This is a genomic window from Aeromonas sp. QDB31 (genome assembly GCF_027707605.1).
In the GTDB taxonomy this organism is placed as follows: Bacteria; Pseudomonadota; Gammaproteobacteria; order Enterobacterales; family Aeromonadaceae; genus Aeromonas; species Aeromonas media.
Genome location: NZ_JAPCIX010000003.1, coordinates 113,595 through 225,767, shown reverse-complemented (window position 1 = coordinate 225,767; position 112,173 = coordinate 113,595). Strand labels below are relative to the sequence as shown.

The window sequence follows — 112,173 nt, the reverse complement described above, 5'->3', positions numbered from 1 at the left end:
ACGAAAGCTGGTTTATTAATTTGCGAAGCGAAATAAAACAAATAGACTGCCAATCAAGCCTTGATGGCTTATGCGTCGAACGTGATAAGCACTTAATTTCTAGAAAAACATCAACTAAGGAGAGGAACCGTGAACATTCTCGGTTATTTGCAAAAGATCGGCCGTGCCCTGATGGTGCCGGTAGCGGTATTGCCTGCCGCAGCGATCCTGATGGGGATTGGCTACTGGATTGACCCTAACGGTTGGGGTGGCGAAAGCGCGCTGGCGGCTTTCTTGATCAAGGCGGGTGCCGCCATCATCGACAAGATGGCCATCCTGTTTGCCGTGGGTGTCGCCTATGGCATGTCCAAGGATAAAGACGGTTCTGCCGCGCTGGCCGGTCTGGTCGGCTATCTGGTAGTGACCACCCTACTGAGCCCGGGTGCGGTCTCGCAGATCCAGCAGATCCCGCTGGACCAGGTCCCTGCTGCCTTCGGTAAAATCGAGAACCAGTTCATCGGTATCTTGACCGGTGTCATCGCAGCTGAGCTGTACAACCGCTTCAGTGGCGTCGAGCTGCACAAGGCGCTGGCCTTCTTCTCCGGCCGTCGTCTGGTGCCGATCGTGACCTCCGTTGTCATGATAGTGGTCTCCTTCATCCTGATGGCCGTCTGGCCGATTATCTATGGTGGCCTGGTCTCCTTCGGTGAATCCATCGTCAGCATGGGCTCCACCGGTGCCGGCATCTACGCCTTCTTCAACCGTCTGCTGATCCCGGTCGGTCTGCACCACGCCCTGAACTCGGTGTTCTGGTTCGATGTGGCCGGCATCAACGACATCCCGAACTTCCTGGGTGGCCAATCCTCCATCGACGCCGGCAAGGCTGTCGTGGGCGTGACCGGCATGTACCAGGCTGGCTTCTTCCCCATCATGATGTTCGGTCTGCCGGGTGCGGCACTGGCCATCTACCACAGCGCGAAGAAAGAGCACAAAGAGAAAGTTGCCTCCATCATGATCGCAGCCGCCTTTGCCGCCTTCTTCACCGGGGTGACCGAGCCGCTCGAGTTCTCCTTCATGTTCGTGGCGCCGGTGCTCTATGTCATCCACGCCCTGCTGACCGGTCTGTCCGTGTTCATCGCCGCCAGCATGCACTGGATTTCTGGCTTCGGCTTCAGCGCCGGTTTCGTCGATATGTTCATCCAATCGCGCAACCCGCTGGCGACCCAGTGGTACATGCTGCTGGTACAAGGCCTGGTGTTCTTCGGTCTCTACTACGCCATCTTCCGTGCCGTTATCGTCAAGTTCAACCTGAAAACCCCGGGTCGTGAAGATGACGAAGCCGTGCCGGTACAGGCCCAGACCACCGACCGCACCGAGCTGGCTCGCCAGTATCTGGAAGTGCTGGGTGGCCAGGACAACCTGGTGACCATAGATGCCTGCATCACCCGTCTGCGTCTGACCCTGAAAGATCGCAGCATAGTCGATGAGCGCAAGCTCAAAGCCCTGGGCGCGGCCGGTGTGGTCAAGCTCGGTGAGCAGAACCTGCAGGTGATTCTGGGCCCCTTGGCCGAAATCATCGCCGGTGAGATGAAAGCCCTGCGTTAATCGAGCGACTCGCTCACCTCAAGTCTAAGTCCATTGTTGACATAACTAAGGGCCCCGTTCCCGGGGCCCCATATAAAAAAAGCCAAGAAAATCCAACCTTTACTTCAAATGAGAGCAGCAGTTATGAACTTGAAACATTCTCTGTTAGCCATTGCCATGTCTACCGTTTTCGTCAGCCAGGTCCAGGCAGCCGATGCCGCCAAGCAAGCCGTGGTCGATTCCCTCGCCAGCAATCTGGTCGTCAAGTACGAAGTCGTCACCAATGACGGCGCTGGCGCCGGCCTCGACTGCCAGGCCCTGGGTTCCGAGTGGGCGAGCTGTGGTGTTGCCAAGCTGCACCTGACCAATACCGGTGCCGACGTCACCTCCAAGGACTGGAGCATCTATGTCTCCTCCATCCGCCGCATCCAGCGGGTGGACAACGACCAGTTCACCATCACCCACCTGACCGGCGACCTCTATCGTTTGACGCCAACCGAGAAGTTCCAGGGCTTTGCCAAGGACGCCACGGTCGAAGTGCCCCTGGTGGTGGAGTACTGGGTATTGTTCGAATCTGACATCATGCCGAACTGGTATGTCGCCAGTGAAGGGGCCGAGCCGAAAGTGCTGGCCAGCATGAGCAACATCGACGATGCCACCACCTACGAGAAGCCGATGCCGGCCGACGGCTGGAAGCGCACCAAGGATGACAACAACATCCTGATGAACAGCGAGACCCGTTTTGCCGCCAACCAGACCAGCACCCTGCTGCCTGCCGGCAAGATTGACGACCAGATACTGCCGACCCCGATGAAACAGGTGGTCAAGGCCGGTCCCCAGGTCGACTTCTCCACCATCAAGCTCAATGCCCTGGACCTGCCAAGCGATCGCGCCGAGGCCATCAAGGCTCAACTGACCAAGCTGGGTGTTACCCTCTCCGACACCGGCTACCCGGTCACCATCAAGCTCGGCAGCAAGCTCAAGCAGGCCGAAGGCTATGACATGACCATAGGCGCCAAAGGCACTGTGGTGCAGGGTCATGACATCGACGGGGCCTTCTGGGGCGCCCAGTCCCTGATCTCCCTCTTGGGGGTCAACGACAAGCTGGTGAGCCAGATGAGCGTCGAGGATGCGCCGCGCTTTGAATACCGCGGCATGCAGACCGACGTGGCCCGCCACTTCAGAAGCTCTGAGACCATGAAGAAGCTGGTTGACCAGATGTCTGCCATGAAGCTCAACGTGCTGCACCTTGGCCTGACCAACGATGAAGGCTGGCGCATCGAGATCCCAGGCCTGCCGGAGCTGACCGACGTCGGCAGCCAGCGTTGTCACGATCTCTCCGAGACCCAGTGCCTGATGCCGCAGCTCGGCTCAGGCCCCACCAGCGACAACATGGGCTCCGGCTTCTACAGCAAGTCCGACTACATCGACCTGGTGCGCTACGCCAAGGCTCGCGGCGTGACCGTGATCCCCGAGATCAACATGCCGGCTCACGCCCGTGCCGCCGTGGTCTCCATGGAGGCGCGCTACAAACGTCTGCTGGCGGAAGGGAAGGAAGCGGAAGCGAACCAGTTCCGTCTGACTGACCCGGATGACACCTCCAACGTCACCTCGGTGCAGTTCTACGACAAGATGTCCTTCATCAACCCCTGCCAGCCGGGTGCCGCCACCTTCGTGGCCAAGGTGATGGATGAAGTGGCTCAGATGCACCAGGCAGCCGGCCAGCCCCTGACCGCTTGGCACTACGGTGGTGACGAGGCGAAGAACATCATGCAGGGCGGTGGCTATCAGGATCCGGCCGTTACCCAGAAAGCCGATCTGGTGGCCTGGAAGGGCAACGTCGACTCCAGCAAGCAGGACAAGCCGTTCGGCAAGTCCCCCCTGTGCCAGAAGATGATCGACGATGGCAAGATCAAGGATGTGGCCGAGCTGCCTGTCCACTTCGCCAAGGAAGTGAGCGAGATGGTCAAGGGCCACGGCTTCTCCACCCTGCAGGCGTGGGAAGATGGTCTGAAGTACGCTACGGACGCCAGCGTGTTCGCCACCGAGAAGACCCGGGTCAACTTCTGGGAAACCCTCTACTGGGGTGGCTTCAACGAGGCGATGAAGTGGGCGCACAAGGGCTATGATGTTGTGCTCTCGAACCCGGACTACCTCTACTTCGACTTCCCGAACGAGGTACACCCGGCCGAGCGTGGCTACTACTGGGCAACCCGCTTCAACGACACCCGCAAGGTGTTCGCCTTCGCCCCGGAAAACCTGCCGCAGAACGCCGAGACCTCGGTTGACCGCGACGGCAACGCCTTCGTGGCCAAGGGTGACCAGGATCCGGTCAAGTTCAAGGGGATCTCCGGTCAGCAGTGGAGCGAGACAGTGCGCACCGATGCCCAGTACGAGTACATGGTCTACCCGCGCATCTTCTCCGTGGCCGAGCGCGCCTGGCACAAGGGTGGCTTCGAGCTGGATTACGTGAAGGGTCGTGAGTTCTCCGGTACCACCAAGCACGTCAACAAGGCCACCCTGAACAAGGAGTGGAACCAGTTCGCCAACCTGCTGGGTCAGCGCGTGCTGCCCAAACTCGACCAGGCCGGTGTTGAATACCGCCTCTCGGTGCCTGGCGCCAAGGTGGTGAACGGCAAGCTGGAAGCGAACGTGGATCTGCCGGGTCTGCCCATCCAGTACAGCCTGGACGGCACCAACTGGACCGCCTATGACGCCGCCGCCAAGCCGAGCGTGACAGGCAAGGTCTGGCTGCGTACCACCAGCTTCGATGGCAAGCGCACCAGCCGCGTCACCGAGCTGAACTGATAGTCCTCAATCCATAACGCAAGGTGGGTCGCAAGACCCGCCTTTCCCAAGACCGATAGGTCATCGGCTTTGGGAAAGGTTGACTGTGCGTGTGAACCTTTGTTGTGTGTGTATTGTCTGTTTTTCATCACTTGTGACCCCGCCTCGTGCGGGGCTTTTTTTAGCCAGGGTTCAGAGGGGCTCCCGCTGTTTCCCGTTTTTAGCACGCCAATGGCCCGGATTAGCCAAATTCAGGTTGAGGCAGGGCGCGTAATGAGGGATCATATCCGGCTTGACGGCGGGGTGATGAGGGTGCCAACCGGCACAACTTCCGCCAGTGACGCATTTTTGAGGTGAGCCATGAGCGAGGCGAGCAGCCCAACCAACTTTATCCGTCAGATCATCGATGAAGATCTGGCCAGCGGTAAGCACAAGAGCGTGCATACCCGTTTTCCGCCGGAGCCGAACGGTTATCTCCATATCGGCCACGCCAAGTCCATCTGCCTGAACTTCGGCATCGCCCGTGACTATCAGGGCCAGTGCAATCTGCGCTTCGATGACACCAACCCTGCGAAGGAAGACATCGAGTTCGTGGAGTCCATCAAGCAGGACGTACAGTGGCTCGGCTTCCAGTGGAGCGGCGAGATCTGCTACTCCTCCGACTATTTCGACAAGCTGCACGGCTATGCCATCGAGCTCATCGAGAAGGGTCTGGCCTATGTGGACGAGCTTTCCCCCGAGCAGATGCGCGAATACCGCGGCACCCTGACCGCCCCTGGCAAGAACAGCCCGTTCCGCGATCGCAGCGTGGAAGAGAACCTGGCGCTGTTTGCCAAGATGAAGAGCGGCGAGATGGCCGAAGGCAGCGCCTGCCTGCGCGCCAAGATCGACATGGCATCCCCCTTCATGGTGATGCGCGATCCCGTCATCTATCGCATCAAGTTTGCCCACCACCACCAGACCGGTGACAAGTGGTGCATCTACCCGATGTATGACTTCACCCACTGCATCTCGGACGCCCTGGAGGGGATCACCCACTCCCTGTGCACCCTGGAGTTCCAGGACAACCGTCGCCTCTATGACTGGGTGCTGGACAACATCAGCATCGACTGTCACCCGCGTCAGTACGAGTTCTCTCGTCTGAACCTCGAGTACACCGTCATGTCCAAGCGCAAGCTGAACCTGCTGGTGACCGAGGGGCACGTCAGCGGTTGGGACGATCCGCGCATGCTGACCGTCTCCGGGCTGCGTCGCCGTGGTTACACCCCGGCCTCCATCCGCGAGTTCTGCCAGCGCATCGGCGTGACCAAGCAGGACAACATCGTCGAGATGAGCATGCTGGAAGCCTGCATCCGTGACGATCTCAACGAGAACGCCCCCCGTGCCATGGCGGTGCTTCATCCGGTGAAAGTGGTCATCGAGAACCTGGCCGCCGATGAGGTGCTGACCGCACCGGCGCACCCGAGCAATGCCGAGATGGGTACCCGCGAGCTGAACTTCACCCGCGAGATCTTCATCGACGAGGCGGACTTCAAGGAAGAAGCGAACAAGCAGTTCAAGCGGCTGGTGCTGGGCAAGGAAGTACGCCTGCGCAACGCCTACGTCATCAAGGCCGAGCGGGTCGAGAAGGATGCGGACGGCAAGGTCACCTGTATCTACTGCTCCTACGATCCCGAAACCCTGGGCAAGGATCCGGCTGATGGCCGCAAGGTGAAGGGCGTGATCCACTGGGTCAGCGCTACTCACTCCCTGCCGGCCGAGATCCGTCTCTACGACCGTCTGTTCAAGATGCCGAACCCCGGTGCCGAGGACGACTTCGAGGCGGCGCTCAACCCGGATTCCCTGGTGATCATCGCCGGTGCCCGGGTCGAGGCGTCCCTCAAGGACGCCAAGCCTGAGTTTGCCTACCAGTTCGAGCGTGAAGGGTATTTTTGCGCCGACAACAAGCTCTCAAGCCCGGAGCACCTGGTGTTCAACCGCACCGTGGCTCTGCGCGATGTCTGGGGCAAGGCCGAGGCCTGATGGCTGCCGTCTGACAGGCAGAGGGCAGGGGAGACCCTGCCACTCTGGTCCGGATTGCGGACAAAAAAAAGCCAGCGTGATGCTGGCTTTTTCATGGCTGCTCGCAGCCGACGGCGTTATTCGTCGTGTTTGCAGTCACCGTTCACGCAGTGACCATAGAGATAGAGGCTGTGGTTGGTCAGGCGGATATTGTGGTGTTTGGCGATGTCGCGCTGACGCTGCTCGATCACCTCGTCAGAGAACTCGATCACCTTGCCACAGTCGAGGCAGACCAGGTGGTCGTGATGCTCCTGGGTCGCCAGCTCGAACACCGACTTGCCCCCTTCGAAGTGGTGACGGGTGACGATACCGGCATCATCAAACTGGTTGAGAACGCGATAGACGGTAGCGAGACCAATCTCCTCACCCTGATCGATCAGCCGTTTGTACAGATCTTCCGCACTGGTGTGCTGGCAGTCCGGCTGTTGCAGGATTTCCAGGATCTTGACGCGGGGCAAGGTGATCTTGAGCCCGGCCTTTTTTAACGCTTGGTTGTTGTCTGCCATATTCTATTTATTCGCATTCTCGAAGGTGTGGTTATTTTGATTGACTGCCGCTGGAATGGCAACCACGAACTCGCTTGGCCTGTCATTATAGGTCGTAGCCAAGTCAAAAATAAACCCAGTAATTCAAGGGGTTTAGCACATTTCCCCCCTCTGGAAGATTAATCTGGCCAGCCCGGTTCAGGCTTGCTCGGCGAGGGAATGTTGATACTATGTCACTTCTCTATAGTCTGGTCGGATGAGATCCATGGATTGGCTTTTTGACAACGCGGCCTGGGTGCGCCATGCCCTCAACGCCTGGCCTCCGTTCTGGGGTGCTGGCATCAAGATAGAAACATTGAGCCCTGATTTTCGCTTCTGTCGGGTCACCTTGAAGTCCCGCTGGTGGAACAAGAATGCCAACCGGACCCAGTTCGGCGGCAGCATGTTCGCCATGACGGATCCCATCTATCCGCTGATGCTGATGGGCCATTTCAAGAACCGTTATTACGTCTGGGACAAGGCGGGCAGCATCAATTTCATCAAGCCTGGCAAGGGGATGCTGGTGGCGGAGTTCAACCTGACCGACGCCAAGCTGGCATCGATCGTGGCGGCGACCGAGGGGGGCAACAAGCATTTCCCCGAGTTCGAGGTGCAGGTGCAGGACAAGCGGGGCGAGCTGGTGGCCCAGGTCAGGCGCACCCTGTATGTGAAACCCAAGCCGGAGCACAGGACGCCGGGTCAGGCTGCATCGACCATGAAGGAGTAAAAACAACAAGGGCCCCAGAGGGGCCCTTGTTGTCAGAGGAGGGAGATTACTCCAGCTCGCTCAGACACATCTCTTCGTGCAACTGCTTGCACCAGCCCTTGACGCGCTCGGCAGTCAGCTCCGGCTGGCGATCTTCATCGATGCCCAGACCGACGAAGTGCTTGTCATCTACCAGTGCCTTGGAGGCCTCGAACTCGTAGCTCGCGGTTGGCCAGTGGCCGATGATGATGGCACCTTTGGCTTCGACGATGTCACGCAGGGTGCCCATGGCGTCGAGGAAATATTCGGAATAGTCTTCCTGATCGCCGCAGCCGAAGATGGCAACAAGCTTGTTGTTGAAGTCGATCTCTTCGAGCTCGGGGAAGAAGTCATCCCAATCGGCCTGGGCTTCGCCGTAGTACCAAGTCGGGATACCGAACATCAGCAGATCGAAGCTGTCGATGTCGGCCTTGCTGCTCTTGGCAATGTCACGGACTTCAATCAGTTGTTTGCCCAGTTCTTTCTGGATCATCTTGGCGACAGCTTCGGTATTACCGGTATCGCTGCCGAAAAACAGACCTACACTAGCCATAGTGTTTAGTTACCCGTATCTGGTTAATGCTTAACGGTTCAGATTGCGATGCCTGCTGCATGCGCAGACTCAATCTGTTGCTTCAGGATAGATTGGATCAGCTCGGCTCGGCTGACGTTCTGTTGTAGCGCAAGTTGGTTCAGGCGCTCCAGCAATTCGGCCTCCACCTTTAACTCGACCCGTTTCAGGCCGTTCTCCCGATCGCGCTTGAGCTGGTTGCGCTTGTTGATCTTGAGTTGGGTCTCACGGGGGAGTGGATTGGTCTTTGGCCTGCCGGGGCGCTTCTCAGTTGCGAACAGATCCAGTGTTGTTCGATCAGTTTGCTGTTTGGCCATACATCACAGATGAAAAGTAGTTAGCCGATCCCTGAGCCTTCCCAGCCCATTTCGATCAGCCCCTTGGCGACAAAACCCGCGCAACCCAGAAACAGAACCAGCCAGACGATGAGACGACCGAAACGGGGCACGTTGCCGCGTTTGAGAACGTCGTGAATGGCCAGACCAATCAGCAGGAAGATGGCCACGAAGAACAGCTTCAGGCCCAGACTCTCGATCAGATCGATGTGTTCACTCAGCATGGATTGCGCGCACTCCTTATGAAGGGCGCACTATATCACAAAGGATTTGAAACTGTTAACCGCCTGTCGACAGGAAATCCACAACCAGTTTGTTGAACAACGCCGGCTTTTCGGCGTGCAGCCAGTGACCAGTTCCGGCGATGATGCGGGCCTTTGCTGCCGGGAATTGTGCCATCACAGTCTCGGTGTATTGGGGCTGCATATAGTCGGAATCCCCCCCCTTGATGAACAGGGTCTGCCCCTCGAAGCGGGTCTGGTCGTCGGGCCAGCCCATGATGTTGGCGTAGTTGTGCTCAAGGGCCGGCACATTGAAACGCCAGCCCCAGCCCGCCTCGGTTTTGGCGAAGGACTTGAGCAGGAACTGGCGCACCCCGGGGATTTCGATATGTTCAGCCAGGATGGCTTCCGCCTCGCTGCGGCTTTGAGGAAGGCGCTCGAGCGTGGCGTTGAGTCCGGCGAACACATTCTGGTGGCGGGCATGGGGATAGGCCACCGGGGCGATGTCGGCCACCACCAGCCGGTCGACCCGAGCAGGGGCCTGCTTGGCGACCTGCATGGCTACCTTGCCCCCCATGGAGTGACCTACGAGGGCCACCTGCTCAAGCCCGAGCTGATCCAGCAGGGCGATCACATCCGCCCCCTGCTGTGGATAGCTCATCTCGCCGCTGTGAAAGGAGGCACCGTGGTTGCGCAGATCGACGCTGATGACCCTGTACTGCTCGCTGAGGGGACGGGCCAGCAGGCCCAGGTTGTCCAGGCTGCCGAACAGGCCGTGGATCAGCACGACGACCGGGCCTTGTCCTTGATCCTTGAAATTCAATAATGAGTTTTGTTGCAAAATGACACCTTATCGGTCGTGGGCTGTTTCGCCATATTTTTAACACACTGAAAGAAAAGGATTTCATTCCTCAGGGGGGATTATTTTGTGGTTTTTTTTCCAAAAAAACGACCCGGGATCGGCTATCAGTGCGGGGGATCACACACCTGGCCCCGTATTATGCCGTATTCTCAAGGAGATTCATGCACATCTGCCAGCCCCTCCCTTGGGCTGCCGGGTTTGCCTATGTATAATCGCCGCATCCGAATTTCGACGAGTCCAGCGCATCCCTATGAAAACCATCGAGCTTGATGACGATCTCTACTTCTTTATCGCGAGCCAGACCCGGCACATCGGCGAGAGTGCCTCCGATATCCTGCGCCGTCTGCTGGAACAACCCGTCAAGGCGGGGACGACAGTGCCGGTTGCACCTGTGGCCCAGCCTCAACCCCTGGCCGATGCCATGGGACTGGAAGCCCTGCTCGATTCCGACGAGCTGCAAAAAGAAGAGAAGTCCATCAACCGCTTCATGCTGGTGCTCAGCACTCTGTACCGGGACAACCCGGATAGCTTCACTCAGGCGACCGAGATAAAGGGGCGCAAGCGCGTCTATTTTTCCCGGGATCCCGAGGCACTGCGTGCCAGCGGCAGCACCACCAAGCCCAAGCAGGTGCCGGATACCCCGTTCTGGGTCATCACCAACACCAACACCAGCCGCAAGCAGAACATGGTGGCCCAGCTGATGGCCAGCATGGGTTATGACGAGGCTCTGACGGCTCGGGTGTGCGGCGCAGTTTAACGCATCACAGACTCAAGGCCTTGCCAGGCAAGGTCTCACCAAGGAAAACGCCATGGCACAGCATTCCCACGCCGGCAAGCCGGCCCGTATAAGCGATCTGACCAACATTCCCCGTCTGGTCAGCGCCTACTACCTCAACAAGCCGGACATGAGCCGCCCCGAGCAGCGGGTGGCCTTCGGCACCTCTGGCCACCGCGGCAGCGCCCTGCACAACGCCTTCACCGAATCCCATATCCTGGCGGTGACTCAGGCGCTGGTGGAGTATCGCCAGCAGGCCGGCATCACGGGCCCGCTGTTTGTGGGCATGGACACCCACGCCCTCTCTGAGTCGGCGTTCTCCAGCGCGGTGGAAGTGCTGGCGGCCAATGGCGTCGAGACTCGCATCCAGGCTGGTCTGGGCTTCACGCCGACCCCGGTCATCTCCCACGCCATCCTGCGCCACAACGCCGGCAAGCCAGCGGCCCTGGCGGACGGTGTGGTGATCACCCCGTCCCACAACCCGCCGGAAGACGGTGGCTTCAAGTACAACCCCCCTCACGGCGGTCCTGCCGAAGGGGAGATCACCAAGTGGGTGGAAGACCGCGCCAACGCCATTCTGGAAGCCGGTCTGGCCGGCGTGAAGCGGATGCCGTTCGCCGAGGCCCTGGCGAGTGAGTTCGTGGTCGAGCACGACTATGTCACCCCCTATGTGGACGATCTCGAGAACGTGCTGGACCTGGCCGCCATCAAGCAGGCTGGCATCAAGATCGGGGTGGATCCGCTCGGCGGCTCTGGCGTGGCCTACTGGGATGTGATCGCCAAGCGCTACGATCTCGACATCGAGGTGGTGAACTACAAGGTCGATCCGACCTTCTCCTTCATGACCCTGGACAAGGACGGCAAGATCCGGATGGACTGCTCCAGCCCCTTCGCCATGGCGGGCCTGATTGCCCTGAAAGACAAGTTCGACATCGCCCTTGGCAACGACCCTGACTACGACCGTCACGGCATCGTCACCAAGGCGGGTCTGATGAACCCGAACCACTATCTGGCGGTGGCCATCCAGTATCTGTTCACCCACAGAACCGGCTGGCCCAAGACGGCTGCGGTCGGCAAGACGCTGGTCTCCTCTTCCATGATCGATCGGGTCGCCGGCGAGATCGGCCGCACCCTGAAAGAGGTGCCGGTCGGCTTCAAGTGGTTCGTGGATGGCCTCTACAGCGGCGAGTTCGGCTTCGGCGGCGAGGAGAGCGCGGGCGCCTCCTTCCTGCGCAAGGACGGCAGCGTCTGGACCACCGACAAGGATGGCTTCATCCTGGCCTTGCTGGCCGCCGAGATCCTGGCCGTCACCGGCAAGGATCCCCAGGCCCACTACGATGCCCTGGAAGCGAAGTTCGGTCGCTCCAGCTACCGCCGCATCGACGCTCCCGCCAACAGCGCCCAGAAGGCGGTGCTCTCCAAGCTGGATCCGGCGCTGGTGGAAGCCTCGACCCTGGCCGGCGAGCCCATCCTTGCCAAGCTGACCAAGGCTCCCGGCAACGATGCTGCCATCGGCGGCCTGAAAGTGGTGACCGAGAACGGCTGGTTCGCGGCGCGCCCCTCGGGCACCGAGTCCATCTACAAGATCTACATGGAAAGCTTCAAGGGCGAGGCGCACCTGGACCTGATTCAGCAGGAGGCTCAGCAGATCGTCTCCGCGGCCCTGGCCAAGGCCGGCGTCTGAGCCTGAAGCCAGTCACTGAAGCGCATAAAAAGGAGCCATATCGGCTCCTTTTTGCTGTGTGCCTGGCGGGGATCTGGTGCCCGATCAGCCATTTCCCGGCTGGTCTGGGCAAGCCTTGGCAACCTGCCCACCCTTGAAGAGGGGCCGGGTCGGCAGCTTCATCAGGAACAGGGATAGCAGGATCACCGCGATGCCGAGCCACTGGCGGCCGTCCAGGGTCTCTCCCACCAGCAGCACGCCGAAGGAGACAGCCACCATGGGGTTGGTGAGGGCCAGCATGCCCATCACCTCGGGACCGTGGCGCTTGAGCCCCCACAGCCAGGCCCAGTAGGCCAGCGCCGTGTTGAGCAGGACCAGCCAGATGAGCCCGGGGGCACTCGCCGGCTGTGGCAGCGGCATGGGGCCCGCCAGCCACCAGGCGAGCGGGATCAGCATCAGGCCCCCGAGCAGCAGTTGCCAGGCGGTCAGCGCCAGCAGATCGCTCACCGGCCAGCGTTGCATCCAGCGGCTGGACTGGCCGATGAGCAGGGTGGCCAGCAGGGCGCACGCCACCCCGACGGGATCCAGGTTGGCGGAGGGATTGAGCAGCAGGAGCACACCCGCGAGCCCCATCAGGCCCAGCAGCAGCCACTTCAGGCTGGGTCGCTTGCCATCCTGCCACCAGGCGAGCCCCATCAGGATCAGCGGCAGGGTGGCGCCCAGAGTGCCCGCCACCGCCCCCGGCAGGCGATAGGCCGCCACTAACAGCAGGGCAAAGAAGGCGGTGATGTTGCAAAACGCCAGCAGAAACTGCCGGTTCCAGGTGAGGGGTGGCCGGCGGGGATGGAGCAGCAACAGCAGTATACCGGCCGGCAGCGCCCGCCACACGGCCACCCAGTAGGGGGAGTAGTCGGTCAGGTAGAGGCTGACGACGGCATAGGTACTGCCCCAGAGCAGGGGGGCGAGCAGGGCAATCAGCAGTGGCATGGTTGTCTCGCAATAAAGTATCTTTAAGTAAAGATAAATTAGCCGCGAGTTAGTTTATTATCAAGTATCTTTTCGAAAAGATAATGGAGCCGGAATGGATAGTGATCATGTAGACCTGTTGCTGGCCCAGTGGGCGCGGCAGCGACCGGATCTCGACTGCTCCCCCATGGGGGTGCTGGGGCGGGTGGCGCGCATGGCGGCCATCGCCGGGCGCGAGGTGAGTGAAGAGCTCAAGGGGTGCGGCCTGCTGGGCTCGGACTTCGACATACTGGCAACCCTGCGCCGGGCCGGTGAGCCGCTGACCCCGACCGCCCTCTACCAGTCCGCCATGTTGAGCTCGGGGGCCATGACGGCCAGGCTCGACAAGCTGGAGCAGCGTGGCCTGATAAGACGTGAAGCCTCCCCCGATGACAGGCGAAGCCTCTTGGTCTGCCTGACGGAGCCGGGGCGGGAGCTGGTCGATCAGGCGGTGGAGCGCCACGTGGCGAACGAACGACGCCTGCTGGCCCCGCTGACGAACGAGGAGCAGGGGCAACTGGCTGCTCTGCTCAAGCGCTGGCTGCTGGAAAACGAATAGCAAAACGGGCCCGATGGGCCCGTTTTCGTAGGGTGGGGCTGGCTCAGTAGCCGCCTCTGGCATCCCTGACCGCCAGACCCAGCTGCCACACCGCCATGGCGTAGTGGGTGCTGTGGTTGTAGCGGGTGATGGCGTAGAAGTTCGGCAGGCCATACCAGTACTGATAACCGGTGCCCACGTCCAGGCGCAGCAGGCTCGCCTCCTTGTGGTTGCCGAGCGACGATGTGGGGGCCAGCCCTGCCCCGCGCAGGGTGGTGACCGGGTAGCGGGTCTGGAAGCCGTGCTCATAGCCGGGCAGCTGGCCCTGACCGCGTACCGCCACCGGTTGCCCCTTCTCCCAGCCATGGGCCTTGAAGTAGTTGGCCACGCTGCCGATGGCATCCACCGGATCCCACAGATTGGTGTGGCCATTGCCGTTGAAGTCCACCGCATAGCTGCGGAAGCTCGACGGCATGAACTGGCCATAGCCCATGGCACCGGCGTAGGAGCCCTTGGGTTCGGTGGGATCCATGCCCTCATCCCGGGTCATCACCAGGAAGGCCTCCAGCTCGCCGGTGAAGAAGGTCGCCCGGCGCGGATAGTCGAACGCCAGGGTCGCCAGGGCATCCAGGATGCGGGTCTTGCCCATCACCCGGCCCCAGCGGGTCTCCACCCCTATGATGCCGACGATGATCTCGGGGGGCACTCCGTAGATCTGCTGCGCCCGATTGAGCTCGCTCTCGTACTCACGCCAGAAGCTGACGCCGTTTTGCACATTGTCCGGGGTGATGAACTTGGCGCGGTAGCGATTCCAGGCACCGGTCGGCCCTGTGGGGGGCGTGGTGGTGGGCGCCTGGGCGTCCATCAGCCGGATGATCCAGTCGTAGCGTTCGGCCTGGGCCAGCACCCTATGCAGCTCGGCGCCGTTGAAGCCGTGCTTGTCGACCATGCGTTGCACGAACTGATCCACGTTGCTGCGGTTGGCGAAGTCTCCCTTGCTGACCCCCTGCTGATAGAAAGGTTTGCTCGGCGGCGTCTGATTGATGAAGGCGCTCTGGGGCTGCGGCTTGACCACGGGCTTGGGGGCCGGTGTGCTGCTGCAGCCATACAGCAGAGGGAACAGGGAGAGGGTGAGGAGAAGGCGACGCATATGGTTCTCGTGAGCCTGAAAAAGAGTGTCGTCATGGTAAAACATTGGCGTCCATGCGCAAGTGCTCAGTGCAGGGCCTGGGGCCCATATTCATCCGCCGCTGAATTCACCGACAGGCCCCTCTCCTCTCAACGCAGGGTGTGGTAGCCGCTCCAGAGCCGGGTCAGGGTGGTGATGGCGCAGAGCAGGGCAAAGCCGTAGGCGAGCGGGGCGAAGGCGGCGGGCCAGAGGCACATCAGCACGAACAGGGCGATGGTCTCGCTCCCCTCGGTCAGGCCGCCCAGATAGTAGAGGGACTTGTGGTGGTAGACCGGATTCTCGATGCCGCGCTTGCCCGCCATGATGGCAAAGGCGAGAAAGCTCGAGCCCGTGCCCATGAAGGCGAACAGCAGGGTGGCGGCGGGCAGGGCGTTGGCGGGGGCTGCAAGGGCAAAGCCCAGCACCACGGCGGCATAGAAGATGAAGTCGAGGCTGATGTCGAGGAAGCCGCCGCAGTCGGTGATCCCGGTCTGGCGCGCCACGGCCCCATCCAGGCCGTCCAGCAGCCGGTTGAACAGGATGGCGGCGAGGGCCCAGCCGTGCCAGCCCAGTGCCAGCAGCGGCAGCGCCAGCATGCCGACGGCAAAGCCGATGAGGCTTATCTGGTTGGCACTGATCCCGGCCCGGCACAGGGGGGCGGCCAGCAGCTGGAGAGGGCGGCGAATGAGGGGGATCAGGTGGCGGTCAAACAAGGTCGGAGTCCTCTTTGGTCAAGCAGGGAGTGGTGAGTGTCAGGATAGCCCCCGGGGCATCCTCCTCGTCGTGGGTGACCAGCAGGGCGGGTATGCCGAGTGTCTTGAGCCGCTCGAACACCAGGGTTCTGAAGGCCGCGCGTAGCGGCTTGTCCAGCCGGGAGAAGGGCTCGTCCAGCAGCAGGGCCTCTGGCTCTGCCAGCAGGGCCCGCAGCAGGCTGACGCGCGCCTTCTGACCGCCGGAGAGCTGGCCCGGCAGCTTGTCCGCCTGCCCTGCCAGCCCCACCTCTGCCAGCGCCTCGAGGGCGCAGGCCCGTCTCGCCCCCATCCCCCTGAGATGCGCCGGCATGCCGAACATCAGGTTCTCTGCCACCGTCAGATGGGCAAACAGCAGATCGTCCTGAAACAGCATGCCGATGCGCCGCGCCTGGGGCGCCAGGGGGGTGAGCAGCCGCTCGCCGAGCCCTATCTCCCCCGCCAGCCGGATAGGCCCAGGGGGCAGCACCCCCGCCAGAGCCGCCAGCAGGGAGCTCTTGCCGCAGCCGCTCGGGCCCATCAGGGTCAGCACCTCGCCGGGGGCCACCGTCAGGGGGGGCAGTGTCAGCATGGGGTGATCATCCAGGTAGAGGGTGAGCTCGGTGGTATGCAGCATGATCAATGCCTCAGTGCGGGGTTGATACGGCGGGGCAGCCAGAGCACCAGGCCGTAGATGAAGAGTGGCAACAGCAGTTGCAGCAGGCCATAGAGGCCAGCCAGTCGCCGGTTGAGGCCGCTGCCTATGGCCACCGCCTCGGTGGTGATGGTGACCACGCGGCCCGCGCCAAACAGCAGGGTGGGCAGGTATTGGGCCAGGCTCACCGCCGCCCCGACCCCGAAGGAGAACAGCAGCGGCCGCGCCAGCAGCGGCCCCTTCACCTGCCACCAGGCGCGCCAGGGGCTGGCTCCGAGGGAGAGTGCCGCCCGGGTGAGGCGATCGTCGAACTGGCGATAGGGGCCGTGCAGGCAGAGATAGACGTAAGGGAAGACAAACAGCAGCTGGCTCCAGAGCACCCAGCCCGGTCCTATGCCGTCGACGCCGCCAAGCCAGTCGATCTGCAGGCGCAACCCGAACAGCAGGCTGGCCTGGGGCAGCAGCAGCGGCAGGCAGATGAGCCAGAGCGGCCACTGGCTGTGGTGGGGGCGGCGGCCCTGCTGCGCCTCCAGGGCGAGCACCGCCAGCAGCAGCGAGAGGCCGGCGCAGAGCAGGGCCAGCCATAGGCTCTGCCACAGCAGGGGCCCCAGGGTGGGCAGCAACTCCAGCCAGTGGTGGCCGCTCCATTCGCTGGGCCAGAGCGCGGGGAAGGACCAGCGCCGGGCCAGGGACCAGAGCAGCAGGGAGGCCAGCACCAGCAGGTTGATGGCGAGCAGGACCCAGACCCCTGCCCGGGTGAGGCGCTCGGGCCAGGGCGAGGGGAGGCTGCGCCTGCCGTCCAGCCAACGGGCCTTGCCAAGCGTCCCGTGGCTCCACTCCAGCAGCCGCAGGGCGGCGAGCAGCAAGAGGTTGAGCGCCAGCAGCAGCAGGGCGCCGCTGGCGCTGGCCCCGCGCCACTGGAGGTCCGGGTCCTGATACCAGAGCCAGAGCCGCACCGCCAGGGGAGCTGGCGCATCGGGCCCCAGCAGCAGGGCGAGATCCACTACCCCCAGGCCATAGGCCGCCACCGCATAGAGGGGCAGGCGCAGGGCGGGCCAGAGCGCGGGCAGCAGCAGGCGCCACCAGATCTGCGACCCGCTGAAGCCCATGGTTTGCCCAAGCCACTGCTGGCGGCTGACTCGGGCAGGGTCGAGGGCCGAGAGCGCCATCAGCAGCAGAAAGGGGGTCTCTTTCAAGATGAGCGCCAGGATGAGGCCGAGCCCCCAGGGATCTCTCAGGGTCTGCCAGTCGGGCGGCAAGTCAAAGCCGGTGAGGGCGGGGGAGATCAGGCGCAACAACCAGCCGGAGGGGGCGAGCAGGAAGGCCACGCCGATGGCGAAGGCGACGTGGGGCAGGGCCAGCAAGGGGGAGAGCAGGCGGCGCAGCCAGCGCATCCAGGGGCGCCCCTCCCCCCGGGCGAGCAGCAGGGCGGTGAAGAACAGGGCCCCCAGGGTGGAGGCCCCCGCCACCCAGAGGCTCAGGCCCATCGAGTGCCAGAACCCAGGCTGGGCGAGCAGCAGGCTGACATGGCCTTTGGCCAGGCCTTCAAGCAGCAGGAGCAGCAGACCGCCGGCGACAGGCGCGGCCAGCGACAGGGCGCACAGCAGGAGAAAGAGGAGGCGCCAGGGCCGGATGCTCATGGTCTAGTGGCCGTAGCGTTCGGCCCAGGCCGCTTCCAGCCGGGTCTGCCAGCTGGGATGGGGTTCGGCCACCGCCTTGAAGCGCAGGGCCGGCTGACGGTTCCCCGGCAGGGCATCCTGGCGCAGCACGCTGGGGTCCCCCCAGAACGCGGGATCCGCCTTGCGGGCCTGGGCGGTGGGGCTCAGCAGGAAGTTGGCCACCACCTTGGCACCGGCCCGGGCGCTGGCGTTGAAGGGGATGGCGAGGAAGTGGCTGTTGGTCAGGGCCCCCTTGGCCATGGCAACGGCCTTCACCGCAGGGGGCAGGGTGCCGTTTTGCACCGAACTCTGGGCCTCGCCCGGGTTGAAGCTGATGGCCATGGCCAGCTCGCCGTCATCGAGCAACTGTTTGGTCTCGGCGGCGCTGGTGGGGAACAGCTTGCCCTTGCGCCAGAGCACGGGGTGCAGCTGATCGAGCCAGCCCCAGAGCGGGGCCGTGAGGCGGGCAAAGTCGGCGTTGCTCGCCTCCCGATAGAGGGGCGCAGGATCGGCGGTCAGCTCCAGCAAGATCTGCTTGAGGAAGCTCGAGCCATGAAACTGGGGCGGCTTGGGGTAGGTGAAGCGGCCAGGGTTGGCCCTGGCCCAGGCGAGCAGCTCGGCCGCCGAGGTGGGCGGGGTGGCCACCTCGTCCCCATTGACCATCAGGTTGAGCTGGCCTATGCCCCAGGGGGCCTCTAGCCCGGCGACCGGCAGGGTGAAGTCCTGGTGCACCGGCAGCTTGGTGTCCACCAGTGCCATGTTCGGCAGATCCTGGGTGAAAGGGGCCCCCAGCAGCCCCTGCTCCTTGAGCGCCTTGAAGTTCTCGCCGTTGACCCAGAGCAGGTCGATGGGGCCGTCCGACGTCTTGCCCGCCTGCTTGCTGGCCAGCAGCTGGCTGACGCTCTGGGCTATGTCATCTACCTTCACCTGCACCAGGGTGACCCCGTATTGGCGCTCAATCTCCTGACTCGCCCATACCAGGTAGGCGTTGATCTCCGGGCTGCCGCCCCAGGCGTTGAAGTAGACGTGCTGGCCCTTCGCCTCGGCGAGGGTCTGTTGCCAGGTCGTCTCGGCGGCGTGGAGCTGGGTCGTCAGCAGCAGGGCGGTGGTGAGCAGGGGGCGGAGCAGGGCGCGAACTCGGGTCTTGAACATGGTGAGGGTCTCGTGGGCTCAGGCGCCGCGGCGCCAACTGTGATAACGGGCCAGCAGGGTCAACAGGCGGGTGGGCTGGTGGGCCCGCTTCCACTCACCCGCCACGTATTTGTTCCCCTCCATCAGGGTGGGATAGGCGTGGATGGTGCCCAGGATCTTGCCAAGCCCCAGGTGGTGGCGCATGGCGAGCACAAATTCGGCGATCCGCTCGCCGGCGTGAGCGCCCACTATGGTGGCGCCAAGGATTTTATCCTTGCCCGGCACCGTCAGCACCTCGACAAAGCCGTGGCGCTCCCCGTCGGCGATGGCGCGATCCAGCTCGGCCAGATTGAAGCGGGTCGCCTCGAAGGGAATGCCTTGGGTCTCGGCCTCCTTGCGGTTGAGGCCGACCCGGGCAATCTCGGGGCTGGTGTAGGTGGCCGCCGGGATCACCCTGTAGTCAGCCTTGAAGCGCCTGAACTGGCCAAAGAGGGCGTTGACGGCGGCATACCAGGCCTGATGGGCGGCGAAGTGGGTGAACTGGTAAGGGCCAGCGACGTCTCCCACCGCCAGTATGCTGGGGTAGTTGGTGGCGAGGAAGCCATCGACTGCTATGGTGCCACGGGGGGCCAGCTCCACCCCCAGCTCTTCGAGCCCGAAGCCGCTCACGTTGGCGACCCGGCCCAGGGCAAGCAGCAGCTGATCCCCCTCAACCAGGTGCGTTTCCTCCCCCCGGCGCAGTTGCAGCCGGATAGGCAGCGTGCCCTCGGCCGCGGGCTCGTAGTCGGCGCGCTCAGCCCGCCAGCCGGTGAGTAGCCGCACGCCGTCGCGGGTCATCTGTTCGGCCAGCGCCTCGGCGACCTCCCGCTCTTCCCGGGGCAGCAGCTGATCGGCGAGCTCCACCAGGGTGACGGGAATGCCGAGCAGGGCAAGGCTCTGAGCCAGCTCGCAGCCGATGGGGCCGCCACCGAGCACCAGCAGGTGGCGGGGCGGTTCGCGTAGCTGCCAGAGGCTGTCCGAGGTGAGGTAGGGCACCTGCTCGAGACCCGGCAGCTTGGGCACCAGAGGCCTGGCCCCGGTGGCGATGACGATGTGGCGGCTGCTCAGGCGTCTGCCGTCCACCTCCAGCTCCCAGGGGGAGACGAGGCGGGCCCGGCCCTGGATGCACTCCACCCCCAGCCCCTGATAGCGTTCAACCGAGTCGTGGGGCTCGACCTCCTTGACCACCTCGGCCACCCGTGCCATCACGGCGGCAAAATCGGCCTGTGATTGACTGGGGCTGAAGCCAAGCTCGTCTGCCTTGCGCTGTTCAAAGGCGAAGCGGGCGCTTCGGATCAGCGCCTTGGAGGGAACGCAGCCGGTGTTGAGGCAATCCCCCCCCATTTTGTGCTGCTCGATCAACGCCACCCTGGCCTTGACCGCGGCGGCTATGTAGCTGGTGACCAGACCCCCGGCACCGGCGCCCACCACCAGCAGGTTGTAGTCGAAGCGAGCCGGTTTGCGATAGGGGGCGTGCAACCGGCGCAGGGCGAGCCTGCGTTGCAACCAGCGCATCAGCCAGGGCATCAGGCCGAGCAGGGTCAGGGCCGCCACCAGACCGGGGGAGAGGATCTTGCCCGTGCTGGTGAGGGTGGCGAGTTCGCTGCCCGCCAGCACATAGACGAAGGTACCCGGCAGCATGCCGAGCTGGCTGACCCAGTAGTAGGTACTGACTCTGATGGGGGTGAGCCCCATCAGCAGGTTGACCAGAAAGAAGGGGAAGAGGGGGATGAGGCGCAGGCTCAGCAGATAGAAGGCCCCATCCTTCGCCATGCCGGCCTCAAAGGTGGCCAGTTTGTCCCCGAAGCGTCGGCTCACCCAGTCGCGCAACAGGAAGCGGGCGCTGAGAAAGGCCAGAGTGGCCCCCAGGGTGCTGGCAAAGGAGACCAGCAGCAGCCCCCAGCCGACGCCGAACAGGGCGCTGCCCCCCAGGGTCAGCAGGGCGGCGCCGGGCAGGGAGAGGGCGGTAGTGATGACGTAGAGGAGCGTGAACAGCAGGGCCGCTTGGCCGAAGTGCGCCTGCACCCAGGCTGAGGCTTGCACCTGGTGGGCCTGCAACCGGGAGAGGCTGAGGTAGGCATCGAGATCGAAGGCGAAGAAGGCGCCGACCAGACTTCCCATCACCAGCAACAGCAGCAGGCGGCCCCGGCTCATTGGCCCTCCCTGTCGGAGGGCGCCGGGCGCTCGGGCTGCACCGGCAACTGGCAGAAGCCTTGGGGGGCGATGTCGAGGGCGGCATTGAACTTGGCCGACATGTTCTGGAAGGCGATGAGGCCGGTCAGCTCCACCAGGGCATCATCATCGAACCAGGGCTTGAGCCGCGCGACCTGCTCGTCGCTCACCCCGTCCAGCCCCGTCATGGCCTCGGTGTAGTCGAGCACCGCCCGCTCGCGCTCATCGAACAGGGGGCTTTGGCGCCAGTTGGCCAGCGCCTCCACCTTGTCGCTGGAGCCGGCGCGCTTGATGAGGGTCATGGCGTTGATGTCGACGCAGAAGCGGCACCAGTTGAGCTGGGAGACCCGCACCGTTACCAGGGAGCGCAGCACGGGATCTATGGGGGAGCGCTTGCGGTTGATGACGCCGTAGAGAGTGGCGACGGCGGCAAACAGGCGCGGCGAGCGGCCCCAGCACTTGCCCGGGATCAGCACCTGACCGTAGTTGCGCTGCTGCAGCCAGAAAAAGGGGCGGATAAACCAGGCATATTCCCGATCAGGCTTGACCTCAACGCGCATGTTATTCCTCTTGTTCCATTTTCTGCATCTTGGGTTTGTAGGCGCCCCCCAGCCGCTCGTTGAGCCGGATCAGGAAGTTCTGGATCCGTGCCCGGTTGATCCCCAGATCGCTGCGCCCCTGACGGGAGGCGGATCGCATGTCGACCCGGGTTTCTTTCGGCCCGGCGAAGACCCGTAGCGCCACGTCATCCTCAAAGCCGAACCAGCCGGTGGTGACCACGGCATCGAGGCCGTCCGGGCTAGGACGCACCCGCCAGCCGAGCTCCGTCATCAGCTCGTCTGCTTCGGCGAGCACCTCGGCCGGGGAGGCGTGGGTATAGAGAGGACCGGGGTTGCCGGGAAAAACTTGCAAGGGGGGGGCATTGACGGGGAGATCCTGTGTCGTTCTCAGCTGCTCGGCCCACAGCAGACGGGGCGGATGATGGGGATCCGTGCTGACGTCGTTGGTGAGCGGCGAGCGCAGCGCTTGAACGACAAACAGCAGGGGCAGCAGCAGGGGGGCTATGCCCCAGGCATCGGCCCACAGACAGGGGGAGCTGCGGTAGCGCCAGGGCAGGCGCAGCAGGAGCCAGAGGCTTATCAGGGCGCTCGCGAGGCAGAGGGCGAAACCGAGCCACCAGGGCCAGAGATGCGCCCGGCTGCCGAGGGCGCCCCCCAGGGGCAGCAACCAGGCCAGCAGGGGCCACCACAAATAGCTGTGCATATGCAGGATCCACTGGTTATGATGGAGCAATGCCCAGAAGGATAAACTTAATTGTCTGATAACGTTAGTAAATTATCTTTATCTTGGCGCTTTTTGCCGCCCTGGGCCGCAGGCGCTGCAGGGCGGCGGCCAGGGCCAGGTCGAGCCCTTGTCAGGGCAGGGGGCGCGGGGAGGGCCCTCAGTTGCGGTAGAGCACCTTGATGAGGTGGAAGCCGAACTTGGTGCGCACCGGCCCCAGCACGGTCAGGAGTTCCCCCTTGAAGACGGCATCGTCAAAGGCCTTGACCATGTCCCCCTTGGCGAACTCCCCCAGATCGCCGCTGCGCTTGGCGGAGGCGCAGGTGGAGAAGCGCTTGGCCATCTGGCCGAAGTCGGCCCCTTTGGCGAGTTTTTCCTTGATCTCGAGACACTCTTTTTCGGTCTTGACCAGGATGTGCTGGGCACAGGCTTTTTTCATCGGAACGCTCCTCGGCGAGGGTAAAGGGGGCGCAAGGGTACTCCAATTCGGTGCGCGCGTCAGCCCCGCCGGCGGCACATCAGCCGCGGGGATGGGTCGCCAGACGTGACCTGGGGCGAGACTGCCAGAGGATCTCCAGCCCCAGCAGGGCGTAGAGGCTCCAGATGGCCAGGGGATTGAGCCAGTCGCCGCCGAGCTGCAGGGTGAGCAGGGCGCCACCGACCAGCAGCAGGACTATCCCGGGCAGGCGCCAGTGGGCCGGCAGCGGTGCCAGCATGGCCAGCCCCAGCAGCAGGGCGAGCCCGAAGGGCAGGTTGAGGGCGGTGAAGGCCAGGGCCTGCTGGCCGTTCATGCCGGTCAACAGGGCCAGCAGGGCACTGCAACAGGCCAGGAAGGTGACGAATTCGAGTCGGTCGGCTATGTAGTCAGCAAGTTGTTCGCTACGTAAGTGCATGGGATCTCTCCTGCGATTGATGACATCAGTGTGGGGCAGGGAAGGTGGCAGTGGCAGCGGGATAAATCGATTGGATTGAACGAAGCTTTAGTGCCACCTATTCAAGTTGTTGATTTAAAATTATTTTCCTGTTCAATAGCAGGACATGGCAATGGGGGCGCCAGACGGTGATGTCAAGCCTGCCAGGGGATCCTGGGTCTCAAGGTCCGGGGCCGTCCGACAGGGGCTGTCGCGTGGCGAGCACAGCCGCGCCGCGGGCGGCGACGGGAATGAACTGCCGACATCGGACTTGGGTGCCGCTTTTTTGTACGACCCTTGCCGGGAGAGTGCACACTTTCCCTCATTGGCGGACTGTTTTCCTGTCAGGCCCAGGTAAAAGCCGGCTCCGGAAGAGGACGCCAGCCCCGGGGGAGAGGGGGATTTCGGGACTGCGGTTATGCTAGGATGAGCCGCGCTCGCCTGGGGTGAGCCCCATAATCATTCTAAATCGAACAGTTTTTTACTTATGTTATTCGGGGAAATTGACGTTTGACAGGATGCCATCCTATTTTGCCTGCCGGGTTCACCTCACCCGGGCGAACCCGTCGCCCAGGGCTCGGCACCTTGCTGCTCGCCCTCTCTCTGTGGCTGCTGGTGACCCCCGCCATGGCGGCCAAGCTGACCTATCAGATCAAGGGCATCAAAGGGGAACAGAAGGATAACGTCGAGGCCTATCTCAATGCTCTGCCTGTCTACCAGGAGCGCCAGTACCGTCCCGCCCGCGCCAAGATCACCGAGAGCGTGCAAAAAGCCCTGCAGGTCTATGGCTACTACCAGCCGAAGATCACCCTCACTCGCGACAAGAAATCCCCCGCCAGGGTAGTGATCGAGATAGCGCGGGGGGAGCCCGTGCTCATCTCGCGCCTCGACATTCTGCTGGAAGGGGAGGCGGGCAGCGACGAGGTCTACAGCGAGCTGCTGGACAAGTTGCCCCTGAAGGAGGGGGATCCCCTCAACCATGGCAAGTATGAGTCCATCAAGGCGGATCTCGGCAGCCTGGGGCTGGCGCGGGGCTATTTTGACGCCAAGATCAGCAAGAGTCAGGTGAAGGTCTTCCCGGATCAGGGCAAGGCCGAGATCTATATCCTGTTCCGCTCAGGTCCTCGCTATCACTTCGGCGAGATCCACTACGATGCGACGCCGGAGGCCCTGCGCCTGATCCGGCCGCTCATCAACATCAAGAGTGGCGATCCCTATCTGGCGATCCGGCTGGCCGAGATGTCCCAGGACGTCTCCTCCACCAAGCTGTTCAAGCAGGTGGACATCAAGCCCATGATCAGCCAGGCCGAGGGCAACTTGGTGCCGGTGCAGGTGACCCTCTCGAACCGGGTCGACCACGAGATCGAAACCGGTATCGGCTATGCCACGGACGTGGGGCCGCGCCTGAGTGCCACCTGGGAGAAGCCCTGGGTCAACCGCTATGGTCACAGCCTCTCCAGCACCGCCAAGATCTCGGCCCCGGAGGCGGAGCTCAGTTTCGACTACCAGATCCCGGTCGGCAACCCGCTGCGAGACTACTACTCCCTGCAGGCCGGCTATCAGTACACCGACAACAACGATACCCGATCCGATCTGGCCACCTTCGGCGTGCACCGCTGGAAGCGGCGGCCGGAGAGCTGGGACAGGGACGTCTTCATCCGGCTGGAGAACGAGCGCTACGTGCAGGGCAACGACGAGGGGAACAGTCTGCTGCTGATCCCCGGGGTCTCCTGGTCGCGGCTGCGGGTGCGCGGTGGCCTGGTGCCGGACTGGGGGGATCGTCAGCAACTGACGACGGAATTCTCCAGCCCTTACTGGGGATCGGACATCAACTTCATGCGGGTGTGGGGACGCAGCAAGTGGTTGCGCACCCTGGGAGAGGATCACCGCTTCCTGATGCGGGTCGAGCAGGGGGCCATCATAGGGGATGACTTCTCCCTGGTGCCGCCCTCCCTGCGTTTCTTCACTGGTGGCGATCAGACCATACGTGGCTACGGCTATGAGACCGTCTCGCCGAAGGACGAGGATGGCAAGCTCACCGGCGGGCGTTACACCAGTGTGGGCAGCCTGGAGTACAACTACCGCTTCAGCGACAAGTGGCTCGGGGCCCTGTTCGTGGATGGCGGCACGGCCACCGTCGACTACAGCGAGGCCTGGAAGATAGGCACCGGGGTGGGGGTGCGCTGGGTGACGCCCATCGGTCAGGTCAGGCTGGATCTGGCGGTGGCCATCTCCGAGGAGGACAAGCCGTTGCGGCTGCATTTCGCGCTGGGGCCCGAATTATGATCCGGTTTGAACCCACTCATCCTCGTTTTTATTTCTCCTGGCCGCTGCGGCTGCCTCTTTCGCGGGGGTCTGCGCTGTGATCTGGGTAAAGCGTATTTTCTTGTGGCTCATGGGGCTCGTCTTCCTGCTGCTCATCGGTGTCAGCCTGCTGGGCTTCACCCATCAGGGCAACAAGTGGCTGTGGCAGCAGGCCAAAGGGGCGCTGCCTTCCCTCAAGGGGGAGCTGGTGGCGGGGCAACTCGGCTATGGCTGGACCCTGGAAGGGGTCGGCTGGCAGGACGAGCTGGTGGACGTCACGGTGGAGCGGGCCGTGCTGGACTGGGATCTCGGCAAGCTGCTGCAGGGCAAGCTCTGGATCAAGTCCCTGACGGTCACCCGCCCGGTGGTGAAGGTCGCCGAGTCTGAGCCTGTGCCGGAAGAACCCACCGAGCCCTTCGTCTGGCGCCCGTTGCCACTGCGCATCCAGGTGGACAGCCTCAAGGTGACGGATTTGGACCTGGCCGTACCCGGTGTTGGGGTGACCCTCAAGGATCTGGAGATAGGCGCCACCCTGGATCGCAAGGGGCTCATCGTGCGCGGCCCCGTGCTCGATGATCTCGACATAGTGCTGGCAGAGGCCCCCAAGGAGGCTGCCGCCAGCAAAACGCCTGCCGACAAAGGGAAGAAACCCGCCAAGCCGGTGCAGAACAAGGCTGCCGCTGACAAGCAGGACAAACCGAACAAGCAGGAGAAGGACCCCTCCCTGACGGCGGGCAAGCCGTCCGAGGAGAGCCAGGCTGACAAGAGCGGCAAGGAGAAGGCCGCGAGCAAGCCCGAGCCCATCCTGCTGCCCGAGATCCGCCTGCCATTCCCCATCCAGCTGGAAGGGCTCGCGGCGACCCGGGTTCGCTATCAGCAAGGGGAGCTGGTAGAGGGACTCGACACCCTGCAACTGTCGGCTCGTGCTCAGGATGATCGTATCGACGTGCGCGAGCTCTCCTTGCGCCACGCCATGGCGGATCTGGTGCTCAAGGGCCATGTCACCCTGACCTCGGATTATCCCCTCGCCCTGACCCTGGATGCCAAGGCCCGCAAGGGATTGCTGGAGAACCAGCTCAAGGGGGAGCAGGCGAACTTGATCCTGGAGGGCTCCGTGGGCAAGCTGGGGTTGGCGCTCAAGGCCAAGGGACCGGTCACCGCCAATCTCAAGGGGACGCTGGCGACGCTGGATCCCGACTTGCCCTTCGATCTGGCACTGGACTGGAAGAGCCTTGCATGGCCCCTTCACAAGCCCGTCAAGGATGAGCCCAGCTACCGGCTGGACAAGGGCACCCTGAGCGCCAAGGGCACGCTCTCGGGCTATCAGTTTGCGCTCAAGACCGCCGGCAAGGGGACGGACGTGCCCCCCTTCAAGGTGGCGCTCTCGGGCAAGGGGGATCTCGGCCAGCTGAGCCGGGTCGAACTGCTGCTCAATGCCCTGAAGGGGGAGCTCAAGCTCGATGGCAAGCTCGGATGGCGCAAGGGCGTCCAGTGGCAGGGCACCACCGAGTTCAAGGGGATCAACCCGGCCGAGCTGGTGCCCGAGATCAAGGGGACGCTGGCGGGCAAGATAGCCAGCCGCTTCGAGCTGGACGAGGCGGGCCACTGGCAGCTGGCGCTGCCGGAGCTCAAGGTCGACGGCAAGCTCAACCAGTATCCCCTGGCGCTCAAGGGATCTCTCAGCGGCAACGACAAGATGGAGTGGACCATCCCGGCCCTGGCGCTGCAAAGCGGCCCCAACCAGTTGCAGGCCAAGGGGTCGCTCACCGCCCAGGCCTGGAAGCTGGATGCCCAGGTAGATGCCCCCAAGCTCGGCGGCATCTACCCCGGTCTCGGCGGTGATCTCAAGGGACAGGTGCGTGTCACCGGCAACCAGCAGGCACCGAGGGTGAATGTGGATCTGGCCTCGAGCCGCCTCGCCTATGCGGGAACCGTGTTCAAGAAGACGGCCATCAAGGGCAATGCTCTGGTGGGGGACAAACCGGCCGGCGAGCTGGCCCTGACGGTGGCCAGCCTGGTGCAGGGGACGACCACGCTCTCCCAGATAGCCCTGAACCTGAGTGGCGATCTCGACCGCCACGGACTCACCTTGACCATGAAGGGGGATCCGGTGGCGGCGGATCTGAGCCTGAATGGCAGCCTGCGCGGGGATCGCTGGCGTGGCGCCCTCTCCGAGCTCAAGCTGAAGACCCCCCTCAAGCGCTGGACCCTGTCCGTCCCCTGGTCCCTGGATCTGGACTTGGCCAGGCAGCAGCTGACCATGGGGGATCTCTGCCTGGGCTCCCAGAAGGCCAGCCTCTGTGTCAAGGGCAGCCAGATCTCCGCCGCCCAGGGGAGCCTGGAGTTTGCCCTGAGCGAGTTCGACCTCAAGCGGCTGCGTCCCTGGTTGCCGGACAACTTCCGCTGGCTGGCGGTGCTCTCGGCCGACGGGCGCGCCAGCTGGCGCGGCAATCAGCCGACCCTGCACGCCACAGTGCGCACCACGCCGGGAACTTTCGTGGCCGACGAGCTCAAGACCGAGTATCAACGTCTGGAGCTGGGGTTGGACTTCGAGCGCCAGCAGGCCGCCATCCGGGTCGATTTCGCCTCCAGACAGATAGGCAATATCGACACCGACCTGCTGATCCGCGAACCTGCTGGCCGTGGCCAATTGTCGGGTCAGCTCAAGTTTGACGATCTCAAGCTGACGACCTTTGCTCCCCTCATCCCCGAGGTGCGCTCCCTGCAGGGGATCATCTCGGCCGATGCCCGCTTCGATGGCACCCTGGCCGCGCCCCTGCTGTACGGTGAGCTGAACCTGCTGGAGGGGGAGGTGCAGACCCATTCCGACATGGTGACCCTCTCCAGGCTGGTGACCCGCCTCAAGATAGACGGCAACCGGGCCGAACTCGACGGCTCCATGCTGGTGGGCAAGGGGCCGCTCACGCTGGGGGGCTGGCTGAGCTGGGCCAGGCTGCCGGTGACCGGCAGCCTCACCATCAAGGGCAAGGATCTGGAAGCCCAATACCCGGGCATGGGCCGGGTCAGGGTGACGCCGGACATCGCCATCTCCCTGGGAGAAGAGACCAGGGTCAGTGGTCAGGTGGACATCCCCTGGTCGCGTATCCTGGTCAAGACACTGCCGGAGAGTGCGGTCGCGGTCTCAGATGACGTGACCGTCATCTATGACGATCTGCCGCCGGTGCCCAAGACGGCGCCCCTGCCGATGGAGATCAAGCTCGCCATCCGCCTCGGTGACGATGTCCGGCTGGAGGCCATGGGGCTCAAGACCAAGGTGACGGGAGCGCTCGGCATTCGCCAGGATCCCTCCAAGCCGCTGGCGGGCAATGGTCAGCTGGAACTCAAGGATGGGCGCTTCAAGGCCTATGGTCAGAACCTCATCATCAAGGAGGGGCGGATCCTTTTCTCCGGCCCCATCGATCAGCCCTATCTCAACATCGAGGCCTACCGGGATCCCGATACCATAGAGGATAATGTGACCGTCGGGGTTCGGGTGACTGGGCCGGCGGCCAAGCCGAAGATCACCGTTTATTCCGAGCCGCAGATGGCGCAGTCCGAGCAGCTCTCCTACCTGCTGCGCGGCAAGGGGTTGCAGACCAGTGGTGAGGATGGCGGCTTCAACGGCCTGCTGGTGGCAGGGGCGGTGAGCCAGGCGAGTGGCGTGGTCTCCAGTATCGGGGAGTCCCTTGGCATGAGCGATGTGGCACTCGACACCGCAGGGAGCGGTGACGATACCCAGGTGACCCTGTCTGCCTACCTGTTGCCCGGCTTGCAGTTCCAGTACGGCGTCGGAGTGTTCAGCCCCATCGCCGAGTTCAAGCTGCGCTACGAGCTGATGCCCAGGCTCTATCTGCAGGCCATGAGCGGGGTGGCCCAGGCGGTAGACATCTTCTATCGCTTCACCCTGTGAAGGCATGAGCACAACAACGGGAGGCCAAGGCCTCCCGTTTTTCATGGTGCTGTCTGGCAGGGCGGGATTGAGATGGCCCGGAAAAGCAAAAACCCGGCGCGAGGCCGGGTCTTCAGAAAAATGGTGGAGGGAGAAGGATTCGAACCTTCGAAGGCAGAGCCGTCAGATTTACAGTCTGATCCCTTTGGCCGCTCGGGAACCCCTCCACGGGGTATGACCTGATTGTTGCACTTGAATGGTGGAGGGAGAAGGATTCGAACCTTCGAAGGCAGAGCCGTCAGATTTACAGTCTGATCCCTTTGGCCGCTCGGGAACCCCTCCCCAAGTGCGAGGCGCATACTAACAGATCTGTCGCGCTTGTGAACCCCTTGGCAGGGATTTTTAATGCTTAAAGGATTGGGTTCACGGCCGATAAGCAATGAAACCTTCATTTCCAAGATTTATCTCATGCTGCCCAGTGCGATTCGTGATCGATTGCTCGTCGATGAAGCCCAGTTGGGCCAGCGGCTCAACCAGGATCTCCGCCAGGGAGACAGGGCCGACTTCCGGCTGCACCTGGCGCTACTGACCGACGCGGTCGAGGAGCAACCCTGGTTTGGGGGCGCGCCGGCAGCGCCGCAGCAAGAGCAGGTATGGCGTACCCATTTCGGCCTGATGCCCCAGGCCGCCTTGCAGGGAGATCTGCAGGAGTCAGACGCCGGTGCGCTCAACGAGCGTCTGCAGCAGGGGGGTTGCATGGCCGATGTGCGGCTCTGGTTGGCGCTGCGATCCCCTCCGCTGGTCAACCGGACACCGGCGCTGGATCCCGCGGTGTATGACAATCTCTCGGCGCTTGGGCGGGAACGCTGGCAAGGCAAGCTGGCTTCCCAGCCAAGAGACGAGGATCCCTTGCTCATGCTGCCGTTGCTGGATGATCTGACGCGCGGAGTGGATGCGCGTTTGCGTTGGCTGGCTTGATGCCAGAGGCACAGGAACAAGATGCAAAAAGGCGGGATGACCCGCCTTTTTGCATTAATGAAGAGATAACAGTCTGGATCAGGCGTCGGCTTCGTCCACCTCGGGAACATCCTTGCCTACGACCGCCGCGCGGCGAGCGAGGGGTTTTTCAATGTGGCGATTGAGCTGGCGCTCCAGCTTCTGGCCCAGATCCGTGATGGCGGCATACAGATCCTCGTGCTCTGCCTGCGCAAACAACTTGCCGTTGGGAATGCCGGCGGTGGCCTCGACGATATACATCAAACGCTCTTTGGAGATGATCACATGGGGTGTGATAAGAGGCACCTGAAGACGCTCGAGCTTTTCAAAACGGGATTCAATGCGCTCGCGGATGGCTGGGGTAATGTCGATGATTTTACTGGTCATTTCGATTTTCATACTTGGCCCCCTTCGGGTCGTCTTGCTTGTGTCTTCACCCTCAGATTACCCATGTGGTCGGATGAAAATGTGACATAAATCACAAAACATCCCCTTGGTGATCCGGCAATCCCTAAATTGTGAGCTTTTCCCGTTTCATGCCAAAAACCGCTTGAGCTCAACGAAACGGGCAGGCAGTATGCGCGAATAGGATCGTTTCTGTCCCCCCCTTGGCAGCGCCTTGTGTCGACCCGATGTCTGGTTTTCACCGCTCAGTCTCGCATTTTCTCTACCCACATCGTTTATCGCATCGCAAAAGGATTGCCATGCGCCGATGGTGGTATGCGCACAAACGGATATGCTTTTCTGCATGTGTCGGGGTGGATAACGTGGTTGTAGTGTTGGAGTCGTAAATGAAGCAACAAGCCACCCAGATGATGTGGTTTTATGATCGGCAGCATGAGCAGTGGAGCCTGTCTGATCATCTCTCTTGCCAGCCCTGGCAGGAGGAAGGGGCTCATCCCTGGGCCCGCCAACTGGCAAAAGAAGATGAAGCCGGTTTCGCCGATTTTCTCGCAAGACTCCACCATTCGGGTCAACCCGGTCAGTTCATCGGCCACCTCTGCGATGAGGCTGGCACTGTGCATCATGTGCTCTGGTACGGCCAGTATGTGCCGGCCCAGCAGCTCTGCTGCGGCTGGCTGGCACCGCTGGAGATGTCCCACAATGCCGTGAGCTGCGCCGAGCCGTCAGCCGGTATCACTCCGCCACTTCCTCTGCTGCAGGCGCCCTTGCTGGCTCAGCTGGCGCAGGCACTCTCCGCGAGGACTGGCCTCGATTTCTGCCATACCCTGGTCAACGAGCTCGCCCATATTCTGGGGGCCAACGCGGTCTGGCTGACGGAACGAGTGGGCCTTGACCGGCTCAGGGTGCTGGCGAGCCACGGCATCGACTTCAAGGAGTATGCCCTGGCTGACATGCCCTGCCAGCAGCTCTACCGGCAGGGCGTCACCAGTGCGACCCCCGTGAGTGAACCTCTTATCGGCTGCACCTGCCTGCCCCCGGGCCAGCACTACTACGCCCAGCCACTGCTGGATCGCAGTGGCCAGATCCTGGGCCATCTCGCCCTGCTGTTTCCGAACCAGACCCAGACCGCCGATCTGGGATCCGTGCTGACCATCTTCTCGGTGCGCATGGTGGCCGAGCTGGAGCGCCTGCAGAGCGACGCCCTGATGCGGCTTTCTGCCGTGGCGTTCGAAACCCATGAAGGCATCATCATCACGGATCCCGACTTCAAGATCCTGCGGGTCAATTACGCCTTCAGCCAGATCACCGGCTTCGACAGCCAGGGAGTGATAGGCCTGCACCTTGTCAACGACCTCTGGTCCGGTCTCGGGGGGCTAGGCTATGAGCTCAATGCTCTGGATCGCTGGCAGGGGGAGACCCTGCGTCTGCACGCCGACGGCCATGTCTATCCCCAGTGGGAAATCGTCACGCCGGTCCAGGATGACAAGGGGGGCATCAGCCACTATGTCATCTTCTTCGAAGACATCTCCGAGCGTAAGGCGGCGGAGCGCCGCATCCAGGATCTCGCCTATTACGACGAGCTGACCGGTTTGCCCAATCGCCGTCAGCTCCATGAGACCCTGGCCCAGGCGTTTGCGGAGGCGAGCCGCGAGCACCTGATCGGTGCTCTGCTGTTCATCGATCTCGATCACTTCAAGACCATCAACGACTCCCTGGGTCATGCCACTGGCGACTGGTTGCTCAAGGAGGTGGCGAGCCGCCTCAAGCGGTTGGTGCGACAGGGGGATTGTCTGGCCCGACTCGGTGGTGACGAGTTCGTGTTGCTGCTGCCCGGCCTCTCCATCAGCCCGCCCCAGGCCGAGATGCAGGCCGACCTCATCGCGGAGCGGCTCATCGGGGAGATAGCCGCCCCTTACAGTCACGGCGGCCAGGTGCTGCACATCGGAGCCAGCGTCGGTATCACCCTGTTCCCTGGCCGGGAGCAGGAAGCCGGGGACCTGCTCAAGCAGGCCGATACCGCCATGTATCAGGCCAAGTCGGCGGGCCGCAAGACGCGGCGTTTCTTCGATGCCTCCATGCAGTTGCAGGCTGATCGGCGCCTGCTCATTCACAACGAACTGCGCAGTGCCCTCAACAATCAGGAGCTGACCCTCCACTATCAACCCCAGCACATGGTCGAAGGGGGTGACATCATCGGGGTGGAGGCGCTGATCCGCTGGCAGCCGCCGGGGCGGGCCCTGGTCTCTCCTGCGGAGTTCATCCCCATCGCAGAGGAGACGGATCTCATCGTCGACATCGGCAATTGGGTGTTGCATGAGGCCTGTACCCAATATGTCTCCTGGGAGGAGAACGGGATCCACGTGCCCCAGCTGTCGGTCAACGTCAGTGCCAAGCAGTTCCATGCCCACGATTTCGTCGATCGCATTCACGATGTGCTGGCCGCCACCGGCATGGACCCCTCCTGTCTGAACCTGGAGATCACCGAGTCCGTGGTGCTCGGCCATGCGGAGGACACCATCAGCAAGATGGCCGAGCTCAAGACCCTTGGCATCAGCTTCGCCATCGACGATTTCGGTGCGGGCTACTCCTCCCTGAGCTACCTCAAACGGCTGCCCGCCGATGAACTCAAGATCGACCGATCCTTCATCCAGGACATCCCCAAGGATGGTGACAACATGGCCATCGTCGAGGCGGTGATCGCCATGGCCCGCCACATGGGATTCAACGTGACGGCCGAGGGGGTCGAGTCCCGCCAGCAGCTGGAATTCCTGCAGGCGCAGGGCTGCCATTTCTTCCAGGGCTATCTCGCCTCCAAGCCGCTGCCCGTGCCCTATCTGGAGTGCTACATCAGCCGCCTGACCCGCCATGATCGCGCCGCTCCTGCCGACAAAAATAGTGTGGCGTAGCGCCCATATTTAACGGGTAGAATGAAGGTATCTCACCACCGCCAACGGGCGGTGGTCATGCCTCTTCTTAAGGGAGAATGCCTTTCGTGAAAGCCGTGCAGGGAATCATCTTTTCGGCGCTGTGCGTGCCAGGGCTTGTGGCACCCGTCTTTGCGCAAACCATGGAGCAGTCCCTCTATCGTGAGGGCTATGATGCAGTGCGTGCCAACGATCAGGACCGTTTCCAGCAGATCCGCGCCCGTCTCAACCACTATCCGCTGCTGCCCTATCTGGATTACTACCAGTTGGCGTTTCGGCCCGGGGCGGCAGACTACAACGACGTGACCCGCTTCATCCGCCAGCACGGGGATACCCCCCAGTCCAACCGTCTGGAGCGCGCTTACCTCACCTACCTGGCCCAGAGCCAGCAGTGGTCCCAGTTCCTGCGCTTCTACCCGGCCAAGCCGAACTCCACCGATCTGCTCTGCATGCACTATCAGGCCCGCTATTACACCGGCCACAAGAGCGAGGCATTGCAGGAAGCGGGCAAGCTCTGGCTGACCGGTCAGTCCAGGCCCGATGCCTGCGATCCCCTGTTCCAGCTCTGGCAGCAGGCGGGCCTGCGCACCCAGGAGAAGATCTGGCAGCGGATGAACCTGGCTTTCGAGGCGCAGAACCCCAATCTCATCCGCCACCTCGGCGCCCAGCTGGGAGGGAGTCTGAAATCCTATGGGGATCAGATGATTGCCCTGTTTGAGCAACCGGCCAGGGTGATGAACCCGGTTTATTTCACGACGGCGCCGCAGTCGAGGCAGTTGCTCTCCCTCGGGCTGGCCCGCTATGCCAACGAGCAACCAGAGCCCACCCTGCGCCAGCTGGGGGAGATGAAACGCCGCTTCGGCCTGAACCAGGCCGAGGTTGCTCGGGTGGAGCGGGCCGCTGCCCGCCGCCTGCTGCTGGACAGAGCCACCGCCCAGCGCAGCTGGCTGGACGCGACCCTGGTGCGGATGAAGGACGCCGAGCTGGTGGAGCTGCGGGCACGCCTCGCCATCTGGGAGCAGGATTGGCGCGGCCTCGAAGGCTGGGTCAAGCGGATGCCCATGGCACTGCAGAAGGAGGATCGCTGGCGCTACTGGCTGGCGCGCTCCCTGGAGGTGCAGGGGCGGCAAAAACCGGCGCGGGAGCTTTATCTCGAGACCGCCAATCTGCGCGGCTTCTATGGCTTCATGGCGGCGCAGCGCACCGGTGTGCCCTATCGCATCAAGAACCAGAGCGTGGGGCACAAGGTGCCGGACTGGCGCACCGCCAGCAGCCGCTGGCCTTTCCTGGTGCGGGTGCGCGAGCTGCTGGCGATGAACGAGATCGCGGCGGCGCGTTCCGAGTGGATCCACAACATGGATCGCAACCCCGTGGCCCAGCGCCTGGAGTTCGGTCATATCGCCCTCAACCAGGGCTGGCACGAGCTGGCGATCCTCTCCAGCATCCGGGCCGAGGCCTGGGATGCGATCGACTTGCGCTTCCCCTTGCCCCTCAAGCGTACCTTCTCCCAGATGGCGCAGGAGCGCACCATGAACACCAGCCTGCTCTACGCCATCTCCCGTCAGGAGAGCGCCCTCTATCCGCTGGCGCAGTCGCCGGTCGGGGCGCGTGGCCTGATGCAGCTGATGCCGGCCACTGCGAGAGAGACCGCCAGCAAGCTGGGAGTACCCTATCGCAACGAGCAGCAGCTGTTCGACCCGGCCATGAACATTCGCCTCGGCAGCGCCTACCTCAAGCGGCTGCTGGACGTGTATGACGGCAACCGGATCCTGGCGGCGGCGGCCTACAATGCGGGCCCCGGCAGGGTCAAACGCTGGCGGGAACAGAGCACGAACAAACCGATGGATGTCTGGGTGGAGAGCATCCCCTATAGAGAGACACGCAACTACGTCCAGAACGTGCTCTCCTTCGATCTCATCTACCAGCACAAGCTGCAGCAACCCTTGCGTTTCATGTCGGAACGCGAGCTCAATCACGCCTATTGAGTGCGGGGGCAGTCGTGTCAGCGACTGCCTCCCATTCTTGCCTCAGAATGGTTATTATCCCTTAAGCTTTGTTACAAAAGGAAACCTGTCAGGTGATCGGGCGCCGCGTCTTGGTCTGACTGGTTCGATATAATGCCCGATCAACACAGACAGGCTTCCCCAACAAAGGAATTGAGAGTGGCAACGATCAAAGACGTATCTCAGCTGGCGAATGTGTCCATTTCGACGGTGTCGCGAGTCATCAACAACACGGCACAGGTTGCACCCGAGAAGCGCGAGGCCGTGCTCGCGGCCATGAAGGAGCTGAGCTTTCGTCCAAACAGCTTCGCCCAGGCCCTGGTAAGCAAGCGTTCCAACTGCATCGGTGTCCTGGTTGGGGATCTCTGTGGTGGCCCCTTCTTCGCCCAGATGATGCGTGGCATCGAGAGCATGGTCGACAAGGCGAACAAGTTCACCATAGTGGTCTCCGGCAACCACGACGCGGCCCGGGAGCGTCATGCCATCCAGGCGCTGCTGCAACGCCAGTGTGACGCCCTGATCCTGCACAGCAAGGCGCTGCCGGACGAGGAGCTGAGCGAGCTGGCGTCGGGGTCCACCCCCATCGTCTTCATCAATCGCCAGGTGCCGGGCTGCGAGGAGCGCTGCGTCTGGCTGGACAACCAGGCGGGCATCACCACCGCCTGTCAGCACCTGCTGGACGCGGGGCACAGCCGGATCGCCTTCATCACCTCGGATGACGAGGAGTTTGTCGACGGCCAGCAGCGGATGGCCGGCTATCGCGTCGCCCTGCAACGGGCCGGCATCGAGCTGGATCCCGCCCTCATCGGTCGCGCCTTCGCCGACGAGAAGGGGGGCTATGTGGCCATGAGCGAGCTGCTGGAGCGCGGTGTTCCCTTCACGGCCGTGCTGGGCTTCAACGATGCCATGGTGGCGGGGGCCATCTCCTGCCTGCTGGAGCGGGGCTACAAGATACCGCAGCAGGTCTCGGTGGTCGGCTTCGACGACATCCCCTATGCCCGTTACATCTATCCTAAGCTCACCACGGTGCGCTACCCCATCGAGGAGATGGGAGAGCGGGCCGCCGAGCTGGCCTTGCGCCTGCTGGATCACAAGCCGGTGGAGGGCTTGGCGCTCAAGTTTGAAGCGGAACTGGTACGCCGGGAGTCTGTGGCCTGAGCGATGGATTGGCCCCAAGTGGGCCAATTTTCTCACCAAACATTGAAAGCGCTTTCAGAAATCCTTTTCAACTGTGATCCGCTTCAAAGCTTTTTAACCGCGCAGTCACTAGCATAGGCCCCACGAATTAGGAGCGTGCGCTCCCGATTTTCCCGCTGTGGGAGGTAACCGGTTCATCCGGCTATTTCCTTCGTTACTTTCGACGGTCATCATAGGATGGCCGTTTTTTTTTGCCGAGATTTTGCCGATGACGACCGAACATGAGTATCAGACGGGAATAGTGGGTGCAGGCTGGCTGGGGTTGCCGTTGGCCCGGGCATTGCAGGCGCAGGGCCAGTCCGTCGCCGTGACAGTCAGCTCCCTCGAGAAGGCGACCCGGTTGCGTGACGGGGGCATCGCGGCCTGGCCGCTGCTGCTGGCCCCGGACATGGCGGGCCCGCTGCCGTTTCGCTGCCGCGATCTGGTGATCTGCGTGCCCCCCAGCAAGACCGAGGATTACCCGGCGTCGGTGGCACGGCTGTGTCAGCTGGCCAGGGCGGCAGGTGCTGGCAAGGTGCTCTTTATCAGCGCGACCTCGGTGTGGGCGCCAGGGCAGGGGGAGGATGAGACCCCGAGCCCGGCCAACGCCAGGGGAGAGCGGATGCGGGCGGCAGAACTGGCTGTCCAGGAGGGCGGCTTTGCCTGTGCCATGGTGCTGCGTCCGGCCGGCCTCTACGGCCCGGACAGGCACCCCGGGCGCTTCCTCGCGGGCAAGACGCTGGCAGGAGGAGGGCAGGCGGTGAACCTGGTGCATCTGGACGATGTGGTGGCGGCCTGCCAGCTGATGCTGGCGGTGGGGCAGGTGGGGGACACCTACAACCTGAGCGCACCGGTCCACCCGCGCCGGGAGCAGCTCTATCCCTTCGCGAGCCGTCTGCTCGGGCTGGCGCCCCCGCAGTTCATCGAGCCGGCGGGGGATTTTTCCCCCATCGAGGGGCAGCGCATCTGCCAGCGACTGGGTTTTGTCTATCGCTGGCCGGATCCGGCCCACTGGTTTGCCGCGCAGGCGTCCTTGCAAGGGTGAGTCAGGATGGGCTTCAACCTGGTCTTCTTTGCCGATGGCTGGGCCCGCGAGCCTTGTGCGGTGCGGGCCCGCCGGGCAATTGAGGTTTGCCAAGGGCGGGATCGCCCCCTATCATGCCGTCATCCATGATAGAGAGAGCAGTAATGATGGAAGAGACAAAGCGTCATCCCGATGGGGAGCTGTTGCTGAGAACCCTGGCGATGCCAGCCGATACCAACCCCAATGGCGATATCTTCGGGGGCTGGATCATGTCCCAGATGGATATAGGTGGGGGCATCATGGCCAAGGAGCTGGCAAAAGGACGCATCTGTACCGTCTCGGTGGAGGGCATGACCTTCCACAGCCCGGTCAAGGTGGGCGACGTGGTGTGCTGCTACGGTCGCTGCCTGAAGGTGGGACGCAGCTCCATGCGCCTCAAGCTGGAGGTCTGGGTCAAGCCGGTGCTGCGGGAGAACGAGGCTCAGCGTTACTGCGTGACGGAAGGGGTCTTTACCTACGTGGCCATCGACGATCAGGGTAAATCACGCCCCGTTCCGGTCTGAATCTGCTCAGATGAGCCGGGCGTTGATGATGGATATTTCCTGCTCAAGCCCGGTTTTTTGCCGTATCATGCGTTCCAGCATCTCTTCCGAGCCGACGCACTGATCCGTGTCGAACAGACAGAGATCGCACTGGGGATCCCGTCTGATCTGATAGATGGTGGAAAGCTCCACTTGATGACAAGTTCCTTGTTGATCATAAAATGTCACGCGGTACTGGTGCTGTCTCGCCATTGCAGGATCCCTCATGGATGAGTCGGGCCGGACACGAATAATGAGACTAGTCGGCGTCCATGACCTCTGTGAGGCTCATGGTGCGTTGCAGAGGCAGGTGATTGTTAGCCAATGAAAAATAGTTATCGGATTCTGGGGACGTCCCTGCTGACGCTGGGGCTGGTTGGTTGTTTCGAGGTGCCGGATCAGGATCACCTGGTTACGGCGGCGGGCATAGTGCCCGGCGTTGATTGTCAGAAGCCGCCTCTGGTGGCGCTGGCTTCCACCGCCTTGCCCCGCGAGTTCGGCATCACCGTCTGGAATCTCTACAAGGGTCAGCGCAAGAACTGGCGTGAAGGGCTGAATGAATATGCCAAGTCCCAGGATCTGGTGCTGCTGCAGGAGTCGGCGACCCGGCCCGAGATGCTGCACTGGCTGCGTGCGGGTGATTTTCAGTGGCAACAGCTGCAGGCGTTCACCCAGGGCGGTGTCTCCTTCGGTGTCATGACGGTGGCCAAGACACCGCAGGCCTTCGTCTGTGGTGTGCGCTCCCCCGAGCCGCTGCTGCGCATCCCCAAGTCCGGTCTGGTGAGTCTCTACCCCTTGCAGGGGGATCCTGACGGTGTGCTGGTGGTCAACCTGCATGCGGTCAACTTCGAGTTAGGGATGGCCACCTTCCGCGAGCAGCTCAACGATCTGACCGCACTGATCCATCGCCATCAGGGTCCTGTCATCCTGGGGGGGGACTTCAATACCTGGAGCGACAAGCGCGAGTTCTGGCTGAACAAGCTGGTCGGCGAGCTCGGCCTGCAGGAAGCCATCCCTGTGCCTGATTTGCGCCGCACTGCCTTCGGCCGCCCGCTGGATCACCTCTACTACCGCAATCTGGACTTAGTGGAGGTGAGCTCACCGGCCACCGATGCCTCGGACCACAATCCCATCATGGCGCGGTTCGCGGCCCAGGCCATCACCCCTGAGGGGTGATAGATGGTAGATAAAAAAATACCCCGCACTCGCGGGGTATTTTTTTATTCGGTGATAAGCAATCAACTGTTGTTCTTCACGAACAGGGTCAGCTCCTGCCCCGGCTTGAGGTAGTCGGTCTTGCCGAGCTGGTTCCAGCGCATCACGTCGTTGACGGCGACCTGGAAGCGGGCGGCGATGGAGGAGAGAGAATCCCCGCGGCGCACCTGATAGACCATGGACTTGTTGCTGCCCTTGCCCTGCTTGGGCCAGACCACCAGCTTCATGCCTGGTTTCAGGGCCGACTTGGTGCTCAAGCCGTTCCACTTGGCCAGATCGGCGTGGGTCACCCCGTGGGCCTGACTGATGCTCCACAGATTGTCACCGGAGCGCACCTGATACTGGATCTTGCTGCCACTGCGGCTCGCCAGCTGTTGTGGCTTGCTCTGAACGGCCTGGCTCGCGTGTCCCCCGTTGGGAATGATCAGGCTCTGGCCATGGCGCAGATTGGTGCCGCGCAGGTTGTTCGCCAGCTTGAGTTGCTGCACGCTCACCCCGTGGTTCTGGGCGATGCGGGAGAGGGTATCGCCACTGGTGACCTGATAGGAGCGTACGCCACGGGTACGTTCACGCTGGGGCAGATCGGCCAGGGCCAGCTCCAGGGTGTCGGCGTACTCGACGGGTACCAACAGGTTGTAGGGGCCTCGCGGCGAGGTCATGCCACGCTTGAGTGCCGGATTGAGGGCCTTGAGCTGGGAAGCGGAGACACCGGCCAGCTGCGCCGCTACGTTCAGGTCGATCTGGCCACCTGTGTTGATGGTCCGCAGTTGCGGCTTGTTGGCCAGCACCGGCAGGGTGACATTGTACTTGTCCGCATTGCGGATCATGTCAGCCATGGCCAGGATCTTGGGCACATACATCCGGGTTTCACGGGGCAGGTCCAGCGACCAGTAATCGGTCGGCCGACCGGCCTTCTGATTGCGGATGATGGCATTGCGTACCCGACCTTCACCGGCATTGTAAGCGGCCAGCGTCTGCAACCAGTCGCCGTCGAAGAAACGGTTCAGGTACTCCAGATAGTCCAGTGCGGCATTGGTGGAGGCCAATACATCGCGGCGGCCGTCATACCAGTTGTCGTGGCGCAGGCCGAAGTTCTTGCCGGTAGCCGGAACGAACTGCCAAAGACCGACCGCATTGCTGCGGGAGCGGGCATTGGGATCGAACATGCTCTCGATCATGGGGATGGTAATAAGCTCCATTGGCAGCTCACGCCGTTCGATTTCCTCTACCATCAGATACAGGTAGGGCTCAGCCCGGCTGGCAATGGTCGCCATATGCTTATCATTACGAAGTAACCAATCACGCTGCTGGCGGACTCGGGCATTTTCGTGCGAATCCAGCTGCATATCATCGCTGATACGCACCCACAGGTTATCGGTGTCATCCATCTCTTCTAACTGTTCGTCGCCGAACAGCATTCTGGAAGAGTGTTTCTTGTACGTTTTCTTGCTGACTTGGGGGGATTTGATCGGCTCGATTGCCGTTATCGCCCGGTCATCCTGATGGCTCAGGTTTTGACAGCCGCTGAGAAACAGCGCCGCCAATAAGGCCGTTCGTAGCTTCATCTCGCTCAGGTCATCTATGGAAAAACAGCTCGCATCATAAGGGGCAATGGCCCCCTGATCAAGGTTTGTTCAAAAAACGTCCTTCCAGCCCCTCAGCACGGTGAAGGTATCCTCTGGATTTTCCAAGCATTTAAGGGCGTATTTCTCAGCAGAAAATTTCACTGAGTCCTCATTGCAGCGCAGAAAAACATTGAAATGCCGCTCATCACCCAGGCGTGAGGGGAGACTCGGCAGGCCCTGCTGACGCAGCTTGCTGATCACCCCGATCCGGCGCTGGATCGCCAGGTTGTCCGGCTCGACCGCATGGGCGAAACGCAGGTTGGAGAGGGTGTATTCATGGGCGCAATAGAGGAGGGTGTCATCGGGCAGGGCCGCGAGCCGCTGTAGCGATGCGTACATCTGGGCGGGGCTGCCTTCGAACAGGCGGCCACAGCCGGCACTGAAGAGGGTGTCGCCACAAAACAGCATGCCATTGCCGTGATAGGCGATGTGGCCCAGGGTATGGCCGGGGATGTGGAGGACATCCAGACTCAGGCCGTGCCAGTTGATCTGATCCCCGTCATCGAGCCACTGGCCGTGATGATCCGGCATGGGGTCATGTTTGGGGCCATAGAGGCGGGCATGGGGGAAGTGATGAAGCAGATCCGTGACGCCGCCCACATGGTCGCGATGATGGTGGGTTAGCAGGATGGCATCGAGCTCAAGCCCGAGCGTCTCGAGCCGCTCCAGCACGGGGGCCGCCTCGCCCGGATCCACGACGAGGCAGTGATTTTCGTGTCGGATCAACCAGATGTAGTTGTCGCTGAAGGCGGGAACTGTGATGACGGTATACATGGGTCGGCTTCTCTTTGTGTTCTCTTTGTGGAAGGGATCTTATATAACAAGATGGCATTCGCACCCCGGATTGGTCCCATTATGCAGCTGGCACGTACCGAACAACAGATCGCGATCCCGACCAGCTGGTCGGCACTGCCCATGGGGGACTGGGTGGCGGCCGAGCTCCAGGAGCGGCTCGACAACTGGTGCCCTCATCTGTTTGGCTACCATCTGCTGAAAATTGGCGCCCTGAGCGCCGAGCTCTCCTGCGGCAGCTCCACTATTCGCCACCAGCTAGGTGTCGCCCCGGGCGGGCGTCTGCTGGATATCAAGGGGGATCCCCTTGCCTTGCCGATCCGCACCGCCAGTGTGGATGCCTGCCTGCTCGCCCATTGCCTCGACTTTTCACCGGATCCCCACCAGGTGCTGCGCGAGGCGGAGCGGGTGCTGACCGATGACGGCTGGCTCATCGTCAGTGGCTACAATCCCACCAGTCTGGTGGGGTTGGGTCATTATCTGCCCTTCATGCGACAACACCTGCCCTGGTCGGCGCGCATGTTCACCCCGGCCCGGGTGACCGACTGGTTGCAACTGCTGGGGTGCGAGGTGATGTTTGACGAGCGCTTCGGTTTCTCCTTCATGGGGAAGCAGAGCAAGATTGGCTGGTGGCGGGAGAGCCTGGGGCGGGATTACTGCAGACCCTTTGCCTCTGTCTATGTGATAGCCGCCCGCAAGCGGCGTTTCCCCGTCACCCCGGTGCGCCGTCGCTGGCGCCTGCCGGACTCGATGGCGGCGCCTGGTATGGCGCGCCAGGGTTGGTAACGAGGATGCCACGACAGACCGCTGGCTGTTCCCTTCATTTATAGAGATGCTTCGGCATCTCAGGGCTGGTAACCCGTGTCTTCGGCGAGCTGTTTGCCGCTGGCGGCATCCCGGGCCAGTACGTCACAACGTTCGTTCTCCGGGTGGCCGGAGTGGCCCTTGACCCAGAGCCATTCGATCTGGTGGCGCGCCACTTCCGCGTCCAGCGCCTGCCAGAGATCGACGTTCTTGACCGGTTGGCGGTTGGATGTCATCCAGCCTTTCTTCTTCCAGCCGATGATCCACTGGGTGATGCCCTGACGCACATACTGGCTGTCGGTGGTCAGGCGTACCTGGCAGGGTTCGTTCAGGGTGCGCAATCCCATGATGGCAGCCATCAGCTCCATCCGGTTGTTGGTGGTCAGCCGATAGCCCCCTGCCAACTCCTTGCGGTGCTTGCCATAAACCATGACGGCGCCATAACCACCGGGGCCAGGATTGCCGAGGCAGGAACCATCCGTATACAAATCAATCTTTTTTAGCATGGGTCTTGGGGTAAACTAGCGAATAAAACCGAAGTTTGACATGGATTCGATCATGAGCACACCCCAACTGAATCGCCAGATCATTCTGGATACTGAAACCACAGGCATGAACACGGCAGGCGGCCCCGTCTACCTCGGGCACCGCATCGTCGAGATCGGCTGTGTGGAGGTGATCAACCGCAAACTGACCGGCAACCATTTCCATGTCTACATCAAGCCGGATCGACTGGTGGACCCCGAGGCCATCGCGGTGCACGGCATCACGGATGCCTTCCTGGCGGACAAGCCCTCCTTCAGCCAGATAGCCGACGACTTCATCGCCTTCATCCGCGGTGCCGAGATCATCGCCCACAACGCTCCCTTTGACGTGAGCTTCATGGACTATGAGTTCGGCAAGCTCGGACTCGACTTCAAGACGGCGGACATCTGCGGCATCACGGATACCCTGGCGATGGCGCGGGACCTTTTCCCCGGCAAGCGCAACAACCTGGATGTGCTGTGCGATCGCTACGGCATCGACAACTCCCACCGTACCCTGCACGGGGCCTTGCTCGATGCGGAGATCCTGGCGGACGTCTACCTGCTGATGACGGGTGGCCAGACCAAGCTCAATCTGGCCAGCGAGAGCAACGAGAATGACAGCAACCAGGACACCGGGATCCGCCGACTGGAGAGCAACCGGGCCCCCCTCAAGGTGGTGCGCGCCAGCGACGAGGTGGTCGCCGTTCATGAGGCCAGGCTGGATCTGGTGCAGAAGAAAGGGGGAGCCTGCCTGTGGCGGCAATGAGTTCGCTCTGGGGCGGGCTGCTGCTGCTGACCTCCCTTTCCGGCATGGCCAACGAGGTGTTTGCCCCCTCCGACATCCCACTGCTCGACAACCGCTTTCGCATCGATTACGGCGTGAAGGAGATCACTTTCATTATCAAGCGCAAGCCGGGCACGCCGTCGGTGATCCTGGTGCGGCCCGATGGCAGCAAGCTCTATGTGGGCAAGGTCACACCGCCGGAGGTGGGTTGGCTGGCCCTCAAGGATCAAGATCTCATCACGGTGCGCAACCCCATGCCGGGCCCCTGGCAGGCCATCGGCGAGGTGGACCCCGACAACAGGGTGCGTCTGCTCACCGATATTCGGCTCGAGAGCGAGCCGTTGCCGACCCGCCTCTATCAGGGGGAGCGGGTCAAGCTGCAGTCCCGGCTGCTGATCGACGGGGCGGCGCCGGGGGCGGGCTACTACCTCTCCGATCTCGGCATGACGGTGAAGCTGCAACAGTTCAACGATGCGGCCCAGAGCGGGGATCCCATCGTCGAGGAGACCCTCGGACACTATCTGGATGATGGCAAGGGGCTCGACGAGGTACCCGGGGATGGCGTGCTGACCGCAGAGGCGGTGCTGGACGTGCCGGCAGGCAAGTATCGCGCCCTCTACAGCAGTGGCAATCAGGTGTTCTCCCGTGCCCAGTCCCAGCAGGTGCTGCTCTTCCCCTGGCCGCTGAGCTATACCTTGGATGCCCCTTCCGGTGACGTCGGGGCCAAGCTCTCCTTGCTCATCGATGCCGACGAGCTTGAGCCGGCCTCAGTGGTGATCCAGGGTAAGGCCATCGACAGCTCAGGGGTCAGCATGGCCTTCAATGCAGTGGCAACCGAGCCCCGCCTTGGCGTCGATCTCTCCGCCCTCAAGGCGGCAGGCCAGTACAAGGTGGAGGCGACCCTGTTTGGTACCACCCGACTCGGCCGCGAGGTGCAACTGCAACTGCCGGTCAAGTCATTCACCATCATGCCGCCACCGGCGCCGATCCCTTCCGCTGCATCTCCCACCTCGGCTGCGGTAGCGACCCAGGCCAAGTTTGAGGAACGGGAGAGCCCGGTCTGGTTGCCCTGGGCCCTGGGTGGTGGTGGCCTGCTGCTGCTCCTGCTGGGGGCGGGTGGCTTCATCCTGCTGCAAAAGCGTCGCACCCTGCACAAGGTGATGGCGGCGCAGAAGGCGCAGAGCGAGGTCGTCCCCCCGGCTCCCAAACTGGATCTCAATCTGCCGGAGCAGTAGCCAGCGCTCCATGCAAAGAAGCCGCCCGATGGGCGGCTTCTTCATGATGGCGGGGTGGCAGCTCGTTGTACCCCCTGTCTCAGTGGGCGCCGATATAGACGTCCTTGTACTGCTCGCGGATCTCGAGGAACTTCTCGAGGTTGGTCAGCATCAGATCCACCAGCTGGGGATCGAAGTGCTCTCCCTTCTCTGCTCTGATCAGCGCCAGCACCTGGTCCAGCGGCCAGGCCTGCTTGTAGCAGCGATCCGAGCCCAGGGCATCGAACACGTCCGCCAGCGCGACGATCCGTCCTTCCAGCGGTATGTCCTCCCCCTTTAGCCCGCGGGGGTAGCCGGTGCCGTTCCACTTCTCGTGGTGGTTCCCAGCGATGGTGGCGCCTATCTGGAACAGCGCGAGATCGCTGCCGGAGAGCATGTCCTGTCCCAGCTGGGCGTGGGTCTTCATGATCTCCCACTCCTCGGGGGTGAGCTTGCCTGGTTTGTGCAGGATGGCATCCGGGATCCCCACCTTGCCGATGTCGTGCAGGGGAGAGGCGCGCTTGATGAGCTCGCACCTGTCTTCGTTCATGCCCAGCAACTGGCAGAACAGCTCGGTGTAGAGTGCCACCCGCTTGACGTGCAGGCCGGACTCCTTGGAGCGGCTCTCCACCAGCTCGCCGATGCGGTAGATGATCTCGCGCTGATTGTCGCCGATGACCTCGTTGAGCCGGATGTTCTCCAGCGCCACTATGATGTTCTCGGTGAACAGACTCAGCAGGCCGGTATCCATCTGGCTGAGGGGGCGAGTGGTCTCGATGTGGAACAGCAGGTGGTGACGGGGGTTCTGGCAATAGAGCACCATCTGGTTGCCGTCGTAGACGTTGGCACCCTTGTCCATGGTGCAGCGCAGTATGGCTGGCGCCTCACTGAGGCGCAGGGCCGGGCCCTCGCTGAGCAGCGGTTCCAGCACCTGATCCCGTACCTCGTAGGCCAGATGCTTCACGTCGTAGATCTGGGACTCTTCCAGATTGAGCAGGGCGCTGAGCTGGGTCTGCGCCCCTTCGACGAATTGGCGCAGTGCTCGTTGTTCGAAGATCCCCTTGGAGGCTTCGATGACCTTCTCCAGCCCCTGGCGATTGCTCTCCAGGGTGCGAATGTCCCGGTAGGATCGCAGGCTGGCGCGCAGCAGGGTGCGTAGCTTCTGGGAGGTGAGCTCCGTCTTGTCCTTGTAGTCGTTGATGTCGTAGTTGGTGACGACGTCATCTTCCGGCGCCTGACCGGGCTGGCCGGTACGCAGCACGATACGCACCATCTTGTTTTGCAGCTCATCGCGCACGAACTTGACCACTTCCAGACCCGCGTGATCGGCTTCCATGACGACATCGAGCAGCAGCAGGGCAACATCCGGAGTGGTGGCGAGCAGCGCCTTGGCTTCGGTGGCGGAATAGGCGTGCAGAAAATCGATGGGCTTGCCGTCGAACTCGAACTTGTTCAGGGTGATCTTGGTGATGCGGTGCACTTCGGGTTCGTCGTCCACTATCATCACCTTCCAGCCGGCGGGTCGCGGTGCTGTCTGGGGCAGCTCTTCATCGTCAATAATCAGGATTTGATCATCCATTACGCAATCCTGTGTGTGATCCTGTGCCTACCTTAACCGCTTCATTCAAGATAGGAAACGGATTGATATCCAAAATATGATCCCATCGGTTTATCTTCTTTCTCCAGTCTCTATCGGGCTGATCGCACCATGAAAAACGCCTCCACGAAGGAGGCGTTGTGGCATTCATGGCATCAAGCTGCCCTGTGATAGGCCGACGCTTCAAACAGCGCCTTGTTGGCCACCAGATCGATGGGGTCGAAGTCATCGACGTTGATGGTGCGCAGACGGCTCTCTTCGGCACGGTGCAGCAGGTCGGCCTCGGTCTGGTTGATGACGCCAAGGGCCAGGCCGGCGTCTGCCACCTTGTCGAGCTGAGTGAAGGGACGCTTGCGGCCCTCTGCCTTGCACACCTTGTCAAACAGCGGCTCGGCGGTCAGCACGTCATCGAGGGCCTGTTCCAGCAACCCGAAGGGGTTGCCCTCCTCGCGGGTGAGGTACTGCCCTTCGGCCAGACGGTCGCGGGTGGCACTCGGGGTCTGCAGCAGACGGGCAACCTGGCTGTCCAGCTTGTCGGAGGGACGCTTCATGTCGCGACCCAGCGGCAATACGATGACGCGCAGGGCCAGGCCAATCCAGCGGTTCGGGAAGTTGCGCAGCAACTCGTCGATGGCTTCCTGTGCCTTGAACATGGCGTCTTGCAGTGCCCAGTGCAGCAGCGGCAGGTCGGCCTGCTGGCGCCCCTCGTCCTGATAACGCTTGAGGGCGCTGGAAGCCAGATAGAGCTGGCTCAGCACGTCGCCGAGGCGGGCGGAGACCCGCTCCTTGCGCTTGAGCTCGCCACCCAGGGTGCCCATCGCCATATCGGACAGGAAGGCCAGGTTGGCGCTGAGGCGCGAGAGCTGCTGATAGTAGCCCTTGGTCTGATCCCTGTAGGGGGCTGAGGCGAAGCGGGCGCCGGTGATGCCCAGCCAGAAGCTGCGCACCAGGTTGCTGATGGCAAAGCCGACGTGGCTGAACACCGCCTTGTCGAAATCCTTCAGCGCCTGCTCCTTGTCGGGATGGCTGGCGGCCAGCATCTCCGGCAGCACATAAGGGTGGCAGCGGATGGCGCCCTGACCGTAGATGATCATGCTGCGGGTCAGGATGTTGGCCCCTTCAACCGTGACCGCAATGGGCGCACCCTGATAGCCGCGGGCCAGATAGTTGTTTGGGCCCATGCAGATGGCCTTGCCGCCGTGGATGTCCATGGCATCGATGATGCACTTCTGGGCACGATCGGTGAGGTGGTACTTGACGATGGCGGAGATGACCGAGGGCTTCTCGCCCAGATCGATGCCGGTCACCGTCAGCTTGGCGGCGGCGCCCATGATGTAGGCGTTGCCACCGAGACGTGCCAGCGGCTCTTCGATGCCTTCCATCTTGCCGATGGGCAGCTTGAACTGGCGACGGATGCGGCTGTAGGCACCGCTCGCCAGGGCCAGCATCTTGACACCGCCCGTGCTGTTGGAGGGTAGGGTGATGCCGCGACCGACCGACAGACACTCCACCAGCATGCGCCAGCCCTGGCCGGCCATGGCCGGGCCGCCGATGATGAAGTCGAGCGGCACGAACACATCCTTGCCCTGGGTCGGTCCGTTCTGGAACGGCACGTTGAGGGGGAAGTGACGGCGGCCTATCTCGACGCCCTTGATGTCGGTGGGGATCAGGGCACAGGTGATGCCAAGCTCCTCTTCCTCACCCAGCAGGTGATCCGGGTCGCGCAGCTTGAAGGCCAGCCCCAGCACCGTCGCGATAGGGGCCAAGGTGATGTAACGCTTGTTCCAGGTCAGGCGCATGCCGAGCACCTCTTCCCCTTCCCATTCGCCCTTGCAGACGACGCCGAAGTCGGGAATGGAGCCCGCATCCGAGCCCGCTTCCGGGCTGGTCAGGGCGAAGCAGGGGATCTCCTTGCCGACTGCCAGACGGGGCAGGTAGTGGTCTTTCTGCTCGTCAGTGCCGTAGTGCTGCAGCAGTTCGCCCGGCCCTAAGGAGTTGGGCACGCCGACGGTGGAGGCGAGCACGGCGCTGGCGCCGCACAGTTTTTGCAGCACGCAGGACTGGGCGTAGGCGGAGAACTCCAGGCCGCCGTACTTCTTCTTGATGATCATGGCGAAGAACTTGTGGTCCTTCAGGTACTGCCACACCTCGGGAGAGAGATCGGCCCGCTCGTGGGTCACTTCCCAGTCGTTGACCATGCGGCACACCTCTTCAACCGGGCCATCCATGAAGGCTTGCTCTTCGGCGGAGAGGGTGCTCACTGGAATGGCGTGCAGCTTCTTCCAGTTCGGATTGCCGGCAAACAGATCCGCTTCCCACCAGGTGGTGCCCGCCTCGATGGCTTCCTTCTCGGTGCGGGACATCTCCGGCATGATGGACTTGTAGATCTTGAACAGGGGTTTGGTCAGCTGGTTGCGACGAAACTCCACCAGGTTGAGCGGGATGGCGATCACCGCGAACAGCACCCACACCAGCAGGGGCACATGGCCGTAGAGGGCGCCGGCGGCCAGGGCGGCGGCCGTGGCAAGCGTGGCGGTGAACAGTGACGCCCGGCGGTAAGCCATGGCGCCGATCACCAGGATCACCCCGAACAGAGTGAGGGTCGTCGTCATTTTTCGCTCCTTGCATGAGTTGCCGAAGTTGGGGAAAACGTGGGTTAACTGATCCAGAGGTCTGACCTGTTGGATGTGGTCCCTGTTGTAATTCATACGCACAAAATTATCAAGATGTTTACAAGCTTGTTACCTTGACACCGTGATCGCCCTAACGTACTGCAGGCCGCATCTTGGCGGGCAGGGGGGCGACGACTGGATTGGCTTGTGCGACAATGCAGAACCCTATGTTGGACGATACAAAGAGACATCAGACGCCATGTACCAAGAACTTATCCGCAATGAACTGACCGAAGCTGCCGGCGTGCTCCAGGCCTTTCTGACCGATGAGCAAAATCTGAAGAACATCGAGGCGGCCGCCAAACTGCTGGCTGACTCTTTCAAGGAAGAGGGCAAGGTGCTCTCCTGCGGTAACGGCGGCTCCCACTGCGACGCCATGCACTTTGCCGAAGAGCTGACCGGCCGCTATCGCGAGAACCGCCCTGGCTATGCCGGCATCGCCATCTCCGACCCGAGCCACCTCTCCTGCGTCTCCAACGACTTTGGCTATGACTATGTCTTCTCCCGCTACGTGGAAGCTGTCGGCCGTCGTGGCGACGTGCTGCTCGGCATCTCCACCAGCGGCAATTCCGGCAATATCCTCAAGGCCATCGAGGCTGCCCGCGCCAAAGGCATGAAAGTCATCGCCCTGACCGGCAAGGACGGTGGCAAGATGGCAGGCCTGGCCGATGTCGAGATCCGGGTGCCGCACTTTGGCTATGCCGACCGCATCCAGGAAGTGCACATCAAGGTCATTCACATCCTGATCCAGCTGGTCGAAAAAGAGATGGCCAAGTAATCAGAGAGGGCGGGTGGGGCAGCCGGGGGGCCAATGACCGATCCTGGCGCCTCGTATCCAGCTTGAGTTCGCTGATTGACGCAAAGATGATCAATTAATTCAGGGAGTGGACTGGACATGTGCGAACTGCTCGGCATGAGCGCCAATGTGCCGACCGACATCTGCTTCAGCTTTACCGGGCTGATGCTGCGGGGCGGCAAGACGGGCCCCCACAAGGATGGCTGGGGAATCACCTTCTACGAGGGGCGAGGCTTTCGCACCTTCAAGGATCCCGAACCCAGTGCCCAGTCACCCATCGCCAAGCTGGTGCAGGCGTTGCCCATCAAGAGCCGCGCCGTGGTCAGCCATATCCGGCAGGCCAACCGGGGATGCGTGTCGCTGGAAAACACCCATCCCTTCACCCGCGAGCTGTGGGGACGCTACTGGACCTTTGCCCACAACGGCCAGCTGACTGGCTACAAGAGGCTGCCGACCGGGCGCCACCGTCCTGTGGGGGACACTGACAGCGAGCACGCGTTCTGCTGGCTGCTTGACAGGCTGGAGCAGAAATACCCCAAGCGTCCGGCGAACTTCCCCGCCATGTTCCGCTATCTCGTGACCCTGTGCGACGAGCTGCGTGGACTCGGGGTATTCAACATGTTGCTGTCGGATGGGGAGTTCGTGATGACCTATTGCAGCAACAACCTCTACTGGCTGACCCGCAGGGCGCCCTTTGGCGAGGCCCGTCTGCTGGATGAAGACGTGGCCATCGACTTCCAGAGCGAGACCACTCCGAATGACGTAGTGACGCTGATAGCCACCCGCCCGCTCACCGGCAACGAGAGCTGGGTAAAGATGGTGTCCGGGGAGTTCTGCCTGTTCAGGCTGGGTGAGCTGGAATACGGCAATGCAGCCAAGCTGCTGACCCGTAAATAAAAAATACCAGGGTAGAATCCTACCCTGGTTCTTCGCAGCAGCCATACAGGCAAAAAGGGATGAGAGAGGTGTTGCTGAGCCGCATCATTCTCATGGCTTGCATTGTTACGTTATTGTTAATTTTGTGGCAACATTTATCTCTTTCCTGCCTGTGACTGGGTGTTGATAACTTGAACTGGCTCACACTCTGATGGCGGCAAGGCACTTCGCTCGAGTCTCACCGGAGAGTGGATGACAGCCGGTGTGCGGGTCGGCTATATTGTGGCCTGTTTGAATACCATCATAGGGAACAGAAGATGGAGTGGCTGGATCAGAAAGTGCTGCGGCAACTGGCAGATGACATAGGTCACGACATGATGCCGGTCGTCATCTCGGTGTTCGTCGAGGAGGTGGGCGGGCAACTTGCCCAGCTCAGGCCGCTCTTTGATCAGCGGGACTGGACCGCCCTGGCCCGCCTCGCTCACAGCATGAAGTCCTCTTGTGGCAGTTACGGTGCCGAGCCCAGCTATCGTCAGGTCATGGCGCTGGAGCTCGCCTGTCGCCGGGAAGATGCGGAGGAGGCCGGTCGCCTGCTCGAACAGCTCGAACACTCCCTGCCGCAGGTATTCTCTCATTTGGCCCAGTATCACTAGGCCGCATTGGCGGCTTAGCCCGCCTTGTCACGCTCTGCATACCAGCTCAGGATCACCGTATCCAGCGCCTGTCGGAGTTTGAGGCGATCGTGGCGATGGGGCAGGGCAACCTCACCCAGACTGGCCAGAACCAGGCAATGCTGCAGCTCGGGGGCCCCATGGCCTTCGGGGGCCAGGATGGCATCGATCCGACCCTGGCCGATCCGCTCTTCCAGCCAGCGATGCTGGTGGGACAGTGTCAGCTTGCCAGCTGGCCCGTTTTCGGCCACCAGATTGCTGATGAAGACGACGATGGCACCGCTGCCACGGATCGCCTCGGCTACCTCGTTTAGCAACAGGGGCGGCATGATGGAGGTGAGGAAGCTGCCGGGCCCCAGAATGATCATGTCGGCCTGGTTCAGGGCATCGATCGCCTCACGAGTGGCCGGCACGACCGGGTTCAGGCTCAGGGCCCGTGGCGGTGTGGTGAGCTGATCGATGGAAACCTCCCCCAGGATCTGATCGCCACAGACGGTGTGGGCACACAGATCGGTGGGATGTTCGGACATGGGCAGCAGGCTGGGCTCGATGTTCAGCATGTCACTGATGAGCCGGATGGCATCCAGGGGACGGACGCAGAGATTGTCGAGTGCCAGTAGCATCAGGTTGCCGAGGTTGTGACCCGCCAGCTCGCCGCGCCCCGTGAAGCGATATTCGAACAGTCGGCTGCCGATGCTGGGTTCGGTCACCAGCTGATTGAGGCAGTTGCGCAGATCGCCCCAGGCGATGCACTCCTGGCTCTTGCGCAGGCGTCCAGTGGAGCCGCCATTATCGGTCGTGGTGACAATGCCCGTCAGCCGAGTGCCTAAAAACGAGAGAGAAGAGAGCACCCGACCCATGCCGTGTCCACCGCCGATGGCGACGACCCGCTCAAAGTCATTGATATTTTTCTGCCACATGCCGTCATCCTGTGTGGGCCAGTGAGTATCATGCTAGTCCGCATGACCAGGTAATTATTTGATAAAGGTATGATTTTTGCTTGATGCCAGAGCATCGCATACCACTAGGAGATGGTGTTGAACTTCCTGACGGCTCACTCCCTTGCCGAGACGACCCCGCTGGCCGCTCAACAGATAGTTGAACGGCTGCTCGCTCAATCACCCCATTCCCCGTCGCTGTTGCTGGTTTATTTTACCCAAGCTCACGATGCCGCGGTACTGCGCCGTGTACTCAAGTCCCGCTTTCCCGATGTCCGGCTCATCGGGTGCAGCTCCTGTGGCGGTATCCTGACCCAGACTGGCCATCATGGTCTGCTGGGCTGGAGTCTCGCGGTGGCGGCTCTCTATGACGACAAGGGGGCCTACGGCGTAGCCGGCCAGGCAGGGGATAAGCTGGATGTGCGCCAGTTGCTGCGCCGCGCCATTGCAGATGGTGGGCGTCCCGGCGAGTTGCCGCAACTCATCTTGCTGCACACCAGCCCGGGGCAGGAAGAGGCTGTGCTGGCGGGTATAGATGCCGAGTTCGGGGCGACGGTTCCCGTCGTCGGCGGGTCGGCGGCTGACGACGGGGTCACCGGCGAGTGGCAACTGTGCTGGGATGAGGGGGAAGGGACGCAGGGCTGCGTGGTGGCGGTGCTCTATCCCGATTGCCAGTTGGCCTTCCAGTTCCACTCCGGTTATGTGCCCACCGAGCGCCATGGCATCATTACCGCGCTGGAGGGGCGCGAGGTACTGACCATAGACAATGAGCCGGCGGCCCGGGTCTACGCCCGCTGGACAGAGCGCCAGGTCCCCTGGCCGGTGGGCCCCATTTTGCGGGAGACGACCCTCTCCCCGCTGGCCCGGCAGGTCGGGACGCTTGATGAGATGCCTTACTACAAGCTTTCCCACCCCGATGCTGTCACGGCGCGGGAAGGGTTGCGTCTGTTTACCGAAACCCGGCTGGGGGAGCGCCTGCAACTGATGTACAGCAGCCAGGAAGGCTTGCTTCAGCGCAGCCTGAATGCGGTGCGCATCGAACCCGAATACGGGATGGCGGGGAACCTGCAACCCATCGGTGCCCTGGTGGTGTTCTGCGCGGGCTGCCGTCTGGCGCTGGGGGACTCACTCGGCGATGTCGTCGGTCACTTCAGTCAACGGCTGGGGGAGATCCCCTTTATCACGCCATTTACCTTCGGCGAGCAGGGGCGATTGCCCCACGGTGAGCTGGCCCATGGCAACCTCATGGTGTCGAGCGTAATCTTCCTCGAGAGCTGACAAGGTGCTGGACACAAGATGATAGGCAATAGCGAACTCGAAACCCTGGGCGACAAGCTGCAAACCACGCTGGTGGAGCTGATGCGCTGCCGGGAGCGGGAGGCCAGATACCGTCAGGAGTCGCAGGCCCTGCTGTGCGGGGTGGCAACACTGGCACAGGCTCAGAGCCTGGAGCAGGTACTGGACAGCCTCATCCTGGCGCTCAAGCCCTTCATCGGCTTCGAACAGGCTGACGTGGTCGCCTGGGAAAGCTCGCGCGGCACCACGCATCTGAGCACCCAACTCGGGGAGGTCGGCCGCATCTGGCCGCTGACGCCGCTCTTCTCCCGCGCCATCGCCGGGGAAACCCTGGTCATCTATGATCCGGCCCAGTTGCCCGAGCTGGCTGCTCTGGCGGGGGCGGCGGGCTGGGCCAGCGTCATGATGACGGGGCTGCAGGCGCCGGGCTTTTCCGGGGTGCTCATCTGCCGGCACAGTACCGCGGGCACCTTCGATCTTCAGAGCAAGGCGGCGATGCAGCGTTGTCGCCCGCTCATCTCCCAGGCGCTGGTCAACATTGCCTATCGGGCGCGCCTGCAGGAGCAGGTCGACCTCAAGACCCTGGCGCTTCAAGCAAGCGAGCAGCGCTTTCGCAGCTTTGCCGCCATGGCGTCTGACTGGTTCTGGGAGACGGATCCCGAGCACAGGCTGAGCTATGTCTCTGCCCCCGGCTATCAGGGGGAGGCGCTTGTCCGCCAGGCGGGGCGCAGCCTTTATGACTTTGCCCACGACAAGCAGGATCCCGCCTGGTGCAAGTATCAGTACCAGATCGCTCACCATCTGCCGGTGCGGGCGATGCGCGCCCAGGTGACGCTGGCCAACGGACCCTGCTGGATGGAGATCAATGCCGAGCCTTGTCATGATGCCAGCGGCACCTTCATCGGTTATCGGGGCACGGCGCGGGAGATTGGCAGCCAGATCCGCCGCGAGCAGGAGCTGGCGCGGGCACGGGATGAGGCCGAGAGTGCCAATCGTGCCAAGTCCCAGTTCCTGGCCATGATGACCCACGAGATCCGCTCCCCCATGAATGCGGTGCTGGGGATGCTGGATCTGCTGCAGCACGGTCGGCTCGAGACTCCCCAACAGACCCTGCTCGGTCACGCCACCCACTCTGCCCATTTGCTGCAGACCATCATCGATGATGTACTCGACTTCTCGAAGATTGAATCCCATACCCTGGCCCTGCACTGCGAGCCTTTTCAACCCGCCGAGCTGTGCCGGGCGCTGGTGGAGCCGCTGCAGGCGCAGGCCCGAGCCAAGGGCATAGCGCTACATTGGCAGCTGGATGAGCAAGTGCCGTCTCACCTGCAGGGGGACGCGGTCCGCCTGTCCCAGGTGATTGGCAATCTGCTCGGCAATGCGGTGAAATTTACCGCCGCCGGCAGCGTGCTGCTCGCGCTGGAATGGCAGGATGAGCGGCTGAGGGTGTCGGTCAGCGACACCGGGATTGGCATATCCCCTGAGGATCAGGCGTTGCTGTTCGAGCCGTTCTATCAGGTCGACAGCTCGGCCAGCCGTCGTTTTTCCGGCTCCGGGCTTGGGCTGGCCATCTGCCGGCGGCTGGTGCAACTCATGGGGGGGGACATCCGCCTGCAGAGCACCCCGGGGCAGGGCAGCTGTTTCTGGTTCGAGTTGCCCGGAATGGCCTCACCTTGCATCGAGGCAGTCAGCCCCGCCACTCAGGGGCTCTCCATGCTGGATCTGGATGTGCTGGTGGTGGAGGACAGCCCGGTCAATCAGCTGGTGGTGTCGCTCATGCTGCAAAAGCTGGTGTGTCGGGTGAGGCTTGCAAGCAATGGCCTGGAGGCGCTGGCACAGGTCGGTGAGCGGCGACCGGACCTCATCCTGATGGATATGCGAATGCCGCAGATGGATGGGCTGGAGGCGACGCGCCGCCTGCGCGACATGGGGTGCGAGGTTCCCATAGTGGCGCTGACGGCCAATGCCATGACGGAGGACAGGGCGCGTTGTCTGGCCCAGGGGATGAACGACTTTCTGGCCAAACCCATCAGCCTGGCCCGGCTGCGCAGTTGTTTGCTGCGCCATTGCCGGCTTCCATAGCCAGATTTTGGGTAAAAAAATGGTCAACCTGGTGGTTGACCAATTCTTCAGCAAATACTGAAGAGAGCACGGGATAAATCGGGTTGTACGGTCTTGTATGAAAAAGTCGTGCCAACTTTTCATGACCTGTTATTTGCGGCTGGTAGCGGAGTTATCTGTTGTTATCGCCACCGGTGATTGCAAATTGCGAATTCCATCTTTTCATTGTAAGAATTTCCGGTCAGGATATTCGCGTTTTGCAAATCACGTATTGACTCACTCTCTGACTCACTGTGCGATCAGTCGGCGCAGGAACTGGCGCGCCGCTTCACTGTTCTGTTTGGCAATCAACATCTGTTTCTCATAGATCGGCATGGGCAGGATCTCGAGCCAGCGCTGACAGAGCCAGGCCGCGTCGTCGAACTGCTTGTCCGGGTAGAGCTCATCCAGTTCTGGATATTGTTCAAATACTTCCTGCAATCTGCTGACCAGCTGCTTGTCACTGAAGTCCGAGTGCGCGCTCGGCCAGTTGGGCAGGGTTTCCACCTGAGCGTGGCGCAATCCGGATTTATCCGTTGCCATTTCGTGGATGCAGAAACGTTCCAGACCGAGCACGGTGACCCCGAGCAGACCATCGTTGAGCGTATAGAAATCTGTCACCTTGACGCGAGTGCCGACTGGCAGGATACGCCCGCAGGTGCCCGTGCTGGTGCTCTCTTCCATCACGATGCCAAAGCCCCGATCATCGATGAAGGACTCCTTGAGCATCTGCAGGTGGCGAGGCTCAAACAGACGCAAGGGGAGTTTCCCGCCCGGCAGTATGTGTGAGGGCAAGGGGAACAGTGCCAAGTGTTGAAGTTTCATGTTCCATCCTCCGATAAGTTGCATCTGAATATGACAATGCAGTGACTGTGCCAGAGCACGAGGAAAATGGAGGCTCGGTAGAGAAATGATGAAGAAAATTTAAATATTCATTAATAATCAATATATTAGAATATGCTCTAAGGACAGGGATGGGACTCGTCAGAGAGGGATTCAGGCGAGTTTATAGGGGCTCGTACATGCCCCATCTGCAGAATGGGGCTGCGTTCGCATATTGCAAATGACTCTCCTGCAAAATGCGCATCTGCCATCCATCTTCAGCGGCAGGATCTGTCAGACGAGATGGCAGAAACGGCTAGACGGCGGATGGGGTGTGCTGACCGAGCCCTTCCAGCATCAGGGCGGCGATCTCGTCGTACATCTGTGACCAGGCCTCAGACAGCGCCGGTGTGAAGTGCTCTCCCAGCCGTCTTGCCAGCACCAGGGTCAATGCCTGTTTCAACAGGCCGAACTGGTGTGACTGCACGTTGAACTGTCGATGCCGTCTGCCGAGATCCCGGATGATGAAACCCAGGGCATCCAGCTGCTCCAGGCTGGTGATCACCGTGTTCAGGGTCTCAGACACCTTGGTGACCGGCATTCCCGCAGGATCGGGAAAGAGGTTGATCAAGTCAGGTGAGAGCCGGAACAGCTCTGTATACACCTCCTGAACATAGGTGTTGTTCAATGCGGTGACCCTGCCCCATGCCCTTTGTACCAGTTCGATCTGTTCCGGTGTCATGCCGTGCGCCCTCCATGCGTCGTCTCCCAAACATAATAATGCATTTTCTCAATAAGTTGCGAGAGTGGAGTCGGTGACATTCTGTTAGGCTGGGGCTGTGCTGTATCCAGCAAAAAGCCCCGAAATGACGGGGCCTTGGCTGGCATGAGTGGGAGGACAACATGGGAGTCTAGTTGCGCTGCTCCAGGTACATGACGGCGGCTTCCACCCGGCTCTGGGCTTCGAGCTTCTTCAGCAGGCTCTTGACGTGCACCTTGACGGTGCCTTCCGAGATGTGGAGCACGGAGGCGACCTGCTTGTTGGAAAGACCCTTGGCAATCTCGCGCATGATCTGCATCTCGCGGCGGGTCAGGCTTTCCAGCTTCTGTTGCAGATGGTCCAGCTCATAGATGTTTTCCAGATAGGGACGCAGGGGCTCGCTCAGGATCTGTTTGCCGGTCATGACATCGGCCAGCTGACCGAGCAGCATGTCGGGCTCGGTGTCCTTGAGCAGGTAACCATCGGCGCCTGCCTTGAGCAGGGCAACCACGTCCTGACGGGCGTCGGAAACGGTCAGGATCACGACCCGGGAGGTGACCTCTTCGGCGCGCAGGGCTTTGAGGGTATCGAGGCCGGACAAGCCCTTCATGTTGAGATCGAGCAGGATAAGGTCCGGTTCGGACTCCTTGGCCATGGCTACGGCGTCAGTGCCGTTAGAAGCCTCACCTATCACTTCGATGTTATCTTCCAGCTCCAGCAGTTGCACAATGCCTTTGCGCATCAGGGGATGGTCATCTACGACCAGAACACTATATTTCATCTCGTCCATCAGGCGTCTCTTGTTAGGCTGGTGGGAAAAGTCAGGTGTACACGGGTGCCCCCGGAAGACGGTTCACTGATGGTCAACTGACCGTGCAACTTGCTGGCACGCTCGTTCATGATGCTGAGACCGTAGTGATTCACCGCCGAGCTTGCGCCCCCTATTCCGACACCATCATCTGCAATCTGAACCTGGATGTTACCATCAGCCAGGGTCTCACAGCTAACGTCAATGCGCTGGGCGCAGGCATGTTTGATGGCATTGAGCACTGCCTCACGGATCAGTTGCAGGATGTGTATATGCTGCCCCGCCTCGAGATCCGTATCAGTCAGTCCGTATTGGAGCCTGATCTCGGCCCGGGTCTGGGGCTTGAGCTGCTCCAGCATGACGCCGATGGCTTCGCCGAGATTGGCGTCGCCGATGCTGAGGCGGAAGGTGCCGAGCAGCTCGCGCAACTGGGTATAGGCATTGCTGAGCCCTTCGTCTATCTGCTCCATGGCGGCTTTGGCCTTGCCATTATCCCCCTTGGCGACGGAGCGCTTGAGCAGGGTGGACTGGATCTTGAGGTAGGAGAGTGCCTGGGCCAGCGAGTCGTGCAGCTCGCGTGCGATGACGGCACGCTCCTCCATCAGCAGCAGGCGCTGGTGTTGCAGCAAGGTCTGATCCTTGTGCAGCACCTGGGCCAGCAGCATGGAGAAGTTCTTCATCAGCCGCTCGTCGATGGGGTGAGCGCTTATCATGTCGAGCCGGCCGTATTCCTCATCATCCATCTGCAGATAGAAGCTCACCACGGCATCCAGGTCTCCGGGCCAGCCCTTGCGCCCGGTGATGTAGACCGGCATGGCATTGTGCTCGAAGCGGGTCAGCCTGATGTAGTCGATGTGCTGATGGGCGGCGGCCCGCTCCAGCAATTTCTGCAGGGTACGGCGGCTCAGCGGCGCCGCATGCAGCTTCTGGGCTGTGGAATAGAGGAAGGAGAGGGTGTCGTTCGCCTGCTGCAGCTTGGCGGTTTTCTCTTCCACCTTGCTCTCCAGCTCCCGATAGAGCTTGCCGAGCTCGTCCGCCATGGTGGCGAAGGCGCCGGACAGTTCCCCCAACTCGTTTTCGCAGTGGGGGGGCAGGGTCAGGTCGAACTCCTGGCGCTGGATCTGGCGTGCGCAATGGACCAGCTGATTGAGGGGGGCAACCACCTGCTGGCGGGTGAAACGCACCGTGAACCAGGCGATGGTGATGATGGAGAGCAAGCCCAGCCCCTCCGCCAGCGCCAGCATGCGCACCTTGAACTCCACGTGATACTGCATCTGATTGACGAAGTCATCGATGGCGGCGACGAACTGCTCGGTGTTGTCGGTGTAGCGGCTGGGGGTGGCGTTCTCGATGTGCTCGCGCATCATCTGCCATTGCAGCAGCACCTCGCCATAGGTACGGCGCAAGGAGGCGGGGGTGATCCAGCGCTGGGTCTCCTGCAACTCGGAGGCGTGCAGTGTCTGCTCGAACTGGTCGAGCCGGCCGAGGACGGCCTGATCCTTCTCGATTTCGTAGGCCATGCGATAGGCCTGCATCCGCAATGATCCCGACAGGTTGATCGCCTTGGCGTCGGGTACCGAGTAGAAGAGGGTGACCATGGCCACCACGGCGATCAGGCTGGCCATGAACAGGATCAGCACCATGGAGCGGCCGATGGCGCTGCTGACCGAGTGTACTTTGAACCACTTTCCCATGCCGATTGGCTTCCTTCAGATCAGACAAAGACCCCACAAAGTAGCATGGGAGTGTACTCCAACTTGTGCTAGCATCGAAAAACTAGATGAACTCCGAGCGTTTTTGCCTAAGTCATTGAGATAGGGGGAAAACGCCGTCAGCCGTCGTTCGAGCTGAAAGGGTCAGGAAAGAAATGCCCTGGCCTCCCGTATTTGGAAAGGTGTTTATGTTGCCACTTGAAGATGGTTTTTCCCGTCGTTTTTACTATTTGCGCCTGTCTATTACCGATGTGTGCAATTTCCGTTGTACCTACTGTTTGCCGGACGGTTATCGCCCCCCGGATGGGAACAAGGAGGGGCGCAAGTCGTTTCTCTCCCTGGAGGAGATCCGTCGCATCGTCTCTGGCTTCGCCGCCATGGGCACCCGCAAGGTGCGCCTGACCGGTGGGGAACCCTCACTGCGCCGTGACTTTACCGCCATCATAGAGACGGTGGCCAATACCCCCGGCATCGAGAAGGTGGCCATGACCACCAACGGCTATCGCTTGAAGGAGCGCGCCCAGGAGTGGTTCGATGCCGGACTCAATGCCCTCAATGTCAGTGTCGACAGCCTGGATCCACGCCAGTTTCACCAGATCACCGGTGAGAACAAGCTGGCGGAGGTGATGGAGGGAATAGAGGCGGCACTGGCCGCCGGCTTCAAGTCGGTGAAGATCAATGCGGTGCTGCTCAAGGGGCTCAACGATCAGCAGCTGGATCAGTTTCTGGCCTGGATCAGGCACAAGCCCATCGAGCTGCGCTTCATCGAGCTGATGCAGACCGGGGAGATGGACAACCTGTTTCGCGACCATCACACCAGTGGCGAGCTCATCAAGGCGCAGCTGCTTGGCAATGGCTGGATCCAGCAATTGCGCGCGGTGGACGACGGCCCGGCCCAGGTGTTCATGCACCCCGAATCACAGGGTGGGGTCGGACTCATCATGCCCTACAGCAAGGACTTCTGCGCCGGTTGCAATCGGCTGCGGGTCTCCTCCGTGGGCAAGTTGCACCTCTGTCTGTTCGGTGACAACGGGGTGGAATTGCGGGATCTGCTCAGTGACGACAGTCAGCAGGAGGCCCTGCAACTGCGGATCCGCCAGGCGCTCACCGGCAAGGCCGCCACCCATCGTCTGCACGAGGGCAATGCCGGCATGACCCCCCATCTCGCCTCCATCGGCGGCTGAGTGCTCACCGTTAGCTCAAAATAGCCATCGATTAATAAGCAATCCTCATATAGGGGTAATTTACCTTGCCCCTTTCCTGCCTTGTTGCGCCAAGGGTTTGATCCAGCGCAATAATCCCCCCTGTTTATCTCCCTGGTGGTATATCACTGGACTTGTGAGAGTCGCAATATACACCCACGCTTATAATTGGTATTGAAAATGCCAGTCACTGGTTCCGCGCTCGAATTCTGTCCTGTGAAGAGGAATTGATATGCCTGATGGGGTCAATCTGTCACGCCGCAGTCTGTTTCGAGGACGACTGAGTGCGCCCAGACCCGAGGTGCAGCTGCCTTGGTCTGTCTCCTGGGCCGACTTCGTGGCCGATTGCACCCGGTGTGGCGACTGCCTGACGGCCTGCCCGGAGCAGATCCTGATCAAGGGGGACGGCGGCTTCCCGACGGTGGATTTCCAGCGCGGCGAGTGCACCTTCTGCACCGACTGTGTGACCGCCTGCCAGGCGCCAATATTTCGGCCGACCACCCAGACGCCCTGGGACTATGTGGCTCACATCGAAGCCGATTGCCTGGCCAGTGCCCAGGTCTTCTGCCAGCGCTGTCAGGACAGCTGCGAGCAGCAGGCCATCCGTTTTTCTCCTCAGCTGGGGCGAGTACCCACCCCCAGCATCCATACCGAGTCGTGCAATGGCTGTGGTGCCTGCGTGGCGGATTGTCCGGTCGGCAGTATCAGGGTGGGCGCCCCCCATCAGGGGTCGTCTACATGAAGCAAGGGATGAGCAAGTTGGAAAACAACCATATGACCCGAGAAGAGTTCCATGTATCCAGCCTGGTGGTACTGACCCAGCCCCCCTTGCGCCACCGGCTCGCAGAGCAGATTGCGGCCCTGGATGGGGCAGAGATCCATGCCGTCAGCGACGAAGGCAAGCTGGTGGTGACCCTGGAAGGGCCCAGCCAGCGCCCCATCATGGCGGCCATCGATGCGATCAATGCCATGCCGGGCGTGCTCTCCGCCGCCCTGATCTACCACCAGTTTGATGAAGTCGAAGCCGAGGGCAGGGAATAGCGCCACGAGGCTGGGCCGCGCGGTTTGCGATGCCCGATGAAAGCAATAAAGCGCCATGACGCTGAGCCAGCGCGGCTCGTGACAATGGCTGTCATTGATGTGATTAAGCAATGCGAGGATATGTCATGAAGCTGAGTCGACGCGACTTTATGAAGGCCAATGCGGTGGCGGCAGCCGCTGCCGTGGCCGGAGTCAGTGCCCCCACCCTGGCGGCGAACCTTATTACCAGCACCGACAAGACTGCCATCACCTGGGACAAGGCGCCCTGCCGCTTCTGCGGCACCGGCTGCTCCGTGCTGGTGGGCTCTCAGGCCGGACGTGTCGTGGCGACCCAGGGCGATCCCGATGCGCCGGTCAACCGTGGCCTCAACTGCATCAAGGGCTACTTCCTCTCCAAGATCATGTATGGCGAGGATCGCCTGACCCAGCCCATGCTGCGCATGACCAATGGCAAGTTCGACAAGAATGGCGACTTCGCCCCCATCAGCTGGGATCAGGCGTTCGACATCATGGCCGAGAAGTTCAAAGCCACCCTCAAGGAGAAGGGACCGACCGCCGTCGGCATGTTCGGCTCCGGCCAGTGGACCGTATGGGAAGGTTATGCCGCCGCCAAGCTGATGAAGGCAGGCCTGCGCACCAACAACCTGGATCCCAACGCCCGTCACTGCATGGCCTCCGCCGTGGTCGGTTTCATGCGTACCTTCGGCATGGATGAGCCCATGGGCTGCTACGACGACATCGAGCAGGCCGACGCCTTCGTGCTCTGGGGCTCCAACATGGCCGAGATGCACCCCATCCTCTGGTCACGGATGTCCGATCGCCGCCTCTCCAACCCGGATGTGCAGGTGCACGTGCTCTCCACCTTCGAGCACCGCAGCTTCGAGCTGGCGGACAACGGTATGGTGTTCACGCCCCAGACCGACTTGGCGATCCTCAACTACATCGCCAACTACATCATCCAGAACGACAAGGTGAACTGGGACTTCGTCAACAAGCACACCCAGTTCCGCAAGGGGGTCACCGACATCGGCTATGGCCTGCGCCCGACTCACCCGACGCAGCAGAAGGCCAAGAACCCCGACAGCGGCGACTCGACTCCCATGAGCTTCGAGGAGTTTGCCAAGTTCGTGGCGGATTATGACGTCGAGTCGGTGGCCAAGCTCTCCGGCGTCTCCAAAGACAAGCTGGAGAAGCTGGCCCAGATCTATGCCGATCCCGACAAGAAGGTGGTCTCCTACTGGACCATGGGCTTCAACCAGCACACCCGTGGCGTCTGGGCGAACAATCTCTGTTACAACATCCACCTGCTGACCGGCAAGATCTCCACCCCGGGCTCGGGTCCCTTCTCCCTGACCGGCCAGCCGTCTGCGTGCGGCACTGCGCGGGAAGTGGGCACCTTCGCCCACCGCCTGCCCGCCGACATGGTGGTGACCGATCCCAAGCACCGCGCCATCGCCGAGAAGATCTGGAAGCTGCCGGAAGGCACCATTCCCGAGCAGGTGGGTTATCACGCCGTGCTGCAAAACCGCATGCTCAAAGACGGCAAGCTCAACGCCTACTGGGTGATGTGCAACAACAACATGCAGGCCGGCCCCAACATGAACGAGGAGGGATTGCCCGGTTATCGCAACCCGGCCAACTTCATCGTGGTCTCTGACCCTTACCCGACAGTGACCGCGCAAGCGGCTGACCTTATCCTGCCCACCGCCATGTGGGTGGAGAAAGAGGGTGCCTATGGCAACGCCGAGCGCCGCACCCAGTTCTGGCACCAGCAGGTGAAGGCGCCAGAAGGGGCCAAGTCCGATCTGTGGCAGCTGATGGAGTTTTCCAAGCGCTTCACCGTGGAAGAGGTGTGGCCGGCTGAGCTGATCGCCAAGATGCCGGAAGTGAAGGGCAAGACCCTGTTCGAGGTGCTCTACGCCAACGGGCAGGTCAACCAGTTCCCGAAAGAGCAGAGCAAGGGGGCGCTGAACGACGAGGCGGAACACTTCGGCTTCTACGTGCAGAAGGGGTTGTTCGAGGAGTACGCCTCCTTCGGTCGCGGCCACGGCCACGATCTGGCACCGTTTGATCAGTATCACGAGGCCCGTGGCCTGCGCTGGCCCGTGGTGGACGGCAAGGAGACCCTGTGGCGCTATCGCGAAGGGTTTGACCCTTATGTGAAGGCGGGGGAGGGGGTGAAATTCTACGGCAAGCCCGATGGCCGTGCGGTGATCTTCGCGCTGCCCTATGAGCCGGCCGCCGAGGCACCGGATAAAGAGTACGACATGTGGCTCTCCACCGGTCGCGTGCTGGAGCACTGGCACACCGGCACCATGACTCGCCGGGTCCCCGAGCTCTATCGCGCCTTCCCGGATGCGGTGCTCTTCATGCACCCGGAAGATGCCAAGGCCCGCGGCGTGCGCCGTGGCGAAGAGGTGATCGTCTCCTCCCGCCGTGGCGAGGTGAAGACCCGGGTCGAGACTCGCGGCCGCAACCGTCCGCCCAAAGGCCTGGTGTTCATGCCCTTCTTCGATGCGAGCCAGCTGGTCAACAAGCTGACCCTGGACGCCACGGACCCGCTCTCCAAAGAGACGGATTACAAGAAGTGCGCCGTCAAGGTCATGAAGGCGTAAGGCGGGCCGGGGGATGAGTCGCAGCCGTCGCCAGTTCCTGGCCGACCTTGCCAAGGGGGCCTGCTCCGTGGGCCTCCTGGGTGTAGGTCTGGGCTCGGTGGCGCGCCAGCAGACGCAGGCGGTGCCCGCCCAGGCTCTGCGGCCGCCGGCGGCTCTGGGGGAGGCCGACTTCCTCGGTGCCTGCGTGCGCTGCGGGCTCTGCGTCGAAGCCTGCCCCTACGACACCCTCAAGCTCGCCCGGCTGCTGGATCCCGTGACCACGGGCACCCCCTATTTCGAGGCGCGCAGCGTTCCTTGCGAGATGTGTGACGACATCCCCTGTGTGGTGGCCTGTCCGAGCGGGGCGCTGGATCAGGGGATGACCGACATCGATCAGGCGCGGATGGGGGTGGCGGTACTCATCGATCACGAGACCTGCCTCAACTACCTGGGCCTGCGCTGCGATGTCTGCTATCGGGTCTGCCCGCTGATAGACAAGGCGATCACCCTCGAACTGCAACGCAATCCGCGCACCGGCAAGCACGCCATGTTCCTGCCCACGGTACACAGCGACATCTGTACCGGCTGCGGCAAGTGCGAGCACGCCTGCGTGCTGGAGACGGCGGCCATCAAGGTGGTGCCCCGTCAGCTCGCCAAGGGTGAGCTGGGTCATCACTACCGGCTTGGCTGGGAAGAGAAGGCCAAGGCGGGCAAGTCCCTCATCGGTGAGCGACTCACCCTGCCCACCCGCAAACCGGAGGGGCTATGAGTCGTTATCCGGGGGCCGAGGCCAGCGCCAGGTTGGGCTGGTGGCGTGCCCACCGCTTCCTGCTGCTGCGTCGTCTGACCCAGTTCGGCGTGCTGGGACTCTTTCTGCTGGGGCCGCTCGAGGGGGTCTGGATCCTCAAGGGCAACCTCTCCAGCTCGCTGTTGCTGGAGACGGTACCGCTCTCGGATCCCCTGACCCTGCTGCAGTCGGTGGCGGCGGGCCATTGGCCCATCACCACACTGTGGCTCGGGGCAGGCTTGGTGCTGCTGGGGTACTGGCTGGTCGGGGGGCGGGTGTTCTGCTCCTGGATCTGCCCGGTCAACCTGGTCACGGACGCCGCCGCCTGGGCCAGGGCCCGACTTGGGCTCAAGGACAACGGCCAGTTCAACCGCAACACCCGCTACTGGCTGCTGGCCATGGTGCTGGTGGCGCCCGCCATTACGGGCGTGCTGGTGTGGGAGCTGGTCAATCCGGTGTCCTTGGCCATGCGCGGCCTGCTGTTTGGCATGGGGGCGGGCTGGGGTCTGCTGGTGGCTCTGTTCCTGTTCGATCTGTTCGTGGTGGAGCGGGGCTGGTGTGGTCATCTCTGCCCGGTGGGGGCCTTCTATGCCCTGGTCAACCGGGTCGGGTTTATCAAGATTTCTGCCAAGGGGCGCGAGCGGTGCAGCAACTGCATGGATTGTTATGCGGTCTGCCCGGAGCGTCCCATCCTGCGCGGCCCGGTTCACGGGGCCAGGCGCGGTCACGGGCCCTTGATTGTGGCTCAGGAGTGTACCAACTGCGGCCGTTGCATCGATGTCTGCGCGGAGCAAGTTTTCGAAATCACTACAGGTTTTGCCGTCAAGGCAGAGAAAACGTCGGAGAACAAATAATGAAAAAGCTGATTGGAGCAATGCTGGCCTGCCTGATGGCGGGCTCCTTGATGGCAGCCACCCCCGAGATCACCAACAGCACGGGGGGGATAAAATCGGAGCGGGGGAGTACGGATCTGGTCACGGATGCAGATGCGGCGCCCATGAAGAACTATCGCAAGGATGGGGATCTCTACGATCGTCAGTACATGCATCAACCGCCGCTGATCCCCCACGATACCCGCAACTACGAGGTGGACAACAAGGTCAACAAGTGCCTGGCCTGCCACAGCTTCAAGAACGCCAGCAAGATGAAGGCGCCCAAGATAAGCCCCACTCATTTCGAAACCCGTGACGGCATGACCCTTGGCGAAGTGTCCCCCCGCCGCTACTTCTGCCTGCAGTGCCACGTGCCGCAGGCGGATGCGAAGCCGCTGGTGGAAAATACGTTTAAACCAGTTGAAGCGCTGAACTGAGGAACCCATAGATGAAATTACCCGGCTTTATCCAGCGTCTGTGGACCACCTTCAAGTCCCCCTCGAAGGCGGCCCTCTGGGTGCTGCTGCTGATGGGCTTCTTCGGCGGCGTCATCTTCTGGGGCGGTTTCAACACCGCCATGGAAGCCTCGAACACCGAGAAGTTCTGTACCGGTTGCCACGAGATGAAGGACAACGTGTTCGTGGAGTACCGCGACACCATTCACTATGCGAACCGTTCCGGTGTGCGCGCCAGCTGCCCGGATTGCCACGTGCCCCACGAATGGACCTACAAGATCATTCGCAAGGTGCAGGCATCCAAGGAACTGTGGGGCATGCTGACCGGCAAGGTGGATACCCGCGAGAAATTCGAGAGCCACCGTCGCGAGATGGCCGAGCGGGAGTGGCAGCGCATGAAGGACACGGATTCGAGGGAGTGTCGCAACTGCCACAACTTCGAGTACATGGACTTCTCCCTGCAAGGCAAGCGGGGCGCCCAGATGCACTCCACCAGTCTGGCCAGTGGCGAGAGCACCTGTATCGACTGTCACAAGGGTATCGCTCACCAGTTGCCTGACATGAAGGGCGTGGAAGGGTTCTAAGGACACCAGGCCATCGGCGTGGCTTGCACCGCGCCGATGGCCTTTGATTTTTATAGACCTTTTAACTCCTCAGCCAGACATCTTTTGATAGAATCCCTCCCCGGCAACGCGGCGCCCGTGTCGGCGTGCATTCACCGAACGACATGGCCGGGCGACGCGTATCCCTCTTCTTCCTCTCGTGGTCAATGATTGACAGGACTTGTCCCATGGCAGCCAAAAACATGGCACCCAAACACAACGAATTCATCCCTCTCAAGATCGCCGTACTGACGGTCTCCGACAGCCGTACCGCCGCCGACGACAGCTCGGGGGATTATCTGGTCTCTGCCCTGACCGAAGCCGGTCACCAGCTCACGGACAGGGCGCTCTGCCCGGACAACCTGTTCCGGATCCGGGCTCAGGTGAGCGACTGGATCGTCGATGACGGGGTGCAGGTGGTGCTGATCAACGGTGGCACCGGCTTCAATGAACAGAACCGGGTACCGGAGGCGGTGGGGGTGCTGTTCGAGCGCACCGTGCAGGGCTTTGGCGAGATGTTCCGCCAGCTCTCCTTTGCCGAGATAAAAGGGTCGGCCATGCAGAGCCGCGCACTGGCAGGCCTGGCCAACCGTACCCTCATCTGCTGCCTGCCGGGCTCCACCGGCGCCTGCCAGCTCGGCTGGGAGCAGCTCATTCGGGATCAGCTGGACGCCCGCACCAGGCCGTGCAACTTCGTGGCCCATCTGAGCACCAGCGCCATACCGGCGTGAGTGACAGGGCATGGATGAACCCGGGCGACAGCGTACCGGCTGCCGGGTTCTTGTGGAACTATTCGTGACCAAGGGGCATAGATGAACCTGACCCATCTCAATCAGAGCGGCGAAGCGCACATGGTGGACGTGACCGACAAACAGGTCACCGAGCGGGAAGCTCGCGCCGAAGCCTTCGTGACCATGGCCCCCGCGACCCTGGCCCTGATCCTCGGTGGTCAGCATCATAAGGGGGACGTGTTCGCCACCGCCCGCATCGCCGGCATCATGGCGGCCAAGAAGACCGCCGATCTCATTCCCCTCTGCCACCCCCTGGCACTGACCCGGGTGGAGGTAGAGATTGACGCCCAGCCCGAGCACAATAGGGTTCATATCCGCACCCTCTGCAAGCTGTCCGGCAAGACAGGGGTCGAGATGGAGGCGCTCACCGCGGCGTCCGTGGCGGCGCTGACCATCTACGACATGTGCAAGGCGGTGCAAAAGGACATGGTGATCGAGCAGGTGCGGCTGGTGGAGAAGAAGGGCGGCAAGTCCGGCCATTTCCAACTGGGTGCGAGTGCAGGAGAACAAGCATGATCAAGGTACTGTTTTTTGCGCAAGTGAGGGAGCTGGTCGGTTACGATGAGCTCAGCCTGCCCAGCGACTATCCCACAGCTGAACAGCTGCGCGCGGCCTTGTGCGAGCGCGGCGACAAGTGGGCGCTGGCGCTCGAGTCCGGCAAGCTGCTGGTGGCGGTCAACCAGACCCTGGTGCCGCTCGAGACGGCGCTCAATGATGGCGATGAAGTCGCCTTCTTCCCCCCGGTGACCGGAGGTTGAGAATGAGCGAGATAACGACCGTGGATCGCACAACGGCGCTGTGGGACTGGCATGAGGCCGCCTTCTTCCCTCTCCTTCCAGTAACGACCGGAGGCTGAATCATGTCCCAGGCAACAACGACCCCCACCGATCGTATCCTGGTGCAGCGGGCCGACTTCTCGCTTGGCGAGGAGTATGAGCGCCTCGCCACCCGTCATGACAGTGGCGCCATCGTCACCTTCGTCGGCAAGGTGCGTGACTTCAATCAGGGTGATGCGGTGAAGGGGCTTTCCCTCGAGCACTACCCCGGTATGACCGAAAAGGCGCTGACGGACATAGTCACAGAGGCCCGTGGCCGCTGGCCGCTGCAGGAGTGTACCCTCATTCACCGCATCGGCGATCTGCTGCTCGGCGATCAAATCGTGCTGGTGGCGGTGAGCAGCGCCCACAGGGACGCCGCATTCGAGGCCTGCCACTTCATCATGGATTTTTTGAAGACCCGGGCGCCGTTCTGGAAAAAAGAGCTGACCGCCGAAGGGATTCAACGCTGGGTCGAGGCCAAGCAGAGCGATGATGCTGCTGCCGCTCGCTGGCGGCAAGACCCCTAGCCAGCCCGGTTCGATGATTGGTAAGTGCACCACGGGTGCCTGCCACCCCCTGCTCGGACTACGCCGAGCCTCAAGGAGACAGGGAATGAAGAAACAGTTGTCCGTGGTGTTGCTTGGCCTCGTCGCCGGCGCTTTGTACAGCGGGGCCGCGCAGGCCGATGAGGTCAAGGTGGCCGTGGCCGCTAACTTCAAGGGGACCATGGAGCGCATTGGCAAGACGTTCACCGCCAAGACAGGTCACAGTGTCGTCATCAGCTCGGCGGCCACCGGGGTGCTCTACACCCAGATCACCCACGGCGCCCCCTTCGATCTCTTCCTCTCCGCCGACGTGGCCACCCCTCAAAAACTGGAGGCGGAGGGCAAGGGGAGCGATCGCTTCACCTATGCCATCGGCCAGCTCGGTCTGTGGAAGAAGGGCGGTCCGACCCCTGATGAGGCGACCTTGCGCAGCTGGAAGGGCAACCTCGCCATCGCCAACCCGAAAACCGCCCCCTATGGCACCGCCGCCATGGCAACCCTGGCCCATCTCAAGATAGATCCCAAGCAATACAGGGTGCTGACTGGTACCAACATCAGCCAGACCTGGCAGTTCGTGGACACCGGCAACGCCGAGCTGGGCTTCGTCGCCTGGGCCAACCTGGTGGAAGCGGGCAAGACCGACGAAGCCTGGGCGGTGCCGGCCAGCTTCTACCCCCCCATCGAGCAGCAGGGGCTGATCCTGAAGAAAGGGGCTGCGGTCGATGCCCTGGTCGCCTGGCTCAAGGGCCCGGGCCAGCAACAGATCAAGGCCGCGGGCTATGCCCTGCCGCAGTGATGGCATGAATGCCAATCTCCCATGACCACTGGCCGGCCACGCCTTGCAATGAGGATGCATAACATGTTGCTGCTCGCACCAGGGAGGGATATGCCCCATGAGTGAAGGGGATCTGCTGGCGGTCTGGCTTACCCTGAAGCTGGCGGCCAGCACCACCGCCATCCTGCTGCTACTGTCGCCGCCGCTCGCCTGGTGGTTGTCCCGCAGCCAGCATAGGTTGCGGCCGCTGGTGGAGGCCCTGGTGGCGCTGCCCCTGGTGCTGCCGCCGACCGTGCTCGGCTTCTATCTGCTGCTCGCCTTCTCGCCGGAATATGGCCTCGGCGCCTGGTGGCGGGAGACCTTCGGGACACCCCTTGCCTTCAGCTTCCTCGGCCTGCTGTTTGCCTCCATCCTCTATTCGCTCCCCTTCGTGGTGCAGCCGCTCACCTCCGCCTTCGTCAACATGGGCAACAAAGAGATCGAAGCCGCCGCCACCCTGGGGCTCGGGCCCCTCGAGCGCTTCTTTCAGATCATCTTGCCGATGACGCTGCCGAGCTTCGTAATGGCGGCGGCGCTCGGGTTTGCCCACACCCTGGGGGAGTTTGGCGTGGTGCTGATGATAGGGGGCAACATCCCGGGAGAGACCCAGGTGCTCTCCATCGCCCTGTTTGATCACGTGGAAGCCATGGATTATCAGCACGCCCACTACCTGGCGGGTGGCCTGATGGGCTTCTCCCTGGTGATGCTGGTGCTGGTCTATGGCGTCTTGCAGCGCCGGCAGCGGAGGTTATTCGGATGAGCCTGCACCTCAAGGCCAGGCGCCGGTTTGGCGGCTTCGAACTCGACTGCGATCTGACACTCCCCCTTGGTGGCATTCTCGGCCTCTTTGGCCCTTCCGGCTGTGGCAAGAGCACCCTGCTGCGCATCATCGCCGGGCTGGATCGCGCCCCCTCGGACGTCCTGCACTGGCAGGGGCGGGATCTGGCGGCCCTGCTGCCGGAGGCGCGCCGCATCGGGCTGGTGTTCCAGGATTCCCGCCTCTTTCCTCACATGACTGTATTGGGCAATTTGCAGCTGGCGGCGGGCAAGGGGCGAGGGCGCTGGCAGCCCGAGGCGCTGGCGATGCGGCTCGGCTTTGCCGATCTGCTGGGGCAGCCCGCCCACGGGCTTTCCGGTGGCCAGCGTCAGCGGGTGGCCCTGGGGCGGGCCCTGCTGGCAGAGCCGGATCTGCTGCTGCTCGATGAGCCCTTCTCGGCGCTGGACAGCCGCAGCCGCATCCATCAGGCCCATGTGCTCAAGGGGTTGCAGCGTGAAAGCGGCATCCCCATGATCTTCGTGAGCCACGCCATGGAGGAGGTGAGCCTGCTGTGCGATCAGCTGGTGCTGCTGGCAGATGGCAGGCTGGAGGCGCAGGGCAGGCCGAGTGAGATCTTCGCCCGCACCGACCTCTCCTTGGCCAGTCGCGACGATGTTGGTGTCATGCTGACGGCGACTCTGGCTCACTATGACGACGCTGAGCAGATGGCGACCCTGCAACTCGGGGATCAGACCCTGATGGTCACCATGGATCATGCCCCCGACGAGACAGGGGAGCTGCAGATCAAGGTGGCGGGGCGGGATCTGGTGATCGCCACCGCCCCCATAGCGCACTCCAGCCTCTCCAACTGCCTCGAGACCCGGCTGCTGGAGGCGCGGGAGGTGAGGCCGGGGCAAACCCTGTTGCAGTTGGCGCTGGGGCAGCAGATACTGCTGGCCCGGATCACCAGCCGCTCCGCGCAGCGGCTGGCGCTGGTGCCGGGGCAGCGCCTCTACGCCTACATCAAGGCGGTGAGCCTGGTGGGAGAGGGCTGAGGGGCGTGTCGCCACAGCATGGGCAGCAAGGTCGTCGGTGGCCGCTATCGAGTCGAGAGGGAGAGCACGGGTGCGTCGCAACCAGGTAATGAAATCCCATGGATTGGCCTTGCGCAGCGCGGGGGAGGGCCCCTTGCTGCTCTTGCTGCACGGCCTTGGCTCCTCCAGCCTCGACTGGCAGGCCCAGATCGAGCACTTCTCCCAGCACTACCGGGTGGTGGCGCTAGACCTGCGCGGCCACGGCCAGAGCATGCAGGAGGGGCCCTTCGATGTGCCCACCCTGGCGGCGGACGTGGCCCGCTGGCTCGAGGAGCAGCCGGAACCCGCCTGGGTGGTGGGGCTGTCGCTCGGGGCCATGGTGGCGCTGGAGCTGGCGCTGCGACTGCCTCACAAGGTGCGGGGGCTGGTGCTGGTCAACGGCTTCAGCGAGTTTCTGCTGGAGACGCCAAAGGAGCAGGAGCGCCATGCCATGCGCCTCAAGTGGCTGCGCTGGTTTGGCATGCGACCGCTCGCCTGGTGGCTGGGGCGCGAACTCTTCCCCGGCCCCGAGCTCGCCCAGGTGCGCCACACCTTCCGGCTGCGCTTCGTGCGCAGCAACAAGAAAAAGACCTACAAGGCGCTGCTGGAGGCGCTGCCCGGCTGGTCGGTGCGCGCCCGGCTCGGCAGCCTCTGGCAGCCGGTGGCCATCATCTCCACCAGTCACGACTACCTGCCGCTTGCCAAACGGGTGGAGCAGTTCGCCTCCCTGCCCAATGCCAGCATCCATACCCCCGAGGGCCATCACGCCTGGCCCGCAGAAGATCCCGCCGGGTTCAACCATCTGCTGCAACGGATCCTGGCGACTCACTGAGTCTGTGCGGACATAAAAATGCCGAACCCCTGGGTTCGGCTTTTTCGTCGATGGGGTCTGCCGCTCAGGGCTGGGAGCAGATCGGGCAGTCCGGGCGCTTGGGGAGCTTCAGCTCGCGAAAGCGGCCACTGAGGCCGTCGATCATCAGCAGGCGGCCGTGATGGCTCTTGCCCATGCCGGCCAGCAGCTTGATGGATTCGAGGGCCTGCAGGCTGCCCACCAGGCCCACCACGGGGGCCAGCACTCCTGCCTCGACGCAGGTCAGCGCCTGCTCGCCAAACAGGGCGCTGAGGCAGGCGTAGCAGGGTTCGTCCTCCTGCCAGGTGAAGCTGCACAGCTGCCCCTCCAGCCGGATGGCGGCGCCGCTGACCAGGGGCACCCTGTGCTGGCGGGCACGCTGGTTGAGCAGGTTGCGGATGGTGACGTTGTCGGTGCAGTCGAGCACCAGCTGGTGCGTCGGTAACAGGGCATCGAGCAGCGCCTCGTCGGCGAGGAGAGCGTGGGTTTCCACCTCTAGCCAGGGATTGAGGGCGCGCAGGGACTGGGCGGCGGAGTCCACCTTGTACATGCCGATGCGCTCGTCGCTGTGCAGCACCTGGCGCTGAAGGTTGGATAGCTCCACCCGGTCAAAATCCACCAGGGTGAGCCGGCCGACCCCGGCCACGGCGAGGTACTGGCTGGCGGCGCAGCCCAGCCCCCCGGCGCCTATCACCAGCACGCGGGCCTGCTTGAGCGCCTCCTGCCCCTCGAAATCGAAAGATTTAAGAATGATCTGACGGTTGTAGCGCAGCAGCTCGGCGTCGCTCAGGATCTCGCTCACAGCAGCAGTCCCGAGAAGGGCTCGACGGTCACCGTCTCACCGGCGGTCACCTTGCCGCGTTCCTGCTCAAGCACTATGTAGCAGTTGGCCCGGGACAGGGAGCTGAACACCCCGGAGTCCTGGGAGCCGGTGCTGCGTACCTCGAGGCCGTTCGGGCCCTGGCTCAGAATGCCGCGTTGGAAGTCCAGTCGCCCCGGCGCCTTCTTGAGGGGCTCGGTCGCGATGGCCTGCAGCGGCAGTGGGCGCTCGAAGTGGTGACCGGCCAGCCTGGCCAGCGCCGGCTGCACCAGCTGATCGAAGGTAACCATGGCGGAGACGGGGTTGCCCGGCAGGCCGAAGAACCAGGCGTTTGGCAGGCGACCGAAGGCAAAGGGTTTGCCCGGCTTGATGGCGAGCTTCCAGAAGCCGATTTCGCCAAGCTCCTCCAGCAACTGCTTGGTGAAGTCCGCCTCGCCGACCGAGACGCCCCCCGTGGTGATGAGAGCATCAGCCTCGCGGTCGGCCTGAATAAAGGCGGCGCGCAGGGCGGCAGGATCGTCGGGGATGATGCCCAGATCCAGGCACGCTATGCCCATGCGGGTCAGCATGGCCTTGACCCCGTAACGGTTGGAGTCATAGATGTCGCCATGGGCGAGCGGGGTGCCCAGTGGTTTGAGCTCGTCACCTGTGCTGAAGATGGCGACCTTGAGCGGGCGGCGCACCGTCACGGTGGCGATGCCCAAGGAAGCCAGCAGCGGCAACTCCCGGGGGCTGAGGCGCAGGCCGCTCGCCAGCACCCGGGATCCTTGCGCCATGTCCTCGCCGCGGCGGCGGATGTTCTGACCAAGGAAGGGCGTCGTCAGAAAAGTGATCCCGTTGCCGCCCTCCTGCGTTTCTTCCTGCATGACGACCGCCTCCGTGCCCGCCGGCACCGGGGCGCCTGTCATGATGCGGATGCAGTGACCGGCCGGCCATTCGCCCTCATAGGGCTGGCCGGCGAAGGCCTTGCCCGCCACGGGGAGTGGGGCGCCGGCGGCAAGATCGGCCAGACGCACGGCGTAACCGTCCATGGCGGCGTTGTCGAAGGGGGGCACCGACAGGGGGGAGCTTATCTCCTCGGCCAGTATCCGATCCAGCGCCTGGGGCAGCGGCAACTGCTCCGTGTCGCAGCAGCAGGTGAGTTGTTCCAGCATCCCTTGCAGGGCCTTGTCCAAGGGGAGGAGTGCACCAGTATCGAATCCCATCATCATGACCTCTGTGGTGTATAGGGGGCGGATTATCCCAAAAATCCGCCCGGATGGGCAGGCGCATCGTGCAGGAATGCGGTGGAATACGGCTTTTGCTGTGATGACAGCGGCGGCCCTTTCCTTGAGTTACCACCTTGTGGGTGGCATGGAAGGGACGCCTGCATGCCAAGTGCCGGACTGTCTGCCAGGCGCCCCCGAACGGGGAGGGGGCCGCAGGGTAAAACCGGGTGGTTTGGCATAAAGTCAGGTGTTGGGCTTGAGTTAGTCTGAATTATGACAATAATCGCCCTGTAAGATTGCGCCACGACACCATGTCGATGGCCAGCACAGTCCCTGAGCGTGGGAGAGAAACAAGATGACGAGCTTAAGCCAGGAAGCCCTGTTGGTCAGGGCTGCGCTCGAGGCCCAGGGCCTCGAGACACCTCTGGTGGCCAATGAATTGAACGGCCAGCAGAAGAAGGAAAAAATCGAAGGCCACATGCGCGCCATCATGGAGACGCTGGGGCTGGATCTGGCCGACGACAGTCTGGCTGAAACGCCTCACCGCATCGCCAAGATGTACGTGAACGAGATCTTCTCCGGCCTCGATTACGCCACCTTCCCCAAGGTGACGGTGATCGAGAACAAGATGAAGGTGGACGAGATGATCATGGTGCGGGACATCAGTCTCACCAGCACCTGCGAGCACCACTTCGTCACCATCGACGGGCTGGCCCACGTGGCCTATATCCCCCGTGGCAAGGTGATCGGGCTGTCGAAGATCAACCGTATCGTGCAGTTCTTCGCCCGCCGTCCCCAGGTGCAGGAGCGCCTCACCCAGCAGATCCTGCTGGCGCTGCAGACCCTGCTCGGCACCAAGGACGTGGCCATCAGCATCAAGGCGACCCACTTCTGCGTGAAGGCGCGCGGCGTGATGGATTCTACCTCCTACACCACCACCACCTCCCTCGGTGGGGTCTTCAAGACCCAGCCAGACACCCGTGCCGAGTTTCTCGGTGGCTTGAAAGGCTAGTCACCCAGGGGTATGTCGCGCCGACATGCCCCGACTTCTTCCCTCCGTCTGCCCCGGTTTATTTTCTGAAAAAATCCTAAAGTGATGCCCGCGCTGGCCGATACAGCTCTCCGTGCCGCGGGATGGCCTGTTTGACACCCGTTTGGCCCTCTCTTTCGTGCCGATACGGATGAGATTTGAATGACTGCTATGGATGGCAGCTAGCGTGCTCGCGCCTCGAGGGGCCGGCGCCGACGAATGCCACTTGATGACCCATATGCAGGACATGCCATGAACACCATGACGATAGGCAAGAAACTCTCCGCCGGCTTTGCCGTACTCGGCCTGATGATGGCCTTTATAGGCGGCTTTTCTCTGTTTGAATTCAGCACCATGAACCGGGCTGCCATCGGTTTTACCGACAGTATCCTGCCCGCCGTGGTGCGTACCAGCACCCTGGGCGAGACCATCAATGCGGTGCGCCGTTATGAGCTGGATGTTTTTCTGGTGGCGGACGATCCCCAGCAGCAGGCCCATTACCGCAATGAGAGCGAGAAGAGCCTGCAGGAGGCCGCGCGCCAGATAACGGCCCACGATGGCACCATCTGGGCGGAGGATCTGGAGGAGCGCCGTACCTTCGACATCGTGAAGGCAGACTGGGAGAAATACCTCGGCCTGCACCAGCGCATCCGGCAGATGCAGGACTCAGGGCAGATGACCGAGGCCCAGCACCTCTTCATGGGGGAGGGGGTTACCCTCTACACCAACCTGGCCAAGTCGGTTGGCGACCTGGTGCGCATCAACCATGGCTATGCCGATGCCTCCCGCAAGGTGGTGGTGGCGGCCTATGATTCCGCCAAACTGAGCGTCACCCTGTCCCTGCTGGTCGGTCTGGTGCTGGTGGTCTGCCTCTCCGTGGTGCTGACCCGCCAGATCCGCGATCCGCTCATCATGCTGGCCCGCCAGGCCCAGCGCATCGCAAGCGGCGATCTCGGCAAGGGTGAGCTGCAGGAGTGGATCCGCACCAGCCGCTTCAACCGCGACGAGCTGGGTCAGCTTGGCTCTGCCATCGACCGGATGCAGGGGGCGCTGGCGAGCCTGGTGAGCGAGATTGCGGGCTCGGTGAGCCAGCTCAGCAGCGCGGTGGAGGAGGTGAGTGCCATCTCCGAACAGTCCGCCAAGGGCATGGCCAGCCAGCAGAGCGAGGTCTCCCAGGTGGCTACCGCCATGAACGAGATGCAGTCCACCGTGAATGAGGTGGCCCGCAACACCACGGATGCCATGAGCGCGGCCAAGGAGGCCTCCCGCACCTCGACTCAGGGCAATCAGGTGGTGCGCAGCGCCATCGGCAGCATAGAGCAGGTGTCGCAGCAGATAGAGCAGGCGGGTACTGTGGTGTCGCAGCTCGAAGCGGACAGCGCCAGCATCAGCATGGTGCTGGATGTCATTCGCGGCATCGCGGAGCAGACCAACCTGCTGGCACTCAACGCGGCCATCGAGGCGGCCCGGGCTGGCGAGCAGGGGCGTGGTTTTGCGGTCGTCGCGGACGAAGTGCGCTCCCTGGCCCAGCGTACCCAGGCCTCCACCGCCGAGATCAGCAAGATGATAGCGCTGTTGCAGGAGCGCACCGCCGAAGCGGGCAACGCCATGCAACTGAGCCGTCAGCAGATGCAGGAGAGCGTCGGGCTGGCACGGGAAGCGGGGGGCAGCATCGACAGCATCAATGGCGCCGTCACCCAGATCAGCGACATGAACATCCTGATCGCCACCGCCACCGAAGAGCAGAACGCGGTGACCGAGGAGCTCAACCGCAGCATAGTGAACATCCACAATGCCGCCGACGAGAACGCCCAGGGGGCGCAGCAGACCGCCCAGGCCTGTATCGAGCTGAGCAAGCTGGCCAACAGCCTGCACCAGATGACCCAGCGCTTCACCCTCTGAGCCCTGGTCCATGGCAACACAAGGCCCCGCCAATTGGCGGGGCCTTGTCGTTTCTGGCAGGTTTGTTGATCGTAGGGTCGATTAGCGCAGCGTAATCGGCCGGCGCCAGACTGTTTATCCGATCATTTAGCTCAACCCCACTATCTCGCCGTTCTCATCGATATCGATATGGCGGTAGGCAGGCAGACTGCCCAGCCCCGGCATGGTCATGATGGGGCCCGCCAGGGCATAGACGAAGCCGGCGCCGGCACAGAGCCTCACCTCGTCGATGGGGACTTCAAAATCCGTCGGTACTCCCTTGAGGGCGGGATCATGGCTGATGGAGAGCGGCGTCTTGGCCACGCAGATGGGCAGGTGATCCCAGCCCTCGGCCGAGAGCCGGACCAGCTGCTGGCGTGCCTTGTCCGAGAGCCGCACCCCGCGCCCGCCATAGCCGCACTCCACCAGGGTGGCAAGCTTGGCCGCGAGGCTCATCTCGTTTGGGTAGAGCAGTTTGACCTGGCTCGGCTGCTCGCAGGCAGCGACCACGGCCCGGGCCAACTCGCTGGCGCCCTTGCCCCCCTCGGTGAAGGCGTGGGAGATGGCGGCGTCACAGACACCGGCCGCCAGCGCCTCGCGGGCCAGCAGATCCAGCTCGCCCTGGCTGTCGGTGGGGAAGCGGTTGATGGCGACCACCACGGGCACCCCATAACGGCGGGCGTTCTGGATATGCCAGGCGAGGTTGGCGCAGCCCTCTTTCAGGGTGGGCAGGTCTTCCCCCTGCAGGCTCGCCGGCAGCGGCTGGCCCGGGCGAATGTCCAGCAGGCCGCTGTTGGCCTTGAGACCGCGCACCGTGGCCACCAGCACCACGCAGGCGGGGGTGATGCCGGACTGGCGGCTCTTGATGTTGAAGAACTTCTCCAGCCCCATGTCGGAGCCAAAGCCCGCCTCGGTCACCACATAGTCGGTGAGGTCCAGGGCGATTCGATCGGCGATGACGGAGGAGTTGCCGTGGGCGATGTTGGCGAAGGGGCCGGCGTGCACCAGTACCGGGGTCTGCTCCGTGGTCTGCATCAGGGTCGGTTGCAGGGCGTCTTTGAGCAGCACCGTCATGGCCCCCGCCACTTCCAGCTGTTCGGCGGTGATGGGGTTGCCGCGGCTGTCCAGCGCCAGCTGGATACGGCCGATGCGGGCGCGCAAGTCTTTCAGATCGCTCGCCAGCGCCAGAATGGCCATCAGCTCGGAGGCAGCTGTAATGACGAAGCGATCGGAGCGCTCCACCCCATCGGCGGGGCCACCCTGGCCTAGGGTGAGGTGGCGCAGGGCGCGGTCATTCATGTCCAGGGTGCGTGGCCAGAGGATGTTGGCCGGGTCTATGTCGAGGCGCGGCAAACCGGTTCTGACGCTGAACTGGTCGCCGAGTTTCTGCTCGTGGAACAGGCGGGCATCCAGGGCCGCCGCTGCCAGGTTATGGGCGGCGCTGAGGGCGTGAAAGTCCCCGGTGAGGTGCAGGTTCATCTCCTCCATGGGCACCACCTGGGCATGTCCGCCCCCGGCGGCGCCTCCCTTGACCCCGAACACGGGCCCTAGGCTCGGCTGGCGTATGGTGGCTATGCTGGGTTGGCCGATGTGGTTGAGCCCCATGGAGAGGCCGAGGGTGGTGACCGTCTTGCCCTCACCGAGGGGGGTCGGGGTGATGGCGCTCACCAGCACCAGCTTGCCTCTCTGTTTGGGCTGAGACTTGAGCAGGTCGAGACTGAGTTTGCCCTTGTGGTGACCCTGGGGGCTGAGCTGCTGGGGCGGGATGGCGAGGCGTTCGGCCAGCACCTGGATGGAGAGACGGGGGGACTGGCGGGAGATCTCGATATCGCTTAGCATCAGCACCTCGTTGGCATGTCAGGTCAAAGATGCGGCGAAGTCTAGAGGAATCAATAAGGTTATCCAATGAGTAATACTATTTTATCCGGCAGTCGTGAGCCCCATCAAAGCCCTATACTGCTGGACCTCAATGCCCTCTACCACCCTCCCAAGCAGCCGCTCACCGCCCTTGGTATCGTCAGCGCCTTGATCCCGCTGTTCGGCTACGGCTGGCAGGCGATGACCCAGGATCCCGAGACTCACTTTCGCCAGGAGCTCGGCAAGCGCATCAACAAGCGCAAGACGGACGAGGCCAACCTCGCGCTGATCCTGCAACTGGCGGCCATGCTCGATTGCCACTGCCTGCACATTACTCTGCCCTATGCGCTTGGCGAGGCGCAGCTCACCACCCTGGCACGGCGCCTGCCGCGCTGGAAGCTGACTTTGCGCGATCTGCTGCTGGTGGCCGAGCTGCCAGTAGTCCCCACCCCTTGATCACCCTCCGGCCCGGGCTCAGGTCTCCCTGTCCCAGTAGTGGGGGGCCAAGTAGCGCTCCTGCACGAACTCGATGAAGCAGCGCACCTTGGCCGAGACGAAACGGCGGTGCGGATAGAGGGCATAGAGCCCCACCTGTCCCTTCTCCCATTCCGGCAGCAGGGGCACCAAGGCGCCTGAGCGCAGCGCATCCCCGACGATGAAGGTGGGCTGCAATATGATGCCCTGGTGGTCGCAGGCAGCCCGGGTCAGGGCCACCCCGTTGTTGGCGCGAAGGGGCCCCAGGGGGCGCACGCTTTGCTGCTCCCCATTTCGCTTGAAGACCCAGTCCGGCTGGGTCAGGGTGTAGATGAGGCAGTCGTGCTGCTTGAGATCCTCCGGGGTCTCTGGGGTGCCCCTGCGTGCCAGGTATTCCGGGCTGGCGCACACCACCAGTTTCATGGTGGCGAGCGGCTTGGCCACCAGGGAGGAGTCCGGCAGGTTGCCGATCCGCAGCGCCAGATCGAATCCTTCTTCCACCAGGGCCACCCGCCGGTCGCTGTACTCTATCTCCAGCTTGAGCTCGGGAAACCGCTCACGAAACAGCGGCAGGGCGGGGGAGAGGTGCAGGTAGCCAAAGTCCATGGGCACAGAGAGCTTGAGGGTGCCCTGGGGCTGCTGGTTGTTGTGGGTGAGCTGGCTGTGGGTCTCTTCCAGCTCCGCCAGCAGGGCCAGGGAGCGCTGGTAGTAGAACTGGCCCGCCTCTGTGGGGTTGACCTGGCGGGTCGTGCGTGACAGCAGCCGGGTCGACAATGACTCCTCGAGCTGTTGCATCAGCTTGGAGGTCATGGCGACCGAGATGCCGAGCTGATGGGCGGCCTTGGTAAAGCTCTGGCACTCCACCACCTTGATGAAGGTGCGCATGGCGGCTATCTGATCCATATTCCACTCTCGGTTGATAATTATTTTAATAAATCGATGATTATCCATTCCTGCTCGGAGGTTAGCATGTCGGGTATCGATGTGAACCCCCTAATGAAGGAACGATCGGAATGAAAATGACCAAGGTCCTGCTGGCTTCCTGCCTGTTTATGGCGGCTCCCCTGATGGCGGCCGACTACGATGTCGATGCGGCTCACACCACAGTCCAGTTCAAGGTGGGCCACCTCGGCTTCTCCGAGCTGGTCGGCCGGTTCAACACCTTCAGCGGCACCTTCAGCATGGATGATGCCAATCCGACCGCCGCCAAGGCGAGCTTCGAAATCGACGCCGCCAGCGTGGATTCCAACCACGAGGCCCGCGACAAGCACCTGCGCAGCCCCGACTTCCTGGACGTCAAGCAGTACCCCAAGATGACCTTCGTCAGCTCCGGCTATGAAGGCACCAAGGACAAGGGCGTGCTCAAGGGCACCCTGACCCTGCACGGCGTCTCCAAGGACGTGGCCTTCGACATGGTCCACATCGGCGAAGGCAAGGATCCCTGGGGCGGCTACCGCAGCGGCTTCAACGCCACCACCACCATCAAGCGCAGCGACTTTGGCGTGAACTACATGCTGCCGGGCATTCCGGACGAGATGAGCATCAACCTGTTCGTCGAAGGTGTGCGCAAGTAATGGGCGCAGCACTCTTGCTACAGACTCTGGCGGCCCCTTTGGGGGCCGCTTTGCTGTCATGGCGCTGGCCACGACTGGGCTACCTGTGGGGGGCGCTCGCGCTCTGGCTGGTGGGCTGCCTGCTGGGCGGCGCCTATGGCCTGCCGGTCAAGGCGTGGCAGTGGCTGCCGCTGTGTCTGCTGGTGCCCGCCATCGCGGCCCAGGTTGAGGACAAGCGCGCCGCCCTGGCGCTGTTTGCGGTGCTTGGCGCCCTCGTGTGGTGGCAGGGGCTGGCCTCGGTCCTCGCCAGTGAGCCGCGCATCTGGCTGGCCCTGTTGCCCGCCATCGGCTGGACGGGCTGGCGTGGTGACAGTGAGGAGGGGCTGGGTTTTGCCCTCGGCTTCATCTGGCTGGCGCTGGTCATCGGCATCGATGGCAGCCTGCTGATCGCCCAACTGGCAGGCGCGCTGGCGGCATTCGCCGGTTTCCGTGCCCTGCTCGGTGCCTTTGCGGGCATCAAGGTGGCCCCGGCCGCCCTGGCGCTGGCGCTCGCCTTCGTGCAGATGCTGGCCTGGCAGTACGTGGAAGTGCCGCTGGTGGTGTTGCTGCCGGTCTGGTTGCTGCCGCTTCTGGAGTGGGCCCTGCGCAAACGGCCGGGGTTGTCTCGTTGGGGTCTGCTGATCCTGGTGGGGGCAATTGGTGCTGGTTTGAGTCTGTGGTGGGTGTGGCCAGAGGCGTCACTTTATTGATTTATGCATGAAAAACAGGCTATTACCTTAGAAATTGATGGGTTAGTCAAAGTCTGTGTAGATAAAGATTGAGCCCCATGGCGCTTTCAGATAAAAAGGATTTTCAATTATCTGGACACACACAGAACCCGGCTATGCCGGGTTCTGTTTGCCTGCTTTCTCGCGGCACGCTAAGGAGGCCACAGTTGCACAGTCAGGGATCTGAGCATCTGTTTTTTCGCCATTTCACCGAGCAGGGACGCCTCGGGGATCTCTGCATCCTGCTGGTGACTCACCTGCTTCCCGACAGGCCCCAGTTCATCCAGGTGCTCGATGGGGTGGGGCGCGTCGGCGCCATCCTGCCCAAACCCAAGTCCGTGCACGGGCCGACCCTGGCCTGGGCCCAGCAGCACTACCCAGTGCTGCCGCTCAATCGCCACTGGACCTCGGATCCCGAGGGCGTCATTGCCCAGATAGCCCCCCTGGTGGAACCCCATGAGCGTCTCATCATCCTGGACATAGGCGGTTACTTCGCCAAGACCCAGGCGATTCTCGCCGAACATTTCGGCGCGCGCTTTCTCGGGGTGGTGGAGATGACCGAAAATGGCCATCAGCGCTACGAGCAGGAGGTGCTGGCCGCTCCCGTCATCTCGGTGGCGCGCAGCCCCCTCAAGCAGGCGGAAGACATCCAGATCGGCCTGAGTGTGGTCTACTCCGCCGAGTCTCTGGCGCGCACCCTCAGGCGCACCTTCAATGTCTGCCAGGCCGCCCTGTTCGGCTATGGCAAGGTGGGGCGCAGCATCGCCCGCGAGCTGCGCTGCCGCAACCTGCATCTGGAGCTGGTGGAGACAGATGCCCTGCGCCAGGTGGAGGCGCTCTCCCACGGCTTCAAGCTGGTGAACAAGGCCGAGGCCCTCGGCCGCGCCGAGTTGGTGATCTGCTGCACCGGCAATGGCTCCCTCGACATCGCCGATTTGCAGGCACTGCGCCCGGGGGCCATGCTGGCGTCTGTCACCTCGGCGGATGACGAATTCGCGTTCTGCCTCTCCCAGCTGCCCTGGCCGAGCGAGGAGGTGTGCCCCCATGTGCTGGCGCTCACGCGCCCGGATGGCAGCACCATCTTCCTGCTCAATCGCGGCGAGGCGGTGAACTTCGTCCACGGCGCCGTCATCGGCGAGTACGTCTACCTGGTGCTGGCGGAGATCATCGAAGGGGTGCACCAGCTTGCCGGGCAGGCGCCGGCCGCCGGCCTGCTTGAGCTGCCCCAGGCCACCATGCAGCGCATAGCCCGCCACTGGTTAACTGATTTTCATGGAGTCATCGCATGACAGAACCACAGACCCCCGTCAGCAAACCGCGCATCGAGATCCGCTACTGCACCCTCTGCCGCTGGATGCTGCGCGCCGCCTGGCTCGCCCAGGAGCTGCTCTCCACCTTCGACAGCGATCTCGGCGAGGTGGCACTGGTGCCCGCCAGCAAGGGGGAGTTCAAGATACTGGTGAACGGCATCCAGGTGTGGGACAGGGTGGCCGACGAGGGTTTCCCCGAGGCGAAAGAGATCAAGCAGCGGGTGCGGGACGTCATCGCCCCGGAGCGCGACCTCGGCCATGCCGATCGCAAACCCGCAGCCGAATAAGGCAACCACACAGAGCAAAAGGGAGGCGACAGCCTCCCTTTTTGTTTGCCGTGGCGGCTAACCTGCGGCCTCTGTCCGGGCGGGTTGGCCGATATAGCGGGCCCGCTTGTGGGCCTTGATGCGGCTCACGTCCACCCACACCAGGCCGTCGATGCAGTGGTTGAAGTCGGGGTCTATGCCAAAGTCCATGAACTGCACGCCCCCCGGCTCGCACAGCTCGGAGTATTGCTTGTAGAGGGTGGGGATGGCGCAGCCCAGGTGGTCGAGGCGGGCCTTGAGCGCCTTGAGATCGCTGCCGTAATCCACCCCCTCGAACAGGGGCGCCGTCTCGGGGTAGGGGCGGCGCGAGGGGGCCAGGGCAAGCGTGGGGGCGAAGTGCTGGCGGTAGAAGCCCACCAGCAGATCCTTGGCCGCTGGCGGCAGGCTGCCGGAGAGGGTCACGGGTCCGAACAGATACCGATACTGGGGGTAGCGGGCCAGGTAGGCGCCTATGCCGAACCAGAGGTAGTCGAGCCCCCGCTTGCCCCAGTAGGCGGGTTGGATGAAGCTGCGGCCCAGCTCGATGGCCTGCTCCAGCCGGGGCAGCAGTCTCTCTTCAAACCCGAACAGGGTGTGGCTGTAGAGGCCGCTCAGGCCTTTGCGCGCCAGCAGCTCGGCCACGGGGGCGAAGCGGTAGGCCCCTATGATGTCGAGGCGGGCCGGATCCCAGAGAATGAGGTGGTGGTAGTCATCGTCGAAGGCATCGAGATCCCGCCGCCTGCCCGAGCCTTCCCCCACGGCGCGAAACGCGATTTCCCGCAGCCGCCCCAGCTCGCGCAGTATCACAGAGTGGCCCTGCTCGTGGCGGCGATAGAGCAGGATGCGCTGGCCATCCGGGGTCTGCCCGAGCAGCTCGCAGCCATCCATGGCCTGTTTGAGCTGGCGGCGATCCTCCGGCAGGGCGATGGGGGCCTCGGTCGCCAGGGGGCCCTTCTTCCCCTTGCCGAGGCGATAGAGATGGCGGCGCACCAGGGCGGCGGCTGTCTTGGGGGCGAGCTCCCCGAGGCTCTGGGGCGGGATGCGCTCCCCCAGGGTGAGGGAGATGCGCCGCCCCTGCTGGCGAAACAGCTGGCGCACCAGTAGCAGGGCGGAGGCGGGCTTGTGGAGCCAGGAGGCGAGATAGAAGGGGAAGCCGTTGCGCCCGTCCAGATGGATGGGCACCAACGGCGTGCGGGTGCGCCTGGCCAGCTTGATGAAGCCCCCCTGCCAGGGACCGTCCTTCACCCCCTTGGGGCCAAGGCGCGACACCTCGCCGGCGGGGAAGATGATGAGGGCTCCCTCCTGGGCCAGGTGCTCCCCCATGGCCAGGATGGCGCGCCTGTCGGTCTTGCCCCCCAGGTTGTCCACCGGCAGCAACAGGGGACGCAGGGGGGCAATCTGTGCCAGCAGCTGGTTGGCCACTATCTTGACGTCGGGGCGGATGCGGCCAAGCAGGCGCAGCAGGGCCAGCCCGTCCAAGGATCCTATGGGGTGGTTCGCGACTATCATGACCCGACCGCTGGCGGGGATGTTCTCGAGTTCGGCCTCGCTCACCCTGTAGTCAAAATCGAGGGCGCCGAGGGCCTGCTCGACGAAGTCCAGGCCGCGCAGGTGAGGATGGCGCTTGGCAAACTCGGCGAAGGCCTCCTCGTTGAGCAGCCAGCTCAGCCCCTGCCGGAGCAGGGGACGGATCAGGGGTTGGCTGGCGAGGCGGGGCAGATGCTGCCCCAGCAGGGTATCGACGTTAAACATGGGCAAGGCTCCGCGGAACGTTGCCTCAGGGTGCCGCCCCCCGGTTTCCCCTGTGTGGCAGCGCCGTGACGGTTTGATGATCCGGGGCAGAGAGCCCGCTCATACCGCAGACCCGTCCCCGCTTATACCGCCGTTATTTGCTCCCACCCGGCCCCGCTCAGGACGGTGTCACTGCTTATTGCTCCCGCCAGGCCGAGGTGAGTTGCACCAGGGCCACCAGGGTGGCGACCGCCTTCTCCATGGATTGCAGCGGGATGAACTCGTGCTTGCCGTGGAAGTTGTGACCACCCGTGAAAATATTCGGGCAGGGCAGCCCCATAAAGGAGAGCCGCGCGCCGTCGGTGCCGCCGCGAATGGGTTTGATCTTGGGGACCACGTCGGCGGCCTCCATGGCGGCCCTGGCCAGTTCGACGATGTGCATGTGCGGCGCTATCTGGCTGCGCATGTTGCGGTAGTTGTCGGTCAGGTTGAGCTCGATGCGCGCCTTGGGGTTGTCCAACTGCAGGGAGGCGACCCGCTCCTTGAGCTGCGCCTTGCGGGCGGTGAAGCAGTCATCGTCGAAGTCGCGGATGAGGTAGTGCAGGGTGGTTTCCTCCACTGTGCCTTCCATCCGGGCCAGGTGGAAGAAGCCTTCGTACCCTGCCGTGCACTCAGGGGTCTGCTCGGGAGGCATCTCGGCGTGGAAGCGGGCGGCCAGGGTCTGGCTGTTGATCATGCTGCCCTTGGCGGTGCCGGGGTGCACGTTGTTGCCTGTGATGCGCACAGTGGCGCTGGCGGCGTTGAAGTTTTCATACTCCAGCTCCCCCAGTTCACCGCCATCGACGGTATAGGCCCATTTGGCCGGGAATCTGTCCAGCGGGAACAGATCGGCGCCGCGGCCTATCTCCTCGTCCGGAGTGAAGCCTATCCAGAGATCCCCGCGAGGGATCTCGGGGTGGGCCAGCAGGTACTGGGCGGCGGTGAGGATCTCGGCGATGCCCGCCTTGTCGTCGGCCCCCAGCAGGGTAGTGCCGTCCGTGGTGATGAGATCCTGCCCCAGGTAGTTTTTCAGGCAGCGGTACTGGCGGATGGCCAGCACCTCGTCCCCCTTGCCCAGACAGATGTCGCCTCCCTGATAATTTTCAATGAGCTGGGGTACCACCTGTTCTGCCTCGTAATCGGCGGTGTCCATGTGGGCTATGAGCCCGATGGCTGGCGCCTCTGGCTGATTGCCCGGCAGGCAGGCGGTGAGATAGCCGTGCTCATCCAGGGTGACGTGCGCCAGCCCAAGCTGGGTCATCTCCTCGCAGAGGGCGCGGGCGAAGACGAGCTGGCCCTCGCTGCTGGGACAGACAGGATTGGTCGCATCGGAGCGGGTATGAAAAGTCAGATAACGCAGAAAACGCTCAAGCAGGGTATCCATTGGCAGGCCTCTAACCACAAAAGAGGGACCATTGTGGCCAAGACGGCCGGGCCGCTTATTGCGTCAGCGCAGTTTTTGATGAATTTGTCGGGGCAGGGATCCCGGTGCACAGGGTGGCGGGAGGGGTTACCGCTCGAGGTGTGAGTGAATAAAAATTCTAAATTTAAAACTCATAATGCATATGCGAAAGGGCTGAATTCCCCCCCGGCCCAGCAGTGGCAAGGGGTGGGGGAAAATGGCTGGTTCCCCTGTTATTTTCAGGGCCAATCCCGAGCGGGCTCATCCCTCGCCATCCCAGAGCCAGCCTTGCTGGCAGCAAGATTTGACCCACCGGCCAAAACCCGTTTTTTAACACGATTTTTTATTGTCAGTGGCGCCGGTAAGTGTGTACACTCCGCGCCGATCCGAGGGTAACCCTGAGCAGGCAGAGGCCGCCAGACACCGACAGGATCAGACGCCTATAGGGCGAGGCACGCAGAAACGACAGACACTGCTGGGGAATGGTTTCTTTAATACCGGTTAGGCTCCGGTATCAGGGAGAACAACGGACTCTCATCCACCAACTGACCGAGTGGGCCAACGGCTCATCATCTTCCCTTGTCATGGGCGGTCACTGGCGTTGAGCGGGCTGTGGTGGTTGTCGTTTATCAACACGCGTGCGTGCTGACGTCTACCCTTCTCTTCCTTGAACCCTTCTCCTTCTGTCGGGATGGCTGCCGAATGATGAACGAACGGCGTGGCTGATGCCGGTTGTCATCAAAGTACCGCGGTGCCCCATTACAGTGGCACCGCATACCGTTGAGCTTGATGTAAAGCCACCAGCCCCACATCAAGACTCGTTACTTCCCAAGATCCACCAGGCAGCCTTGGCTTGCCGCGATGTGCAATAGAGGATCTGGCTGTGACAAGCCAGCGGCAGGGTCAGGCAACAACGCCTGCCGCCGCCGGCCGTGACGCACCGGGTGCCCGCAGGCAGCCTTTGCTCGCCGCATGTTGCAATCGATGGTCTGGATGTGATTGAGGGTAACGAAGGCGGCCTTCTGGCCGCTCATTTGCGAGGCATAGCCCATGACTAACTGGTCCAGCAAGGACTCCTTGAAGGTCTACAACGTTCCCTACTGGGGGGCGGGTTTTTTCAATATCAATGACGCCGGTCATGTGACCGTCTCCCCCGACAAGTCTCGTCCCGAGGCGCGCATCGTGCTGTCCGAAGCCATCGAACAGCTGCGCCAGTCCGGACTGACTACCCCGGTATTGCTGCGTTTCCCCGACATTCTCAAGAGCCGGGTCGATGCGCTGTTCAACGCCTTCGGTCAGGCCATCGAGAAGTCAGGCTATGAAGGGGACTACCTGTGCGTTTACCCGATCAAGGTAAACCAGCAGCGCCGCGTCATCGAGACCATCAGTCAGTCCTACAGCGACAAGCCGCGGCTTGGGCTGGAGGCGGGCTCCAAACCGGAGCTGCTGGCCGTGCTGTCCCATCATCATGAGCAAGGGTCCGTGATCGTCTGCAACGGTTACAAGGACCGCGAATACATCCGCCACGCCCTGCTGGGCAACCTGATGGGCCACAAGGTCTACATCGTGGTGGAAAAGCCCTCCGAGCTGGAAATGGTGCTGGACGAGTCAGTTCGCCTCAACATCAAGCCCAACATCGGTGTGCGCGCCAAGCTCGCCTCCACTGGCTCCGGCATGTGGGAATCGAGCGGTGGCTCCATGTCCAAGTTCGGCCTCTCTGCCTCCCAGATCCTGGCGCTGGTGGAACGTCTGCGCAGCCTCGGCAAGCTGGACTGCCTGCAACTGCTGCACTTCCACCTAGGCTCCCAGATAGCGAACATCCGCGACATCCAGGGCGGCATCCGCGAGTGCGGCCGTTTCTATGCCGAGCTGCGTCGTCTCGGCGTGCCCATCGACGTGGTCGATGTGGGCGGCGGCCTGGGTGTGGACTATGAGGGCACCCGCTCCCAGAGCCACTGCTCCGCGAACTACAGCCTCTCCGAGTACGCCAACAACGTGGTGTGGGGCATCGGCGATGTGTGCCGCGAGTTCGACCTGCCGCACCCGACCATCATCAGCGAGTCCGGCCGTGCCCTGACCGCCCACCACGCCGTGCTGGTCACCAATCTGATTGGTGCCGAAGGGGTGGAAGTGAACGACATCCATGCGCCGGATGAAGACGCGCCCACCATTTTGCAGAACATGTGGAAAGGCTGGCTGGACCTGCGCAGTGAAGACCCCTCACTGCTGGAGATCTTCCACGATTCTGTGGCGGATCTGGGGGATGTGAACACCCAGTTCACCATGGGTCTCTTGAACCTCGAGCAGCGCGCCTGGGCAGAGATGCTGCACCAGAATACCTGTCTGGCGCTCAAAGAGCTGCTGAACCCGGTGAACCGCAACCACCGCGCCCTGGCCGACGAGCTCTCCGAGAAGCTGGCAGACAAGTGCTTCGCGAACTTCTCCCTGTTCCAGTCCCTGCCCGATGCCTGGGGCATAGGTCAGGTGTTCCCCGTGATGCCGCTCACCGGCCTCGAGCGCCCGCTCACCCGCCGCGGCATCCTGATGGACATCACCTGTGACTCCGACGGTCAGGTGGAGCACTACGTCGACGGCCTGGGTGTCGAGAGCACGCTGCCGATGCCGGAGTATGCCGAGAACGAAGAGTGCCACGTCGGTTTCTTCCTGGTGGGTGCCTACCAGGAGATCCTGGGGGATCTGCACAACCTGTTCGGTGATACCCACTGCGCGGAAGTGTGGCTGGACGAGGAAGGCAAGATGGACATCCGCAACGTGGTGCGCGGCGACACCGTCGACCAACTGCTGCGTTACGTCAACATCGACCCCTCCGTCATTCGCGAGAACTATCAGCGGATCGTCTCCCACCCGGCGCTGGACGACGCGACCCGCAAGGCCCTGCTCGACGAGCTGGAGCTGGGTCTGCAAGGCTACGCCTACCTGGAAGACGAATAAGCCACAGGCTGGTTCGCCCCGTCGGTGCAAAGACGGGAATGAAAAACGGCGCCTTCGGGCGCCGTTTTTGTTGCCAGGATCTGCCCTGCGGTGATGCACGGGGCGAATACCCGTCTCCATTCGAAGAGCAGGAGCCAGCCCTGGGCCCTGGCAGGCCACAGATCCGGCAGATATCCTCGACTGCCCGCCGTTTCCCTTGATCCACATCAAATGGGACTCGGACCGGTTATTTTACGGTCAGGAGTGTTGTTGATGGGATGTAACAAAAGGATGTGCATATGGAACTGGAAAGGGACCCGAGATGCTATACCGACGTCTGTATCGACGGTAAGTGGTATCACTACGATCATTGCAGCACCCACGTCTACATGCTGATGGGGGGCGCGGCGCCGAGCCTGCAACTGGCCTGTGAGCCCGGTAGCGAAGAGGAGCTGATCGCCATGCTCCAGCAACTGACCCGCGGCTGAAGCAGGACTGTCTCATGGCCATCGGGCAACACGCCGCGATGGCCACCTTCTGTTTTTCCTCTCAGCCGTTCGTCTTGCGACCAAACAGCTTCTTGCCCATCTCCATCAGGGCGCTCGCTGCGGCATAGCTGCTGTCTGACTTGCCCACCTCGTCCGCCACATAAAGGAAGTCTGACTGGTACTTCTCCACCGCCTCCTGGGGGTTGGTGGCATCGATGAAGTCCTCCTGCACCTCGAACCCCTGTGCCAGCAGCTCAGCCTTCTCCGCCAGAAAGCTGGGGGAGGCCATGTCGACATAGGTGTACTGCTGCCTGTTGGAGGCCGGAATGCTGAAAAACTGGTATCTGGCCATCTGTGTTCCTCGCTTGCGCGGCGTTGTCTTGATGTGATCGGCTCTCGCCGAACGGCCCCTTGTTTGCCGTCTGTGCAAGGGGTAAAAAGCAACATTCGAGTCTTTGTTGGGCAGCCTATCCCGAGTCAGCGAGAGATGCAATTGGAGAACGTGCTCGGGGAAGGGGAGGGGCGAGCGCAGCAGAGTGCAATGGAATAGCCCCTGCGTCAGGTTGGGCTCAGGCGAGCACGCCACCCGCACAGGGATCTCGGTGAGGCTCATCGATGTGGCTGTGGGCCAGCAGCTGTTCCCCCGGCATGGGGCGCCCGAGCAGATAGCCCTGCAGGGTGTCGCAGCCCAGCTCGGTCAGCAGGGCGCGTTGCTCAGGGGTCTCCACCCCCTCGGCAACGATGCGCATGTCCAGAGCCTGACCCAGGGCGATGATGGCGGCGATGATGGTGGCATCGTCCCCCTCGTGCGTCAGGGTGGCGACGAAGCCCCTGTCAATCTTGAGCTCGTTGGCAGGGAAGCGCTTGAGGTAGAGCAGGCTGGAGTAGCCGGTGCCGAAGTCATCGATGGAGATGCCGAGCCCGAGCTCGGCCAGGCGATTGAGGATGGCCAGGCTCTCCTCGGCGTTCTCCATGGCGGTGGATTCGGTGATCTCCAGGGTGAGGTGGCGCGCCTCGAGCCGGTGGCGGGAGAGGGCGGTCTCCACCTCCTCCAGCAAGCCTGGGCTGGCCAGCTGTATGGTGGAGAGGTTCACCGCCACGCTCCAATCGTGATGACCCGCTTCCCGCCAGCGGCTCATCTGACGGCAGGCCTCATCCAGTACCCAGTTGCCGATGGGGATGATGAGCCGGGTCTTCTCCGCCAGGGGCAGGAAGCGGGCCGGGGAGATGGTGCCATATTCCGGATGCTGCCAGCGCAGCAGCGCCTCGGCACCGACCACCCGGCCGCTGCGGGCGTCGTACTTGGGCTGATAGTGCAGGACCAGTTCCTCCCGCTCCAGGGCATGGCGCAGCGCCTGTTGCAGCAAAAACTGCTGGTGGGCATTGGCATTCATGGCGCTGTCGAAGCAGTAGTAGCCGTTGCGCCCTCGCTCCTTGGCGTAGTACATGGCGGCATCGGCGTTGAGGGTCAGCTCGTGCAGGCTGGTGCCATCCTGGGGATAGACGGCGATGCCGATGCTGGCGGTGATGTGCAGGCTGTGATGCTCCCACTCATAGGGCTGGGCCAGGGCAGCCAGCAGGCGCTCGGCGAAGGCCGTGGTCTGGCTCAGGTCCCCCGGCGCCAGGGCCAGCACGAACTCGTCCCCGCCAAAGCGGGAGGCGGTGTCGCTCCCTCCAAGCAGCCCGGTGATCCGCGCCGCCACCTCGGCCAGCAGCAGATCCCCGGTGTGGTGACCGTGGGCATCGTTGATGATCTTGAAGCCGTCGAGGTCGAGAAACAGCAGGGAGAAGCTGCGCTGGCTGTGCTGGGACTCCTGGATGCGCTGCTCCAATCGGGTGGCAAACAGCAGCCGGTTCGGCAGCCGGGTCAGGCTGTCATGGAGCGCCAGCTTGATCAGCTCGTCGTGGGCCAGGTGCAAGGAGGTCGAGAGACGGGCGGCGTGGGCATCCAGCATGGAGAGCACCAGGGCGATGGCGAACACCGCCAGGGTCACTATGATGATGACGGTCGCCAGCCACTGGGTATTGAGGCCGGTATAGAGGGCGCCGCACAGGCTCCCCTGTGGGAACTGGGCTGCCGCCATGCCGGTGTAGTGCATGCCGATGATGGCGGCTCCCATCACCAGGGAGGCGACGGCCTTGCGAAAGAAGGCGCGGGGCGTGCTGTTGCGCAGCCGAAACGCAATCCAGAGCGCGGCGCCGGAGGCGAGCACAGCGATCAGGATGGAGAGCGCGAAGAGGCCGCGGTGGTAATGAATGCCGGGATCTATCTTCATGGCCGCCATGCCGATGAAGTGCATGGTGGCGATGCCGGCCCCCATCAGCAGGGCGCCCCCTGCGATATGGCGCCAGGGCAGCTGGGGGCGGCTCACCAGCCAGAGTGCGAAGGCCGACGAACCGATGGCCGCCACCAGAGAGAGGCCAGTCAGGGTCAGGTCGTAACCGAGCGCGATGGGCAGGTTGAAGGCGAGCATGCCGATGAAGTGCATGGACCAGATGCCGAATCCCATGGCGAAGGCGCCCCCCGTGAGCCAGAGGGCGGCGGCCCGGCCCCGGCTCTGGCTAACCCGGCTTGTCATGGCCAGCGCCGTGTAAGAGGCGAGCACCGCCACCAGGATGGAGAAAAACACCAGATCCTGGCTGTAATAACTGTCGAGCATGGGGTGGGTTGCGGTCACTTCACTCACTCTGGGATGGAAAACGGCCTGAGCCATGGCCGGACTGGAGAAGAAAATCGGGCTGGGGATTGTACACCAGGGGCGTCCCAAAGCGGTCAGCTATACGCACCAAAATGGACCCTGGATCAGAGTAAAAGCACTGAATTTATCCCTTGATGGCAATGCCCTCACGCGCCCTATCCAAAGGCGGGTTCCAAATTTTCCCGTTTGGAAAACAGGGGTATGGAAAATCTGGGAATAGATAGCTCCGGTCGTGACCTGCTATTGAAATACGGCTCGGGGAGAGTCCTGGAGCTGCTTTGTAGTGCTGGCCTCTCCATTCATGTGAGGCGCTTTGGGCGTGGTGCTTGTTGCCGCACAGTTGCGTTCACCATGACCATTGGGATGTGATGTCACAGTGCCATATAGGTATCTGGCTTCGTCTGCGCCTTGGTTGATCCGACACATCTGTTATCATGCGTCTCCCGCTTTCGTTATCTCGTTGAACCTGCAGGAGAAACCATGGCTCGAACCCTCTATTTGCTGCGCCACGGCCAGACCCGTTACAACGCCGAATTGCGGTTGCAGGGGCGTTGCAACTCGGATCTGACCGCCAGAGGCGAAGCTCAGGCCCTCGCCATGGGGGCCCGCCTGGCAGAGCTCCTGGCTGAGCCCGCGAGCTGGATCCTCTATGCCAGCCCCCTCGGTCGTGCCCGTCAGACGGCGGAGCGGGTATGCCAGCAGCTTGGCTTGGATAAGGAACGCATCGTGTGGGACGAACGGCTGGTGGAGCTGGGCATGGGGGAGTGGGAGAGCCGCCGGGTTCCCGAGCTGTTGGCGGCCCATCCTGAGCTCGATCTGGAAGAGCCGGATTGGTATCTGCAGGCCCCGAATGGAGAGAGCTTCCAGAGCATTCAGCGCCGGGCCCAGGCATGGCTGCAGGACGAAGGCATTGCCAAGCATGCCATCGTCGTCTCCCACGGTCTGTTCGGTGCCATGCTGCGCGGTGCCTATGCCGATCTGGATTACATCACCACCTGGACACAAGAGCTGCCGCAGGATGCCTTCTTCAAGCTCAGTGGCGGCCGTATAGAGCGGATTTCCTGCTGACCACGCGAAGACGGCCCGCCCTTGACGGGCCCTGTTGTGATTGCTCGTTCAGCCAACCGCCAATTTGGCAGCTTCTTTCCACATAAATGGCGGCATCGGAGTAGTGAGACGCCATTTAATGTTCATCGGTTGGCTGCCAGTGTGGGATACGTACTCCACCTCACCAAAGTTCACAAAGCCAAGGGTGCGGCCAAATTCATCTTTGCTCTGCTCGCGGACGAACAGAAACAAGCGCTTACCTTCTGCCCTGTGATTTATGTAACTCAGCCCCTTACCTCGCTCCGGGCGAGCGCTGTTTTGGCTCTGCCAATGAAACAGCGACTCGTTGATGGCGTAGTCGTGATAACGGGTGGTGGGGGAGAAGTGCTGTTCCGTTTTGTTCAAGGTAACGAACAGCAACTCGATATTTTGCTCTGCGATGACATACACCCCTTCGCGAGCCGTGGGTTGCTGCGCGAAGGTGGTCGCGCCAAAGCCAACCAGCACCTGTTCTCTGGCATAGCGAGCATGCAGTTGCAGCGGATTACCGGGAAGATCTGGCATGGCTCGTTGTTCGTGCTGTACCCGATTTATCAGCATGGGCAACAGATCTACCAGCTCGGCCCTCAACTCTGGTTGATTGAGTTGTTTCAGGCTGTGCGCCAAGGAGCTAAAGCCTGCAGTGGGGCCGCTCTGTTGCCAGAAGTCGTAATGGCACATCAAGGCCATCCGTTCATCGTGCTCAGCCGTTAAGGTAAAGGCGCTTTCCACCAAGGTTTGTAAGAAGTTCAAGTAATGGATCGCATCGCAGCCCAATAGCCGGGTTCTGATGGCCCGGGTGTAGAGGGTCGACAGCTTCTCATCGCTCATTTCAGAAATGGTATGGTTGTGGGCCTGTTTGACCAAGGCGCTCCAATTGCCGCGCTTGTAGATCTCCTCAAGGCTGATATGAGGGTAGAACTTCAAAAAATTCGCCAGCGTCAGCGGTAAATCGCAATCCTGTGAGAAACGGCGGATCAGGCCCATGAGGCGCGAGGTATTGAGAGTCGCCTTTTTGATATTGCTCAGAATTAACTCTTGGGTCTGTTTTGAGAGCTCGATGCGGCAGCCCAAGGGGGCGTGAGGAAAGCCTTGTTTGATTTCGTGGCTGATCGCCTTATTGGTTTTACCCACCAGTGCCCGAAATTTCTGAGCAAAGTCATACTCCGCGCGCGCATTGCCAACAAAATCCAACACGGTGCAGCACTCTTTATCGCTCGCCAGCCGCAGGCCCCGCCCTAATTGCTGCAAGAAGATGGTGAGGCTTTCCGTTGGTCGTAAAAACAGCAAGGTGTCGACTTCCGGGATATCAACCCCTTCGTTGAAGATGTCCACCACGCAAAGAATATTGATAACGCCGGTACGCAAATCTTGTTGCTTACTATGCCGCTCGTCTCGGTTATCGCTGGTGAGGATGTCAGCCTTGATGCCCTTTAATAAAAAAGCCTTGCACATAAAATCGGCATGTTCTCGGCTCACACAAAATGCCAGCGCTTTGATCTTGGTAATATCGGTGACGATCTCATCGAGGCTCTGGACGATTTTCTGTACCCGCTGCTGATTGTGGGTATAGATATTGGTGAGCTCAGTGATGTCATAACGACCATTTTTCCAAGTCACTTGGCGCAAGTCAGTATCATCATCGATACCAAAATATTGGAACGGACAGAGATGGCGACGATTGATGGCCTCTGGTAAACGAATCTCCGCTGCGATCACACCACAAAAGTCGGCGAGAATATCACCGCTATCATGGCGCTCTGGCGTTGCGGTCAATCCCAACAGAATGCGAGGTTCAAAGGCGGCGAGCAGACCGCGATAACTGGCCGCCGCAATATGGTGAACCTCATCGATGACGATGTAATCGAAATAATTTGAGCTAAGACGCAAATTAGCCAGCTGGTTATTCAAGGATTGCACTGAGGCAAACAGCTGACGGTAGTGGGTCGGTACAGATCCGCCGACCAATAGTTCGCCAAAATGAGATTGCTTGAGCACACCGCGGTAGGAGGCCAATGCTTGGCGCAAGATCTCCTCTTTGTGGGCGACAAACAGAAACTTGGCATCGGGTTTGGTTTTCAAAAAACGCGCAAAATCAAAGGCGGATATCAGGGTTTTCCCTGTACCGGTAGCCGCTACCACCAAGTTACGAAAGCGCTTGTGTAAAGCGCGCTCCATCGCCAATTGCTCAAGGATCTCCTGTTGATGGGGAAACGGCGTGATATCAAAGAAATAGGCTGGGCTATTTTTGTCACCATCGCCACGGGCCTCTTGCAGGGCATGTTGTAATTTCGTGCGGCTTTCGAGTTTGCCATCGAACAGCTCAAAATCATCGGACTCCCAATAGGTCTCAAAGGTGCTCAGGGATTTCTCGATAATATGCGGGATCTCTTGCGAGGTGATTTTTAGGTTCCACTCCAAGCCGCTGGTGAGGGCGGAATGAGAGAGATTGGAGGAACCTATATAGCCGGTATGAAAGCCGGTATTTCGGCAAAAGAGATAGCTCTTTGCATGCAACCGCTCGCGCTGGGTGTTATAGCTGAGTTTGACTTCGGTGTTGGGCAGGCTGGCTAAAAATTCGACTGCCTTGGCGTCAGTCGCCCCCATATAAGAGGTGGTAATTACTTTTAATTGGCGGCCGCTGCGAGTGAACTCTTCCAGCTCATGACGGAAAATACGGATACCCGCCCATTTGATAAATGAGACCAGCCAGCAGATGCTATCTGCAGACAATATCTCCCGTTTAATCTCCGACTCCATCGATAAACCCGCATTGCTGCCGCAGAACAGCTCACTTTGCGTTAGACCTGTCAGAGGGAAAACATCTTCGGCATATTGCTTTAAATTGGCTGAGATGGGGTTATCCAACTGGTAGAGCGCCGTCAGGATTTTCCCCTGACTATCGATGAGATTCTCGCCAATAAAGTCTGGGTCTTGTGTGCGATCCTTTAGCCAAAGCAATAACTGGTTGGCCAGTTCAATTTGCCGTTGCAGCTGATCCTCTCCAGTGACCGAACCCAACGCATATTCCAAAACCCGACTCAGAAATCGTGATAACCAGACAGCCGCTTCGGCAGGCTCAAGTTGGCGTTCCCCGACGTAAAAGCGCTCACGGTCGAGTCGAGATGTCAGCAGTTGAGTAATGAGTTGTTCATAAATACCGCATTGTTGCATCGCACACTGGCCTTGAACGTTGTACAGGAGGGTGGCGAGCAGAGTATCATTTTTTCCAACCAAATCAGTAAGCTGTTGTCGCTTGTTACTCGTTTGAAAATCGCCCCGATTTTTCGTGATACAGCTCGGCAGTGACAACCACAGGGAGGTGGTGATGGATCCGGTTTCTTACCTTTTTTCGGCTTATCTCAATCTGGTGCAGCAGCAGGTGACGGATATCTATGGCACCGAGGTCAAGGCGCTGGTGGTGCCATATGAGGGGGAGCAAGTTCCCTTCTCTTATCAGCTCTGGCAGATCAAACAGAACAGCGTCTGCCGTCCCTATGAGCAGGATGTGCGGCGCTTCAGTCAGTGCACGGTCAAGGCGCAGGCGCTGTTTGGCAAGTTGTGCGATGAGTTGTCGCGCCAGGATGACAGCAGTTGGCAGCTCCCTAAGTACCGCACCATGTACTGCTCGGCTGCTGTCGGCTATCGCCCCATGATTGCGGAGATCGCCGATGCCAAGCAGAGCCCGGCGAAGCTCGCGGAGCGGGCCTGCAATCAGGCCATTCTGGCGGCCATGGAGAGCGAGGACGAAGCACTGCTGGCCCAACGAGACAAGGCCTGCGCCGCCGTGCGATAAGGTGTATTTCCCTGATAAAAGAAATGGTTAGGGATAATGGATGTGCGCCAAGGCACAGTCTCTGCCAAGGGGACTGGTTATGATGGGGTGGGGATCACCACCACAGGGAGCATGCATGATCAGCCATATCGACCATCTGGTATTGACGGTGAGCGACATCGAGCGGGCGGTAGCGTTTTACAGCCGCGCCTTCAAGATGGAGCCCATCACCTTCGGGGCGGGGCGCCGGGCCCTGCGCTTTGGCAACCAGAAGATCAATCTGCAATTGCTGGGGGAGGAGCCGCGCAACCGGGCTCAGGTGGGATCGGGGGATCTCTGCCTCATCACCCGCTGGCCCCTGGATCAGGTGATGGTCCAGCTCGAGAGCCAGGGGGTCGAGATAGTGGAGGGACCGGTGACAAAAAGCGGTGCCTGCGGCCCCATCGAATCGGTTTATTGCCTGGATCCTGATCAGAACCTTATCGAGATCAGCCGCTATCGCTGAGCGCCTCTGGCGCGTCACAACGGGTTTATTCCCCCTTGGCGAGGAGTCTGCCCAGCAGAGGGCGCATGGTGAGCACCATGCCGATGAAGAGCAGCAGATAGCCCAGGGGCAGCAGGGCAAAGGGCTCGTGCAGGAACCCCTGTGCATCCACTGTGGTGCCAAGCAGGTTGAAGGCCACAAAGCAGCCGAGCCCGGCCAGGATCAGGAGGGCGCCTATGGTCGTTGTCATCTCGTTGTCCTCGTTCGCGCATGAAAGAGAAGTGAGGATGTCATGGCTGGGTGAAGTGGGCGTGAAGTGGCGCCGACATCACAGGCGATCGCCCTGATGAAAGCCACATCGACGCATCTAACACAACAGGGCAGCCATGGGCTGCCCTGTTGCTTTGGGGGTGTTTCGGGGAGTGGCGTGACTAGCAGACCCCTTGCGCCAGCATGGCGTCGGCCACCTTGACGAAGCCGGCGACATTGGCGCCGCTTTCGTAGTTCACATGGCCGTCATCCTGGCCCTGATCCACCTGGCCGTAGCGCACACAGGTGGCGTGGATGCTGGTCATGATCCCCTTGAGGCGGGCGTCCACCTCCTCCCGGGTCCAGGAGAGGCGCTGGGCATTCTGGCTCATCTCGAGCCCCGAGGTGGCAACCCCGCCTGCGTTGGCGGCCTTGCCTGGGGCGAACAGCACCCGGGCGTCGTGGAAGAGGCGGATGGCGGCGGCGCTGGAGGGCATGTTGGCCCCCTCGGCCACCAGCTGTACGCCGTTCGCGATCAGGGCGGCGGCATCCGATTCGTCCAGCTCGTTCTGGGTGGCGCAGGGGAGGGCGACGTCGGTCGCCAGATGCCAGGGGGTGCGACCGGTGAAGAACTCCAGCCCCAGCTCATGGGCGTAATCCGCCACCCGCTTGCGCTGCTCGTTCTTGAGTTCCATCAGGCGTGCCAGCTTCTCGGGGGTGAAGCCGTCGGGATCATAGACGGTGCCGCCGGAGTCGGAGGCGGTGATGACCCGGGCGCCCAGCGCCATAGCCTTCTCGATGGCGTACTGGGCCACGTTGCCCGAGCCCGACACCGAGACCCGCATGCCATCGAGGGACTGGCCGCGATGGGCCAGCATGGCCTCCACGAAGTAGAGCAGGCCGTAGCCGGTGGCTTCCGGGCGAATGAGGCTGCCGCCAAAGGAGAGTCCCTTGCCGGTGAAGACGCACTCGGCGCTGTTGGTGAGTTTCTTCATCATGCCCGCCATGTAGCTCACTTCGCGCCCGCCGACCCCGATGTCGCCCGCCGGCACGTCGGTGTTGGCTCCGAGGTGGCGATAGAGCTCCAGCATCAGCGCCTGGCAGAAGCGCATCACTTCCCCCTCGCTCTTGCCCTTGGGATCGAAGTCGCTGCCCCCCTTGCCGCCGCCCATGGGCAGGGTGGTGAGGGCATTCTTGAAGGTCTGCTCGAAGGCGAGGAATTTCAGCACCGAGAGATCCACCGAGGGGTGGAAGCGCATGCCTCCCTTGAAGGGACCGATGGCGCTGTTGTGTTGAATGCGGTAGCCACGGTTCACCCGCACCTGACCCTGGTCATCTACCCAGCTCACCCGAAACTGCACGAGGCGCTCGGGCTCCACCAGCCGCTCCAGCAGGCCGTGTTGCAGGTAGCGGGGGTGACGCTCCACATAGGGCCAGATGGAGGCGACGACCTCACTCACCGCCTGGATGAACTCGGGTTGGTGGGGGTTGCGGCTGGCCACCTGGGCCAGGAATGCCTCCTGAGAGAGGGAATGACTCATCTGTAACTCCTGTAATAAAGGGAAATTGGCCTCTTGCCAGAGAAGGGTCGGCGCCGCACCCCGCTTTATATTCGACGGTGAAAGTGAATACGGATAAAAATTTGTTTCGTGGCGGTAATTGCCGACAATGATGGCGGTGACGCCGCTACATGGCAGACACGAACGTGATAATTCGCGCTGACGAAAATCTTTTTATGCATTTTTAGTCAATAAATAGCAAGTTTTAGTTCATCCCTCTCTATGGGTATCCTTCGACGCTCTCTGCGATCGCTGGCTTGTCGCTTATTGCTGGGTTGGGGAGAGGAGGGCGGGAGCAGGGGTAAGGTGGGGCGGATGGCAGGATCCGGTGCACGGGGCGGGGCAAGGGATGGCGCAATATGCTACTGTAGCGGCGTTTTTTTGAGGAAAGGGCGGCCTTGCCCTTTTGAAGAGATTGATTGCAGGCGCTTTTTGTAGATTCTTTTTGTTGATTCTTTTTGTAGATGGACATGTATGCAGACTAACCCGACCATGACCTGGCTGACCGAGCCGACACTTCTTTTGAACTCCACTATCTGGCAGGTGACCCATGCTGGCCGATGAATCCATGCGCCTGAACAAATACATCAGCGAGAGCGGCATCTGCTCCCGTCGCGAGGCCGATCGCTTCATCGAGCAGGGCCACGTCTACATCAACGGCAAGCGGGCCGGGATCGGCGATCAGGTGTTTGCCGGGGATCTGGTCAAGGTGAACGGTCAGGTGATCGAGGCGCGGGAGGCGGACAGCCTGGTTTTCATCGTGCTGAACAAGCCGGTGGGCATCGTCTCCACCACGGAGGCGGGGGAGAAGGACAACATCGTCGACTTCGTCAACCACAGCACCCGCATCTTCCCCATAGGGCGCCTCGACAAGGACTCCCAGGGGCTCATCTTCCTCACCAACCACGGGGATCTGGTGAACAAGATCCTGCGGGCGGGCAACGATCACGAGAAAGAGTACCTGGTGACCGTGGACAAGCCGGTGACCGACGAGTTTATCCGGGGCATGGGAGCCGGGGTGCCCATCCTCGGCGCCGTCACCAAGAAGTGCAGGGTGAAGCGAGAAGCCCCCTTCGTGTTTCGTATCACGCTAGTGCAGGGGCTGAACCGCCAGATCCGCCGCATGTGCGAGCACTTCGGCTTCGAGGTGACCAAGCTCGAGCGCATCCGCATCATGAACGTCAGCCTCAAGGGGTTGCCGGTGGGGGAGTGGCGCGACCTTACCGACGGCGAGCTGATCGAGCTGTTCAAGCTGATTGAAGACTCCTCCTCCGAGGTGAAACCGGCCAAGGGGGAGAAACCCAAGACCCCGGGGGCGCAAACCACCAAACCGGCTCAGGGAAAGAAGCCGCGCCGCGACGACGATCACGAGATTGGCGGGCGCCCCAATGTGCCGGGCCCGGAGGCCTTCGAGAAGAAGAGCCCCGCAGGCAAGGGCGGCGCGGGCAAGGGAGTAGCTGCTAAAGGCGCCGCTGGCAAGGGGGCCCCGGCCAAGGGGGGCAAGCCGGCCACTGCGGGCAAACCGCGCACCAACCAGGGTGGACGGCAGAAGAAGGGGCGCTAAAGCGCCCCGTCACTCGCTTTTCAACCTGCTCAATACACCGGCCCTAGGCCGGTGTATTGTTTTGTGCCGTCTGGCACCGTTGGCTGACAGGAGCCGCAGGCTGTCGCATCACGCGGGCGTAGTGGCGTGGATCCAGACGCAGCACCAGCAGGCTCATCAGCGCCACCCCCCCCAGCTGCCACTGCCAGGCGCTGGCAAAGTCGCCGCTCAAGTGGTGCAGGCGGGCCGCCACCCAGGGGCCCGTTGCCGCCAGCATGAAGCCAAACCCCTGCATCAGGGCGCTGAGGCTGCCGGCGCGCCTGGGGTCTGGCAGGTGATCCAGCGCAATCACCATGATGAGGGAGAAGCTGCCGCCAAGGCCTGCGCCGCACAGCAGGCACCAGAGGATGGGGGCGACTTCTGGGGCGAGCCAGAGGCCGCCAAAGCCCGCCACCTGCGTCGCGATGGCCAGCCCCATCCAGGGGCGCCTGTCCAGCTTGCGCGCCGCCAGCAGCGGCAGACCCAGGCCGCTCACGGTCTGGGCCAGGGCCAGCCAGGCCACCAGCTCGCCCCCCTGCTGGGGGCTCCACCCCAGCGCCAGGTAGGCGGGGGCCAGCCAGGCCACGACGATGCCGTAGCCGCTGTTGATGATGCCAAAGCAGGCGATCAGCAGCCAGGCGCGGGGCAGCGCGATCAGCCGCTGCTCCCCAGATACGGGGGAGTGCTGCGTGGCGGCGGGCAGGCGCACCCGCCAGCCGAGCCAGACCAGGGCCAGCAGCACCGGCAGGCTCCACAGGGCCAGCGCCCGGGACCAGTCGAGGTGCACGGCGAGGCGCGGGGTGAGCACGGCGCCGAGCGCCCCGCCCCCCATCATGCAGGCCGAGAAGATCCCCATCACCAGAGGCACCTTGCCCGCGAAAGCCCCCTTGATGAGGCCGGGCAATGTCCCCTGTACCAGGGCCGACCCCAGACCGCACAGGGCGGCGCTGGCGATGAGCAGGGTGCCGCTCGCGAGATCGAGGCGCAGGGCGCTGCCCAGCATCAGCAGCAACAGGGCCGTGCCGAGCAAGGGGCGCGGCCCGGTCTTGTCGAGCAGGTACGGGGTAAGCAGCACGCCGACCCCGATCAGCAACAGTGGCAGCAGGGTGACCCAGGCCAGCCTGCCCATCCCGAGCGCCAGTTGGGCATCTATCTCCCCCGCCAGGGGGCCGATGGCGGTGAGGAAGGGGCGCAGATTGATGCCAATCAGCACCACCAACACCAGCAGGGCGCCGCTGCCGGAGGGAAGCGGGCGCTTAACCATGGGATTGGGGGTCGTAGAGGGCGGCGGCCGGGATGGGGCTTGGCAGCTTGATCAATGGCAGGGGCGGCGGACTCAGCGGTAGCCGCAGCGCCGCGTAAGCCGCGCTGCTGTCAAAGCCGAAGGGGGCCGCGTCTTCATTGTCGAAGGCGTAGTAGACGGCACTGATGCCGTTCATCACCAGGGCGCACAGACACATGGGGCAGGGGTGGCCGCTGGCGTAGACCACGGCGCCCTTGAGCGGCCCATGTTGGCTGGCGGTGCGCAGCGCCTCGAGCTCGGCGTGGCGGGTGGGATCCCCCGCTTCCAGCATCCGGTTGACGGCGCTCGCCACCAGCTGGTTGTCTCGCACCAGCAGGGCGGCGAAGGGGCGGCCCCCCTGCTGACGGTGGGTCAGTGCCAGCTGAAGGGTCTGTTCCAACCACCCTTGATGGCTGGGGGCCGAGACGGTGGTGAGGGCGTTGACGGGGCGTGTTCCGGACTGGGGGGGCTGTAACATGGATTTTCCTGGCAAAAGAGAGGAGTGACGGCAGCCTAACGGGGCCGCAAGTCATTTGGAAATTAAATGATAAAATGACTTTCAGTGATTTTATAAATGGAGCCCTCCCATGGAGCGACCCTTGCTGGATCCCCACCTGCTGCAGAGCTTTGTCGCCATCGTCGAGACCGGCAGCTTCACCCGAGCCGGCGAGCGGATGCATCTGACCCAGTCCACCATCAGCCAGCAGATGCGCCGCCTCGAGCAGCAGCTCGGTTGCCCGCTGCTCGACAGATCCGGCCGCCAGGTGGTGACCACGGCCCAGGGGGAGACCCTGCTCGGGCTGGCGCGCCGCATCCTGGGGCTGCTGGCCCAGGCGGGAGATCGGGTGGGGGAGGCGAGCCTGCCCCTGCGCCTCGGGGTGCCGGAGGATTTCGCCGCCGGTGCCATGACGGCGGTGCTGGCGGCCTTCGCCCGGCAATACCCCGAGGTGAGGCTGGAGGTGCAAAGCGATCTCAGCCACGCCCTGTGGCAGGCCTTCGAGGCGGGGGAACTGGATCTGGCGCTGATCAAGCAGGGGCGGGGGCAGGGGGAGCCCATCGCCCGCTGGCGCGAGCCGCTCGCCTGGGTCGACAGCCGCGACTGGCCCGCGGGGGAGCGGGATCCTGTCCCCCTGGTGGTGTTTCCGAGCGAAGGCCTCTACCGGCGCCAGATAACCGATACCCTGGATGCCAGGGGCATTGCCTGGCGCATCGCCTACGTGAGTGCCAGCCTCGCCAGCCTGCAGGGGGCGGTGAGCGCGGGCATAGGGGTGAGCCTGTTGCCCACCCGCTTGCTGCAGCCCGATCAGGTTGAACTGACACACTGGCCGTCGGTGCGCCCGGTGGAGCTGGCCCTGCACCTGGGGGCGGGGGGCAGTGAGCCCCTCAGCCGGTTGTGCGAGGCTCTGATCACCCTGTGTGACGAGGTAATGGGGGAGGAGGCAATCGTACCGCGCTGAGCAGGGCAGCGCGGCGCCGAACAGTGCCGTGTTGAGACGTGCCCTGCGAAGGCCACTTTCGTCTCAGCCCCTCAGGCCAGGGCTTGCCTCGGTACCACGGCGAGCCAGACTTCCACCTCCCCGCAGCCGCTCTTTGGGTCAAATTTGTCGCCGTAGCGCTCAAAGTCCGGCTTGTGGGCGGACTCATAGTCCGAGTGTGCCAGCCAGTCCAGCGCCTGCTGCCAGGTGTGCGGCAGGGCATCCACATGACCAAGGTGGCGAAAGACCGCATAGGTCTGGGGGGCGATGCGCATCCGGCCAAGCCCGGGGGGAAGCACCTCCAGGGCGGCGACTTCCACCGCGCACATATACTCGCATTGCGTCGCGGTTGCGCCGCAGATGACGCCGTAGGCGTGCTCCCCCAGCTGACCCGGCAGGGGGCCAAGGGCGCTGAAGTCACGCCACTGGCCACCGAAGTCGCCGTGCTGGAAGTCGTGATGGCGACGCAGGCCGCCAAGCAGCATGGCCTTGCCGGTTTCGAAGCGAACGGGGTCTGACATGGTGCCTCCTGGGTTGTAGGAGAAGGGTTGAAGGGAAAGAGGTGAAGGGACAGGGTCGAGGTGAAAGTGTCAGTGCGCCCGGCCTTCCTCGAGCTTGCGCTCATAGTCCTGGCGAACGATGGCGAGCGCCGCCAGGACGAGATCCGGGGCAATCTGGTTGGTTTCCAGCAGTTCTATCAGATCCACCGCGAGTTTGACCTCGGGCGGTGCAGTTTCCAGTGACATCTTGGTTTCTCATGGGGCAGCGTGGTCGCCATTATAGCGCCCCGGACGGCGAAGACACGCCTCGGCTGCCGGGGTTTGACGGGTGTCACATGTGCTGGCGCATCTCCTTGTCGAGCTCCTCGCGCAGGGTCATCAGCTTCCTGGCGTACTGCTGCAATTGCAGATCCTGCTCGCTCACCGGCTGCCATTGGGGCACAGGACTCGGTTTGCCGTGCTCGTCCATGGCCACGAAGATGATGATGCAGTGGGTGGTCTTGTGGCGCGCAGGGTCAGTGGGGTGGCGGCTGTAGACGTCTACCGCCAGGTGCATGCTGGTGGTGCCGGTGTGGATCACCTTGGCGTGCACCTCCACCAGCTGGCCTATCTGGATGGGGCGTAAAAAACGGATGCCCCCCACATAGACGGTGACGGCATAGCCGCCACACCAACCGGCGGCGCAGGCGTAGCCGGCCTGATCGATCCACTTCATCACCATGCCGCCATGGACCTTGCCTCCGAAGTTGACGTCGGCCGGTTCGGCCAGAAATTGCAGGGTCAGTTCGCGGGGTGGGATCATGCTCTCTCCTCGGCTTATTGCCGGTAACTTTTGCGATAGGCCTCGGCCTGCTGGCAGGCGGGCACCTTGGAAAAATCGGGGCGCTTGTTGCCCTCGCGCTGGCCGAAGCTGGCAAACTCCTGCTGGCAGCGGGTCGTTTTGCCCCCCTCCTTGATGCAGGTGTCGATGCGCTGCTGTCGGCCCTGCACGATCAGCAGTTGCTGGGCGTCGGAACAGGCCCGATCCAGCCCGGCTTGATGGGTTTCCCGATCCTGCTCTATGGCGAGCAGACCGCTCGACAGGCTGCTGGCGAGCAGCAAAATGACCATCTTCATCATGCTTTGTCTCCTTGTGGGGGGCGTCCTGTTATGACCAGGGCTATGCCCCCCAGAATGCCCAGTGATGACAATAACAACCGTAGCGACCAGGACTCATCCAACCAGATGATCCCTGCCAGCGCCGCAAGCAGGGGCACCAGCAGCTGGACGCTGGCGGCCAGGGTGCGTCCCAGTTGGGGCAGCACCAGATACCAGAGCGCATACCCAAGGCCGGAGGCGAGGGCCCCCGAGGCCAGGGCGTAGCCAATGGCCGCCGGGCTGGCCTCAAGCCGGCCAAGCAGCATGTAGAGCAGCGCCGCCGGCAGGCTGGCCCGCAGGAAGTGACCGGCATTGGCGGCGATGGGATCGGCAAAGCGTGAGGCCCGCAGGGTATAGCAGGCCCAGGCGATGCCGGCGCCTATCATCAGGGCCGCCCCCAGGGGATCCGGCGCCCGGATGCCGGGCAGCAACAACAATACCAGCCCTGCCATGGCGAGCAGCAGGCCAGCCCACTGGCGCAGTGGCAGGGACTCTCCGCGCAGCAGGGGCGGTGCCAGCATGCTGAGCTGGACGGCGGCAAACAGCAGCAGGGCGCCGGTGCCTGCGGTCAGGGTGAGATAGGCGAACGAGAAGGCGGCGCCATAGGCGATGAGCGCGAGGGCCCCCCCCCAGTCTCCCTGGCGCGGCGACTGGTGGCGAACCCGGCACAGCAGGATCAGCATCAGGGCGCCGCTGGTCAGCCGCAGCAGGGTAAACAGGGCCGGATCCATCCGCTCTTCGAACAGGGCGAGGCGGCAGAGTACCGAATTGGCAGCGAACGCAGTGAGCGTCAGCAGGGTCAGCAGCAACAGGCGGGGCAGTGGCATCCATTCACCTTGAGTTCAGTGGGCGCGGCACAGCATGGTATTTCATGCAAATGAGGAGGCCCCATGAAACAGATGCTGGAGCAATTGATGGGAGCTGGCAAGGGCTGGCTCAACGATGGTGGTGACACGCGCAAGGCCCAGATGAAAGGCATGGCCCAGGGGGGGCTGGCCGCCGGAGCCATGGCGCTGCTGCTTGGCAACAAGAATATACGCAAATACGGCACCAAGGTGGCGGCGGTGGGCGGGGCGGCCGCCCTCGGCGGTCTGGCCTACAAGCTCTACCAGGACTGGCAGCAGAACCAGAGTGCGCCAGCGGCCGGCACGCCCCATCCCCTCAACGAGCTGGCGGGCGCCGAACTGGATGCCCGAGCCAGCTTGCTGGTGCGCGCCATGGTGGCTGCGGCCCGGGCCGACGGTCATATCGATGACGCCGAGCGGCTGAAGATCCAGCAGTACCTGACCGAGCAGGGCCAATCCGATGCCGCTCGCTGGATTGACGCCGAGCTGGCCCGTCCGCTGGATCCCCAGGCCCTGGCCCGTGAGGTCACCGACATGGAGCAGGCCACCGAGGTCTATCTCGCCTCCTTGCTCGCCGTCGAGGTGGATCACTTCATGGAGCGCGGCTATCTCGACGAGCTGGCCCGGGCCTTGAAGCTCGATGACAATCTGAAAACCAGCATAGAACGCCAGGTCGCCCAGCTGGGTGCGCCGGGTTGAGCCCTTGCTGCCATCAGGATTGTGCACAAGGCCCCGTCACGGGGCCTTGTGGTTTGTGGCCATTCTGAATGGATACATTCGGCGCTTCACCTTGGTGCCGACTCCTCCTATGATGAACCCTCCCCCAGGCCTTGGGGTCAGTTCGTCAGCCAAATGCAAGGAGCACCCATTGGAAATACGCAAGGCAACCGAGCAGGATCTCGACGCCATTGTCGAGCTGGATCGGCAGATAGGGCAGATCCACTTCGAGCAGGCTCCCGAGGTGTTCTGCCCTCCCTCTTCGCGACAGCGGGCGTTTCTGCTGGACGCCATCCAGAGCGAGGGGCGACTGTTTTGTGTCGCCGTGGTGGAGGGGGTGGTAGTGGGGTTTCTGACTGCCCGAATCGATATCAATGAAGCCATTCCGTTTCTTACCAAACTGCCCGTCTGTCGGATCACGACTGTGGTGGTGGATGAGCACCACAGATCCCGTGGCATAGGCAAGGCACTGATCGCCCATTGTGATGGCTGGGCCAAGGCCCATGATGCAAGCCAGATCCGGCTGGAGGTGATGTCATTCAATGACAGGGCCAGGTCGCTTTACGAATCCCTTGGCTTTACCCGGCAGTCTGAAACGTACGCCAGATAGCCCGACACCGGTGAATAAACAAGGCCCCATCATGGGGCCTTGTTGTTGCTGTTGTTGAAAGTGCAGCGCGTGGTGAAAGTGCTGCGATCGTGCTTAGCTCTCCGCCGGCCAGGGGCCGAGCTCGATGCAGCGGCCACGATAGAGCGGGCGTTCACTCCCCGTCGCCATCACCAGCAGCTCGCTGCTCTCTTTAAGCTGCTGCCATTCGGTGGGGGTCATCAGGCGGCCCGCCATGACCTCTCTGATTGGGGCCAGGGGCACCAGCTTGGCCGATTCTCGATCGCGCATCCAGAGCATGGCGTCGGCGGGCAGGCGCAGCGGATTCGCCAGATTCTGTTGCAAGCGGATGCTCGACTGACCCGGCCGCTTGCCCTGATAGGCCACCAGCACGAAGGGGGCCTCCTCACCTGCGGAGGACATCGTGGCCAGGTAGCGCACCGGCTGGATGGGCGCGGAGTGCCAGGGAAGCAGCGGTTGCAGCCACAGGCCCAGTAGCAGGGACGCGGCCATGGCGAGCGGCCACCACAGGCGATGGGGCCTGGATTTGGGGGAGATCCCCTGTTCTATGTTGCGCCAGATCTGGCGGGGCAGGGGCGGGGCGGGTTGAGGCTGGCGCAGCAGAGGATCCAGATGTTGCTGCCACTGTTCAATCCACTGCCACCAGTCAGGATCGCGGGCCATCAGGCGGCTCATCCTGGCCTGCACCCGCGGGCTCAGGGTACCCAGTACATACTCGCCGGCGAGCCGCTCGCGCAGGGCGGGGTCTCGATAGCGTTTGGGGGTCATTGAGTCAGGCATAGCTTGAGCTCCTCCAGTCCGCGCCGGATCCAGGACTTGACCGTGCCGAGCGGGGTCTGGGTGTGGCTGACTATCTCCTGGTGGCTCAGGCCGTGGCGATAAGCGAGCACGATGGCGTTGCGCTTGTCGGCACAGAGTCGTCCGAGGCAATGCTCGAGGGAAAAAGAGGGGGCCAGCCCCTCTGTCTCCTGGCCGGGCTTCTCCTCCCAGGACTCATCCAGTGGGGTCTCCCCGTGGCGTATCTTCGCCCTCAGGGCGTCGATGGCCAGATGGCGCATGCACTGGCAGAGCCAGGCCCAGGGGTAGTCGACGGGATAGGCGCTCTGACCGTGCCAGATCTTCAAAAAGCCCTCCTGCAGGATGTCTGCGGCCCACTGCTTGTCCTTGAGCAGGGCGTGGAGCATGGCATACAGAGGCTGGCCCGTCAGCCGGTAGAGCGCTTCAAATGCCTGCTTGTCCCTCTGCTGGCTGCGGGCGAGCAGGTGGGCAAGTTGCTGGTTGTCGATATTCACTCAGACCTCATAGTTGGACGCGGTGCCAGACATTCTTCACGCCGTCCCCGCTGCTCTGGCCGGGCTGCTCATCCTTGATCCAGCGATAGAGCGGTTGGCCACGGTAGCTCCATTGATAGTTGCCATCGTCGCGCAGGATCAGGCTGATGCCGACGTCGGCCGCGCTGCCGATCCCCGCCTTGGCCTGCTCCGCGCTGGCCAATGCCGGCGGCCATTTTTCGGCGCACTCAGCATAACAGGTTGATTTTCCTTGGGCATCCTTGTCGAAGCGGTAGAGGCTGAAGCCCTTGGCATCGACCAGATAGGTCTTGCCGTTCTCAGTCATCCGGGCGATGGGCAACTGCTCGGCCCCGCTCAGGGGCTGGGTGTCCAGGGCCCAGGCCGAGGCGAGGGGCAGGCAGGCGAGGGTGATGAGGAACTTGTTCATGGTGTTCTCCTTGGGTCTATTGGCGATGAGAGGGCAGGGGTTAACGGGTCCAACCATCCTGGGCGAAGAAGGGCTCGCCTTGGGGGCTGTCGATGAAATCGATAAAGCGCTGGGTGCTGGCATCCGCGCCCTGCGCCTTGGTGATCAGCAGACCGCGATAGATGCGGCGTTCCGGCTCGATCTCGACGAAGTCGGCCTTGTCCTGGTGGTTCAGGGGCCAGTGCACCCAGGTGATCCAGGCATCGGCCTGTTGATGAGTGAAGGCCCGGAAGCTGGCGCCGCTGCCCTGTTCGAAGGCGACGATGTTGCGCCTGAGCTTCTGCACATCGGCCAGCTTGCCCTTGCGCCCGGCCACGTCTTCCCAGAGCCCGGTGCCCGAGGTGTTGTAGCTGCCGAGTCCCTCGGTCACCACCACCTTGAGGGGTCGGTTGATCAGATCCTCCACCCCGGTGATCCGCGCCGGGTTGCCCTTTTGCACCGCGATGACGCTGCGGCGCAGGTAGTAGGCGTGGGCGCTCTTCCTGTCGAGGAAGGGGTAGCTCTGCAGGTAGGCGGACATGGATTGCTCGGCCCCGGCGAAGATGAGATCCGCATCCTTGACGGCCCTGTCACGCCAGCTATGTTCGGGGCCGGCGGTGACCTCGACCGGGATCCCGG

General features: G+C 62.4%; 107 protein-coding genes, 2 tRNA genes and 1 riboswitch (1 of these 110 cut by a window edge). Of the genes, 56 read left to right on the top strand and 53 right to left on the bottom strand.

The annotated features are described in order from the left end of the window. The first annotated feature begins 129 nt into the window (after positions 1–129). The 3 genes from nagE (at position 130) to glnS (ending at position 6,372) form a co-directional block, all read left to right on the top strand. Complete coding sequence (gene nagE, locus PG898_RS04725; protein WP_171269188.1) at positions 130–1,584, top strand: N-acetylglucosamine-specific PTS transporter subunit IIBC; 1,455 nt, start codon at positions 130–132, stop codon at positions 1,582–1,584. 123 nt (positions 1,585–1,707) lie between these two features. Continuing rightward, positions 1,708–4,371 carry a beta-N-acetylhexosaminidase gene (locus tag PG898_RS04720; protein WP_171269187.1) on the top strand — a complete coding sequence of 888 codons (2,664 nt, stop codon included), beginning with the start codon at positions 1,708–1,710 and terminating at the stop codon, positions 4,369–4,371. A gap of 339 nt (positions 4,372–4,710) precedes the next feature. Further along, positions 4,711–6,372: a glutamine--tRNA ligase gene (glnS, locus tag PG898_RS04715; protein ID WP_005325679.1), complete on the top strand. Its 1,662-nt coding sequence runs from the start codon at positions 4,711–4,713 to the stop codon at positions 6,370–6,372. 116 nt (positions 6,373–6,488) lie between these two features. On the opposite strand, the gene fur is transcribed toward glnS, so the two are convergent. Next, entirely contained in the window at positions 6,489–6,917 is a 429-nt protein-coding gene (fur, locus tag PG898_RS04710; RefSeq protein WP_005325677.1) for a ferric iron uptake transcriptional regulator, read from the bottom strand. A 244-nt stretch (positions 6,918–7,161) separates the two neighbouring features. Here fur and PG898_RS04705 point away from each other — a divergent pair, with 244 nt between their 5' ends. Continuing rightward, the gene (locus PG898_RS04705; protein WP_005325675.1) at positions 7,162–7,662 is read left to right on the top strand and encodes a DUF4442 domain-containing protein; all 501 of its coding nucleotides are present in this window, start codon (positions 7,162–7,164) and stop codon (positions 7,660–7,662) included. Between the two features lie 46 nt (positions 7,663–7,708). Here PG898_RS04705 and fldA read toward each other — a convergent pair whose 3' ends face one another. Genes fldA through PG898_RS04685 form a run of 4 tightly spaced genes read right to left on the bottom strand, consistent with a single transcriptional unit; the run spans position 7,709 to position 9,630 of the window. After that, positions 7,709–8,233: a flavodoxin FldA gene (gene fldA / locus PG898_RS04700; RefSeq protein ID WP_005325673.1), complete on the bottom strand. Its 525-nt coding sequence runs from the start codon at positions 8,231–8,233 to the stop codon at positions 7,709–7,711. Positions 8,234–8,271: 38 nt separating this feature from the next. Then, positions 8,272–8,568 carry a LexA regulated protein gene (gene ybfE / locus PG898_RS04695; protein ID WP_005325670.1) on the bottom strand — a complete coding sequence of 99 codons (297 nt, stop codon included), beginning with the start codon at positions 8,566–8,568 and terminating at the stop codon, positions 8,272–8,274. Between the two features lie 20 nt (positions 8,569–8,588). Then, entirely contained in the window at positions 8,589–8,810 is a 222-nt protein-coding gene (locus PG898_RS04690; protein WP_005325663.1) for a DUF2788 domain-containing protein, read from the bottom strand. A 55-nt stretch (positions 8,811–8,865) separates the two neighbouring features. Then, a complete protein-coding gene (locus tag PG898_RS04685; RefSeq protein WP_171269494.1) occupies positions 8,866–9,630 on the bottom strand; it encodes an alpha/beta fold hydrolase in 765 nt (254 codons plus the stop codon). 289 nt (positions 9,631–9,919) lie between these two features. On the opposite strand from PG898_RS04685, the gene seqA reads away from it, so the two are divergent. Both seqA and pgm read left to right on the top strand, forming a co-directional pair. Then, the gene (gene seqA / locus PG898_RS04680) at positions 9,920–10,426 is read left to right on the top strand and encodes a replication initiation negative regulator SeqA (RefSeq protein WP_171269186.1); all 507 of its coding nucleotides are present in this window, start codon (positions 9,920–9,922) and stop codon (positions 10,424–10,426) included. A 52-nt stretch (positions 10,427–10,478) separates the two neighbouring features. Beyond that, complete coding sequence (gene pgm, locus PG898_RS04675; protein WP_270824359.1) at positions 10,479–12,128, top strand: phosphoglucomutase (alpha-D-glucose-1,6-bisphosphate-dependent); 1,650 nt, start codon at positions 10,479–10,481, stop codon at positions 12,126–12,128. Between the two features lie 84 nt (positions 12,129–12,212). Here pgm and PG898_RS04670 read toward each other — a convergent pair whose 3' ends face one another. Beyond that, positions 12,213–13,094: a DMT family transporter gene (locus tag PG898_RS04670; RefSeq protein ID WP_270824360.1), complete on the bottom strand. Its 882-nt coding sequence runs from the start codon at positions 13,092–13,094 to the stop codon at positions 12,213–12,215. A 94-nt stretch (positions 13,095–13,188) separates the two neighbouring features. On the opposite strand from PG898_RS04670, the gene PG898_RS04665 reads away from it, so the two are divergent. Next, positions 13,189–13,671: a MarR family winged helix-turn-helix transcriptional regulator gene (locus tag PG898_RS04665; RefSeq protein WP_005325629.1), complete on the top strand. Its 483-nt coding sequence runs from the start codon at positions 13,189–13,191 to the stop codon at positions 13,669–13,671. A gap of 43 nt (positions 13,672–13,714) precedes the next feature. Here PG898_RS04665 and mltB read toward each other — a convergent pair whose 3' ends face one another. The 10 genes from mltB to PG898_RS04615 form a co-directional block, all read right to left on the bottom strand. Then, positions 13,715–14,800, bottom strand: coding sequence for a lytic murein transglycosylase B (mltB, locus tag PG898_RS04660; protein ID WP_270824361.1), 1,086 nt, complete (start codon positions 14,798–14,800; stop codon positions 13,715–13,717). A gap of 128 nt (positions 14,801–14,928) precedes the next feature. Further along, complete coding sequence (locus PG898_RS04655) at positions 14,929–15,531, bottom strand: CDP-alcohol phosphatidyltransferase family protein (protein WP_270824362.1); 603 nt, start codon at positions 15,529–15,531, stop codon at positions 14,929–14,931. Next, positions 15,524–16,183, bottom strand: a complete 660-nt coding sequence (locus PG898_RS04650; protein WP_270824363.1) for an ATP-binding cassette domain-containing protein — start codon at positions 16,181–16,183, stop codon at positions 15,524–15,526. The genes PG898_RS04655 and PG898_RS04650 overlap by 8 nt, the downstream gene beginning before the upstream one ends. A gap of 2 nt (positions 16,184–16,185) precedes the next feature. Next, the gene (locus PG898_RS04645; protein WP_270824364.1) at positions 16,186–17,841 is read right to left on the bottom strand and encodes an ABC transporter permease; all 1,656 of its coding nucleotides are present in this window, start codon (positions 17,839–17,841) and stop codon (positions 16,186–16,188) included. Between the two features lie 3 nt (positions 17,842–17,844). Next, complete coding sequence (locus PG898_RS04640; protein ID WP_270824365.1) at positions 17,845–19,011, bottom strand: ABC transporter substrate-binding protein; 1,167 nt, start codon at positions 19,009–19,011, stop codon at positions 17,845–17,847. Positions 19,012–19,029: 18 nt separating this feature from the next. Next, positions 19,030–21,183 carry an FAD-dependent oxidoreductase gene (locus PG898_RS04635; RefSeq protein ID WP_270824366.1) on the bottom strand — a complete coding sequence of 718 codons (2,154 nt, stop codon included), beginning with the start codon at positions 21,181–21,183 and terminating at the stop codon, positions 19,030–19,032. Continuing rightward, the gene (locus tag PG898_RS04630) at positions 21,180–21,761 is read right to left on the bottom strand and encodes a carboxymuconolactone decarboxylase family protein (RefSeq protein ID WP_171269177.1); all 582 of its coding nucleotides are present in this window, start codon (positions 21,759–21,761) and stop codon (positions 21,180–21,182) included. Before PG898_RS04630 ends, PG898_RS04635 begins: the two co-directional genes overlap by 4 nt. A 1-nt stretch (position 21,762) precedes the next feature. After that, positions 21,763–22,464 (bottom strand): DUF1499 domain-containing protein, encoded by a 702-nt coding sequence (locus tag PG898_RS04625; RefSeq protein ID WP_171269176.1) that lies wholly within the window; start codon positions 22,462–22,464, stop codon positions 21,763–21,765. 178 nt (positions 22,465–22,642) lie between these two features. Continuing rightward, positions 22,643–22,921: a peptidylprolyl isomerase gene (locus PG898_RS04620; RefSeq protein WP_043131547.1), complete on the bottom strand. Its 279-nt coding sequence runs from the start codon at positions 22,919–22,921 to the stop codon at positions 22,643–22,645. Between the two features lie 79 nt (positions 22,922–23,000). Further along, positions 23,001–23,375, bottom strand: coding sequence for a hypothetical protein (locus PG898_RS04615; protein ID WP_042650242.1), 375 nt, complete (start codon positions 23,373–23,375; stop codon positions 23,001–23,003). Positions 23,376–23,903: 528 nt separating this feature from the next. On the opposite strand from PG898_RS04615, the gene tamA reads away from it, so the two are divergent. Together tamA and tamB are read left to right on the top strand one after the other, a co-directional pair. Next, positions 23,904–25,679, top strand: a complete 1,776-nt coding sequence (gene tamA, locus PG898_RS04610; RefSeq protein WP_408749887.1) for an autotransporter assembly complex protein TamA — start codon at positions 23,904–23,906, stop codon at positions 25,677–25,679. 76 nt (positions 25,680–25,755) lie between these two features. After that, positions 25,756–29,607, top strand: a complete 3,852-nt coding sequence (gene tamB, locus PG898_RS04605) for an autotransporter assembly complex protein TamB (RefSeq protein ID WP_171269175.1) — start codon at positions 25,756–25,758, stop codon at positions 29,605–29,607. A 121-nt stretch (positions 29,608–29,728) separates the two neighbouring features. On the opposite strand, the gene PG898_RS04600 is transcribed toward tamB, so the two are convergent. Both PG898_RS04600 and PG898_RS04595 read right to left on the bottom strand, forming a co-directional pair. Continuing rightward, positions 29,729–29,813 (bottom strand) — tRNA-Tyr (locus tag PG898_RS04600). 30 nt (positions 29,814–29,843) lie between these two features. Beyond that, positions 29,844–29,928: transfer RNA gene (locus PG898_RS04595), tRNA-Tyr, on the bottom strand. A 126-nt stretch (positions 29,929–30,054) separates the two neighbouring features. On the opposite strand from PG898_RS04595, the gene PG898_RS04590 reads away from it, so the two are divergent. After that, a complete protein-coding gene (locus tag PG898_RS04590; protein ID WP_171269174.1) occupies positions 30,055–30,564 on the top strand; it encodes a VC2046/SO_2500 family protein in 510 nt (169 codons plus the stop codon). Between the two features lie 78 nt (positions 30,565–30,642). Here PG898_RS04590 and hpf read toward each other — a convergent pair whose 3' ends face one another. Further along, entirely contained in the window at positions 30,643–30,981 is a 339-nt protein-coding gene (hpf, locus tag PG898_RS04585; protein WP_005325604.1) for a ribosome hibernation-promoting factor, HPF/YfiA family, read from the bottom strand. 392 nt (positions 30,982–31,373) lie between these two features. Between hpf and PG898_RS04580 the strand changes: the two genes are divergently transcribed. The 5 genes from PG898_RS04580 (at position 31,374) to yciA (ending at position 38,677) form a co-directional block, all read left to right on the top strand. Then, positions 31,374–33,893: a putative bifunctional diguanylate cyclase/phosphodiesterase gene (locus tag PG898_RS04580; protein ID WP_270824041.1), complete on the top strand. Its 2,520-nt coding sequence runs from the start codon at positions 31,374–31,376 to the stop codon at positions 33,891–33,893. Positions 33,894–33,979: 86 nt separating this feature from the next. Then, positions 33,980–35,896 (top strand): transglycosylase SLT domain-containing protein, encoded by a 1,917-nt coding sequence (locus tag PG898_RS04575; protein WP_171269172.1) that lies wholly within the window; start codon positions 33,980–33,982, stop codon positions 35,894–35,896. Between the two features lie 177 nt (positions 35,897–36,073). Then, the gene (locus PG898_RS04570) at positions 36,074–37,072 is read left to right on the top strand and encodes a LacI family DNA-binding transcriptional regulator (RefSeq protein WP_041206143.1); all 999 of its coding nucleotides are present in this window, start codon (positions 36,074–36,076) and stop codon (positions 37,070–37,072) included. Positions 37,073–37,319: 247 nt separating this feature from the next. Next, positions 37,320–38,135 carry an NAD-dependent epimerase/dehydratase family protein gene (locus PG898_RS04565; protein WP_171269171.1) on the top strand — a complete coding sequence of 272 codons (816 nt, stop codon included), beginning with the start codon at positions 37,320–37,322 and terminating at the stop codon, positions 38,133–38,135. A gap of 143 nt (positions 38,136–38,278) precedes the next feature. Next, positions 38,279–38,677 carry an acyl-CoA thioester hydrolase YciA gene (gene yciA / locus PG898_RS04560; RefSeq protein WP_005325590.1) on the top strand — a complete coding sequence of 133 codons (399 nt, stop codon included), beginning with the start codon at positions 38,279–38,281 and terminating at the stop codon, positions 38,675–38,677. A 6-nt stretch (positions 38,678–38,683) separates the two neighbouring features. Here the strand turns inward: yciA and PG898_RS04555 are convergent, their stop codons facing one another. Next, positions 38,684–38,908 (bottom strand): hypothetical protein, encoded by a 225-nt coding sequence (locus PG898_RS04555; RefSeq protein WP_042650248.1) that lies wholly within the window; start codon positions 38,906–38,908, stop codon positions 38,684–38,686. Between the two features lie 111 nt (positions 38,909–39,019). Between PG898_RS04555 and PG898_RS04550 the strand changes: the two genes are divergently transcribed. After that, entirely contained in the window at positions 39,020–39,871 is an 852-nt protein-coding gene (locus PG898_RS04550) for an endonuclease/exonuclease/phosphatase family protein (RefSeq protein ID WP_270824039.1), read from the top strand. 62 nt (positions 39,872–39,933) lie between these two features. Here the strand turns inward: PG898_RS04550 and PG898_RS04545 are convergent, their stop codons facing one another. Together PG898_RS04545 and gloB are read right to left on the bottom strand one after the other, a co-directional pair. Next, positions 39,934–41,475, bottom strand: coding sequence for a LysM peptidoglycan-binding domain-containing protein (locus tag PG898_RS04545; RefSeq protein ID WP_270824038.1), 1,542 nt, complete (start codon positions 41,473–41,475; stop codon positions 39,934–39,936). Positions 41,476–41,544: 69 nt separating this feature from the next. Next, entirely contained in the window at positions 41,545–42,309 is a 765-nt protein-coding gene (gene gloB, locus PG898_RS04540; RefSeq protein ID WP_268433266.1) for a hydroxyacylglutathione hydrolase, read from the bottom strand. A gap of 81 nt (positions 42,310–42,390) precedes the next feature. Here gloB and PG898_RS04535 point away from each other — a divergent pair, with 81 nt between their 5' ends. Next, positions 42,391–43,113, top strand: coding sequence for a class I SAM-dependent methyltransferase (locus PG898_RS04535; protein WP_270824037.1), 723 nt, complete (start codon positions 42,391–42,393; stop codon positions 43,111–43,113). A 59-nt stretch (positions 43,114–43,172) separates the two neighbouring features. Here PG898_RS04535 and rnhA read toward each other — a convergent pair whose 3' ends face one another. Next, positions 43,173–43,637 carry a ribonuclease HI gene (gene rnhA, locus PG898_RS04530; RefSeq protein ID WP_025326391.1) on the bottom strand — a complete coding sequence of 155 codons (465 nt, stop codon included), beginning with the start codon at positions 43,635–43,637 and terminating at the stop codon, positions 43,173–43,175. 52 nt (positions 43,638–43,689) lie between these two features. On the opposite strand from rnhA, the gene dnaQ reads away from it, so the two are divergent. Next, entirely contained in the window at positions 43,690–44,424 is a 735-nt protein-coding gene (gene dnaQ / locus PG898_RS04525; RefSeq protein ID WP_234691140.1) for a DNA polymerase III subunit epsilon, read from the top strand. Further along, on the top strand, positions 44,421–45,677 hold the full coding sequence (locus PG898_RS04520) for a TIGR03503 family protein (protein WP_270824044.1): 1,257 nt from the start codon (positions 44,421–44,423) through the stop codon (positions 45,675–45,677). The genes dnaQ and PG898_RS04520 overlap by 4 nt, the downstream gene beginning before the upstream one ends. A gap of 79 nt (positions 45,678–45,756) precedes the next feature. Here the strand turns inward: PG898_RS04520 and PG898_RS04515 are convergent, their stop codons facing one another. Together PG898_RS04515 and fadE are read right to left on the bottom strand one after the other, a co-directional pair. Next, positions 45,757–47,274 carry an HD domain-containing phosphohydrolase gene (locus PG898_RS04515; protein WP_270824036.1) on the bottom strand — a complete coding sequence of 506 codons (1,518 nt, stop codon included), beginning with the start codon at positions 47,272–47,274 and terminating at the stop codon, positions 45,757–45,759. A 173-nt stretch (positions 47,275–47,447) separates the two neighbouring features. Then, positions 47,448–49,904 carry an acyl-CoA dehydrogenase FadE gene (gene fadE / locus PG898_RS04510; RefSeq protein ID WP_139751006.1) on the bottom strand — a complete coding sequence of 819 codons (2,457 nt, stop codon included), beginning with the start codon at positions 49,902–49,904 and terminating at the stop codon, positions 47,448–47,450. 259 nt (positions 49,905–50,163) lie between these two features. Between fadE and lpcA the strand changes: the two genes are divergently transcribed. The 3 genes from lpcA (at position 50,164) to PG898_RS04495 (ending at position 52,289) form a co-directional block, all read left to right on the top strand. After that, positions 50,164–50,742, top strand: coding sequence for a D-sedoheptulose 7-phosphate isomerase (gene lpcA, locus PG898_RS04505; RefSeq protein ID WP_171269165.1), 579 nt, complete (start codon positions 50,164–50,166; stop codon positions 50,740–50,742). A gap of 117 nt (positions 50,743–50,859) precedes the next feature. Continuing rightward, positions 50,860–51,657 (top strand): class II glutamine amidotransferase, encoded by a 798-nt coding sequence (locus PG898_RS04500; protein WP_171269164.1) that lies wholly within the window; start codon positions 50,860–50,862, stop codon positions 51,655–51,657. A 296-nt stretch (positions 51,658–51,953) separates the two neighbouring features. Further along, on the top strand, positions 51,954–52,289 hold the full coding sequence (locus PG898_RS04495) for an Hpt domain-containing protein (RefSeq protein ID WP_005325550.1): 336 nt from the start codon (positions 51,954–51,956) through the stop codon (positions 52,287–52,289). Positions 52,290–52,303: 14 nt separating this feature from the next. Here the strand turns inward: PG898_RS04495 and PG898_RS04490 are convergent, their stop codons facing one another. Next, positions 52,304–53,227: a gluconeogenesis factor YvcK family protein gene (locus PG898_RS04490; RefSeq protein ID WP_171269163.1), complete on the bottom strand. Its 924-nt coding sequence runs from the start codon at positions 53,225–53,227 to the stop codon at positions 52,304–52,306. A gap of 111 nt (positions 53,228–53,338) precedes the next feature. Here PG898_RS04490 and PG898_RS04485 point away from each other — a divergent pair, with 111 nt between their 5' ends. Next, positions 53,339–54,523, top strand: coding sequence for an FIST signal transduction protein (locus PG898_RS04485; protein WP_171269162.1), 1,185 nt, complete (start codon positions 53,339–53,341; stop codon positions 54,521–54,523). Between the two features lie 18 nt (positions 54,524–54,541). After that, a complete protein-coding gene (locus tag PG898_RS04480; protein ID WP_171269161.1) occupies positions 54,542–56,623 on the top strand; it encodes an ATP-binding protein in 2,082 nt (693 codons plus the stop codon). Between the two features lie 267 nt (positions 56,624–56,890). Here PG898_RS04480 and PG898_RS04475 read toward each other — a convergent pair whose 3' ends face one another. The 4 genes from PG898_RS04475 to narQ all read right to left on the bottom strand — a co-directional run bounded on the left by PG898_RS04475 (position 56,891) and on the right by narQ (position 60,725). Beyond that, positions 56,891–57,466, bottom strand: coding sequence for an LON peptidase substrate-binding domain-containing protein (locus PG898_RS04475; RefSeq protein WP_171269160.1), 576 nt, complete (start codon positions 57,464–57,466; stop codon positions 56,891–56,893). A gap of 313 nt (positions 57,467–57,779) precedes the next feature. Continuing rightward, positions 57,780–58,205 (bottom strand): globin domain-containing protein, encoded by a 426-nt coding sequence (locus PG898_RS04470; protein ID WP_171269159.1) that lies wholly within the window; start codon positions 58,203–58,205, stop codon positions 57,780–57,782. Positions 58,206–58,374: 169 nt separating this feature from the next. Then, positions 58,375–59,013 carry a two-component system response regulator NarL gene (gene narL, locus PG898_RS04465; protein WP_005325544.1) on the bottom strand — a complete coding sequence of 213 codons (639 nt, stop codon included), beginning with the start codon at positions 59,011–59,013 and terminating at the stop codon, positions 58,375–58,377. Then, the gene (narQ, locus tag PG898_RS04460) at positions 59,013–60,725 is read right to left on the bottom strand and encodes a nitrate/nitrite two-component system sensor histidine kinase NarQ (RefSeq protein WP_043132876.1); all 1,713 of its coding nucleotides are present in this window, start codon (positions 60,723–60,725) and stop codon (positions 59,013–59,015) included. Before narQ ends, narL begins: the two co-directional genes overlap by 1 nt. 79 nt (positions 60,726–60,804) lie before the next feature. Then, a riboswitch (molybdenum cofactor riboswitch) is annotated at positions 60,805–60,944 on the top strand. On the opposite strand from narQ, the gene moaA reads away from it, so the two are divergent. From moaA to PG898_RS04380, 16 genes are all read left to right on the top strand, one after another. Further along, a complete protein-coding gene (gene moaA, locus PG898_RS04455; protein WP_171269157.1) occupies positions 60,932–61,927 on the top strand; it encodes a GTP 3',8-cyclase MoaA in 996 nt (331 codons plus the stop codon). Its footprint overlaps the riboswitch before it by 13 nt. A 250-nt stretch (positions 61,928–62,177) precedes the next feature. Next, positions 62,178–62,687, top strand: a complete 510-nt coding sequence (gene napF, locus PG898_RS04450) for a ferredoxin-type protein NapF (RefSeq protein ID WP_171269156.1) — start codon at positions 62,178–62,180, stop codon at positions 62,685–62,687. 8 nt (positions 62,688–62,695) lie between these two features. After that, a complete protein-coding gene (locus tag PG898_RS04445; RefSeq protein WP_226989672.1) occupies positions 62,696–62,986 on the top strand; it encodes a chaperone NapD in 291 nt (96 codons plus the stop codon). 125 nt (positions 62,987–63,111) lie between these two features. Next, positions 63,112–65,601 (top strand): nitrate reductase catalytic subunit NapA, encoded by a 2,490-nt coding sequence (gene napA / locus PG898_RS04440; protein ID WP_171269155.1) that lies wholly within the window; start codon positions 63,112–63,114, stop codon positions 65,599–65,601. A gap of 13 nt (positions 65,602–65,614) precedes the next feature. Then, positions 65,615–66,349 (top strand): ferredoxin-type protein NapG, encoded by a 735-nt coding sequence (gene napG, locus PG898_RS04435; RefSeq protein ID WP_171269154.1) that lies wholly within the window; start codon positions 65,615–65,617, stop codon positions 66,347–66,349. Further along, positions 66,346–67,221, top strand: a complete 876-nt coding sequence (napH, locus tag PG898_RS04430) for a quinol dehydrogenase ferredoxin subunit NapH (RefSeq protein WP_270824035.1) — start codon at positions 66,346–66,348, stop codon at positions 67,219–67,221. Before napG ends, napH begins: the two co-directional genes overlap by 4 nt. After that, positions 67,221–67,676, top strand: coding sequence for a nitrate reductase cytochrome c-type subunit (locus tag PG898_RS04425; RefSeq protein ID WP_041206124.1), 456 nt, complete (start codon positions 67,221–67,223; stop codon positions 67,674–67,676). The genes napH and PG898_RS04425 overlap by 1 nt, the downstream gene beginning before the upstream one ends. 11 nt (positions 67,677–67,687) lie before the next feature. Next, on the top strand, positions 67,688–68,278 hold the full coding sequence (locus PG898_RS04420; protein ID WP_171269152.1) for a cytochrome c3 family protein: 591 nt from the start codon (positions 67,688–67,690) through the stop codon (positions 68,276–68,278). A 221-nt stretch (positions 68,279–68,499) separates the two neighbouring features. After that, positions 68,500–69,027: a molybdenum cofactor biosynthesis protein B gene (moaB, locus tag PG898_RS04415; RefSeq protein WP_041207033.1), complete on the top strand. Its 528-nt coding sequence runs from the start codon at positions 68,500–68,502 to the stop codon at positions 69,025–69,027. An 81-nt stretch (positions 69,028–69,108) separates the two neighbouring features. Further along, positions 69,109–69,603, top strand: a complete 495-nt coding sequence (gene moaC / locus PG898_RS04410; RefSeq protein WP_171269151.1) for a cyclic pyranopterin monophosphate synthase MoaC — start codon at positions 69,109–69,111, stop codon at positions 69,601–69,603. Further along, on the top strand, positions 69,600–69,845 hold the full coding sequence (moaD, locus tag PG898_RS04405; protein WP_171269150.1) for a molybdopterin synthase sulfur carrier subunit: 246 nt from the start codon (positions 69,600–69,602) through the stop codon (positions 69,843–69,845). Before moaC ends, moaD begins: the two co-directional genes overlap by 4 nt. A 101-nt stretch (positions 69,846–69,946) precedes the next feature. Then, complete coding sequence (gene moaE / locus PG898_RS04400; protein WP_171269149.1) at positions 69,947–70,432, top strand: molybdopterin synthase catalytic subunit MoaE; 486 nt, start codon at positions 69,947–69,949, stop codon at positions 70,430–70,432. A gap of 85 nt (positions 70,433–70,517) precedes the next feature. Continuing rightward, a complete protein-coding gene (modA, locus tag PG898_RS04395) occupies positions 70,518–71,246 on the top strand; it encodes a molybdate ABC transporter substrate-binding protein (RefSeq protein ID WP_171269148.1) in 729 nt (242 codons plus the stop codon). A 97-nt stretch (positions 71,247–71,343) separates the two neighbouring features. Next, positions 71,344–72,024 (top strand): molybdate ABC transporter permease subunit, encoded by a 681-nt coding sequence (modB, locus tag PG898_RS04390; protein ID WP_171269147.1) that lies wholly within the window; start codon positions 71,344–71,346, stop codon positions 72,022–72,024. Further along, positions 72,021–73,076, top strand: coding sequence for a molybdenum ABC transporter ATP-binding protein (gene modC, locus PG898_RS04385; RefSeq protein WP_171269146.1), 1,056 nt, complete (start codon positions 72,021–72,023; stop codon positions 73,074–73,076). Before modB ends, modC begins: the two co-directional genes overlap by 4 nt. 70 nt (positions 73,077–73,146) lie before the next feature. Next, positions 73,147–73,926, top strand: coding sequence for an alpha/beta fold hydrolase (locus PG898_RS04380; protein ID WP_171269145.1), 780 nt, complete (start codon positions 73,147–73,149; stop codon positions 73,924–73,926). A gap of 64 nt (positions 73,927–73,990) precedes the next feature. Here PG898_RS04380 and moeB read toward each other — a convergent pair whose 3' ends face one another. Continuing rightward, on the bottom strand, positions 73,991–74,746 hold the full coding sequence (moeB, locus tag PG898_RS04375) for a molybdopterin-synthase adenylyltransferase MoeB (protein ID WP_171269144.1): 756 nt from the start codon (positions 74,744–74,746) through the stop codon (positions 73,991–73,993). Further along, positions 74,743–75,969, bottom strand: a complete 1,227-nt coding sequence (gene moeA, locus PG898_RS04370; RefSeq protein ID WP_270824043.1) for a molybdopterin molybdotransferase MoeA — start codon at positions 75,967–75,969, stop codon at positions 74,743–74,745. The genes moeB and moeA overlap by 4 nt, the downstream gene beginning before the upstream one ends. Before the next feature lie 358 nt (positions 75,970–76,327). Between moeA and folE the strand changes: the two genes are divergently transcribed. Together folE and PG898_RS04360 are read left to right on the top strand one after the other, a co-directional pair. Continuing rightward, entirely contained in the window at positions 76,328–76,984 is a 657-nt protein-coding gene (folE, locus tag PG898_RS04365; RefSeq protein ID WP_005325498.1) for a GTP cyclohydrolase I FolE, read from the top strand. A gap of 270 nt (positions 76,985–77,254) precedes the next feature. Next, complete coding sequence (locus tag PG898_RS04360) at positions 77,255–78,904, top strand: methyl-accepting chemotaxis protein (RefSeq protein ID WP_171269142.1); 1,650 nt, start codon at positions 77,255–77,257, stop codon at positions 78,902–78,904. Positions 78,905–79,030: 126 nt separating this feature from the next. On the opposite strand, the gene PG898_RS04355 is transcribed toward PG898_RS04360, so the two are convergent. Continuing rightward, a complete protein-coding gene (locus PG898_RS04355; RefSeq protein WP_270824034.1) occupies positions 79,031–80,761 on the bottom strand; it encodes a formate--tetrahydrofolate ligase in 1,731 nt (576 codons plus the stop codon). A 66-nt stretch (positions 80,762–80,827) separates the two neighbouring features. Here PG898_RS04355 and PG898_RS04350 point away from each other — a divergent pair, with 66 nt between their 5' ends. After that, the gene (locus tag PG898_RS04350; RefSeq protein WP_171269140.1) at positions 80,828–81,235 is read left to right on the top strand and encodes a hypothetical protein; all 408 of its coding nucleotides are present in this window, start codon (positions 80,828–80,830) and stop codon (positions 81,233–81,235) included. A gap of 18 nt (positions 81,236–81,253) precedes the next feature. On the opposite strand, the gene PG898_RS04345 is transcribed toward PG898_RS04350, so the two are convergent. Continuing rightward, on the bottom strand, positions 81,254–82,156 hold the full coding sequence (locus PG898_RS04345; RefSeq protein WP_043130096.1) for a LysR family transcriptional regulator: 903 nt from the start codon (positions 82,154–82,156) through the stop codon (positions 81,254–81,256). A gap of 110 nt (positions 82,157–82,266) precedes the next feature. Here PG898_RS04345 and PG898_RS04340 point away from each other — a divergent pair, with 110 nt between their 5' ends. From PG898_RS04340 to PG898_RS04325, 4 genes are all read left to right on the top strand, one after another. Beyond that, positions 82,267–82,827, top strand: a complete 561-nt coding sequence (locus tag PG898_RS04340; RefSeq protein WP_171269139.1) for a YceI family protein — start codon at positions 82,267–82,269, stop codon at positions 82,825–82,827. Next, entirely contained in the window at positions 82,827–83,555 is a 729-nt protein-coding gene (locus tag PG898_RS04335) for a hypothetical protein (protein ID WP_171269138.1), read from the top strand. Before PG898_RS04340 ends, PG898_RS04335 begins: the two co-directional genes overlap by 1 nt. Before the next feature lie 185 nt (positions 83,556–83,740). Continuing rightward, positions 83,741–84,862: an adenosylhomocysteinase gene (locus PG898_RS04330; protein ID WP_171269137.1), complete on the top strand. Its 1,122-nt coding sequence runs from the start codon at positions 83,741–83,743 to the stop codon at positions 84,860–84,862. After that, complete coding sequence (locus tag PG898_RS04325) at positions 84,859–85,170, top strand: SelT/SelW/SelH family protein (protein ID WP_043130093.1); 312 nt, start codon at positions 84,859–84,861, stop codon at positions 85,168–85,170. The genes PG898_RS04330 and PG898_RS04325 overlap by 4 nt, the downstream gene beginning before the upstream one ends. A 57-nt stretch (positions 85,171–85,227) precedes the next feature. Here PG898_RS04325 and PG898_RS04320 read toward each other — a convergent pair whose 3' ends face one another. From PG898_RS04320 to PG898_RS04310, 3 genes are all read right to left on the bottom strand, one after another. Then, positions 85,228–86,940 (bottom strand): lysophospholipid acyltransferase family protein, encoded by a 1,713-nt coding sequence (locus tag PG898_RS04320; protein WP_171269136.1) that lies wholly within the window; start codon positions 86,938–86,940, stop codon positions 85,228–85,230. A gap of 175 nt (positions 86,941–87,115) precedes the next feature. Further along, entirely contained in the window at positions 87,116–88,342 is a 1,227-nt protein-coding gene (gene pepT / locus PG898_RS04315) for a peptidase T (protein WP_171269135.1), read from the bottom strand. 839 nt (positions 88,343–89,181) lie between these two features. After that, positions 89,182–89,430: a hypothetical protein gene (locus tag PG898_RS04310; RefSeq protein WP_152565388.1), complete on the bottom strand. Its 249-nt coding sequence runs from the start codon at positions 89,428–89,430 to the stop codon at positions 89,182–89,184. On the opposite strand from PG898_RS04310, the gene speA reads away from it, so the two are divergent. Further along, positions 89,411–91,312 (top strand): biosynthetic arginine decarboxylase, encoded by a 1,902-nt coding sequence (gene speA, locus PG898_RS04305; protein ID WP_041206114.1) that lies wholly within the window; start codon positions 89,411–89,413, stop codon positions 91,310–91,312. The two genes, PG898_RS04310 and speA, sit on opposite strands and share 20 nt — an antisense overlap. A gap of 278 nt (positions 91,313–91,590) precedes the next feature. Then, positions 91,591–91,779 carry a hypothetical protein gene (locus PG898_RS04300; protein ID WP_043130089.1) on the top strand — a complete coding sequence of 63 codons (189 nt, stop codon included), beginning with the start codon at positions 91,591–91,593 and terminating at the stop codon, positions 91,777–91,779. Between the two features lie 61 nt (positions 91,780–91,840). On the opposite strand, the gene PG898_RS04295 is transcribed toward PG898_RS04300, so the two are convergent. Then, complete coding sequence (locus PG898_RS04295) at positions 91,841–92,131, bottom strand: hypothetical protein (protein WP_005332718.1); 291 nt, start codon at positions 92,129–92,131, stop codon at positions 91,841–91,843. A 217-nt stretch (positions 92,132–92,348) separates the two neighbouring features. Then, entirely contained in the window at positions 92,349–94,457 is a 2,109-nt protein-coding gene (locus PG898_RS04290; RefSeq protein ID WP_253264857.1) for a putative bifunctional diguanylate cyclase/phosphodiesterase, read from the bottom strand. A 501-nt stretch (positions 94,458–94,958) separates the two neighbouring features. Between PG898_RS04290 and PG898_RS04285 the strand changes: the two genes are divergently transcribed. Beyond that, entirely contained in the window at positions 94,959–95,546 is a 588-nt protein-coding gene (locus PG898_RS04285; RefSeq protein ID WP_139746067.1) for a histidine phosphatase family protein, read from the top strand. A gap of 48 nt (positions 95,547–95,594) precedes the next feature. On the opposite strand, the gene PG898_RS04280 is transcribed toward PG898_RS04285, so the two are convergent. Continuing rightward, a complete protein-coding gene (locus PG898_RS04280) occupies positions 95,595–98,738 on the bottom strand; it encodes a DUF3427 domain-containing protein (RefSeq protein WP_171269133.1) in 3,144 nt (1,047 codons plus the stop codon). A 154-nt stretch (positions 98,739–98,892) separates the two neighbouring features. On the opposite strand from PG898_RS04280, the gene PG898_RS04275 reads away from it, so the two are divergent. After that, positions 98,893–99,360, top strand: coding sequence for a hypothetical protein (locus tag PG898_RS04275; protein ID WP_171269132.1), 468 nt, complete (start codon positions 98,893–98,895; stop codon positions 99,358–99,360). A 115-nt stretch (positions 99,361–99,475) separates the two neighbouring features. After that, a complete protein-coding gene (locus PG898_RS04270) occupies positions 99,476–99,844 on the top strand; it encodes a VOC family protein (RefSeq protein ID WP_171269131.1) in 369 nt (122 codons plus the stop codon). A 25-nt stretch (positions 99,845–99,869) separates the two neighbouring features. Here the strand turns inward: PG898_RS04270 and PG898_RS04265 are convergent, their stop codons facing one another. Together PG898_RS04265 and gdhA are read right to left on the bottom strand one after the other, a co-directional pair. Then, on the bottom strand, positions 99,870–100,073 hold the full coding sequence (locus PG898_RS04265) for a DUF3955 domain-containing protein (RefSeq protein ID WP_171269130.1): 204 nt from the start codon (positions 100,071–100,073) through the stop codon (positions 99,870–99,872). A 181-nt stretch (positions 100,074–100,254) separates the two neighbouring features. After that, positions 100,255–101,613 carry an NADP-specific glutamate dehydrogenase gene (gdhA, locus tag PG898_RS04260; protein ID WP_171269129.1) on the bottom strand — a complete coding sequence of 453 codons (1,359 nt, stop codon included), beginning with the start codon at positions 101,611–101,613 and terminating at the stop codon, positions 100,255–100,257. Positions 101,614–102,181: 568 nt separating this feature from the next. Here gdhA and rluF point away from each other — a divergent pair. Continuing rightward, positions 102,182–103,195, top strand: a complete 1,014-nt coding sequence (gene rluF, locus PG898_RS04255) for a 23S rRNA pseudouridine(2604) synthase RluF (protein WP_171269128.1) — start codon at positions 102,182–102,184, stop codon at positions 103,193–103,195. A 43-nt stretch (positions 103,196–103,238) separates the two neighbouring features. Here the strand turns inward: rluF and PG898_RS04250 are convergent, their stop codons facing one another. Together PG898_RS04250 and PG898_RS04245 are read right to left on the bottom strand one after the other, a co-directional pair. Then, on the bottom strand, positions 103,239–104,477 hold the full coding sequence (locus PG898_RS04250; RefSeq protein WP_171269127.1) for an MFS transporter: 1,239 nt from the start codon (positions 104,475–104,477) through the stop codon (positions 103,239–103,241). Beyond that, positions 104,470–104,973 (bottom strand): nucleoside deaminase, encoded by a 504-nt coding sequence (locus tag PG898_RS04245; RefSeq protein WP_408749907.1) that lies wholly within the window; start codon positions 104,971–104,973, stop codon positions 104,470–104,472. The genes PG898_RS04250 and PG898_RS04245 overlap by 8 nt, the downstream gene beginning before the upstream one ends. A gap of 121 nt (positions 104,974–105,094) precedes the next feature. On the opposite strand from PG898_RS04245, the gene PG898_RS04240 reads away from it, so the two are divergent. Next, positions 105,095–105,952, top strand: coding sequence for a LysR family transcriptional regulator (locus tag PG898_RS04240; RefSeq protein ID WP_171269491.1), 858 nt, complete (start codon positions 105,095–105,097; stop codon positions 105,950–105,952). 71 nt (positions 105,953–106,023) lie between these two features. Here the strand turns inward: PG898_RS04240 and PG898_RS04235 are convergent, their stop codons facing one another. The 5 genes from PG898_RS04235 to PG898_RS04215 all read right to left on the bottom strand — a co-directional run bounded on the left by PG898_RS04235 (position 106,024) and on the right by PG898_RS04215 (position 108,434). Next, the gene (locus PG898_RS04235; RefSeq protein ID WP_270824031.1) at positions 106,024–106,491 is read right to left on the bottom strand and encodes a GyrI-like domain-containing protein; all 468 of its coding nucleotides are present in this window, start codon (positions 106,489–106,491) and stop codon (positions 106,024–106,026) included. A gap of 69 nt (positions 106,492–106,560) precedes the next feature. Continuing rightward, positions 106,561–106,716 (bottom strand): pleiotropic regulatory protein RsmS, encoded by a 156-nt coding sequence (gene rsmS, locus PG898_RS04230; protein WP_268433181.1) that lies wholly within the window; start codon positions 106,714–106,716, stop codon positions 106,561–106,563. Positions 106,717–106,801: 85 nt separating this feature from the next. Next, entirely contained in the window at positions 106,802–107,272 is a 471-nt protein-coding gene (locus PG898_RS04225) for an acyl-CoA thioesterase (protein WP_041207030.1), read from the bottom strand. Positions 107,273–107,286: 14 nt separating this feature from the next. Further along, positions 107,287–107,586 carry a hypothetical protein gene (locus PG898_RS04220; protein WP_043130107.1) on the bottom strand — a complete coding sequence of 100 codons (300 nt, stop codon included), beginning with the start codon at positions 107,584–107,586 and terminating at the stop codon, positions 107,287–107,289. Then, positions 107,586–108,434 (bottom strand): DMT family transporter, encoded by an 849-nt coding sequence (locus PG898_RS04215; RefSeq protein WP_270824029.1) that lies wholly within the window; start codon positions 108,432–108,434, stop codon positions 107,586–107,588. Before PG898_RS04215 ends, PG898_RS04220 begins: the two co-directional genes overlap by 1 nt. 63 nt (positions 108,435–108,497) lie before the next feature. Here PG898_RS04215 and PG898_RS04210 point away from each other — a divergent pair, with 63 nt between their 5' ends. Next, positions 108,498–109,151 carry a tellurite resistance TerB family protein gene (locus PG898_RS04210; RefSeq protein WP_043130072.1) on the top strand — a complete coding sequence of 218 codons (654 nt, stop codon included), beginning with the start codon at positions 108,498–108,500 and terminating at the stop codon, positions 109,149–109,151. Positions 109,152–109,320: 169 nt separating this feature from the next. Then, positions 109,321–109,779: a GNAT family N-acetyltransferase gene (locus PG898_RS04205; RefSeq protein WP_171269123.1), complete on the top strand. Its 459-nt coding sequence runs from the start codon at positions 109,321–109,323 to the stop codon at positions 109,777–109,779. Between the two features lie 93 nt (positions 109,780–109,872). On the opposite strand, the gene PG898_RS04200 is transcribed toward PG898_RS04205, so the two are convergent. The 4 genes in view from PG898_RS04200 to PG898_RS04185 are tightly spaced (at most 40 nt apart) and all read right to left on the bottom strand, a layout consistent with a single transcriptional unit that may run on beyond the window. Continuing rightward, complete coding sequence (locus PG898_RS04200) at positions 109,873–110,577, bottom strand: hypothetical protein (RefSeq protein WP_171269122.1); 705 nt, start codon at positions 110,575–110,577, stop codon at positions 109,873–109,875. Then, entirely contained in the window at positions 110,562–111,089 is a 528-nt protein-coding gene (locus PG898_RS04195; protein ID WP_042648352.1) for an RNA polymerase sigma factor, read from the bottom strand. Before PG898_RS04195 ends, PG898_RS04200 begins: the two co-directional genes overlap by 16 nt. Before the next feature lie 7 nt (positions 111,090–111,096). Continuing rightward, positions 111,097–111,516, bottom strand: coding sequence for a COG4315 family predicted lipoprotein (locus PG898_RS04190; protein WP_052833528.1), 420 nt, complete (start codon positions 111,514–111,516; stop codon positions 111,097–111,099). A 40-nt stretch (positions 111,517–111,556) separates the two neighbouring features. Then, positions 111,557–112,173: the 3' portion of a substrate-binding domain-containing protein gene (locus PG898_RS04185; protein WP_171269121.1), read on the bottom strand. The gene runs 190 nt beyond the window's last position; only the last 617 of its 807 coding nucleotides appear in the window; its start codon lies off the right edge, out of view — the gene reads right to left on this strand; its stop codon occupies positions 111,557–111,559.

Bases quoted from the DNA above. Each gene is read 5' to 3' on its own strand.
- PG898_RS04720 (WP_171269187.1), top strand. From the start codon at position 1,708: ATGAACTTGAAACATTCTCTGTTAGCCATTGCCATGTCTACCGTTTTC.
- glnS (WP_005325679.1), top strand. From the start codon at position 4,711: ATGAGCGAGGCGAGCAGCCCAACCAACTTTATCCGTCAGATCATCGAT.
- fur (WP_005325677.1), bottom strand. From the start codon at position 6,917: ATGGCAGACAACAACCAAGCGTTAAAAAAGGCCGGGCTCAAGATCACC.
- PG898_RS04705 (WP_005325675.1), top strand. From the start codon at position 7,162: ATGGATTGGCTTTTTGACAACGCGGCCTGGGTGCGCCATGCCCTCAAC.
- fldA (WP_005325673.1), bottom strand. From the start codon at position 8,233: ATGGCTAGTGTAGGTCTGTTTTTCGGCAGCGATACCGGTAATACCGAA.
- ybfE (WP_005325670.1), bottom strand. From the start codon at position 8,568: ATGGCCAAACAGCAAACTGATCGAACAACACTGGATCTGTTCGCAACT.
- PG898_RS04690 (WP_005325663.1), bottom strand. From the start codon at position 8,810: ATGCTGAGTGAACACATCGATCTGATCGAGAGTCTGGGCCTGAAGCTG.
- seqA (WP_171269186.1), top strand. From the start codon at position 9,920: ATGAAAACCATCGAGCTTGATGACGATCTCTACTTCTTTATCGCGAGC.
- pgm (WP_270824359.1), top strand. From the start codon at position 10,479: ATGGCACAGCATTCCCACGCCGGCAAGCCGGCCCGTATAAGCGATCTG.
- PG898_RS04670 (WP_270824360.1), bottom strand. From the start codon at position 13,094: ATGCCACTGCTGATTGCCCTGCTCGCCCCCCTGCTCTGGGGCAGTACC.
- PG898_RS04665 (WP_005325629.1), top strand. From the start codon at position 13,189: ATGGATAGTGATCATGTAGACCTGTTGCTGGCCCAGTGGGCGCGGCAG.
- mltB (WP_270824361.1), bottom strand. From the start codon at position 14,800: ATGCGTCGCCTTCTCCTCACCCTCTCCCTGTTCCCTCTGCTGTATGGC.
- PG898_RS04650 (WP_270824363.1), bottom strand. From the start codon at position 16,183: ATGCTGCATACCACCGAGCTCACCCTCTACCTGGATGATCACCCCATG.
- PG898_RS04645 (WP_270824364.1), bottom strand. From the start codon at position 17,841: ATGAGCATCCGGCCCTGGCGCCTCCTCTTTCTCCTGCTGTGCGCCCTG.
- PG898_RS04640 (WP_270824365.1), bottom strand. From the start codon at position 19,011: ATGTTCAAGACCCGAGTTCGCGCCCTGCTCCGCCCCCTGCTCACCACC.
- PG898_RS04635 (WP_270824366.1), bottom strand. From the start codon at position 21,183: ATGAGCCGGGGCCGCCTGCTGCTGTTGCTGGTGATGGGAAGTCTGGTC.
- PG898_RS04630 (WP_171269177.1), bottom strand. From the start codon at position 21,761: ATGCGCGTTGAGGTCAAGCCTGATCGGGAATATGCCTGGTTTATCCGC.
- PG898_RS04625 (WP_171269176.1), bottom strand. From the start codon at position 22,464: ATGCACAGCTATTTGTGGTGGCCCCTGCTGGCCTGGTTGCTGCCCCTG.
- PG898_RS04620 (WP_043131547.1), bottom strand. From the start codon at position 22,921: ATGAAAAAAGCCTGTGCCCAGCACATCCTGGTCAAGACCGAAAAAGAG.
- PG898_RS04615 (WP_042650242.1), bottom strand. From the start codon at position 23,375: ATGCACTTACGTAGCGAACAACTTGCTGACTACATAGCCGACCGACTC.
- PG898_RS04590 (WP_171269174.1), top strand. From the start codon at position 30,055: ATGCTGCCCAGTGCGATTCGTGATCGATTGCTCGTCGATGAAGCCCAG.
- hpf (WP_005325604.1), bottom strand. From the start codon at position 30,981: ATGAAAATCGAAATGACCAGTAAAATCATCGACATTACCCCAGCCATC.
- PG898_RS04580 (WP_270824041.1), top strand. From the start codon at position 31,374: ATGAAGCAACAAGCCACCCAGATGATGTGGTTTTATGATCGGCAGCAT.
- PG898_RS04565 (WP_171269171.1), top strand. From the start codon at position 37,320: ATGACGACCGAACATGAGTATCAGACGGGAATAGTGGGTGCAGGCTGG.
- yciA (WP_005325590.1), top strand. From the start codon at position 38,279: ATGATGGAAGAGACAAAGCGTCATCCCGATGGGGAGCTGTTGCTGAGA.
- PG898_RS04555 (WP_042650248.1), bottom strand. From the start codon at position 38,908: ATGGCGAGACAGCACCAGTACCGCGTGACATTTTATGATCAACAAGGA.
- PG898_RS04550 (WP_270824039.1), top strand. From the start codon at position 39,020: ATGAAAAATAGTTATCGGATTCTGGGGACGTCCCTGCTGACGCTGGGG.
- PG898_RS04545 (WP_270824038.1), bottom strand. From the start codon at position 41,475: ATGAAGCTACGAACGGCCTTATTGGCGGCGCTGTTTCTCAGCGGCTGT.
- gloB (WP_268433266.1), bottom strand. From the start codon at position 42,309: ATGTATACCGTCATCACAGTTCCCGCCTTCAGCGACAACTACATCTGG.
- PG898_RS04535 (WP_270824037.1), top strand. From the start codon at position 42,391: ATGCAGCTGGCACGTACCGAACAACAGATCGCGATCCCGACCAGCTGG.
- rnhA (WP_025326391.1), bottom strand. From the start codon at position 43,637: ATGCTAAAAAAGATTGATTTGTATACGGATGGTTCCTGCCTCGGCAAT.
- dnaQ (WP_234691140.1), top strand. From the start codon at position 43,690: ATGAGCACACCCCAACTGAATCGCCAGATCATTCTGGATACTGAAACC.
- PG898_RS04520 (WP_270824044.1), top strand. From the start codon at position 44,421: ATGAGTTCGCTCTGGGGCGGGCTGCTGCTGCTGACCTCCCTTTCCGGC.
- PG898_RS04515 (WP_270824036.1), bottom strand. From the start codon at position 47,274: ATGGATGATCAAATCCTGATTATTGACGATGAAGAGCTGCCCCAGACA.
- fadE (WP_139751006.1), bottom strand. From the start codon at position 49,904: ATGACGACGACCCTCACTCTGTTCGGGGTGATCCTGGTGATCGGCGCC.
- lpcA (WP_171269165.1), top strand. From the start codon at position 50,164: ATGTACCAAGAACTTATCCGCAATGAACTGACCGAAGCTGCCGGCGTG.
- PG898_RS04500 (WP_171269164.1), top strand. From the start codon at position 50,860: ATGTGCGAACTGCTCGGCATGAGCGCCAATGTGCCGACCGACATCTGC.
- PG898_RS04495 (WP_005325550.1), top strand. From the start codon at position 51,954: ATGGAGTGGCTGGATCAGAAAGTGCTGCGGCAACTGGCAGATGACATA.
- PG898_RS04490 (WP_171269163.1), bottom strand. From the start codon at position 53,227: ATGTGGCAGAAAAATATCAATGACTTTGAGCGGGTCGTCGCCATCGGC.
- PG898_RS04485 (WP_171269162.1), top strand. From the start codon at position 53,339: ATGGTGTTGAACTTCCTGACGGCTCACTCCCTTGCCGAGACGACCCCG.
- PG898_RS04480 (WP_171269161.1), top strand. From the start codon at position 54,542: ATGATAGGCAATAGCGAACTCGAAACCCTGGGCGACAAGCTGCAAACC.
- PG898_RS04475 (WP_171269160.1), bottom strand. From the start codon at position 57,466: ATGAAACTTCAACACTTGGCACTGTTCCCCTTGCCCTCACACATACTG.
- PG898_RS04470 (WP_171269159.1), bottom strand. From the start codon at position 58,205: ATGACACCGGAACAGATCGAACTGGTACAAAGGGCATGGGGCAGGGTC.
- narL (WP_005325544.1), bottom strand. From the start codon at position 59,013: ATGGACGAGATGAAATATAGTGTTCTGGTCGTAGATGACCATCCCCTG.
- narQ (WP_043132876.1), bottom strand. From the start codon at position 60,725: ATGGGAAAGTGGTTCAAAGTACACTCGGTCAGCAGCGCCATCGGCCGC.
- moaA (WP_171269157.1), top strand. From the start codon at position 60,932: ATGTTGCCACTTGAAGATGGTTTTTCCCGTCGTTTTTACTATTTGCGC.
- napF (WP_171269156.1), top strand. From the start codon at position 62,178: ATGCCTGATGGGGTCAATCTGTCACGCCGCAGTCTGTTTCGAGGACGA.
- PG898_RS04445 (WP_226989672.1), top strand. From the start codon at position 62,696: ATGAGCAAGTTGGAAAACAACCATATGACCCGAGAAGAGTTCCATGTA.
- napA (WP_171269155.1), top strand. From the start codon at position 63,112: ATGAAGCTGAGTCGACGCGACTTTATGAAGGCCAATGCGGTGGCGGCA.
- napG (WP_171269154.1), top strand. From the start codon at position 65,615: ATGAGTCGCAGCCGTCGCCAGTTCCTGGCCGACCTTGCCAAGGGGGCC.
- napH (WP_270824035.1), top strand. From the start codon at position 66,346: ATGAGTCGTTATCCGGGGGCCGAGGCCAGCGCCAGGTTGGGCTGGTGG.
- PG898_RS04425 (WP_041206124.1), top strand. From the start codon at position 67,221: ATGAAAAAGCTGATTGGAGCAATGCTGGCCTGCCTGATGGCGGGCTCC.
- PG898_RS04420 (WP_171269152.1), top strand. From the start codon at position 67,688: ATGAAATTACCCGGCTTTATCCAGCGTCTGTGGACCACCTTCAAGTCC.
- moaB (WP_041207033.1), top strand. From the start codon at position 68,500: ATGGCACCCAAACACAACGAATTCATCCCTCTCAAGATCGCCGTACTG.
- moaC (WP_171269151.1), top strand. From the start codon at position 69,109: ATGAACCTGACCCATCTCAATCAGAGCGGCGAAGCGCACATGGTGGAC.
- moaD (WP_171269150.1), top strand. From the start codon at position 69,600: ATGATCAAGGTACTGTTTTTTGCGCAAGTGAGGGAGCTGGTCGGTTAC.
- moaE (WP_171269149.1), top strand. From the start codon at position 69,947: ATGTCCCAGGCAACAACGACCCCCACCGATCGTATCCTGGTGCAGCGG.
- modA (WP_171269148.1), top strand. From the start codon at position 70,518: ATGAAGAAACAGTTGTCCGTGGTGTTGCTTGGCCTCGTCGCCGGCGCT.
- modB (WP_171269147.1), top strand. From the start codon at position 71,344: ATGAGTGAAGGGGATCTGCTGGCGGTCTGGCTTACCCTGAAGCTGGCG.
- modC (WP_171269146.1), top strand. From the start codon at position 72,021: ATGAGCCTGCACCTCAAGGCCAGGCGCCGGTTTGGCGGCTTCGAACTC.
- moeA (WP_270824043.1), bottom strand. From the start codon at position 75,969: ATGGGATTCGATACTGGTGCACTCCTCCCCTTGGACAAGGCCCTGCAA.
- folE (WP_005325498.1), top strand. From the start codon at position 76,328: ATGACGAGCTTAAGCCAGGAAGCCCTGTTGGTCAGGGCTGCGCTCGAG.
- PG898_RS04360 (WP_171269142.1), top strand. From the start codon at position 77,255: ATGAACACCATGACGATAGGCAAGAAACTCTCCGCCGGCTTTGCCGTA.
- PG898_RS04355 (WP_270824034.1), bottom strand. From the start codon at position 80,761: ATGCTAAGCGATATCGAGATCTCCCGCCAGTCCCCCCGTCTCTCCATC.
- PG898_RS04350 (WP_171269140.1), top strand. From the start codon at position 80,828: ATGAGTAATACTATTTTATCCGGCAGTCGTGAGCCCCATCAAAGCCCT.
- PG898_RS04345 (WP_043130096.1), bottom strand. From the start codon at position 82,156: ATGGATCAGATAGCCGCCATGCGCACCTTCATCAAGGTGGTGGAGTGC.
- PG898_RS04340 (WP_171269139.1), top strand. From the start codon at position 82,267: ATGAAAATGACCAAGGTCCTGCTGGCTTCCTGCCTGTTTATGGCGGCT.
- PG898_RS04335 (WP_171269138.1), top strand. From the start codon at position 82,827: ATGGGCGCAGCACTCTTGCTACAGACTCTGGCGGCCCCTTTGGGGGCC.
- PG898_RS04325 (WP_043130093.1), top strand. From the start codon at position 84,859: ATGACAGAACCACAGACCCCCGTCAGCAAACCGCGCATCGAGATCCGC.
- PG898_RS04320 (WP_171269136.1), bottom strand. From the start codon at position 86,940: ATGTTTAACGTCGATACCCTGCTGGGGCAGCATCTGCCCCGCCTCGCC.
- pepT (WP_171269135.1), bottom strand. From the start codon at position 88,342: ATGGATACCCTGCTTGAGCGTTTTCTGCGTTATCTGACTTTTCATACC.
- speA (WP_041206114.1), top strand. From the start codon at position 89,411: ATGACTAACTGGTCCAGCAAGGACTCCTTGAAGGTCTACAACGTTCCC.
- PG898_RS04300 (WP_043130089.1), top strand. From the start codon at position 91,591: ATGGAACTGGAAAGGGACCCGAGATGCTATACCGACGTCTGTATCGAC.
- PG898_RS04295 (WP_005332718.1), bottom strand. From the start codon at position 92,131: ATGGCCAGATACCAGTTTTTCAGCATTCCGGCCTCCAACAGGCAGCAG.
- PG898_RS04285 (WP_139746067.1), top strand. From the start codon at position 94,959: ATGGCTCGAACCCTCTATTTGCTGCGCCACGGCCAGACCCGTTACAAC.
- PG898_RS04280 (WP_171269133.1), bottom strand. From the start codon at position 98,738: ATGCAACAATGCGGTATTTATGAACAACTCATTACTCAACTGCTGACA.
- PG898_RS04275 (WP_171269132.1), top strand. From the start codon at position 98,893: ATGGATCCGGTTTCTTACCTTTTTTCGGCTTATCTCAATCTGGTGCAG.
- PG898_RS04270 (WP_171269131.1), top strand. From the start codon at position 99,476: ATGATCAGCCATATCGACCATCTGGTATTGACGGTGAGCGACATCGAG.
- PG898_RS04265 (WP_171269130.1), bottom strand. From the start codon at position 100,073: ATGACAACGACCATAGGCGCCCTCCTGATCCTGGCCGGGCTCGGCTGC.
- gdhA (WP_171269129.1), bottom strand. From the start codon at position 101,613: ATGAGTCATTCCCTCTCTCAGGAGGCATTCCTGGCCCAGGTGGCCAGC.
- rluF (WP_171269128.1), top strand. From the start codon at position 102,182: ATGCTGGCCGATGAATCCATGCGCCTGAACAAATACATCAGCGAGAGC.
- PG898_RS04250 (WP_171269127.1), bottom strand. From the start codon at position 104,477: ATGGTTAAGCGCCCGCTTCCCTCCGGCAGCGGCGCCCTGCTGGTGTTG.
- PG898_RS04245 (WP_408749907.1), bottom strand. From the start codon at position 104,973: ATGTTACAGCCCCCCCAGTCCGGAACACGCCCCGTCAACGCCCTCACC.
- PG898_RS04235 (WP_270824031.1), bottom strand. From the start codon at position 106,491: ATGTCAGACCCCGTTCGCTTCGAAACCGGCAAGGCCATGCTGCTTGGC.
- rsmS (WP_268433181.1), bottom strand. From the start codon at position 106,716: ATGTCACTGGAAACTGCACCGCCCGAGGTCAAACTCGCGGTGGATCTG.
- PG898_RS04225 (WP_041207030.1), bottom strand. From the start codon at position 107,272: ATGATCCCACCCCGCGAACTGACCCTGCAATTTCTGGCCGAACCGGCC.
- PG898_RS04220 (WP_043130107.1), bottom strand. From the start codon at position 107,586: ATGAAGATGGTCATTTTGCTGCTCGCCAGCAGCCTGTCGAGCGGTCTG.
- PG898_RS04215 (WP_270824029.1), bottom strand. From the start codon at position 108,434: ATGCCACTGCCCCGCCTGTTGCTGCTGACCCTGCTGACGCTCACTGCG.
- PG898_RS04210 (WP_043130072.1), top strand. From the start codon at position 108,498: ATGAAACAGATGCTGGAGCAATTGATGGGAGCTGGCAAGGGCTGGCTC.
- PG898_RS04200 (WP_171269122.1), bottom strand. From the start codon at position 110,577: ATGCCTGACTCAATGACCCCCAAACGCTATCGAGACCCCGCCCTGCGC.
- PG898_RS04190 (WP_052833528.1), bottom strand. From the start codon at position 111,516: ATGAACAAGTTCCTCATCACCCTCGCCTGCCTGCCCCTCGCCTCGGCC.